Genomic DNA, 80,901 nt, shown 5'->3' on the forward strand with positions numbered 1-80,901 from the left:
AAGCCTACCAGCGCCGATGGTACTGCACTCGTGAGGGTGTGGGAGAGTAGGACACCGCCGTCAACCCATATTCACAGTCACTGGCCCCCACCCCCCCCACCCCCTCTCTTCTTTTCTTGTTAACAAACACAGAAAAAGAAAAGAAGACCACAAAGGGGGGGGGAACACGGGGGCCACACCCACACCCAAAACAAAAACATTTTGGTGTAAAACTCCGCGCTATTGTTTATGTGAATTATGGCAGCGTGTTTTAGCTTTTGCGCTGCCAGCGTTAGACTTATTTTTGCATCTTTGGTGCACCTGTTTTCTGATTAACAATTGAACCGTGAGGTAAAAATGGCCGACCATTACGACAATAATGAACACTTTTCCCGTCGCGAGCGGTCATCCTCCGGTTGGCAATCAGCGTCAGAACGGCGGAGCAATTCCCAACGTCAGTGGCGACGCGACAATTCTTCTGATTACCGATCAGAATCACGTCATAATGACCGTTCAGATCGTCGTGGTGGTTATCGTCGTCATGACCGTGATGACCGACGGGATGGGTTCCGTCGGGATGATAGTGATCGTGGGTTCCGTGGCGGGGAGCGTTCGGATCGTGGGTTTAGGCGTGATGATCGCGGTTATGGTCGTGATGATCGTCGTGGTGGTTATCGTCGTCATGACCGTGATGACCGACGGGATAACCGTTTTGAGTCGAAGTCACAACGCGGTCAAGGCCGTGATCGTCGTGAGAATGCGCAACTTCCTACTACGGAACTTGAAGTCCCAGAATCGATTACTTTTGAATCTCTCGACCCCACGGCGTACCGTCGGCTGAACTCTCTAAACGTTGAGAACGCTCATCGAGTTGCTCGTCATCTTGCTTATGCTGGAGAGATGGTTGATATTGATCCTGAAATTGCATATCAGCATGCTAAGGCGGCTTTTGTTACTGCAGCTCGTATTGATATTGTCCGCGAGGCTCTCGGTATTACTGCCTACATGACCGGGCGTTACGCAGAAGCATTACGCGAGTTGCGTACGTATCGTCGTATGAGTGATGACTACCAGCATGTTCCACTTGAAGCGGACTCCGAGCGTGGTATGGGACGTCCGGAGAAAGCCCTTCGGTTTATCGAAGGCATCCCAATGAATCGGCTCGAACCTGCAGCACAGGTAGAGTTGGCCTTCGTGGTCTCTGGAGCACGTGCTGAGACCGGTGATTCCGAGGGAGGACTTGCAGTCATGGAAAAACTGAAGATTACAAACCTTCCTCACGAAGTTGCTGTACGCGCGAATTTAATTAAGGCCGATCGTCTTGAGGAACTCGGACGAGCTGAGGAAGCCGCCCAGTTGCGTGCAAAATATGCCGACAATGAGACATCTGACGAAGTTGACGTTTATGACTTGAATGATGTCCTTGATGATATGAAGGATGAGGATCTCCATACTCCACTTGCCTCTGAAGAGGAGGATACGGACGATCTCGACTTCGCAGGAGATGATTTCGACGATGACGATCTCGAGGATGCGCCGTTAGCAGACGAGGCTATTGAAGAAACTGATCTCAATGAAGACGAGCAGTGAGGGTATGAACACCATGACACAACAGTATGCAGGCCCAGCTCTCAACGATATCGCGGATTTGATGCTCACCGATCTTGATGGCGTGGCCTACCTTGGACAACAAGTAGCGCCCTATGCTGCTGAGGGGATTGCTGCGGCGAAGGAACGCGGTGTTCGGCCAGTTTATGTAACGAATAATTCATCGCGTCCACCGGCAAAAGTTGCGGAACACTTGACCGAACTCGGTATTCCGACATCCCTCGAGGATGTTATTAACACCGCAATAACTGGTGTTATGCAAGTTAGTCAGCACGTTCCATCCGGATCAAAGGTGCTCGCCGTCGGCGGCGACGGTGTATTTGAAGCGCTTCGGGAAGCAGGCTTCGAAGTCGTTACGAGCGCTGATGATCATCCTTCGGCTATTTTGCAAGGATTTGCTGAGCATGTGAGCTGGCTTGAGCTCTCGGAGATTGCGTTGGCGATACGACAGGGTGCTGTCTATGTTGCTACCAATTTGGACGCCACAATGCCCCGCGAACGCGGCGAAACAATTGGAAATGGTTCCTTGGTCGCTGCAGTTGTTAATGCAACCGGCGTCACGCCATTGAGCGCTGGTAAGCCTGCACCTGATATGTATCAGCTAGCGGTGTCTCGCACCGGATTAACTTCGCCAATTGCGATTGGTGATCGACTGGATACGGATATTATTGGTGCAAATGCAGCAGGAATTATCTCTGTTCATGTGCTCACTGGGGTATCGCAGGTTCGTGATGTCTTGCTCGCTAAAGAAGAGTCACGCCCGCGTGTACTTGCACGCGATCTTCGTGATCTTGGAATCGCATTCAGTGAAGTCACCAAAAATGGCGAGAATTGGATATGCGACGGTGCACGGGCACAAGTAGTTGATCAGCGCGTGATTATCGATGGTGAACCAATTGGAGACTCGTTGACTCATGCACAATATCGCGCAGCCGCAAGTGCTGCATGGGAGGCACAAGATCGAGGGATCCATCTTGATCCGAATTTGATTCCTGGAGTTATTGCTGTCCGCTAACCTGTGGATAAACCCTGCGGGTGCTTTGCGCCCGCAGGGTACAATGGCATCTGAGGAGGATTAATGAGTGAGGCAAAACCAGCGGTTGACCCGCGAATTAAACTTGAGATGCTGGAGACCAAGTCACGCGATCAACAAATTGCTGACCTTGAGGAGATCCACCGCGCACTTTCTCATGAGTTGGCAAAGGCACGGATCTGATGGCGAAGCTCATTCGTGTTGATGCTGAACTCGTTCGCCGCGGACTTGCCAAGTCACGTAGAGAAGCAGCAGAACTTATTGGTGCAGGACGAGTTTTCCTCGACAAAGTGGAAGTTGTGAAGCCTGCACGGCAAATGGATCCCGCTCAAGCGATCGTTGTGAAAGAAAGTATAGAACCCTCCTATGCATCACGCGGTGCTTACAAGCTGATTGGTGCTCTTGACTACCTGGGCGAAGGCGGGCCGCGTGTCGAAGGAGTGCGTGCTCTCGACGCAGGGGCGTCCACTGGTGGTTTCACGGATGTTTTGCTGCGACGGGGAGCTGCATCCGTTGTCGCAGTGGATGTTGGATATGGACAAATCGCGTGGAAACTGCGTGAAGATCCGCGTGTTGACGTGCTTGAACGTACCAACGTTCGTACCCTCGATCCAGCTGTTATAGCACCAGCTCCATCTCTCGTCGTTGGCGATCTTTCATTTATCTCTTTGACGCTGGTGATTCCTGCACTCGTCAATGTATCTTCGGACGATGCTGAATTTGTGCTGATGGTCAAACCACAATTTGAGATTGGCAAGGATCGTCTCGGCCATGGGGGAGTAGTCCGCAATTTGGCACACCACCATGAGACGGTGAAGAAGGTAGCGATATCTGCTCGTGAGGCAGGCCTCCGGTTGCGGGCAGTTGCTCCATCACCGCTACCCGGCCCAGCGGGAAATGTTGAATACTTCCTCTATATGGGAAAAGAAGGCGAAGATCTTCTCGGCGATGACCTCGATCGTGCCATTGATGATGCGATCGATGCTGGGCCAGCTGGAGGCGTACACAAGGACGTGACGGAATGAGAAAAATTGCTCTCTTGACACACGGCTGGCGTGAGGACGCTTTATGTCGCGCCGCAGCAGCGAAGGATCGGCTTGTGTCGGCGGGAATCGACGTTGTGGACGCTCAATGCACCTCCGACGTCGTCGATGCTGAACTTCTGCTGGTTGCTGGTGGAGATGGGACGATCCTGCGTGGTGCAGAGCTGACGCGTGGGACGCAAGTTCCGATCCTTGGCATTAACTTCGGACATGTTGGGTTTTTAGCAGAAGCGGAGCCGTCATCGATGGACGAAGTCATTACCGATGTTATTGAACATCGGTGGACTATTGAAGACCGCATGACACTCGATCTTGATATCACTTTGGCTAATGGCCAAGTCACTCGTGAATGGGCAGTGAATGAAGCCTCGATCGAAAAAGCGCATAATGCACGCACAATCAATCTTGGAATGGGCGTTGATGGTCGCGGATTATCGACTTATAACGCCGATGCAGCACTGATCTCGACTCCGACAGGATCGACAGCGTACAACTTTTCTGCGCAAGGGCCAATTGTTTGGCCCGACGTCGAGGCGATGATTTTTAACCCGATCGCAGCACATGCATTATTTACACGGCCACTTGTTGTCGGACCAAATTCAGTGATCCAGGTGCAGGTATACTCACAGAATGCAGTCATCTGGTGCGATGGTCGACGTTTTATTGACCTCGGAGACGGTGCGCAGATTGAAGCACGTCATTCGAGTGAACGTGTCTATTTAGCCCGTTTGAATGATTCTCCGTTCTCATCTCGTCTGGTCAGGAAATTTCACCTTCCTGTCTCAGGGTGGAGGAGCATGAACACGGATGATTGAACGCGTCTCGATTTCAAACCTCGGCGTGATTGAATCTGCAGAACTCACGTTGACGCAGATGATGACTGCGATTACAGGTGAAACTGGTGCAGGTAAAACCATGGCTCTTACCTCACTTGCACTCTTGATGGGGCACAAAGCAGATCCCTCGCGTGTGCGTAACGGTGCAGAATTTGCACAAGTTGACGGAGTATTTTTGGCGGCTGTCGATTCGCCGGTGGTCTCTCTCGTTACTGGCGCGGGAGGCCAGGTAGATATCGAGGACAACAAAGCCATCATTTACGTGTCTCGTGTGATTCCCTCACGCGGTCGTTCGCGAGCATACGCTGGCGGAAAAGCTGTGCCAGCTTCCCTTCTGGCAACAATTGCGGAACACCTGGTGACTGTGCATGGACAAAGTGACCAGATCCGGCTGAAATCTCAATCCGCACAACTTGAATCTCTCGATGCGTTCGGTGGTGAGCAATTACAGGAGTCCCGCAGAGCTTATGATGAAGCATGGACAGCGGCAAAAATAGCACGTGATGCGCTCAAAGCGTTTCGTCAGGATGCTCGTGCGTCAGGACTGGAACGTCTCTCGCTCGAAGCTTTAGTAAAACGAGTAGAGACACTCGATCCGCACGAAGGTGAAGAGGAAACCCTTCGGTCAGAGGCTATTAAACTTGAAAATATCGAATCGTTACGTGAAGCGATGGGTGGGGCTGTCAAAGCGCTTGACGATGTTCAAGACGGGGCTCTGAGCCGGTTGGACTTCGCTCGTCATGAACTTCAACGTGCAAGTGTCGATGACACCACATTGTCCCAACTGGCCACTGAACTTGCCAATTCGATGTCAACAGTGGCTGATATCGCTGCTCACGTACGTAGCAAAATTTCTGAACTTTCTGCAGACCCTGAGCGGCTGAATAAGATTCATGCTCGCCGCGCTGACCTCACACGTCTTCAACGTGATCTTGCCATGACAATTCCTGAAGTATTGGCCGAACGTGATCGTGCGGTCGCTCGTCTTCAAGCATTGGTCGATCCAGACATTATGGAAGAGGAACTCGAAGGAAACTATAACGCTGCTGTCGCCAAGCTTAAAGATGCAGGGTTTGCCCTGCGAGCACAACGTGAACATGCAGCAGTGAAACTTTCTAAGCTGGTTACCCGCGAATTGCATTCTTTGGCCATGAAAGATGCCACATTTAACATTCGGCTCAAGCCACGTGAGAAACCTGCACCACACGGTCTGGAAGATTGTGAGTTCTTGTTACAGCCCCATCGTGGTTCACCCGCACTTCCTCTTGCAACCAGCGCCTCGGGTGGTGAGATGTCACGTATTATGCTTGCTCTCGAAGTCTCACTCGCTACCCAATCACACGAGGGCGAAAGAACTTTTATTTTCGACGAAGTTGACGCAGGAATAGGCGGAAGTACAGCGATTACTGTGGGTGAACGTTTAGCCAAATTAGGCCAGCATCATCAAGTTTTGGTTGTAACTCACCTGGCGCAGGTCGCTGCATATGCACACTGTCAGGTTGTTGTTCGTAAGTCTATGTCAGCGACAGTTTCGACCGACGTTCGCATCACGAACGGGGAAGAACGGGTTATTGAACTAGCGCGGATGCTCTCTGGGCAACCCGATTCAGAAGCGGCACGCGCGCACGCCGCTGAACTACTCGCAGGCGCGATTGTGCCATGATGGGGGCATGGTGTTCAGACGTAAACTGATCTCGTTGGGAAGCGATTCCCAGATGCATGGTTCCGCACGTGTCGATTCTCGGACGAAGCGTCTCACGAAGCGCTTGGCGCGCGGAGATATCGCAATTATCGATCATGAGGATCTCGATCGAGTCTCTGCGGAGGCTCTCGTTGACTGTGGCCCTTCTGTTGTGCTGAATGCTGCAAAATCTACATCTGGTCGTTACCCCAATCTTGGACCAGGCATCCTCCTAGCTCACGGACTGACATTAATCGATAACCTCGGCCCGTCGGTCATGGATATCAAAGAGGGGAGCGAAGTTCGCGTCACAAATAACGGCGCAGTGTACGTGGGCGACATTCTGATTGCGGAGGGCGACCTTCTGACCGAACAATCAAATGCTGCAGCGATGGAAGCTGCTCGGGCTGGGATGGCAACCCAACTGAAGGCCTTTGCAACGAACACGATGGAATATGTCGAGAAAGAACAAGACCTCATTCTTGACGGTGTTGGCGTGCCAGATGTGCGGACTTCATTTGAGCATAAGCATGCTCTCGTGGTTGTCCGCGGATACCGATACAAAGAGGATCTACAAGCGTTACGACCTTATATCCGCGAATATCGGCCAGTTATGATTGGAGTCGATGGAGGAGCCGACGCCATTCTTGAGGCCGGATATCCCTTGGATATGATCGTTGGTGATATGGACTCCGTTTCAGATAAGGCGCTTCGTTCCGGTGCGGAGATTGTGGTGCATGCATATCGCGATGGACGAGCGCCAGGGAAGAAACGCATGGAGGATTTGGGTATCGACCATGTTGTGTTCCCTGCAACGGGTACATCCGAAGATATTGCAATGTTGTTGGCAGACGACAAAGGCGCGGAACTCATCGTTGCGGTTGGAACTCATTCGACTTTGATTGAGTTTCTCGATAAAGGACGTGCGGGGATGGCCTCGACCTTCCTCACGCGTCTGGAGATCGGATCGAAACTGATTGATGCCAAGGGAGTCTCCCAACTCTATCGTTCACGTATTTCGAATTGGCAGATTGCAACCCTGCTGATCGCTGGCGTCGTGGCGATAGCCGCGGCGTTATCGGTAACCGATGCAGGACAAATTCTTTTCAAGCTTGTAAGCGTGTGGTGGAGCGATTTCGCACGCTGGATCACTCATCTTTTTTAAGGGGATTTCAATGGTTGATTTTCGTTACCACCTCGTATCTTTGGTGTCAGTTTTCTTAGCACTCGCTATCGGAGTGATTCTGGGAGCCGGGCCATTGCAAAACTCGATTGGTACTGCACTGTCGAATCGTGTTGAGGCGCTGTCTGACGCTAATGCCACCCTCGCTTCACAGAATGAGGCGTTGACAAAATCTCAAGATGCTCAAAATCAAGCGATGGCACAACTGATTCCCTCTCTGTCTCAAGATGCGCTCGTAGGTAAATCAGTTGCGTTTGTTGTCTTTCCGGGTGCACAAGATGACATCGTCAGCCAAGCACGTGATGCCGTGACCAAAGCTGGGGCAAAGATCACCGGTACAATGAATGTCAATGAGACATGGACATCGTCGGCAAATACAGCTTTCCGTACGGCATTTGCTGCACAGGTCAAGAGCTACGTGGTCAGTAAACCCGAGGCCGAAGACCCGAATACCATTCTTGGTGCCGCTTTGACCCAAGTCGTCATTTCAGGTACTAAAGACCCAGCGAATGCTGACCTTCCGAATCTTCTGACCGGTGCCAAAACTCCACTTGTCACACTCGATGACCTTGGAACTAAGGCAGATGCCGTAGTGATCATCACCGCCGACACGGAATTACCAGGCACTGTCAATAAGATGAGTACTGAGCAAAAGGCACAGATGGAGTATGACGCCAAGGCACTGGCGGGTGTCGCTGAGATTATTGCGACGAAAGCTCCAACGGTTGTCTTCGGCGCCGCAGATTCAGCAAATGATGTGGCCCGCGTCGTACGAGAGGCCAAGAGCAAGGCATCGACAGTTGATTCACCGACATTAACGGTTTCGCAACTCAACGTGGTTCTTGCACTCGTCCAGGAGTTTGCTGGTAAAGAAGTAAACCTTGGATTCGACGACGGCGTCTCTGCTGCTGTCGGTCCGCTGGAAAAGGTGCCTTCTCCAGAGGCAACGTCAAAGGCGGATGCAAAGTGATGCGTCCAGCTTTCGTCGGTGCGCTCGTGACTGGGCTGGCAACCGTTGCTTTGACAAAACTTCGTAGGCCATCGTGGGATCGTACGTCTTTTTCGGGTTCGACGGTATCGCTGACAGGTGGTCTAGCAACCGCAACTGGAGCCATTGCGTCGAGTGGTGCTGTGGCATCAGCTCCGGCGCTCATTGCAAGTGTTACGGGTGCATGTGCAGGCTATGTTGACGACCATCTTGAAGAGTCCTTCGGGGCGAAAGGCAAAGGATTCAAAGGACACTTAGGTGCACTTTCACGCGGCGAAGTTACTTCTGGGGCGGTGAAAATTCTCGGTGTGGGGATGGGCGCGGGTGTCGCAGGATGGTTGATTTCCTCGCGCTCCACAGGCATCTCACGCGCTGTGGATGCAGGAGTGAACACAGTGCTCATCGCGGGCATGGCGAATCTCCTTAATCTTTTCGATCTGCGTCCTGGACGTGCGCTCAAGGTTGCCTTGGCTGTATCGACTCCGTTAGCAGTTGCAGGGAACAAAACTGCAGCTGGTGTGGTGGGGACATCAGTTGCGTCACTACCAACAGATCTCGCTGGGACAACGATGTTGGGGGACTTAGGAGCAAATGCTCTGGGAGCTCAAGTAGGCGTTGCTGCTGCACAGCGGTTGCCACTGCTCGGGCGTTTTCTTGTGACTGCAGGGGTCGTGGGGCTCACTTATGCTTCAGAAAAAATTTCATTTTCGAAAGTGATCGACGAATGCGCACCATTGCGATTCGTTGACCAGCTAGGTCGCCCATGAAAAAACTTCTCGCCAGCGTGGTGGGAGCGGCCGGGGTGATCGCGCTTCTCACCCTCGCTTCAAGACTGATGGGTCTTGTGCGCAAGCTTGCTCAATCGTGGGCGCTATCGGATGGCATTGTTGCTACAGCATACGACACATCAAATACGATCCCGAATGTTTTGTTTGAGGTTGCCGCGGGTGGGGCTCTTGCTGGAGCAGTGATACCACTGATTTCCGGCTTCCTTGCAAAGCGGATGAAAAACGAAGTGGAAACAACAGTATCCGCTTTGTTGACATGGGTATTAGTCATTGGTACCCCGATCGCGGTGATCGTGGCGTTGCTCGCTGACCCTATTTCGGCAGTTGTCTTAGGGAGTGGTGCGAGTAGTTCAGCTCATGAAGTTGCCACATCGTTACTTCGAGTCTTCGCTCTTCAGGTGCCAATTTACGGTGTTTCTGTCGTTACCACGGGTGTCTTGCAAGCGCACGGAAGGTTTGTGCTTCCTGCTTTATCTCCGCTCCTGTCCTCCATTATCGTCACACTGACATTTGTGGTGTACGGAGCAACCTCGTCCTTAGGTAGCGTTCCAAGTGCAACTCATCTGGCTCTTCTAGCGTGGGGGACGACTGCGGGAGTGATCATATTTTCGCTACCCCAGCTCATCCCTGTTACTCGACTGGTAAAAATTCGGCCAACGTTGCACTTCCCACCTGGTGTTGCCAGGCGTACTGTGCGCTTGGCGGGCGCTGGCCTGGCAGCTCTGACAGCCCAACAGATCGCCATTATTGCGATTATGATGGCCACAAATTCACTTGGCGGTGTGGGAGCGTATGCAGCATATAATTACGCCTATTCGATCTACATGGTTCCTTATGCAGTTCTCGCCGTGCCAATTGCAACTGCTGTTTTTCCACGGATCTCTGCGGCTGTCAGTAAAGGAGATTGGGAACTTTCGCATCTTCTCGTGGCGCGGTCGACGAGACTTGTTGTCGCAGCTGGTTTGATCGCTGGAGCTTTGCTGGTAGCACTGTCACGCCCAGCTGCTGTCGTCATCTCTGTTGGACGTTTGATACCAGGAATTGAACAAGCAATGGTTGCGATGGGCATCTCATTGGTCGGATTTTCACTTCTCTATCATGGTGCTCGAGTCCTCTATGCACTTGATGCGGGTGGGAAGGTTGTTCGTGCGAATAGTGTCGCCTGGCTTGGAGTTGTTGTTTGTTTGGCAGGTGGCTGGCTTATCGGGGTCAGTGGACGTGTACCTACCCTGATCCTCGTGGGAACTGCAATGAGTATCGGCATGTGTGTGGGAGCGTTCGCTCAGCTTCGTGCTATCCGAGCGCAAGCTGGACCAGAGTCTATCGCTGGGGTCGGCAGGCTTTTTCTTCTCTTAACCCCGGTCATTGTCGTGGTGACTGCTATTTCTTGGTACCTCACTACATGGATGATGCACAGCATGGGCGGCATATCTGGGGCTATTATTGCAGCGCTCATCGGTGCACTGATCGTCTGCGCAGGTGGGGGTGTGGCAGCATTTTATTTTGACCGGGGCGCAATTGCGTCGTTGAAAAGGAAGTAATCAGCATGTATCCACTGAGCGATCAATTTGCACCTGATCACGTGCATGTCATCGAAACTCATGTAGAAGAATCATCGCCGATTTTCGATGTTCGGCATGATACTATCCGCTTCCAGAATGGTGATGTGGCTACACGTGATATCGTCACTCACCAGGATGCCGTGGGAATCGTGGCTCTTCGAAATGAGGAGCACCCCGAAATTTTGCTTATCCGGCAATATCGCCATCCAATGAAACAAATGATGTGGGAGATTCCTGCCGGATTGTGTGATCACGAGGGTGAAACTCCTGTAGAAACCGCAGCTCGCGAGTTAGCTGAAGAAGCGCAATTAAGTGCGCAATCGTGGGAAGAACTCGTTTCTTTTGCATCGTCACCAGGCTTTTGTACCGAACGGGTGACGATTTTCTTGGCGAAGGGCATCTCGAAAACCTCCAGACCGCGAGATTTTGTCCTCGAAGGTGAAGAAGTTGAGATCGAAACACGGTGGGTGGCATTACATGAAGTTGTCGACGCCGTGTTGGCCGGTCAGCTGACGTCTCCTAGTCTTGTTATCGGGGCTCTCGCGGCGGCGCAGCGATTTTCTTAGGGTGCCCTTTCTCGAGTGATTCCAGTTACGTCAGGGGCTGGTTTTCCGTGCATTGACGGCTAATTAGCGCTCGACCTATCGGGACATACGACCCAAGCACTTGCATTTATCGATTTTAGAAACAAAAATGTTTTCTAAACACGAAGTGCTGGAGGTGGAACATGTCTGAACTAGGTGACAGCAGTACATGTGACCAGGTGCTTCGGCTCATCATCGAACACGGGCCGATCAGCGCCGGTGATCTTGCGAAACTACTGGTTCTGACGCCTGCTGCTGTACGGCGCCATGTGTCATCGCTCGTCACGGATGGGCTTATTACTGAGCACGAAGTGCCAAAACTCGGTCCTGCAAAACGCGGACGTCCCTCTCGTAAGTATGTGGCAACCCAAGCGGGGCAGGCTGAGCTCGCGGAGGGATATTCTGATATCGCGAATGCGGCATTGGCGTTTGTTGCGCATGAGCTGGGTGAACAGGGCGTTGCGAAATTCGTTGGTAGCCGGGTCAATGAAATTCACAAGCGGTACCTTCCTGTAGTAGCGAAAGCTGACAGTCTTATCGGCCGTGTCGAGGCTCTGGCGGCTTCCTTAAACAAGGATGGCTATGCAACGTCGCTCCGATCAGGAGGACCGCGAGGAATCGCTATTCAGCTGTGTCAAGGGCACTGTCCGATTCAGGATGTCGCAGCTCAATTTCCCGGGCTTTGTGAAGCGGAGACACGTGCATTCGCTCATTTACTTGATGTTCCGATCCAGCGGCTCTCGACGCTTGCTGGCGGAGCTCACGTGTGTACGACCAATGTTCCCCTTGGAATTCCAAGGAAAAATCTGGGCGCCTGACGCCCGCATGGCAATTTGCCACTGGAAAGGAAATCCATGACTCAACCTGTTGCGGGGCAGAAGGAAACTCTGTCCCAGGAAGAGACGATCGCTTCGATCGGAAATTACCAGTTCGGCTGGCATGATTCCGACGAAGCTGGCAGTAAGGCAAGACGCGGCCTGAACGAGGACGTCGTCCGAGATATTTCAGCACGCAAGGGAGAACCCGAGTGGATGCTGAAGAAGCGGCTGAAAGCGCTCAAACTTTTTGAACGCCGTCCGATGCCGACGTGGGGTGCGGATCTTTCCGGTATTGATTTCGATTCAATCAAGTACTACGTGAAGTCAACAGAAGGAGCCGCAACCTCCTGGGAGGATCTACCTTCTGATATCAAAGCAACCTACGATCGCCTCGGAATCCCAGAGGCAGAAAAAGAACGTCTGGTTGCCGGCGTTGCCGCACAATACGAATCTGAAGTGGTCTACCACAAGATTCGTGAAGATCTTGAGCAGCAAGGCGTGATTTTTCTTGATACGGATACTGGTCTGCGCGAACATCCTGAAATCTTCGAAGAGTTCTTCGGAACAGCGATCCCACTCGGTGACAATAAATTTGCGTCTCTGAATTCCGCTGTCTGGTCAGGTGGCTCGTTTGTTTACGTGCCCAAGGGTGTTCATGTCGAGATCCCGCTTCAGGCTTACTTCCGTATTAACACGGAAAACATGGGGCAGTTCGAACGTACGCTGATCATCGCTGACGAAGGTTCCTACGTTCACTACGTTGAGGGTTGTACTGCTCCAATTTACTCCAGTGATTCCCTGCACTCCGCAGTTGTCGAAATCTTCGTCAAGAAGGACGCGCGCGTGCGTTACACGACGATTCAGAACTGGTCGAACAATGTGTATAACTTGGTCACAAAGCGTGCCATGGTCGAACAGGGCGGCGTGATGGAATGGATCGACGGCAATATCGGTTCAAAGGTAACGATGAAGTATCCAGCTGTCTACCTGATGGGTGAACAAGCTCGCGGTGAAACACTGTCTATCGCTTTTGCCGGTGAGGGGCAGCATCAGGACACGGGATCGAAGATGGTGCATATGGCACCCAATACTCATTCCTCGATCGTTTCCAAGTCAGTGGCACGCGGTGGTGGCCGAGCGGCTTACCGTGGGCTCGTCCAAGTGAATCCGAATGCGCGTCACTCAAAGTCAAACGTGCTGTGTGATGCGCTTCTGGTTGACCAAATTTCGCGTTCAGATACGTATCCTTACGTGGACGTCCGGACCGACGACGTCGAGATGGGACACGAGGCAACAGTCTCCAAGGTGAGCGAAGACCAGTTGTTCTATCTCATGTCACGTGGAATGGAAGAAACGGAGGCAATGGCGATGATTGTGCGCGGTTTCGTTGAGCCGATTGCACGTGAGTTACCGATGGAGTATGCCCTCGAACTCAACCGACTCATTGAATTGCAGATGGAAGGAGCAGTTGGCTGATGGCTGACGAATTCAAGAATACTGGCTCATCACGTGCTGACCGCCCACTGTCTTTCGTCGGAGCAGATTACGGTGTTCCAGCAGGTACAGAGGAAGAATGGCGATTTACCCCTCTTGAGCGCATGGAGGAGTTCTTTGCCGATTCCTTTACCGCAGATCACATCGAGATCAGTGCGCGTGGCGGCGTGGAACTGACTGAGGTTGACCGCACTGATTCGCGCCTCGGAACCACTATTCCACCTGAGGATCGCGTCGGTGCCACAACCTGGGAGAGTTTCAAGAAAGCATATGTTTTGTTGATCCCTCAGGAGAAGAAAATCGACGAAGAAGTCGTCGTTACCTTCCGTGGAATGGGTGCCGACGGCGTCGTCCCGGCTCACCTTTTCGTGGAAGCTCAGCAGCATTCTGAGGCAACAGTGATTCTTGACCACGTCGGCGAAGGAAAACTTGCTGAAGGTGTAGAAATCAGCCTTGGCGATGGTGCGCATTTAACACTTGTCACCCTGCAGGATTGGGAAGGACAGGCGGTGCACGCTGCCTCTCACCGAATCAAGGTGGGACGTGACGCGACGCTCAAACACATCGTCGTCTCTCTCGGCGGCGATCTGATTCGCGTCACCTCCAGCGTTGACTTTGCTGGACCTGGTGGTGACGTCACGATGCTCGGCGCATACTTCGTCGACGAGGGCCAGCATATGGAGCACCGGCTCTTCGTTGATCACAATGTTCCCAATGCAAAGTCCAACGTTGCTTACAAGGGCGCTCTCCAGGGAGATCAGGCTCACTCGGTCTGGGTTGGCGATATTCTCATTGGAAAGGACGCGCAGGGTACTGACACTTACGAGCTGAACCGAAATCTGATTTTGACCGAAGGTGCCAGTGCAGATTCGGTGCCGAATCTGGAGATCGAAACGGGCGAAATCGAGGGTGCAGGCCATGCGTCAGCAACTGGCCGTTTCGATGATGAACAGCTTTTCTATCTCATGGCACGCGGCATCCCTGAAGATGAGGCACGCCGTTTGGTTGTACGAGGGTTCTTTGCCGAACTCATTAATCAGATTGGTGTCGACTCCGTGCAGGAGAAGCTGATGGCCAAGATCGAAGATGAGCTCAATCTTACAGGTGAGCTGTAATGACAGATCTCGTTGTGTGTAAGGTTGGTGATGTCGCTCTCGGTGACGTTGATGCCTTCACTGTCGAAACCGGAAACGGAAAGCATGTCTTTGCTGTGGTGCATTCCGAATCTGACCATTGGTTCACGATGGACAACCGTTGCAGTCACGGACGATTTAAGATCTCGGAAGGCTTTGTCGAGGATGAGACGATCGAGTGTACTCGTCACGGCTCCGTCTTCGAGCTCCCATCAGGACAAGCACTGAATCCGCCGGCGTCGGCTCCGATTAAAACGTATCCGACTCGTACCGAAGGCGACGATGTCGTCATCGATTTTTAAGTTATTCCTACCAAGAGAAAAGAAAACAACGTGTCCACACTGGAACTGAAGAATTTGCACGTCTCGGTTGATACTGAAGATGGCCAGAAGCCGATTCTGAAGGGCGTCAACCTTGTCGTCAACGACGGCGAAATCCACGCCGTGATGGGTCCTAATGGCTCAGGAAAGTCCACAACGGCCTACGCGATTGCAGGACACCCGAAATATCACGTGACCGAAGGGCAGATTTTGCTTGACGGCGTTGACGTCACCGAGATGACTGCCGACGAACGCGCACGCGCGGGTCTTTTCCTCGCGATGCAGTACCCGGTGGAAGTCCAGGGCGTGTCGGTGACGAATTTCCTTCGCACAGCGAAGACAGCGGTCGACGGCGAAGCACCGAAGGTACGTGAGTGGGTGAAGCTCATGAACCAGGCGATGACTGACTTGAAAGTTGATCCCGAGTTCGCCAATCGCGACATCAACGTCGGCTTCTCCGGCGGTGAGAAGAAGCGTCTTGAAATTCTCCAGATGGAGGTACTCAAGCCGAAGTTTGCTGTGCTTGACGAAACCGATTCAGGCCTGGACGTCGATGCGTTGCGCCTTGTTTCTGAAGGGGTGAATCGAGTTCACGAGAACAACGGCAACGGTATTCTCCTTATTACTCACTACACGCGTATCTTGAAGTACATCAAGCCGCAGTTTGTCCACGTTTTCGTTGATGGACGCATTGTGGAGTCGGGTGGCCCTGAGCTTGCCGACAAACTTGAGGCCGAGGGCTACGAAAACTACGGTGAGGATCGCGCCTGATGACAGCGTGCGCGCCTCGAGAAGACTTCCCCATTCTGCAACGTACTGTTGCAGATGGGAAGCCTCTTGTCTACCTGGATTCGGGTGCAACATCGCAAAAGCCTCAGGTTGTCATTGACGCAGTGAACCGTATTGAGCTCTATTCAAACGGTGCTGTTAAACGTGGTTCTCACCAGTTAGCGGCTGAGGCAACTGTTGCTTACGAACAAGCTCGCGAGAAGGTTGCGCGCTTTGTGGGAGCCGACGTCGATGAAATCGTCTGGACGAAGAACTCGACGGAGGCTCTCAACCTCATTGCGTATTCTCTAGGCAACGCTAGTCTTGGACGCGGCTCAGAGAGTCTTCGGCTTGGACCGGGCGATAACCTGGTGGTGACCGAAGCTGAACACCATTCGAATTTGGTGCCGTGGCAGGAACTTGCCTTCCGCACTGGTGCCGATCTTCGTTGGATCGGCCTCACCGATGATGGCCGGCTTGATCTCTCCACTCTTAACGTGATTGATGAACACACCAAAGTGGTCGCATTTACTCATGTTTCGAATGTGACAGGTGCAGTGAGCCCGGTAGAGGTGATTACACAAGCCGCGCATAACGTCGGCGCATTGGTTGTCCTCGATTCGTGCCAATCCGTGCCGCATATGCCAGTCGATTTCCATGCGCTCGACGTGGATTTTGCCTGTTTCTCTAGCCATAAGATGATGGGGCCTACCGGGATCGGGGGCTTGTATGCGAAGCGTGAATTGTTGACACAACTTCCTCCATTCCTTTTCGGAGGGTCGATGGTGGCCATCGTGGAAATGGACAAAACCTCGTACTTGCCGGCTCCGGAAAAATTTGAGGCTGGTTCACAGCCAGTCGCGCAAGCGGTGGGATTGGGAGCAGCGGTTGATTATCTCAGCGCCATTGGTATGGAGAAAATTGCTGCTCACGAGCACCTTTTGACAGTGCGCGCACTTGAAGGAATCGTGGCGATTCCTGGTGTGCGTGTGCTCGGTCCGACGACGACGTTTGACCGCGCAGGAGCAATTGCTTTCGCAGTTGACGGAGTCCATCCTCACGACGTCGGTCAAGTTCTCGATGCGGAAGGTGTACAAGTTCGCGTCGGACATCACTGCGCGCAGCCGGTTCACCGGCATTTTGGTGTCGACTCATCAAGTCGTGTTTCTTTTGCCGCGTATAACACAGAAGAAGAAGTGGACGCTTTCCTTGTTGCATTGGCGAAAGTGCGGCCGTTCTTCGGATTGGAAAATAAATGAGTGCCCTTGACCAGATGTACCAGGAAATTATCCTGGAAGCTTCGAAGGAACGACATGGCGAAGGTCTACTCGATTCTCCTGACGGAGAATCGTTTCAGGTCAATACCACGTGCGGTGATCAAGTCACCATGCAGGTAAAACTTGCCGACGACGGCGTTCACTTTGATACCGTCGGATGGGACGGCTCTGGTTGCTCGATCTCGCAGGCGTCGATTTCGATTCTCAACGAAATGGTTGAGGGAAAAACCGTTGACGAGTTCGAGCACCTCTACGAGACATTTCGCGCAATGATGGATAAGCAAGGAACAGCAATCTCTGCTGAGGATGCAGACTTGCTTGAAGACGCCTCTGCATTCCAAGGTGTATCGAAGTTTCCCATGCGCATTAAGTGTGCGCTTCTGGGATGGATGGCACTTCGCGATGCCACCGATAAAGCTCTCAAGGCAAAGGAGAACTGATGAGTGAGAACGTAGCCCCGCCCACAGTGGCAGATGTTGAAGAAGCACTTCGCGATGTGATTGATCCTGAGCTTGGGATCAACGTCGTCGATCTCGGTCTTCTGTACGGCATCACGCTAGAAGGGAAATCTGCGATCGCAGATATGACGCTGACATCTGCAGCGTGTCCGCTCACCGATATGATCGAGGAGCAAGCGGCTGTGGCCACTGCCGGACTTGTTGATGATTTTCGTATCAACTGGGTGTGGCTCCCGCCGTGGGGTCCTGACAAGATCACCGACGATGGACGTGCACAGTTGCGTGCCCTTGGCTTCAACATCTGAGGATGTAATGATGCAGGGCACAGGGGAGCTGTTGCCGCACGCGGTTGTCATTTTGGCAGGTGGAACAGGAAAGCGCTTAGGCGGCGCATCGAAACCCGATTATCCCGTAGCTGGGAAACGACTACTCGATATCCAACTTACTGAAATTCATGCGTGGCACAGCGTCCATACAACTGTTGTCGTGGCGCCTGGCGACGTAGCGTGCCCTGCACACATTATCCAAGTACTCGAAGATCCGCCTTTCGGCGGGCCGATAGCTGGAATTGGTGCCGCAGTCAGAGTGCTTGAACAACAACATGCCTTAGCAGATAGTGACACCGTTGCTCTTCTCACCTGTGACGCTCCGCTGTCGCCAAGAATGTGGAAGAGTCTGACACAGGAGTGGTTCCTTAATCCTTCGCTGGATGGAGTGTTACCGGGAAGTGATCACCACCATCCAAATTATTTGTTGGGTCTGTACCGCTGGAATTCTTTGCGCCATCTAGAATTTGCTCGTCATGCGAGTGCGCGTTCAGTTTTTTCGACATTGAACTGTGGTAACGTGAGTGGCGCTTTGCGGTGGTGTCTCGATGTCGATTCTCCGAGCGACGCAGAGCGATTGGAAAAATTATTGTGACGTTCGAGCGGGTTCGATCGCCGCAGTATTCGCAACGCGAAGGCAAGGGGCGCCTATATGAAATTGGTCAGTGCATCGAAGATACTCATCGCGATTGGAGTCGCGGTGGGACTAGGTGGCTGTAGCCAGCCCAGTAGTGACCACTCAGCGTCGTCAGCGAGCAACGGCAGCGTCATCGTGTTTGGAGCAGCATCTCTCAATGCCGTTATGCCTGATATTTCACAGCAGGTTTTTTCTCCCCAATTTTCAGGAATCTCAGTGCGCTTCAATTTTAACGGGTCTTCATCGTTAGTTGACCAAATGGCGAGTGGAGCCCCCACGGATGTTCTTCTTACTGCAGATGAAAAGAATATGAACAACGCGCTTGAGCAAGGACTTGTCCGCGACCCTCAGGTTTTTACCTCAAATACGCTGGTTCTCGTTGTGCCTCGCGCAAATCCCGGAGCTATTGAGGGGTTCTCGAATGATCAGCTTGATGGACGAAAAATCGTGACGTGTGCCAAGCGGGTGCCGTGTGGACGAGCAACGGATAAATTGGTTGGGTTAAACAAGATGACTCTTCACCCAGTGAGTGAAGAGCAATCCGTGACCGATGTCTTGGGCAAGGTGACAAGCGGAGAAGCCGATGCCGGAATTGTCTACAAAACTGATGCGAAATTAGCTGGTGACAAGGTCATGACATTTGAAATTCCGCGCTCCCAGGAAGTCGTCAATCGTTACATGATTGCAGTGGCGAAAGACGCGCCGAATCCGCAGCAAGCTCAACAATTTATTCAGTCGGTGTTGAGCGACTCCGGGCAGTCACTTCTGGAAAAGTATGGGTTTATGAAAGTGGCGAAATAAGCGGTGGCTTCTTTCTACCTGCGCTCCCATCGTCGACTTGCTTACGCGCCATGGCTTGTGTTGCCAGCGATATTAGCAGTGGCGTTTTTGACAATTCCGTTGGTCGCTGCGATTGTGCGCGTTCCATGGGGGAGTTTTTGGGAGCTGATGGGAAGCCAAAGTGCGCAAGAAGCACTGTGGCTCTCACTGCGGACATGTCTGCTTGCCACAGTTGTCACTGTTGTTCTCGGTGTCCCGTTTGCGATGGTCATGGCGCGAACACGTCATGAGTGGTGGTCACGGTTGTTACGCATCGTGGTTTTACTGCCGATGGTTCTCCCGCCTGTCGTTGCCGGCTTGGCATTGCTGCTCGCCTGGGGACGGTTTGGGTTGCTCGGTAAATATCTCGATGTTCTCGGTATCTCTGTTGGTTTTTCAACGATCGCGGTGATCATTGCGCAGGTTTTTGTCTCTCTTCCTTTTTTGATTACGTCGTTAGAAGGTGCCTTGCGGGCTCAAGGAGTGGCGTATGAAGAGACAGCTCGGGCGTTGGGAGCGGGACGATCTCGAACATTTTTCTCAGTGAGTTTGCCTCTGATGTTTCCTGCACTCGTTTCGGGACTTGCGTTAAGTTTCGCTCGTTCGTTGGGAGAGTTTGGGGCAACGATCACTTTCGCGGGTTCCCTCGAAGGTGTGACGCGAACGATGCCGTTAGAGATTTATCTTCAACGTGAAGTCAATACCGATCAAGCATTGGCGTTAGCCGTTGTTCTTATTCTTCTCGCTGTGTTTATGCTTGCGATTGCTAACATCGCAAGCACTTTTCCGCATAAAACAGTGCCAGCGCCTTCTTACTCTGACGATATCGTAAGTTCACATATGCCTGAGCTGATGAGGAAGGTCGATACGAGTGCTCCAGCAATTGAGGTGGATGCACGCGTCACAGATCGTTCAGTTGATATTGATCTCGATCTGAGTGCCGGTTCTGCGACGGCAGTGATGGGGCCAAATGGGTCAGGGAAATCCACATTACTGGGGCTTATTGCGGGAACAATTGAGCCAACATACGGCTCAGTACGATTTGACCGGCGCAATCCCCGCGTTGTGTTACTTCAACAGAATCCATTACTTTTCCCTCACCTGAACGTGATAAAGAATGTGGAATTTGGTCTCAGAGCGAGAGGAGAAGACCGGAAATCGGCACGTGAGCGAGCAGCACATGAGCTCGAGCTTGTTGGAATGTCTGCTTTTGCGCAGCGCGCTAGCTGGCAACTTTCTGGTGGGCAGGCTCAACGCGTCGCTATCGCCCGTGCCATGGCAACGGATCCCGACGTCGTTCTTCTCGATGAGCCATTTGCTGGCTTGGATGAACACACGACTGATCGTGTCCGTCAAGGTTTTCAACGGCGTCTTTCACATGCACACGTTACGACGGTTCTTGTGACGCACGATCCGGTTGATGCTCAATATCTTGCGCATGATCTGGTCATTCTTCGTCATGGCAAAATATGGCGTCGCTATTCGGTTCAGGAGCACTTCGGTGGCATTCAGTAGTCGAGGTGTTTTAGTCTGGACTTTTCCGCGTGAAAAATTTTGTCGAGTATCTGGTGAAAAGGAGGTTCAATGACTGGAATAAATGGTCGAAATGATCTCATCGATTCCTACGGTCGGGTGGCACGCGATTTACGAGTGTCATTAACAGACCGATGCAATCTTCGGTGCCAGTACTGCATGCCTTCCGAAGGTGTGAAATTCATGCCGACCGACGAGGTTCTCACCGACGATGAAGTTGTGCGGTTGGTGACCTTAGCGGTAAGCAAACTCGGGGTGACGCGCGTCCGTTTCACTGGGGGTGAGCCTCTGATGCGACGAGGGTTAGAGAATATCGTGGCTGCTACGGCAGCGTTGCGCACGCCAGGGGGAGACAGTATCGATATTTCCTTGACGACGAACGCGCTCGGCCTAGATAAGCGTGCTGCCCGGTTACACGAATCTGGTTTGCGGCGAGTCAATATTTCTCTCGATTCAGCAACAGGAAATGAATACGCTGATTTGACTCGACGTCACCGTTTCGACGATGCGATGGCTGGTATTCGTGAAGCTATCCGGGTGGGGCTGTCACCGGTCAAAATTAATACGGTTGTCATGCCGGGAGTCAATGATCAATCCGTTGAAGACCTTGTTCTCCTCGGGCTCAGCCTCGGCGTGACCATTCGCTTTATCGAGTTTATGCCTATCGGAGTTCCAGGGGCATGGCAAAACTCTGAGGTTATTACTTCCCGGGCACTTCGTGAGCGCCTGGAACAGCATTTTGAACTCTCACCGACATCGGAAAATCGGGGAAGTTCCCCAGCCGAGTTATGGGATGTGGCTGCTGGATCGTATCGCTGCATTGAACATCCAGCAGGAAAAATTGGGTTCATTAGTTCGGTGACAGCTCCATTCTGCGGAGACTGCGATCGCACTCGCTTAACAGCGGATGGAAATGTGCGATCCTGCTTGTTCTCTGACGAGGAAACGAGTCTGCGCGATCTGATGCGCTCCGGTGCAACCGATTCAGAAATTGCTCATGCTTGGCGTCAGACGATGTGGGGTAAACCCTTCGGACATGGGATTAATACGCCGGAGTTTACCCCACCAAGTCGTCCAATGAGTGCAATTGGCGGATAACGAAAGGGAAAGGGAAACATGAATATTGAGGTTCGATATTTTGCTGGAATCGCACAGGAGATGGGGACGAGCGTTGAAGAACTTGACGTGCCTGATGCGCTGACTCTTGATGAGCTTGTACAGATGTTGAGCGAACGTCATGGAACTCAAGCGGCACATCAACTTGGAGTCTGCGCGTTCCTTCTCAATGGACGCGTCGCTCCTCGTGAAACCCAGCTTCCTCTCAATGCTGTGATCGATGTTCTTCCTCCCTTCGCTGGAGGGTGATTATGCCATCCCAGACCACTGTGATGTTCCGTCGGAGAAATCCTGTTTTTTCCACACGGGGAGTTCACATTTGACACGGTTCACCAGTGCGTCGAGAGCTAAGAATGCCTCTTTGCGATGCGATGCGCTGACCGCAGCACCGAGCGCGATTTCGCCGATATTGAGGTGGCCGACTCGGTGTTGCACGGCAAGCGCATGGAGACCAAACTCGGTTGCGACCTTGTGAGCGATGTCCGACAGGGTGGCACTGGCAGAAGGATGGGCGGAGTAGTCAATACCGTCAACCTCTCGACCCAGATCGTGATTTCGCACCCGGCCATTGAACACCAATACTGCGCCGGCAGCGTCGTCCATGACAGATGCTTCAAGGTCGGACAAATTAATCGGCTGGTCGCTGACATCAGCGATGGTGACGATCCCTGCGCCTGTTGAACGTTCGGTGTTAAAGGCTAACTGCGCTGTCACACTTTCATGAGAGCGTGGCGCTGATGTCGACGGAGGGGCAACTGTGTGATCGCCGTCGGCCAGCTGGTCAGCAATATGTGCGAAGAGAGGCGCCACAGCGGTGATTCCCTCTGCGACTCCGTTCGGAGAGCCAGGCAACGAGATGACGCAGGAACGCAAGTCGCCGTCGTCGATGATTCCGGCAACTGAGCGGGTCAAAGATGCGGTGACAACCTTGGAACTGCGTCGGATGAGGTCTGGGATCCCCGGGATTTCGAATGACAACAGAGAACTCACTGCCTGCGGCGTCAGATCACGACGGGTGATTCCGGTGCCACCGGTAGTGACGATGATTGACGCTCCGCGTCGCATTGCATCGTAGATGGCTCCCTGGACAGACTCGATTCCGTCTTCAACAACCGTTGTCAAAACGACATCGCCGTGCGTGGCAAGGAGTTCAGCGCACAGCGGCCCCGATTTATCGACAGCTGTTCCACGGCTGACGCGGTCGGAAACAGTAATGACACCAAATGTAATGTGTGAGTTCGACATGGGATAATCCTAAAGTCTGAATCTCACCAGCGAAAATGCACACAGCAAGGAGTTGCTCTTGATGACACAAAATGGTCGTTATGACCGCCATCTGAATCTTGCAGGATTTGACGCCTGTGCTCAGGAAAAAATCGAGCATGCACGAGTCGCGGTGATCGGATCGGGAGGTTTAGGATCGCCAGTCCTTTTATATCTCGCTGCAGCTGGTGTGGGGACACTGGGACTCATTGACAACGATGTTGTCGACACCTCGAATTTGCAACGTCAAGTCATTCATGACACGCCTCGTGCGGGGATGGAGAAGACTTTCAGTGCGGCACAGTCGGTTCGAGCGCTTAATCCGTCAGTTGAGGTTGTGACAATGCAAAAGCGGCTTACGCCTCAGAACGCTCGTGAGACACTTGCCTCCTACGACATTGTCGTTGACTGCTCCGATAATTTTCCGACGCGGTACTTGGTCGACGAAGTATGTCAGGAACTGTCAATTCCCCATGTCTGGGGAGCAGTCACTGCTTACTACGGGCAGGTGAGCGTATTCACACACGAGGGCAACTCACGCTTGGGCGATCTCTACCCCTACACAGAAGATTTTTCGCAATTGCCGTCGCCGGCAGAAAAAGGAACGTTCGGACCGATGTGTGGAATGGTTGGTTCGCTCATGGCAGGAGAAACTTTGAAAATGATCACGGGAATCGGACATCCACTGGTAGGCAGAATTGCCCTGATTGATACTGAATCTTCCACTCTTCGTACTGTTGCAATCAGCAAATGAAAGTGAATCATGAAGACTGTTGAAGAACATTTTTCAGATGTCCTCGAACTTGCTCTCCCGACACAGGTTGAGCACGTATCGTTAGCGCAGGCGCAGGGGCGTACTCTCGGAGCTGATCTCACTGCGCGTTTTCCTGTCCCACCATTCACTAACGCGGCAATGGACGGGTTTGCTGTACGTTGCGATGACATCAACGTTGGTCATCCGCTGACCGTCGTCGGCGACACAGCCGCTGGAGATGTTGCAAGCGAGCTTGCCGAACCCGCAAGTGCAGTGCGAATCATGACTGGTGCTCCGATGCCAGCTGGAGCCGACGCTGTTGTGAGAGTAGAAGACACCGTCGACGCCGAAAAGAACATGTTGCCGACAGCGCCCACTCATGTTATTCCAACGTCGAGCGTCTCGCGAGGGGCAAACGTGCGTTTCCAAGGTGAGGATGTCGCAGTCGGCGATCTCGTTCTTGAACGCGGCACACGTTTGTCCCCAACGCATGTGAGCGCACTCGCGAGCGTGGGATATGGACAGGTGCCAGTTCACAAGCGTGTCAAAGTGAGCGTAATTTCTACCGGTCATGAATTGCGAGCACCGGGTGAGGATCTCTTGCCTGGACAGATTCCCGATTCCAATAGTCTGCTTGTGGCGGGTCTGCTTCGTGAGTGTCACGCCGACGTTGAGCTTCGATCCATTGCCTCAGATCAGAACGGTACTTTTTCGCAGGCCTTTGACAACGCGGCTGCGGATTCGAACCTGGTGATCACAACAGGCGGAGTGAGCATGGGCGCTTTCGACGTCGTGAAAGCGTCGCTGTCATCTCGTGGAATTAACTTTGCACCGGTGGCAATGCAACCTGGAAAACCGCAAGGATGGGGAAAAGTAGGAAAGACGGTGGTGCTGTGTCTTCCCGGTAATCCTGTAAGTGTTTTCGTTTCAATGCAGCTTTTCGCGCTTCCTCTCGTCCGTGCGATGCAGGGGGAAGTTGTTGATGACATGTACTGCCATACCGAAGTTGCCGTCGCTGGAACAGGATGGAAGCACAAGATCGGAAGAACTCAGTTTATGCCCGCGCGCATTCGCGAGAACCAAATCTATCCGGCCTCGGCAGGAGGGTCAGGATCTCACCTTGTAGCATCGTTACCCCGCGCTCGGGTTCTTGCCATCACACCTGCCAACCAGGGAAACGTCTGCGCTGGAGATGATATTCGATTCCTGCGCTATTCCTTGTAAGGAAGAGAGAGTAAAAGATGAAATTCACCCATTTAGATTCACGCGGCGAAGCGTACATGGTTGATGTCACCGAAAAAATACCTACAGTGCGTTCAGCGACAGCAATTGGAAAGGTCGAATGCTCAACACAGGTCATGAATGCTCTGCGTAGCGGAACCGTGCCCAAAGGGGATGTTCTTGCGGTCGCGCGAATTGCAGGTCTTGCTGCAACGAAAAAAGTGCCCGATCTCCTACCGCTAGCCCACACTATCGGTGTTCATGGTGCCGAAGTGACAGTGTCACTTGAAGATGATCATGTGGCACTGTCCGCGACAGTGCGCACTGCGGATCGTACAGGTGTGGAAATGGAGGCGCTTACGGCGGTGAGCATTGCTGCGCTCGCGGTGGTCGATATGGTGAAAGGTGTTGACCGAAGCGCACAAATTACCCAGTGCATGATTGTGCATAAAGCGGGGGGACGTTCCGGTGAGTGGTGGCGTGAGGGATATGAGCTCAATGCTGAAGCGTAAAAATGGGTGGCGCGATCCGCGGATCGCGCCACCCATTTTTACGCTCATGAACGAGTGACAGTGCCTTCACGTGCAACAAATTCTTTTGCTCGCAGATCGAGTCGTGCGACGACGTCGTCGATATCGGCACTGGGATCGCTGGCAGCCAAGTAGCCGACGAGGAAAGCGGTTAGGGGAGCGCCGGGGCGCGATGGTCCGTGAGCAACTGTGGAAATCAGTCGCAGGAGCGGCTCCTGGACTTTCTCAATTGTTTCGTGAGGAAGTTCGAGTTCAGCTGACACCGTACGGAGCCAACGATTCATACGCGCCATTTTTTCTGGATCATCGTACCGAGGCATTTATTTCTCCTTTTGAGCTGTTGAGGAAATCTGGTCAAGTTTGGTTTCTTTGAGCCATAACTGCATTTCTTCGGCTACGGCATCTTTGATCATGCGCCTGGGGTCGAGACCACGTGGGGAAAATGTATTCAGAGCGTCATTGAGATTGCTCGTTGTACTGTCGCCTGCTTGACGATATTGAGCAGTTTGCTCACGCAGTTGTGCTGACCAGTTACGAGCCTTATCAATCGCGCGCTGAAGAGCGAGGATTGCCTGCGCGGCACGCGAAGGCCCGAGAACGATCACGCCCACAATAAGCAAGATAATCAGCTCTGTGCCGCTAATGCCGAACATTCGTAACCCCGATTCTTTGTAATTTGCGTTTAGTGTTCCAGCCCGTCAATGTGTTCGTTATCCCGGCGGCCTCCACGGACATGACGCATATCGAAACGTCCATCTGGGTTAAACCTAGCAAGTTGCCACGGCGGAACCAAGCTCATAAAGGTGTTAACGGTTGACTCATTGAATATATCCTCGCCGGTGCTGAGCTGGGAACGAATCAAGACAAGAAAATTTGATACTTGCTGCTCAATGGCCATGAATCGCCACAAGGGTGTCAGTGGTTCGGCGTTGTAATGCGCGAAGGAATCGACATATTGTGTGGCGATTTGGCGTATATAGTGAGCGAAATACCCCACAGAGGTAGATTCAGGGCTTGTGAGGAAAATATTGCGATAGATGTCGCTACGTTGTGCCACACTACGGAGCAGATCGCCGTATGCATTTCGGACATAACGGAGGTAGTTGCTGCCGTGATCTGTGATGACCGATCCAATGGGGTCGAGTATGGGCGTGATTTCGTTTAACAACATGTGTGCGATGAACTCAGGAGGGGTTGAGGCGTGTGCATAAAAAGTCCCTCGCGAGACGCCAGCCCGCTTGGTTAACTCAGCAATCGAAATGTCGTCTGGACGTTTCGCCAGTGCAAGCTCAAAAGCAGCAGCACGAAGAAGCTCACGAGAACGCAAATAGCGTGGGTCTGCATGATCCTTTGCCGGTGTAGTGCTGAAACTTTCCAACTCAATCGTCTCCAAACTGTACTACGCGTCATTAACCAAGTATAGAGCCACGATCGCGCCATTTTTGTGCGAGTTTCGTTGCGTATATCTGATATATCGAAAATTAGGACTATCGCCCTATTGAACGAGTGTTCAATAAAATAATATCCCAGGTGACATGATGTTTGTTCCGCATACGAGCTGAAGGAGGCACGGGTGGGAAACTCACAAGACCGCAACGGAGGTACGTTCGACATTTCCCGTCGTTCGTTTATTAAGTGGTCTGGTATCGCAACAGGAGCGACGACACTCGTCACCCTTGGAGGGTGTGGCACGGGTACGTCGGCTCAACCCGATCAGAAAAAAGACGCAGGCAAGTTTGTCTGGTCAGCGTGCACTGTGAACTGCGGTTCACGATGCCCAGTGAAACTCGAAGTGCATGACGGCACGATTACGCGCGTCCTGCCAGATGACACAGGATCGGATGAAGTTGGCGGCCAAAGTGTGCGCGCATGTGTGCGTGGACGGTCAATTCGTCATCGTATTTACAACCCCGATCGCCTCAAGAAGCCGCTCAAGCGCAAGCCAGGAACCAAGCGCGGAGAAGGACAGTGGGTAGAAATCTCCTGGGATCAGGCTCTCGATGAGATCGCCGATAAGATGAAAGAAATCAAGTCCAAGTATGGCAATGAAGCCTTCTACGTGAACTACGGAACCGGTACCTTGGGCGCGGTTGTCTCCACCTCGTGGCCGCCGGATGCTACCGCCTTCGCCCGACTTCTCAACTGTTGGGGAGGGTATCTGGATCACTACTCAGATTACTCGACCACCGAGATTACTTCGGCATACCCGTACTTCTACGGAAGCTGGTTCGGATCGAACTCTCTCGATGATGCGGCCAATTCCAAGTTGCAGGTCATGTTCGGCAACAACCCGCTTGAGACGCGTATGTCGGGTGGTGGCCTGACCTTCGTCACCCAGCAGACACGGAAGAAGTCGGGAGTACGCACAATCGTTGTTGATCCGCGTTACTCAGAGACCGCTGTGGACCTTGCCGACGAGTGGGTTCCGCTTCGCCCCGGAACAGATGCCGCACTGATCGCCGGCATGATCCACGTGATGCTCAAAGAGAATCTTCACGATCAGGCATTCCTAGATAAGTACTGTGTGGGCTTTGACGAAAAGCATATGCCGCAAGGTGCTCCCGCTCATTCTTCCTACCGTTCATACATCGAAGGCAAGAAAGACGGCATAGAGAAGACTCCTGAATGGGCATCCGATATTACCGGTGTACCGGCCGATACGATTCGCCGTCTCGCCCGTGAGATTGCGGGCGCTAAGCCCTGTGCTATTACCCAAGGATGGGGGCCGCAGCGCCATGCAAATGGCGAAAATACTTCGCGTGCGATTTTCCTTCTTGCTGCGGTCACCGGAAATATCGGTATCGTCGGTGGCGGTAACGGCGCGCGTGAAAGCGGTAAAGGATTGCCAATCTCCAAACTTCTGACGGCTAACCGTCCAAACCCATCGATGAAGATCATTCCAGTCTTTAGCTGGCTCGACGCGGTTGACCACGGCGAAAAGATGGATACGTTCAATGCCGGTGTCATGACTAAGCCAGAAAAAGGTGTTCGTGATTTCAAGGTACCTGTTGATGACAATGGCAACCCGACAAACACCAAGCTCGACGTTCCGATCAAGATGCTGTGGCAATACGGCGGCAATTCGATCGTTAACCAGACCGGCGATAATAACAAGTCAGTGGAAATCCTCCAAGACGATTCCAAGCTTGAGCTTATTGTCGATTGCGATATCCAGATGACGGTCTCGTGTCGATATGCAGATTACGTTCTTCCAGGCACATCTGCTGCTGAAGAATTCGATCTTCACCCTGGTGAAAACGGCACTCCGATGGCTTACGGCATTCTCTCATCACAGGCAATCAAGCCACTGTATGAGTGCAAGGATGTCTACACCATCTGTTCGGAGCTATCTGAGCGACTGGGAGTGAAGGACAGTTTCACTGAAGGGAAAGATCGAGAAGGATGGTTGCGCGAAGCCGTTACACAAGCTCGTGAGGCTGATCCCGAGTTGCCTACCTACGAACAGTGGCGTGAAATGGGGATCTTCCGGAAGAATGCGGGCTCGGTTGTCTCGATGAAGGACTTTCGTGACGATCCGGTAGCAAATCCGCTACCGACACCGTCGGGCAAGATCGAAATCTATTCTCAACGTCTTGAGCAGATGGCGAAGAAATGGACCTTCGATGAGTTCCGAGAGGCTCGTGAGGGTGATCGCCTTTCGCCACTTCCTGAATACGTGGCAACCTGGGAAGGCGCGCTTGACGTTCGCGATTCCGCCCATCCAATCCAGCTGATCGGACACCACTTTAAGGCTCGTACTCATTCGACCTACGGCAATGTGGATTGGCTCCGCGAAGCACACATCCAGACGGTGTGGATCAACCCGATGGATGCACAAGCTCGTGGGATCAAGAACGGTGACGAAGTTTTCGTCTACAACGACCGTGGCACCGTAAAGATCCCAGCGAAGGTCACCGACCGTATTGCTCCAGGTGTCGCATCGCTTCCTCAGGGCGCTTGGTACCAACCAGTTCCTGCCAGCGAAGTTGCGCCACCAAAGGGGGCAAACCAGAAGATGCCCGTGGACATTGGCGGAAATACAAACACGCTGTCGGCGCTCCACCCATCGCCGCTTGCCCGAGGTAACGCGGTACACACTATCGCCGTCCAGATCACGAAGGTTGAGGACTGAAAATGTCGAATGAATACACCAAGCCAGGAGCCAATTACGGCTTCTACTTTGACCAGTCACTGTGCAACGGGTGCAAGGCGTGCCAGATTTCGTGTAAGGACAAGCACGATCTTCCTGTTGGCGTGACATGGCGACGCGTTGTCGAATACTCGGGCGGAAGCTGGCGTATCGATGGCAATACCTTTGTGCCCAACGTTTTTGCCTACTACACTTCTGTGTCGTGTAACCACTGCGAAAATCCGGTGTGTATGGAGGTCTGCCCGACATCAGCGATGTCACGTCGTGAAGACGGCACGGTTTATGTCGATGACTCAAAGTGTGTCGGCTGCCGTTACTGTCAGTGGGCATGCCCGTACGGCGCGCCACAGTTGAACCCCAATACAGGGCATATGACCAAGTGTGACCTGTGCTATGACTACCGTTCCGAAGGTAAGGAACCAGCATGTGTGTCAGCGTGTCCGTCGCGAGCACTCGATTGGGGGCCAATTGATGAACTCCGCGAGAAGTATGGAAAGACTGACGCTGTAGCGCCGTTGCCGGATCCATCCGTGACACAACCACATCTCGTTATCCATCCACACCGTGACGCCCAGGCATGGGACGCAGGCACGGGCGACATCACGAACCCTGAGGAGATCTGATGAACGTTCATGAACTTCCAATGATCATCTTCACGGTGGTCGCCCAAATGTCCATCGGTGCATTTTGGGCACTCGGCGCAATCCAGCTCCTTGGCCGACTACGCCGCATCAACGTGCGCGATGTTGACGCAATCACTGACGTGGCAATGTACGCTGTGGGGCCGCTGCTCGTGGCGGGTTTCATTGCGGCGTTCTTCCACCTTAATGATCCATTCCATGCGATCTATACGATGAATCATCTCGGTTCGTCGTGGCTGAGCCGGGAACTCATTTTCGGCGTTTTGTTCGGGGGAGCAGGCTTCGTGTTCGCGCTTGTGCAGTGGTTTAATCTGCTCAGCCGTACACTGCGCGATGCTCTAGCAGTGATCGTGTCCTTGTTTGGGCTCGGACTCCTGATCTCGATGAGTGGCGTGTACTACGCAACGGTGACAGTTCCTGCATGGAATACTTTTGCTGTCGTGGTCTTCTTCTTCGCATCAGCTTTGCTCACTGGCCCTCTCGGAGTGGCAGTGGCACTGCTCGTACGCTGGGGTAAAGACCCTGTTGCTTCTGTGAAGAGGAGCGAGCCGCGCGAACTGGCACAAAGCCAGGTGTCGCTTGTACGTGAGTCTCTTCAGTGGCTGACCGGTACTGCCGCCGTCGCCGGCGTCGTGATCCTGGCAACGTATCCGCTTTACCTGCTCTATTTAGCGCAAACCAATAACGCAACGCGCCACGTTGCGCAGGAGATTTCAGGCCCGTTCTTGGCAGTCAGACTTCTCCTCCTCGGTGGGGCAGTTGTTATTGCTGGTGTGTTTGCCTTTGCACGGGCGAAGCTGTCCCGTGCTGCGAATGTGGCTCTTGTATCTCTCATTGTGCTCGCGTTGGTGCTGGCATTCGCGTCAGAGATTATGGGACGTTCACTACACTACGATGGTCTTTGGCACGCAGGTTTGAACACCTGGCAACTCATCGGTGACTGAGACGATAACCGGAAAGGAATGGTATGTTGACCATTCCTTTCCGGTTTGTCAGCGCTGAATTTAGGGAGTAACAACGATGAATATACTCAGTAGTGATCTGTCGGAGCTTGACGCTATCGCGGCGGCACTTTTGGTTTGCGGACGGCTTCAAATACAGCCAGCGGACGCCGACACGCGTTCGCAAGTGCGTGAAATGATCGATGAATGGCCGCTTCGTATGCGGGATAACGGACAGTTCTCGCAAGCGCAGGAGGAGATTCTCGCGTCGGCAAATGAGACAGACGAGGACATTATCCACGATCATGATACTCTCTACGGAATCTCTGCTGGCTGCAAAGTTGCTCCGTTCGAATCTGTTCACCGTGGACAAGACGGGCTGGTATTCGACGTTGAGACTTTGGAAGTAAGAGATGCATATCGGGTGCTGGGATTTGAAGCACCCGCTTTGAACACTGAACCGGACGATCATATTGGTCTCGAACTCGATTTCGTAGCGCGTGGATGCCATCTTGCGATTGAAAGTGGCGATGATACACCTTTGCGTGAAGTTGCAACGTTCTCGCAGGAACACCTCCTGAGGTGGGCGCCGGCAATGCTTGAGGAAGCTCGCCAACAGGCCTGTACCCACTGGATGCGGGGAATGATCGGACTGACGATTGACGCTGTGTCCCATTGGCAGGACTATCTTGTGGAACATCATCTGATCGCCGGTGTTGTCCAGCCACGTGATTGCGATGTCTGATCACCTCACCTCGTTCCTTCGCTGGTGCGGCGCACAAGATCCCATTGGGTACGTTGTGATCGCCTGCCAGCACGTGGATGACATCCGTGTGCCACGACGCGCAGTCGGAGTCGTCTGGGATAGCTGCCTTAGCGACGCCAAAGTTGAGGAACTATTGCAAATTCTCGCGTGCGGCGTCGATATGATCGCCCTTCAAGGGTGCGAACATGCCAGGAAGCTAGGCAACATTGGACAAAGACTGACGAAACGTATTTCTTTCGACGATGCGCCCAAGCATTCATTGTTCCACTCTCAAATACTTGATCTGCGTGAGGTACCGCTCCCCAGGCGTGCGGCATTTGGGCTCCCTATTGACGTTCCCCTTGACCTGAAAGCTGACAGCGCGGATCGGACATTGCAGGCTCTTGACTTTCTTGGTCTTGGTGCAACGCAGATTGACGATCTTTCAAACACAGAGCCGGGTAGTGTGAAGATATCGTGGCCGGGAGTGTCACTGGTAGCCGATGGATGTGACCTGTGTGGTGTTTGCGTGAAAGCTTGTTCACATCGGGCAATGGTGATTGAGGACGTCGATGGGCGAGCTCAACTCATACACGATCTTCGGGCCTGCCGCGGATGCGGGGACTGTATTGCACTGTGCCCTCAGCGTGCTCTGACGACTGGCACATATCCAGATATCGATACTGTGCGGACTGAGCCACGTCAAACACTCATCGAGACTCGCACTCGTCGATGCGAGCGCTGTGGAACATCGATTCTTGCCTCCGAGGGGAAATTGTGCAAGATCTGTGCTTTCCGCCAAACAAATCCATTCGGAGCTTTTGATCCTCGTCTCATACGCGAGCAGATCACCTCGAATAATGCCGAACATGGTACCTTTCGACTAGAGAAACTAACTGGAGGAAAATAAATGAAGCCCATGCATTTGCTGGTTGTGATCGTCGTCGTCATCATTATTTTTGGCGCGTCAAAACTGCCTTCAATCGCGAAATCACTCGGACAGAGCGCCAAGATCCTTAAGAAGGAAATGAAAGAATTGCAAGATGACGTTCCTCCGGAAAAGATTGATGAGGCCAACACCACCGACGAGAAAAAGTAACGTTGGTACGTATGCGCGCGCGGCGCAGTAACCCACAAGCCCGCATGGGAATACTTGCCCATGTCAGAGAAGCCCGCAAGCGTTTGATCTATTCGCTTCTTGGCATCGGGGTAGGGGCAGTCGCAGGCTGGAATCTCTACGACCCAGTCATGGAGTTTATTCAACGCCCGCTCCTTGAGAGCGGGACGAATGCTGTATTGAACTTCCCGACGGTAGGTTCTGCGTTTGACCTCAAGCTACGAGTTTCGCTCTGGCTGGGAACGCTGCTATCCGCTCCATGGTGGATCGCTCAACTTGGCATTTTTGTCGCTCCAGCGCTCAAGCGAAAAGAAAAACTCTACGTTGTTGCGTTTTCACTAGTCGGCGCAGTGCTCTTTGCGTGTGGGGTAGGGATTGGTATCTGGATGGCTCCACGTGCAGTGGAGATTCTTCAATCGTTTGTTCCCTCTGGCTCTGCGACATTCTTACAAGCCAATGCATATGTGTCGTTTTATATGCATCTCGTTTTAGCTTTTGGTCTGTCATTCTTAACTCCTGAAGTCCTCGTCTTACTGAACTTTCTCGGTATTCTTTCTGCGCGAACGATGCTGCGTGGATGGCGTTGGGCTACAGTGGTTGCGTTCGTCTTTGCTGCAGTAGCTAATCCTTTGCCCAGTCCATGGCCGATGGTTATTCAGGCATTCGTTCTCCTGGCTCTCTATCTCATCGCTGTTGGCGTTTCGTGGATACATGATTGGCGTCATCGATAAAATGAGGGAACCGACATTTGGTTCCCGTGCTCGTGAATCCACGACGGTGTGGTGGCAATTTTGGCAGACGGGGACGGTACAATATCAGGCGTGATTCAAACCTCCGATTTTTCAATGCGCATTGGCACTCGCACACTGATGCGAAATGTGACAGTTCGTGTCACTAAAGGTAACAAAGTGGGCTTGATCGGACGCAACGGCGCTGGCAAGACCACCTTTTTTCGTGTTCTTTCCGGTCAGAGCGATATTCCAGAAGTAATTGAACACTCCGGGCAAATTTCACGTACTGGATCGGTTGGTTATCTTGCACAAGATTCGCGCACGGGTGACCCTGAACAGATTGCGCGTGATCGCATCCTCTCGGTTCGTGGTATTGCCGAAACGATGCGGCGGATTCGCAAAGCTGAACGCGAGATGTCCACGCTTGACGGACCAAAACAAATCAAAGCGATGGAACGTTACGTTCGTCTTGATGCTGAGTTCTCTGCGGCTGGAGGCTACGCGGCGAACGCTGAGGCATCCCAGATTGCTGCTGCGCTCGGACTCGACGAACGTATTTTGGATTCTCCGCTTGGACATCTGTCGGGAGGGCAGCGGCGGCGCGTAGAACTGACGCGTGTCCTCTTTTCTCAGGCCGATACACTGCTTCTCGATGAGCCAACGAATCACCTCGATCATGATTCCTTGATATGGCTACGCGATTTCATTCGGTCTTACCCTGGTGGAGTCTTGATGATCTCTCATTCAGTGGATCTCCTTGCGGACACTGTCAATCACGTATGGTATTTGGATACGAACCGCGGTGTGATTGATGTGTATAACATGGGCTGGGATTCCTACCTCCAGCAGCGCGAAGCAGACGAGAAGCGACGTCGTCGGGAGCGTGCCAATGCTGAAAAGAAAGCAGAAGCCTTGCTTGCGCAAGCAAATAAAATGCGCGCTAAGGCCACAAAAGCAGTAGCTGCACAAAATATGATCAAGCGAGCAGAACGCCTCGTCGAATCTCTTGAGGACGTACGTGCGGAAGAGAAAGTGGCTCACCTTCGGTTACCTGACCCTGCACCGTCGGGAAAAACACCGTTGATGGCGAAAGGGCTGACGAAGAATTATGGCTCTCTTGAGGTCTTTACTGGTGTCGATCTCGCGATTGACCGCGGCTCACGAGTGGTCATTCTCGGATTGAATGGCGCGGGAAAGACCACTCTCTTGAAGCTCCTATCAGGGGTAGAAAAGCCTGATGCTGGTGAAGTTGTGACAGGTCATGGCCTCAAACTGGGCTACTACGCTCAGGAACACGAGACAATCGATAACGCGGCTACTGTCGTCGAGAATCTTGCCAAGAGCGCTCCGGAGCTCAATGATACAGATCTGCGCAACGTTCTTGGCTCCTTCCTTTTTTCGGGCGATGACGTTGATAAGCCCGCAGGTGTCCTTTCTGGCGGTGAAAAGACACGTTTGGCGCTGGCAATGCTGGTGATCTCAGCAGCGAATGTCCTGCTTCTCGATGAGCCGACGAACAACCTTGACCCTGCCTCACGTGACGAGATCCTTAAAGCGATTCACTCGTATAAGGGAGCGATTGTGCTGGTCACACATGATGAGGGCGCTGTTGAAGCACTCGAACCTGACCGCGTTCTCCTCTTGCCTGATGCAGACGAAGACTTGTGGTCGGATGACTATCTTGAGCTCATTACCCTGGCTTAGGATGGAGACATGAAGAAGCTCTACATCATGCGTCATGCGCAGGCAGGTTATAGTTCTCCTGACATTGCTCGTGAGCTCACTGTCCGTGGGCGTCGGCAGGCGGCCGACGCCGGAGCACGGTTTACGCAGGTGGGGGCGATTGACCTTGCGATTGTCTCAGGTGCCACACGTACACGACAGACGCTTGAGGGTCTATGCGCTGCTGGAGCTCAGATCACGAGTATTGAGTATGACGACGATTTGTACACAGCCGGGCAATATAGCGTGCTTCAAAAGCTCCACAATATTTCGCCCGATGTTCATTCGGTTCTCATCATTGGACATGAACCAACAGTGTCTGGAGTGACTGCGTTGCTGTCGAATGGAGTGACCCGCGAGGGCAGGGAAGCTGGACGGGGATTCCTCCCATCGCAGGTTGCAATTTTGGAATTTTCTTCGTCGTGGGCGGGGCTGGATATGCGCGGCGCACAAGTTGTCGAGCTTTGGACGCCTCACCAATAAGGTGGTCGGGATGTCAGCTAAAAACTAACATCCCGACCTTTGCGAGTGCCATCAGTGTATCGATCCTTCGTTACCTCGTCACGTGTGTGCCTTTGGGGACAACGACGACGCCAGAATCAGAGACAACGAATCCGCGAGCGCGATCATAGTCGTGATCAATGCCGATCTGAACGCCTTCGTCGACGATGACGTTCTTATCAAGGATGACTCGGTTTAATGTTGCGTTTCTCTTGATATTCGCGTTGGCAAAAATCACAGAGTCACGAACTTCGGCCCAAGAATTCACACGGACGTAGGGGGAAAGCACCGAACCGTGGACTTCACCTCCAGAAATAATTACTCCTGGGGAAATAATTGAGTCAACGGCATGTCCCATACGCTCGTAGTATCCGTATACGAATTTTGCTGGGGGAAGACCCGTGTATCCCGTCAAGAGAGGCCAATCGCGGTTGTACAAGTTGAACACAGGGTTGACCGCTACAAGATCCATATTTGCTTCGTAGAACGAATCGATCGTGCCGACGTCGCGCCAGTAGTTTCGATCGCGGTCTGATGACCCGGGGACGTCATTGAACGTGAAATCATAGACACCGCAGTCATTGTTTTCCACGAACATTGGGACAATATTTCCGCCCATATCGTGGGCGGACGAGTCGTCTTTCGCGTCTGCATGCATCGCTTCAATAAGCGCTGATGTCGTCATGACGTAGTTGCCCATCGACGCAAGAATCTCATTCGGTGAATCCGGTAGACCCTCACATTCAGCAGGTTTTTCAAGGAAACGAGAAACTTTTGTCGGATCGTTCGGCGTGGTTTCAATAACTCCGAAACTCTTCGACATGTCCTTCGGCTGGCGGATGCCAGCCACAGTGAGTCCCACGCCAGAATCGATATGTTGCTGAACCATCTGTTCGAAATCGAAACGATAGATGTTATCGGCTCCGGTGATGAGGACATATTGTGGATGCTCATCTTCTAACGTATTAAGCGACTGATAAATGGCATCGGCACTGCCCAAATACCACTGTTTTCCGCGACGCTGCTGCGCAGGAACAGGGGCGATGTAGTTTCCGAGCAAATTTGACATCCGCCAGGTCTGGGAAATATGGCGATCGAGCGAGTGCGACTTGTACTGCGTCAGAACGACCGTGCGTAAGTAGCCGGAGTTGACGATATTAGATAAAGCAAAATCGATAAGTCGGTAAATGCCGCCGAAAGGAACAGCTGGCTTTGCACGATCACGAGTGAGCGGCATAAGCCTCTTGCCTTCCCCTCCAGCCAGCACCATTGCAAGCACTGAAGGTTTATGTTTCATGACTCCATTTTAGCGATAAAACGGTTTCGCAGTGTGGAGAAACTCGCATGTTGAGACATATTGCTCGGTAGACTGGAGGAAATGACAAAGGAAGGAGTGCCATGAGAGTTGACCTTTTCACCCGCGAGTTTCCCCCGAACGTCTATGGAGGGGCAGGCGTGCACGTCACTGAGTTGGCGCGCGTACTTGCTGCCGACGTTGATGTCCATGTTCATGCTTTCGATGGCTCGCGTCCCTCGTCGGTTCCAAACGTTGCCTTGACAGGGTATGCCGACGTCGCTGAGCTTGGGGAGGCTAACGCTTCGATACGCACTCTGGGAGTGGATCTAGAGATGGTCACCGGTGCGCAAGGAGCCGATTTGGTCCATTCACATACGTGGTATGCGAACATGGCTGGGCACCTGGCCAAGCTCATGTACGACATTCCGCATGTTGTTTCAGCGCATTCGCTTGAACCGTTGCGACCCTGGAAAAGCGAACAACTGGGTGGTGGATATAATATCTCTCGGTGGATCGAACAAACTGCCTATGAGAACGCTGACGCGATTATTGCGGTTTCGGAAGCGATGAAGAACGATATTTTGCGTGTCTATCCTCATGTTTCGTCTGATCGTGTTCATGTGATTCACAATGGCATCGACCTTGACGCATGGAAAGCTCCGGACACCGAGGAAGAGTGGGAGGCGGCCAGAACCCGTTTCAGGGCAACAGGTTTAGATCCTGACCGTCCAACGATTATTTTCGTTGGACGGATCACTCGTCAAAAAGGTGTCCCGCATCTCCTACGCGCACTCCAACATGTTGATCCCGACGTCCAGGTTCTCCTTCTCGCTGGAGCGCCGGATACCCCTGATATCGCCGAGGAGACACGGACACTTGTTCGTGACTTGCAACGCGAGCGCAGGGGTGTGGTGTGGATCGATGAACACCTCCCTCACGACGATATCGTCGCTCTCGAAGCGTGCTCAACCACCTTTGTCACTCCCTCGATCTATGAGCCGTTGGGTATCGTTAACCTCGAGGCAATGGGCGTGGGTCTTCCAGTGGTTGGAACCAACACTGGTGGAATCCCTGATTGCATTGTCCATGGTGAAACTGGCGTGCTCGTCGATATCGAACAGAAGACCGATGGAACAGGGACTCCCTTGGTGCCTGAAAAGTTTGAACACGATCTCGGCCAAGCACTCAATGCTGTTGTCAGTGATCCTGAAACTGCGGCTCGTATGGGAGCAGCGGGTCGACGTCGAGTGGAAGAGCACTTCTCGTGGAATGCAATTGGACAAGCGACGATCGCACTGTACACCCAGGTTGTGAGCACACGTTCCTGAAAATTGTCAGAATCAGTTAGGCTTACAACATGGGCGATGTATGTGAAATAGCAAATGTGTCAGTCGTGCGCGGAGGCACTGAGATTCTCAAGAACATCAATTGGGATCTTGACGAGGGACAACGTTGGGTTGTTCTTGGACCAAATGGTGCTGGAAAGACGACTCTAATCCAGCTTCTCTCTGGCCGCGTATTTCCTACGTCAGGAAATGTGTCTGTTATCGGTGAAGACCTCTGTGAAGTCCCTTTGGATGATATTCGTCCGCTTATCGGTCTCTCATCGGAAGCGCTCGACACCACGATTCCAGGCTTTGAGAAAGTACATGATGTCGTCCGCACGGCAGCCTGGGGAAAGACCGTGAAGTGGCGTGAGCACTATGAGGATGAGGACAATAAGCGAGCAGCGATGCTTCTGGACTTCTTCGGCGTCGGATACCTCGCAGAGCGTCAGTTCCGTACACTGTCATCAGGAGAGCGTAAGCGTGTAGGAATGGCACGTGCACTTATGCCGAATCCTGAAGTTCTTATTCTCGATGAACCCGCAGCTGGCCTTGACCTGGCGGGACGTGAGCGCCTCATGGCCAATCTCACTGCACTCGCAGATGAAGGGAACGCGCCAGTCATCGTTCTCGTCACTCACCATGTTGAAGAAATTCCTGCAGGTTTTACCCATGCACTACTCCTCAAGGACGGCGAGATTCTTGCGGCCGGCCCGATGTCCTCTACCTTAACTGAGACAAATTTGAGTACTTTGTTTTCACTTCCCATCACTCTGACTCGAAAAGAAGGGCGTTTCAGCGCAACCGCTCGTTAGGAGAGCCATGTCACCAATCATCTGGGCACTCATTGTGGTCATTCTTGTGATCATTGAAGCCCTCATTGTTGATTTCACATTCTTGATGATCGCTGCGGGTGCGCTCGCGGGTGTCATCACTAGCATCGCAACGGACTCGCTCACTGCACAGATCGTGGTGGCCGCGGTCGTTGCAGTTTTTGGGATCGTGTTTGTCCGACCATACTTCCGCAACTATTTTGCGCGCGGGAAAGAGTTGCAATCCAATGTTTATGCTCTCGAAGGGCAAGACGCTCACACGCTCACCCTTGTTACCCCTGATGCAGGCCAGGTCAAAGTTAATGGCGAAGTGTGGAGCGCTCGTACGCACGAGGGTGATATCGCCGCACATACCCAAGTTAGAGTGATGTCGGTTCACGGAGCAACGCTCATTGTGACGCCGACGTCGGCATAACCCATCAGAGAAGGGACTGTCATGCCTCCTATCGCGAATATCGGTACCTACCTGCTCATTGCAATTGCTGTGTTGGCAATTGTTGTGGTGTTCAAGGCTGTGATCCAGGTACATCAAGGTCACACTGTGATCGTTGAACGTCTTGGAAAATTTCACACCGTTCTCACTCCTGGTCTGCACTTTCTTGTGCCATTTATTGACTCTGTTCGTCAGCGTATTGATATGCGTGAGCAGGTTGTGTCTTTCCCTCCCCAGTCAGTGATTACGTCAGACAACATCGTTGTCTCCATTGACACTGTCATTTACTATCAGGTGACTCAGCCTCAATGGGCAACCTACGAAATTGCCAATCCACTCCAGGCAATTGAACAGCTTGCTGTGACAACCTTGCGTAACATTATTGGTTCTATGGATATGGAACAGGCTCTGACAGGCCGTGATCAGATCAATGGTCAGCTGCGTGGTGTTCTTGATGAAGCAACGGGGCGGTGGGGAATTCGTGTTTCTCGCGTGGAACTTAAGGCAATTGATCCACCGGCTACCGTTCAAAGCGCCATGGAACAGCAGATGAAAGCTGAGCGTGATCGACGTGCTGCGATCTTGACAGCGGAGGGCGTGAAGCAATCGGAAATTCTTACCGCCGAAGGTGAAAAGCAATCCGCGATTTTGCGTGCAGAGGGACAAGCGCAAGCGACCATCCTCAAGGCGCAGGGCGAATCACGCGCAATTTTGCAGGTGTTTGACGCTATCCATCGAGGAAACGCCGATCCGAAGCTTCTCTCCTACGAATACCTGAAGATGCTTCCACAGATCGCTAATTCCTCATCCTCAAAGCTGTGGATTGTTCCAACAGAACTCACCGCTGCTCTTGATTCGGTGTCCAAAGGCTTTGCTGGTTTTGGTGAGGCCGGTGCTACAGCTGATCTACGCGATGGCGAAGATCTGTCAGACACGCTTGCGGCGACATCGCTTCAAGATATTGATGAGGCGCTGGCAGATGCTCGTTCTCAGGCATCCAGGGCATCTGATGAAGCCGAGGCATCTGGCACTGCTTCAGGTACTCCATTCGATCCGAATGCAACTCTTGGTCAGACCCCAAACGACCCAAACGCATAAGACAGCGTAAAATGTCGGGGGGGGCTCATGCGCCCCCGCCCATTTATGTGTCAAGCGTGTTGATCCCTATTGATTCACTCGATGACGTTCGGCTCGAAGATTACACTCGACTCACCGATGTTGCGCTTCGTCGTAAGCTCGAAACCAAACGTGGGCTATATATTGCCGAGGGAGATAAGGTGATGGCACGCGCAGTGGCAGCTGGGCATCGTGTGCGATCATTTCTCACTGCTGAGAAATTTTTAGGACTGATTCAGCCGATCATCTCTGATGCAACGGGTAGTAACGATGGTGGCGAAATTCCAGTATTTGTTGCAAGTGATGAGCTGATGGAAGAACTCACGGGATTCCATGTTCACCGCGGTGCTTTAGCAGCTTTTCACCGCCCTGATCTTCCTGCTGTTGAGGATATCCTCCAGGGAGCTCACCGCGTTCTTGTCTTGGAAAACTTGGTAAACCATACGAATGTTGGTGCTGTTTTCCGCAGTGCAGCAGCGTTGAATGTTGATGCCATTCTTGCGACTCCTACGTGTTCAGATCCGTTGTATCGCCGTGCAGTACGCGTGTCGATGGGGACGGTTTTTCAAGTGCCATGGACGCGTATTGAGAATTGGCCACACTCGATTTTTTCTTTGAAAGATGCCGGGTGGATTACTGTGTCTCTCGCACTGCGTGAAGATGCATTAGCGATTGATGAATTTTCTCAGTTGAGTCAAGTCTGTGATCCTGACTCAAAAATTGCCTTGATCCTCGGCACCGAAGGGGACGGCTTGTCGTCGCGTACTATCGCGAACGCCGATTACTCCGTTATTATCCCAATGGCACATGGGGTTGATTCGCTCAATGTTGCTGCTGCAGGAGCTCTAGCAGCGTGGGAATTGCGACGTCGGTAGCTCAGTTGTATTTGCGGTATTCAGTGGGGCCGTAGATCTCTTCGGCTTTGTGATAGGCAGCTTCAGCAGCCCCGATAAGATGTTGGATATCACAATCAAGTACACGGGATAGGCGCAAGAGTGTCGTAAGGCGTGGGTTGGAGGGCTTGTTCTCCTTGTGATCTGACCGGGCATACTCCAAATCTTGATATGTACGTCGATCAATGCCCGCCTGGAGGGCAACTTCCTCTTGGGTGAGGCCGAGTTCTTTACGTCTCTTAAAGAGAGTCTTGGCAAGAGTCGAAGCAAGAATGCGGTCTGATTCAGGGATATCCTTCACATCGCGATTCTCACCGGTAAAGAAGATAAAAAATGCGGGGTATTCCCCGCATTTTTGTAATTGTGATTTTCCCAGTTCAGTTCATGAATCTGGTATGACCTAATTGCCGGTTTGTATCGCTCCAGCGTAGTCCAATTGGCGCCAGGCTTCGTAGACGGCGATTGAAGCTGAGTTGGCAAGATTGAGGGATCTGCGACCGCCGAGCATGGGGATTCTGAGCAGGTCAGTGATGCGCGGGTCATCCATAACCGACTGGGGGAGCCCTGTCGGCTCTGAACCGAAGAGGAGCACGTCACCGTCACGGTAGCTCACGGAAGCGAAATTATTATTCGTGTGAGAGGTGAAGGCGAAAATGCGCGCGTTTTTGTCAAAGTATGCCTTAGTTTCTTCCCAGTTTGGATGGATAACGACGTCGGCAAGATCATGGTAGTCCAGGCCTGCACGCTTGAGGTGTGTATCTGAAAAATCAAATGCAAGAGGCTCGACGAGATGGAGTCGTGCTCCCGTACAAGCTGCGAGTCGGATGGCATTGCCGGTGTTTCCGGGAATCTTTGGTTCGTGAAAAATGAAATGTAGCACTGAAATAATGTATCTCACACATGGAATGACATCGAATTTTCGTCGACTGATGTCCTACCTGAAAAGTGACGGTGAATTTTTCACATATCCTTCAGGAAGATTGCACTAATGCTGGGAATGCTTACAGTAGGACGTCTAGCTTCCCTGACAAACTCGAGGAGAAACTGGAGCCAATGGGAGGTCGCTGAGCCTTCACAATCTGTCACAAGATGATCGAGATGTATGAGACGATCGGTGTTTCCCAGGTAGAGTCCAGGGTAACTTCGCTACCCGGTCGTTGACCGTCGTCGGGAGGGGGAGGCAAGCCGTCACTTATGAATACCCCTTGCAGAAAACACATCGGAGAAAATTTTCGGGATTGCGCTTTTCACAAGCAACTAATACAAAGCACTACTGATGCTGCTGGTTTCATCCTCTGCAGGCGGTAGACGCGGAATAACCATGAGGAGAGACGAGATTGTCCATTTGATCGCTGATGGAGCGGAAAATGCGCGTTGAGCGTATCGCTTCCCTCATGTGACTTCCGCTAACGGTAAAATGTGGGACAGAACTGACGAAGGAGAACACTTAATGGCACGCTCAAAATATGGCAGCCTCATTAAGTTCGCCACGGTAGCAGGCCCGGTGGCGATCGAGCTATTGCGCAAGTATGGACCCGCGCTGCGAAAAATCGCGCAGGAGAACCCAGAGCTTCTAGACAGAATCAGAAACACCGTCGGAAAAGTCCGTCACTCGAAAGGAGAAAACTCTCCAGAGGGGCTCGATGAACGAATTAGTGTTTTGCGTGATCAGATTACGTATCTTTACGCTTCTGCTGACAGCCCGTTCGAGGCGCAGCGTGCGAAAGCGTGGCGTAACGATGTGGAAGTTATTGAACGCGCACTTCCGCTCTTGCGTGCGATGGCTGCGAAGCAACGAAAAATTGAAGCAACGAAGCTCTCCAAACGTCTTGATTACCTCTCAGCACAGATTCTCGATGCATCTATCGAAGAACAAATTGAAGACGCGGAGGTTGTTGACGATTGAGAGCGAAGAGGATTTAGACGTCAGGCGCGGCCGATCTTGGAGCCGCGCCTGACACATAGGAAAAGAATCAGCTGTGTGTGGTTCCCAAGACTTTCGCGAGGTCTGGGGCATGGAAGTGCGGACCTTTCACAACCTTCCCATCGGCACGGTAAATCGGTTTTCCATCCTCACTAAGTTTTGACAGGTTTGAGTCGTGGATTTCAGCAAGGACGTCTGCCATCGGAATGCCTGTTTCTAGAGCCATACCGTAGATGACGTACACTAGATCGCCCAAGGCATCCGCTGTCTCAATAGTGTCGCGGTTGCCATCATCTTGTGTCACAGCTTCAGCAAAAGCGCGAGTGATGATCTGCGAGGCAGCGCTCCCGTAGACGGCAGCAACAAGCTCACTAAATTCTTCGGCGATCAGTGCCATGCGCATATGTGTCCGTTCACGATCAACGTTGGGAAAATCAGAAACGATTGGGAGTTGGTAAATCTCGTGGAATTGGCGGACAAGTTCTTCGGGGCGAGATGAATCAAAATTCGACATATTCCTATCGTAGAACAGATTCCTGAATTGCCGATGAAAGTGAACGTGAGATTGATATGTCTCCGCTTATGGCCTGTGTCTACGCGCCACACCAGAAAAGCTATATACCAGATAATCTAAAAAGTTGAGTTAACGACACGAACCAAAAACTGCTGACGGCGGTTCGCTGCCAGTATTTGGCTCATTGTTGCGGTAGTGGTAAAACGCGATATTCGTCACGTGAAAAATAGGGAAAATAATTTGGCGCTGGCTGTCATTGGTGATAAATTTTTCTTCGTTGCCCGGGGCGAACCGCTCCGAGTCACCTGCGCGGGTGGCGGAATAGGTAGACGCGCTAGCTTGAGGTGCTAGTCCACGTATTAGTGGGTGGGGGTTCAAGTCCCCCCTCGCGCACAAATGAGGATCCTGACTAGTCAGGATCCTCATTTTTATTGTTAGCCTCAGCGGAAGTGCGATGGCACATTTTGCAGTTTAATTCTGCCTCTCATGTCCATCGCCGTCGATCCGCGATGTGTGCTGGAGCTGAAGTGGCTTGAGCGAATATAGCGATTGGTGCCCCACCATCAGAGACAGAGAGAAATATTTACGAAAACCGGAAATGACTTCCGCGAAGCTGTGCGCTATGTTCTCGTTGAGTTTGACGCCGAACATCTCACTGAACCAAAAGATTTCCTCGTATAAGTAAGGAGAAGCGATTCATGGAACTTTGTGGACCGAGTGAGGCGCTTGAAATCGCCCGCAAACTGATCCAATGTGACACCACTAATCACGGCGGACCAGGTGAGATTGAAACTCCGGCCGCCCTCTACATTATGGATCTCCTGCATGAAGTTGGTTTGGAACCACAATGGTTTGAATCAGAGCCAGGACGTCCATCCATCGTCGTCCGTATCCCGGGCAAAATCCGTGAGCAAAACGCTGTGGTGATCCACGGTCACTTGGATGTTGTGCCAGCTGTTGCCTCAGATTGGTCTGTTGACCCCTTCGCAGGGGTGATCAAAGACGGATACCTTTGGGGACGTGGGGCTGTCGACATGAAGAATATGGTGGCCATGATGGTCGCCGTTTTGCGCGATATCGCGAGAACCCATTATGTTCCCGCACGGGATCTCATCTTCTGCTTCTTCGCCGACGAAGAACGCGGCGGAGGAAAAGGCTCAATTTGGCTCACCAAAAATCACCCCGAAGTTTTCGCCGGTGCCACTGATGCGATCTCCGAAGTCGGAGGTTACAATACCTACGTTGCCGGGCACCCGGTGTACCTCCTTCAAACTGCCGAAAAATCTCTGAGCTGGTACCGTCTCACAGCGCGCGGGCGTGCAGGTCACGGATCGCAGGTAAATGACAACAACGCAGTCACTGCCCTCGCGAGCGCACTTGCACGCATAGGGAGTGAACAGTGGCCGCTCATCCTCACGCCTACTGTACGCACGTTACTTGAAGGTGTCGCGGAGCTATCCGGTCTACCGTTTTCACCCGACGACGTCGGTGCACTTGAGCGTCTCGTTGAGCAGCTAGGGTCGGCACGAACGTTTGTCAGTGCAACGTTGCGCACTGGAGCAAATCCAACCCAAATGGACGCAGGATACCTCGTCAACGTAATTCCATCTCTGGCAACAGGCGGATTGGACGTTCGTGCAATCCCGGGAACGGAAAATGAGGTCAAGGCTCGCATTCGAGAGCTACTTGGACACGTTGAAGCGGAATACCTCCACGACGATGACGGAATTGAGGCACCCTTCGATACTCCTCTCGTTGGCGCAATGGTGAACGCCGTTCGATCACAAGAGCCTGACGCAGTTGTTCTTCCCTACATGCTGTCTGCGGGAAGCGATAACAAGACGTTGTCGAAGCTGGGCATTCGCGGCTATGGATTCGCTCCGACGCGCGTCCCTGAAGATTTCGATTTTCCAGCGATGTTCCACGGTGTGGATGAAAGGATCCCTGTGGATTCACTCGAATGGGGAACAAAAGTTTTGCATCATTTTGTTGCAAATTTTGGACAGTGTTTTGGCGCCGCGGCTCAGGAAGGGTAGGCTCGAGATATGGCTATTGATCCTCAGACTGCGTTTGATCAACTCCTCGATTCGCTCGAAGAGTTTCACGAGGCTGTCCTCTCGTCGTCCGATCCTGATGAACCAACGATCCTTAACGCGATGAATATGCTGTCAGACGCGTACACGATCTATGACGATATGCTCTTTCGTCAGTTCGGTGTTGAGGGGCCTTTCGACACATTCGATGAGGACGATACCGATTTCGATGATGACTTCGACGAGGACCTTGATGATGACTTCGACGAGGACGACGCCGATTTCGATGATGACTTCGACATCGAAGAGTCGTTCTAGCGAGATACCTCGTTGAGTGCATCAACCACGGGGCCAGGCAGGGGCGATAGATCCAGGGCGAGGGCTTGGTCGAACTGAGATGCGGTGCGCGCTCCAATAAATACTGCACCAACTTCGTCGCGCTCCAAGCTCCACGCCAGCGAAACATCTGCCGGAGTACGCGCGAGGCCATCAGCAGCGCGTGCTACAGCTTCAGTCAATGACCGTTGAGAATCACTCAAGTGGTGTTCAACAGACCACGCCAAGTGTCCCGTAGCTGCCCTCGATGTTGGAGGAATAGTGTGGCGGTATTTCCCGGTGAGTACGCCACCTGCAAGCGGTGCATACGCAAACATCGACATTCCGGCGTGAGCTAGGAATGCACTCGCCTCAGCTTCTCGATGAAGTATCGAGTAGCGCGCGCCGAGTGCGATGAGATCAAAGAGATCATGGTCGGCCACATATTGTGCAACAGTGGCAGCAAGCCACGTTGGAAAGTTTGCGAGCCCGATATAGTGTGCGTCACCCCAGCGGACAAGATCGGCGGCTGCTTGCATCGTTTCGTCAATCGGTGTGAGTGGATCAGGAGCAGCGATCATCACGACGTCAGCGTAAGTCGTTCCCATACGCTTGAGTGACTGGTGTACTGATTGGATCAGTGCACGGCGGCCAGTATTGACTCCCTCCGGAGTAATACCCGCATGCACAATCAGAGCAAGTTCATCACGTGGCGCCCCGGAGGAGAGAATGTCACCCATGACATCGAGTCCCGCGCCGTCACAATATGCAGGGGAGAGGTCGACAGCGTTGCCGCCGGCCTCCAGCAATGAACGAATTTGTGCTTGGGCATCCGCACTCTCGGTGTCGCGCCCCCACGTGAGGGTGCCAAGTCCGAGTTCTCCGATTTCTAGGCCGCTACGGCCAATGCGTTTGTTCTTCACACCACATAAGCCTAGTCGATTCTCGCTCGACGGCGGGGGTACTGTAACCGCATGGGTATTTTTGAAGCGATTGTTCTCGGTATCGTCCAAGGGCTAACCGAGTTTCTCCCAATTTCATCGTCTGCGCATCTTCGGATCGTCGGTGAACTTTTCCCGTCTCTTGGTGGTGATCCGGGAGTCACTTTCACTGCAGTTACGCAAATCGGGACTGAGGCTGCGGTTGTGCTGTATTTTTGGAAAGACATCATACGAATTATTTCGAAGTGGTTCCGATCGCTTCCTTTCAGGGATTCGAAAGATCGCCTTTCCATGTCAGATCCAGATGTGAGAATGGGATGGATCGTCATTATCGGCACATTGCCTATTGTGGTTCTCGGACTCTTACTTGAAAAGTGGATTGACACAACGTTCCGCAATTTGTACATCACTGCACTTATGCTTGCGCTCTTTGCAGTCTTCCTTGGACTTGCAGATAAGCTCGGACGGCGTGCAATTGCCTTGGATCACATGAGTCTTCGCGATGGCATTATTTTGGGTTTTGCACAATCGATGGCGTTAATTCCTGGAGTGTCGCGCTCTGGCGGAACGATTACCGTAGGACTCATCTTGGGATATACGCGCGAGGCGGCAGCGAAAATTTCGTTTTTACTCGCCGTTCCTGCCGTTCTAGGATCAGGATTTTATCGTTTGTTTTCTGATAATGGGACGAGTCCGGTTAACGTTGGGGCGATGCCGACTCTCGTTGCCACCGTGGTCGCCTTCGTCGTCGGCTATGCGGTGATTGTCTGGTTCTTGAGGCTTATCCAGATGAAGTCTTACGCAGGTTTCGTTGCCTACCGACTTCTCCTTGCCTGCCTCGTCGTTGTCCTTCTTGCAGCTGGCACTATTAATGAGATCTGAGTTCTTATGTTTCCTCAAGCATTTTTATTTGATATGGATGGCACGCTGACTGATTCCGAGAAACTATGGTTTCGTGCGGAAGTCGAAGTGCTCTCGCATTTTGGGATTGCCTGGGTTGAAGGCGATCAATACGACGTTGTCGGCATGTCCTTGACAAACGCTGGAAAATATTTTGTTGATAGGTTTGGATTCACCCAGACACCAGAGGAATTCGGCCATATGATCCTCGATGCTGTGGTCGAAATCGGCTCTCGTGAAGGGCTCGAATGGCGTGAGGGAGCGAAAGATTTTCTCGCAGCTGCTCACGAATGGGGAGTTCCGATCGCGCTCGTCACTTCGTCATATCGGAAGTTCGCTCAGCTCACACTCGATGATCTTCCTGATGGGACGTTCGACGCTGTCGTGACTGGGGATATGATCACTCACGGCAAGCCTGACCCTGAGCCTTATCTCATGGCTTCAGAGATGCTCGGTGTTGAGCCGCGAGAATGTATGGCCTTCGAAGATTCCATACCTGGAGTAACCTCAGCCCATTCCTCCGGGGCGCTCACTGTGGGCATTCCTTTTGGGGTAGACATTCCACAACTTCCGGGAATGGTCAGAGTTCGTTCGCTCGCCGAGCTTGATCGTGATCGTGTCAGTTCTCTTTTTCAGGAATGGGTTGCTGGGCAGTCAGGAGCTGCGTGACTCCCTCTGTGCTCATCTCAGGTGCCGCACCTCCGTATGCTGGACAGATTTCCTTGAAGTGACACCAGTTACACAGCGGCCCTGTTCGAGGCTCGAAGCCTGTCTCGATAGCCCCGCGGATTCCTGACCAGATCGATTCGATTTCGGCCGTCGTTGAGTCGACGTCGGCTGGCACCGGATCGTACGTCAGCGTCCGCCCATCTTTGAGATAGAGGAGTTGAGTGCGGGTAGGCAGGATATTTTGCGAATAGAACAGTGCCGTGGCATAGAACCTCATTTGGAAAAGTGCACTGTCTTGGTACCGAGGAGAAGGGGATTTGCCTGTCTTGTAGTCGATTACCCGAAGTTGTCCGGTAGGAGAACGATCAAGCCGATCGATGATCCCTCGGATGGCTAATCCTGAAGGAAGTGTGGCATTGATGAATTGTTCGCGTCCGTCTGGCTCGAGATAACTGGGGTTTTCGAGTGAAAAATACTGTGTAATGAGTGGGCGTGCCGATTCGAGCCACTGCGTGCACTCACTCTCAGTCGCAAACAATTGGGCGTCCTGAGGAGACTTCTCAATATGCTGCTCCCACATGGGGTAGAGAAGGCTCTGTGCCGTGGAGTCATTTCGAGACACTGGCGGAAAATCAAAAAGATGTTCGAGAACTGAATGAACAATCGTTCCACGCAACGCTGCCGTCGACGGAGGTTCAGGTAACTTGTCGATGACTCGAAAACGGAATTTGAGGGGACAAGTTTTAAAATCGGATGCTCGCGACGGCGAGAGGGCAGCATGTCTCATACTTCCACGCTACTACGTTTTGTTGACCAACCTGAGTGAGAACCCACAGTGGCTCTGAACACGCTCAATCCCGCACAGCCACCGTTCCCATTAGACTATGACCGTGAATAATTACCCTCATCCTCTTGGTCCTGCCCGTCGTCGAGGCCCCTTTCGCGCTGGTGAGCGCGTTCAGCTCACTGATGTCAAAGGAAAGAAATACACTGTCACCTTGATGACCGGTGGCTATTTCCAGTCACAGCGTGGTTCTTTTCACCACGACGATCTGATCGGCAAAGATGAAGGAACGGTTTTCGATGCTCAAGGCCACCAGCTCATGGCATTGCGTCCGCTGGTGAGCGATTATGTTTTATCAATGCCGCGCGGTGCTGCTGTGATCTATCCGAAAGACTCCGCGCAAATCATTTCGATGGCTGATATTTTTCCTGGAGCACACGTTGTTGAAGCTGGTGTGGGCTCGGGTGCGCTCTCGCTTTCGCTTCTTGCGGCAATCGGATCACAAGGGCATTTGACTTCCGTCGAACGTCGAGAAGAGTTTGCCGAGATTGCAATTGCGAATGTTGAATCATGGTACGGGCCAGAGTTACCTTCGTGGGATGTTCTCATCGGATCCGTTTCAGATCACCTGGAATCGGTGACGGGTGTTGACGCTGTCCTCCTTGACATGCTTGCACCATGGGAGAACGTTGATTCTGCAGCACACGCTTTGCGCCCCGGCGGCGTTATCTTGGCTTACGTGGCAACAACGACGCAGATGTCTCGTTTTGTCGAGACCTTGCGGCAGAGCCGTTGTTTTACTGAACCGGAAGCATGCGAAACTCTTCAACGAACCTGGCATTTGAACGGACTTGCTGTACGCCCAGATCATCGTATGGTGGCGCATACCGGATTCTTAATTGTTGCTCGTCGCCTTGCTCCTGGATCGATGCCTCTGGAGAAGAAGCTGCGTCCTGCTCCCGGTGCGCATAACGAATCTCTGCAGTGGAGCGAGGACGATTTTGAACAGCGCACAATTTCTGAGAAGAAGTTGCGCAAGGTACGCCGGGATATCGCACGTCGAGCAGATATTGAGGCCAGCGGAACAGCGCAGGTGGGGCCGGCACAGGCAGCGATGGATGAGAAAATCGCGGCTGAAGGACAAGCAAAAACTCTCGCAAATCTCGATCATATTCGCGCGCGCCGAATCGCGCGGAAAGAAGTACATGATGAATGAGACGACGATGATGGATCGGTTTCTGGACGTCCAACGCAAAAATGACCGTTTAACGGCGGCACTCAAAGATGCCAGAAAGACAATTGCACAATTGGGGGAACAGCTTCAGGCACTCACTGAGCCTCCGTCCACATACGCTACGGTAATCGAAGTCGGCAACGATCGGACATTGGCAGTGACATCTGCTGGGCGAAAAATGCGTGTCAGCCTCGCCGCCGACGTCGATCCGACGGAGATTGCGGAAGGACAAGAAGTCCTGCTTAACAGTGGCAACGTCGTGATTGGTGTTGAGCGTTTCGAACGTTCGGGTGAACTGGCGACAATTGAGCTCGTCGATAATGATCGAGCACTTGTTCGGTTAGCAGACTCGTCAAAACGATTGCTCAAGCTGGCGCATCATGCTGATTCGGACGAGTTTCGCAGTGGCGATCTTGTCCTTGTGGACGTAAAGAATGGGTTTGTTCTTGAATACGTTGAGCGGCCCGATGTCGAACATTTGTTACTCGAGGAGATCCCTGACGTATCGTACTCGGATATTGGTGGGCTGGGGCCCCAGATCGAGACGATCCAAGATACGGTCGAATTGCCGTTCGAGCAGCCTGCACTTTATCGTGAACACGGTTTGAAACCACCCAAAGGCGTGCTTCTCTACGGCCCTCCAGGATGTGGAAAGACCCTTATCGCAAAGGCCGTTGCAACGTCTTTGTCTCAGAAACTCTCGACGTCAAGTGAGGGACGTTCGTACTTCATCAACATTAAAGGGCCACAGCTTCTGGACAAATTTGTTGGAGAGACTGAACGCCAGATCCGCGAGATTTTTTCTCGTGCGCGCGACCGTGCAGCCGGTGGAGTTCCCGTGGTGATCTTTTTCGATGAGATGGAAGCGTTGTTCCGTACCCGCGGTTCTGGGGTTTCTTCCGACGTAGAGACGACGGTGGTTCCACAGCTACTTGCTGAAATTGATGGTGTTGAAAAATTAGACAACGTCATTGTTATCGGTGCGTCAAATAGAGAAGATATGATCGATCCGGCAATTCTGCGTGCAGGAAGACTCGATGTGAAAATCCGCATCGAGCGGCCAGATCGTGAGGGGGCTCGGGAAATTTTAGAAAAGTACCTTACAGCGCAGCTCCCTCTTCATCCGAGCGAAGTAGAAAACGCTGGGTCACCTCAAGCAGCGGTAGATCACATGATCGAAAGCACGGTAAATGCGCTCTTTGCTCGTACGCCGCAGAACGCTTTCGTCGAAGTGACGTATGACAATGGTGATAAAGACACTCTTTACATTAGCGATTTCGTTTCCGGAGCGATGCTTGCTGAAATTGTCGATCGTGCTAAGAAGAGTGCTATTAAAGATCTCCTTGCCTATGGACAGCGAGGTATCCGTACGCGCCATCTGATCGAGGCAACGCGTGAAGTTGCTCGCGAGGATGAGAATGTGGGATCTGTTCAAAGTCCCCACGAATGGGCACGTATCAACGGATATTCAACGTCCCGCCGTATTACCTATGTTAAACGCCTCGATATTGGTGGTAACGTTCAGCAACACCAGGTTCGAGCAGCTGTTTCTGACTTCCCATCGACACTAAAGGAAGGCCTGCTGTGAGTGTGAAACGAATCATGGGGACAGAAACCGAATTTGGCATCCTCGCTATTGGATCGCCAGGATCTGATCCGGTGGAGCTGTCAACTCAGTTTGTTCAAACGTATGCAGCTGCTGGGGATTCCGCATCTGCATCAGCTTCGCCCATGTGGGATTACACGGGTGAAGACCCTCTCAACGATGCGCGAGGATTTCGGTACGACCGAAACTCAGTTGATCCGTCGTTACTCACCGATGACCCGCACACACCGGCGCCGTCAGGTCCGCACCTGACCTCTGTTCCTCGCCCGACGTCGGCGCAACTCGCCGCACCACGCGCCGCGAATACCGTTCTCACAAACGGAGCGCGTCTCTACGTGGATCATGCCCATCCAGAGTATTCCTCGCCAGAAGTCTCCACTCCGCGTGAAGCAGTGTTGTGGGATCGGGCAGGGGAACACATTGCTAGTCAAGGCATTGAGTTGTGTCTGAAGCAAGGACGTGCCCTTGCTCTCTACAAAAATAATGTTGACGGAAAAGGCGCCACATACGGTCACCACGAAAACTACGCGGTTGCTCGTGATGTCGAATTCTCCGATATCGTGCGATACCTTACGGCATTTATGGTGACCCGTCCGATCCTATGTGGTGCAGGACGAGTGGGGATCGGTCAACAATCTCAACGGGCCGGTTTCCAAATTTCTCAGCGTGCTGACTATATTGAAACCCCGGTGGGGATTGAGACCACGTTCCGCCGCCCAATTATTAATACTCGCGACGAACCACATGCAGACCCTACGAAACTGCGTAGACTTCATGTGATTGGCGGCGATGCTAATATGTTTGATGTCTCTGGGCTGTTGAAGATGGGCACGACTTCACTTGTGCTATGGATGCTTGAACGGGATGCCGTTCCTCTGGCGCTGGAATCTCTTGTTCTGCACGATCCAGTAATTGCCACCTGGAACGTGTCCCATGATCTTTCCCTCACGGAACGCATTGATCTCAATGAAGGGGAGATGACCGCTCTCGATATTCAAGAAACGTACCTTGAAGCTGTGCGCGAGGCGGTCGACGAGCATGGTGAGCCGAATACTGACACGCGTGAAATCCTCGATTTATGGCAGTGGGCTATCGATACGCTACGCCGTGACAAATTCGCTGCTGCGGATTGCATTGAATGGGTCGGCAAACTGAAGTTGATGGAGCACATGCGTGAGCGAGGAGGCCTGAGCTGGGATAACGATCGATTGCGTGCGCTTGATTTACAGTGGCACGATCTTCGCCCCCAGCGTTCGATCGTGAACAAGCTCGATGCAGCCGGACAGGTTCGCCGTCTGTTTTCGCCGTCGGAAGTGGCGTGGGCAACGACAAATGCGCCCCGAACGACACGTGCGTATACCAGGGGTTCTCTGATTTCTCGTTTCGGGCCGAAGGTGATCGGTGCGAGCTGGTCAGCCATGATTATCGACGCCGGTGGACCCGATCTCGTTCGGATCCCGCTGGCTAACCCCGCTCTGGGAACGCAGACGTTGCTTGGCGATATTCTGGAAGCGTCTGAATCAGTTGCTGATTTTCTTACACATATTACGAACTAGTCATACATCGTCATTCAGTAAAGGAAAATAATGTCTCAAGAATTTATTCGTCCCCACACTACATCTGAAGAGGAGCTCGCTACGCCTCTGGCTCAGATTGACATCACTAACGTCGATGCTCTTCTCGATGATATCGACTCGATCCTTGAAGACAATGCGGCAGAATTCGTCAGCGGTTTTGTGCAGAAGGGCGGACAGTGAATCACCGAATTTTCGGTATCGAAACCGAATATGGGATCACAGCTGCTGCTACTGACACCACAGCTGCTCGAGTAGAAGCTGAACAGGCTGCTGAACTTTTATTCCAGCCTGTGGTAGAAGCCAACGGTTCGACCAACGCTTTTTTGACAAATGGCGCCCGCCTATACCTTGATATTGGCGCTCATCCCGAATATGCCACTGCTGAGTGTGCATCGATACGCGATCTTTTACTCAACGAGCGCGCAGGTGATGTGATACTGCGCGATCTTGCGCGCACAGCAAATGAGAAACTGAAATCCGCTGGTATTTCCTCGCGTATCCACTTGATCAAGAACAACCTTGATTCTCAAGGAAACTCTTATGGTTGTCATGAGAACTATCTTGTACGTCGGCGTGCGGATTTCACAGAACGGATTGCATGGCTCATTCCATTCTTCACAACGCGCCAGATCCTCGTGGGTGCCGGTCATATTAGACGACACCAGCAGGGCGTGACATACGAACTTTCGCAACGCGCTGATCAGGTGTGGGATGCGATATCGAATGCATCGACTCGTTCACGACCAATGATCAATACGCGTGATGAACCACATGCGGATGTCGATCAGTACCGACGTATGCATGTCATCGTGGGCGACACCAACATGCTCGAAACGACCCTGGTACTGAAAATAACCGCGACAGAAGCGTTAATTAACGTAGTTGAATCAGGAGTGCGGCTTCCTCCGCTTGTTCTCTCTCATGCTCCACATGCGCTTCGCACGATTTCGCGCGATATCACGGGTAAAACCCCCATTGAGGTTTCTGGTGGACCGGCAATGAGTGCGCTCGACATCCAAACCCAAATTCACGATTTCGTCATGACTCATTACGAACGTGAAGGTTGGTTGACGGATCTTGACCCTCTTCGTTCCTACGGACTTGACTTATGGACACGTGCATTAGATGCATTGCGTTCGGGGACGATCGACTCTCTCGCAGGAGAACTTGATTGGGTTGCAAAGAAGGCTCTTCTGGATAGATACTGCGAGCGTCTACATACGGATCTTGGTGATGTCCGTATGGCTCGATTGGCGCTCGCGTGGCATGACATCACCGACGCAGGACTACTGACGAAATTTGAAGATACTGGTCAGGTTCGCACGCTCCTCAAACGGTCTGACGTCGTCGAAGCGACAACTCGTCCGCCACAGACCACGCGTGCAGCGCTGCGGGGACGTTTCATTGAGGAAGCGCAACGGCAGCGTCGCGACTTTACCGCCGACTGGGCAACCCTCAGACTAGCCGACGCTGGACAAACGGTTTCTTTGAAAGATCCCTTTGCGTATGTTGACGCGCGCGTTGATGCGTTAATCGAGGAGATGATGTGAGACTGCGTATTGAGCGTTTTTTGATTGCACTGTTGATCGGAATTGGATTAGGAGCTCTCTTCCCATGGAGCGCATCCTCACCGACCAAAATTACTGTCACAGGTGAGTTAGGATCCCCAGTGACAGTAATTTCAACCGGAAACAAACTCAAAAATGATTTTGTCAGGACAGAATTTGCTGGTCAGGGACGCACAATTACTCCAGGAACTCAGGTTCTTTTTTCCGCAACATCATTTGATCTTGCGACGGGCGCGCTGAGCGCGGCCAATAATTCTGGAAAGTTGCAGGCGCTCAGTGCGACGCAAGAGAATCTCGGGGATCTGTATCAGGCGGTTATCGGAGTGAAAGAAGGATCACGCGTACTTGCAACTTTTACTCGTTCCGTTCGCACTGAAGTCGTTGTGATCGATATTTTGCCAACAATCGCGACGGGGGAAAAGGAAACAGCCACCGTCAGCCCACAAGGTTTTACTTATGGTGAAGATTCGCTTGGTCGCCCAGTTGTGCGTGGAAAGTCTGCCACAGGGAATGAGCTCGATGTGCGGATCTTGCGTTCAGGTAGTGGGATTCAAGTGAGAGCCTCTGATCAGGTGATCGGGAACTACCGGATGTTTGATCCGAATGGGAAAATTCTCGATGACACATGGAATCACAACGCTCCAGTAAAAGTGACGATGTCGCAAGTGTATCCGGGACTCCACGACGGGCTTCTTGACCAGCGAGTTGGGTCTCGTGTGGCTCTGGAAATTCCTGCGCGCCTTGCACAAGGCAAAGAAGCTGCGTTCGTCGTTTTTGATATTTTAGGAGTGGTAAACGCCTAAACCGGGTGTTTGCCAAGATATAAAGGAAAAGTTATGACGATTATCGAGTCAATTCCCTCGCCTTCGGTTCGTGTATGGCATCTTGGCCCGTTGCTCATTCACGCATATGCATTGGCAATTTTGACAGGAATTATCGTTGCATACTGGTTATCGAACCGTCGTTACGTTCGTAAAGGCGGCGACGATGAGGTGACGATCGACATCACGGTGTGGATGGTGATCTTCGGTATCTTAGGTGCGCGAGTTTATCACCTTATTACCAGCCCTGATGCGTATTTTGGTGAGGGTGGCGATCCGTGGAAAGCCCTGCGAATTTGGGAAGGAGGACTGGGAATTTGGGGTGCTGTTTTAGCAGGTGGCATTGCAGCCTACGTTGCGCTTCACCGACGCAACTTGCGGTTGGCGCCATTTGCAGACGCCGTTGCACCCGGTCTCGTTCTTGCTCAAGCTATTGGCCGTTGGGGAAATTACTTCAACCAAGAACTTTTTGGCCGCCCGACGACGTTGCCGTGGGGACTTGAGGTTGATGCCGCGTATCTGCCGGAGGGCTTCAGTGAGGGAACATTGTTCCATCCGACATTCCTCTATGAGTCGTTATGGTGCGTGGGTGTTTTTTTCGTTCTTCTCTACGCGCAGAAACGCTACCGCTTGCGTGGCGGACAGGTCTTTGTCCTTTACGTTATTTTGTATACATTAGGGCGGGTCTGGATTGAGACTCTGCGTATTGACCAAGCGCATTTTGTCTTCGGTCTTCGCCTGAATGTCTGGACGTCAATTATTGTTTTCACTCTGGCGTGCATCGCTTTTGCAGTTCTCACTCGTTATCTTCGAAGCCACCCCGAGTTGGACGATATTGTTCTCGATCCTGACAAAGCTCCTATGCGCAGTTCCCATGACCACTGCGGATCCATGATCGATTCGACAAGTGGGACCGAGGACTCGGATAGCGTAAAACAAATCGGGTAAAGTAGGAGCCATGCGTAGAGCTAAAATTGTTTGTACACTCGGCCCGGCTGTCGGGTCGAAAGAGAAAATCGTTGAGCTCGTTAAAGCGGGCATGAATGTCGCACGAATCAACGCTTCACATGGCTCGCATGAGGAGCACGAGGAGCGAATTGACTGGGTGCGCGAAGCAGCGCAGGAACTTGGTGTTCCAGTTGCTATTTTGTGTGATCTCCAGGGGCCAAAGATTCGCCTCGGGCGTTTCGCCGAAGGGCCAGTGCTTCTTGAGAACGGTGATATTTTCACCATCACAACCGAGGACGTTCCTGGTGACAAAGACCTCGTCTCGACCACCTTCAAGGGGCTCCCGGGTGATTGTAATCCAGGCGATCTCATCCTGATTGATGACGGCAAGGTCAAAGTCAAGGTACTGGAGGTTAACGGCCCTCGTGTCAAGACTGAAGTCGTTGTTGGTGGCCCAGTTTCGAACAATAAGGGCGTGAACCTTCCCGGCGTTGCCGTCTCAGTTCCTGCTCTGTCAGAGAAGGACAAGGAAGACCTCGAATGGGGTCTTGGATATGGTTGCGACTTGGTTGCACTGTCCTTCGTCCGTTCTGCAAAGGATGTCGACGATGTTCACGAAGTGATGGATCGCGTCGGCCGCAAGGTGCCAGTGATTGCGAAGATCGAGAAGCCACAGGCTGTGGACGCTCTTGAAGGTATCGTCCGCGCATTCGACGGTATCATGGTTGCTCGTGGCGACCTTGGCGTGGAGCTTCCGCTTGAGCAGGTTCCGATCGTTCAGAAGCGAGCAGTGTCTCTCGCTCGTCGTCACTCCAAGCCAGTCATCGTGGCAACACAGGTTCTTGAGTCGATGATTAACGCTCCGACCCCGACCCGTGCAGAAACCTCCGACTGTGCAAATGCCATTCTCGATGGTGCTGATGCGGTCATGCTCTCGGGTGAGGTGTCTGTTGGCAAGTACCCGATCGAATGTGTCCGTACGATGGCCTCCATCATCGAATACACCGAAGAACACGGACTTGAGCGTATCCCGAAGGTAGGAAATCTCCACCGTACACGCAATGGCGTGATCACTCGTGCAGCTCTCGAAGTTGGTGAAGCACTCGGTGTGAAATATCTCGCAGTGTTCACTGCGTCGGGTCAGACGGCACGGCGTATGTCTCGTTTGCGCGGCCGCATCCCGTTGCTGGTCTTCACCCCGTCGGAAGAAATTAGACAGCAACTCGCGCTCACCTGGGGCGTTCAAACCTTTATGGTTCCTAATGTTGCGCATACTGATGACATGGTTGAGCAGGTTGATGAGGCCTTGCGTGAAAACAACATGGCAGTGGACGGTGATCAAGTTGTGATCGTCTCCGGTATGCCTCCGGGGAAGTCAGGCTCAACGAACTCAATTCGAGTTCACAAGGTCGGAGAACTTCTCATTCACCGATAATTTCGGTTATAGTGTTCCGGTGGGCTTCGGCTCACTGGAATGCAATGCTCCTGTGGTGGAATTGGTAGACACACTGCACTCAAAATGCAGCGCCCACAAAGCGTGCGGGTTCGAGTCCCGCCGGGAGCACTATCGTCGTCAAAACGAGGCATGTAGTGAACTTATGTTTGCTACATTTACGATGAGCGAACCAAAGGAGGTGTCGTTATGTCACTGTCGGAGAAGATGGATCAATCTCGCGACTTGGAAGTTGAAGTCATCCCGGACAACAACGACCCGTCGACCATCACCACCATGGTTGTTGAGGATGAGACGCTTATTCGCCTTGATATTGTTGAGACGCTGAAAGACGCTGGTTACGATGTCATCGCAGAAGCTTCGAGTGGTGAAGAAGCAGTTGACCTTGCTAATGAGCTTCAGCCTCATTTGATCGTCATGGATGTCAAGATGAATGGCATGGACGGTATTAGCGCAGCTGAAAAAATTCTTGCAGACCATCAGTGCGCGGTTGTCATGTTGACTGCATTCTCTCAAAAAGAGCTTGTGAATCGTGCTCGTGATGCCGGGGCTATGGCATACGTAGTTAAGCCATTTACGCCGCAAGATCTTCTTCCAGCAGTTGAGATTGCGATTTCACGTCATCTAGAGATTGTCTCTTTGGAAAATGAAGTCGCTTCACTTGCCGATCAGTTTGAAACTCGCAAGCGCGTTGACCGTGCGAAGAGCCTACTCCAAGAAAAGATGGGGTTGACTGAGCCGGAAGCGTTCCGCTGGATCCAGAAGACATCGATGGATCGCCGTTTGACAATGAGAGAAGTCGCCGACGCCGTTCTTGATCAAGTTGGCAAATAAGTGTGAGTGGTGGTGAGAAAATGACTCACCACCACTTTATTTTGTGATGTACACGCAGGTGATACGACCAATTGCCAAAGTCGTGGAACCATCGCAAACGCGCACCTGAACCACACAGTTTTTCTTTCCCAAGTGAAGTAATTCTGCTGTCGCATGAACTTCGTCTCCTTGAGCAGTTGCGACATGAGAGAGAGAAAGCTCAGTTCCGGCGGGAACCATGCCTGGCTGTGCGAGCTCAAGAGCCAAACGCGATCCGGCTTCTTCAATGAGAGCAGCTGTTGCCCCTCCGTGTAGCAATCCGACGATTTGACGATTCCCCTTTACCGGCATCGTCATCTCAACCTTCTGTGGGGACTGATGAACGATGTGAAAACCGAGTTTTTTCCCTAATTCAGTGAACATATCCCCACAATACCGTTTTGCTCAACATCCATACCCTGTTAGCGGTTAGTCTGGGAGAGTGAATACTCTTCTGCTTCTTGATGGACATTCGCTCGCCTTCCGCTCGTTTTTTGCGCTTCCAGCGGAGTCATTCCGTACTGCTCAGGGCAAATACACCAACGCGGTTCACGGCTTCATCTCGACTTTGCTGTCACTGACGAAGAAGTATTCTCCGTCGCATATCGCAGTCGCATTCGATCTTCCTGGCGGTACTTTCCGTACCCGGCAGTACGCCGAATATAAAGGGGGACGTGCCGCGACCCCTCAAGAGTTCAAAGGACAAATTGAACTGATTCAAGAAGTTCTCTCAGCTCTTGGAGTCTCGTGGTTGACGAAGGAAGATTTTGAAGCAGACGACATCGTTGCTACCCTCGCAACACGCGGTGAAAAAGCGAAAATGAAAGTCTATGTTGCCTCAGGAGACAAAGACTCCTATCAGCTCGTTAATGATTCAGTGACGGTGCTCTATCCAATGCCGCGGTCTGTCATATTAGAAATGACCCCCGACGTCGTCGAAGAGCGCACGGGAGTGCGCCCGGAACAGTATCCGGATATGGCCGCACTTGTTGGCGAAGGAGCGGATAATCTTCCTGGAGTTCCCGGAGTCGGCAAGAAGACAGCACAAAAATGGATCACAACCTACGGAAGCCTTGAAGAAATTATCGCCCACGCTGACGATATCAAAGGGAAGGTAGGGGAGAAGCTGCGCGCACACCTTGATCAAGTCACGCTGAATCGTCAGCTCAATGCTCTTGTCCGGGATCTCGATATCGTTCCCGAACTCGATCAGCTTACTGTCAAAGGCGCCGACCCGGAAAAGATCCATGAACTTTTCGATGTCCTTGATTTCACTCAGTTACGCACGCGTGTTCTGTCAGAGTGGCCCATTCGTGAGGGCTTATCGCCAATCTCGATTGATGCCAACATTCGTGAAGCAAAGGTTATTTCTGATGTAGATTTTGCTCGCTTTGTGAATGAACACCCTGCCCCACATGCTCTCTTCATCAATGGCATCCAGACACCGGCGCGCGGCAGAGTTGATGAGTTCGCTATCTGTGCCTCAGATGGTGCAACATTCGTCGGTTCAGTTGCCCAGATGACACCTGAGTCGGAGGGTGCACTTGCGACGTGGTTAGCCGATCCCGAGGCAACGAAGATTGGGCACAACACAAAGGGAATCTCACATGCGTTTCTTGGTCAAGGAATGACCATTGCGGGTTGGGGCGTCGACACCGAAATCGATGCCTACCTCCTTCATCCTGACCAGCGCAAATATGATCTCGATGAACTCGTCATGCGTTATCTCGGAGTTGAACTGAGTGCCGACGATGATGCCTTGTTCGCGCTCGACGATGCAGTACCGACACTCGCATCGCGCGCTGTTGCAGTATTGAACCTCGCAGATGCGCTGGGAGCTGAGCTCGATAAGCAAGAGGGTTCGCAGACCCTGAGGGAACTTGAGATGCTCGTTTCGCATGTGTTGACAGTGATGGAGACACGCGGAGTTGCTGTGAATCATGGCGCGCTAGAAGATCTGCACGCACAATTTGATGCTCGTGTCGGGAATGCGGCACGTGCGGCGTGGGATGCAATCGCAGACGATTCTGTAAATCTCTCGAGTCCAAAACAGCTCCAGGCTGTGTTGTTCGAACGTCTCGGCCTTCCCAAGACAAAGAAAACGAAGTCTGGGTACACCACCAATGCCGAGGCTTTGGAAGGGCTGCTAGCAAAGATTGCACAACGTGAAGATGATGACGCAGTTGCTGGACAACGCTTCCTCACGGCACTTTTGGAACATCGAGATGCGATCAAACTACGCCAGTCGGTTGAAGGACTTCTGAATGCGGTTCACACTGATGGCAGAATTCACACCACCTATCAGCAGACCGTCGCTGCAACCGGACGGCTTTCATCAACTGATCCGAACCTGCAAAATATTCATGCGCGTACTGAAGAGGGGCTGCAAATTCGTTCGGTGTTCGTCCCTGGCAAAGGATACGAAGCATTGATGACCGCAGATTATTCCCAGATTGAGATGCGGTTGATGGCGCATCTGTCGGGAGACGAAGCGCTAATCGAAGCTTTTAATGAGGGGGCAGACCTCCACTCGTTTGTTGCTTCGCGCGTCTTTCATGTACCGCAAGCCAAAGTTTCTCCCGCTCAGCGTTCAAAGATTAAAGCAATGAGTTACGGGCTCGTCTACGGCCTGAGTGCATATGGGCTTTCGGCACAGTTGCGTATTTCAGTTCCTGAAGCGCAAGACCTCATGGAACAATATTTCTCTCGGTTTGGAAAAGTAAAATCCTATCTGGATTCCTTGGTTACCGAAGCCCGTCAGGTGGGATACACAGAAACCATCATGGGTCGGCGCCGTTATCTTCCTGAGCTCACGTCTTCGAGCCGTCAGGTGCGTGAAGCCGCTGAACGCATGGCGTTAAATGCGCCAATTCAAGGATCGGCTGCAGATCTGATGAAAGTAGCCATGCTCAATACGCATGAGGCACTTGAGCAATCGGGTGCGCACTCACGTATCCTCCTACAAGTGCACGATGAACTTGTCCTTGAGATCGCCCCGGGCGAAGCCACACTCGTCGAACAGATCGTTCGTGAAAGTATGGGGACTGCCTTTCAATTATCTGTCCCGCTATCTGTGGGAATCGGCATCGGCTCCGATTGGCGCTCGGCAGCTCACTGAAATTTTCGTGTAGGGGATTAATCTTCGAAGATCGATGCGCCATGAAGCTTCATGGAGACTTTTTCTGTGGCGTAAACTATGGAAAAACACGGGTGAGGGAGGTTGAAACCAAACACGATCGCCCGTAGACTAGCTGATTGGTATGGGAACCCCATGCCATGTCCATTATTCAATACTATTTACGTAAGCGGAGTCACCAACTCTATGACTGCTAACAACTCTACGACGACCCCCGAAGTCGCAATCAACGATATCGGCGATGAGGCAGCCCTCATTGCAGCGGTTGATAAGACCATCAAGTACTTCAACGACGGGGATATCGTCGAAGGTACCGTAGTCAAGGTCGACCGAGACGAAGTTCTCCTCGACATCGGCTACAAGACTGAGGGTGTCATCCCCTCCAAGGAACTGTCCATCAAGCACGACGTCACCCCGGATGACGTTGTCGAAGTTGGTGACCAGATCGAAGCACTCGTCACGCAGAAGGAAGACAAGGAAGGTCGCCTTCTCCTGTCGAAGAAGCGTGCACAGTACGAGCGTGCTTGGGCGAAGATCGAAGAAGTTAAGGAAGCAGACGGCGTCGTTACCGGTACTGTCATCGAGGTTGTCAAGGGCGGCCTCATCCTCGACATCGGCCTTCGTGGCTTCCTCCCAGCTTCCCTCGTCGAGATGCGCCGCGTGCGCGATCTCGCACCGTATATCGGACGCGAGCTTGAGGCAAAGATTATCGAGCTCGATAAGAACCGCAACAATGTCGTTCTTTCTCGTCGCTCCTACCTCGAGCAGACCCAGTCCGAAGTGCGTTCGCACTTCCTGGGGACCCTCCAGAAGGGACAAGTCCGCGAGGGCGTTATTTCCTCGATCGTCAACTTCGGTGCGTTCGTTGATCTTGGCGGTGTAGACGGTCTTGTTCATGTTTCAGAGCTGTCCTGGAAGCATATTGATCACCCGTCAGAAGTTGTCGAAGTTGGTCAGCATGTGACCGTTGAGGTTCTCGATGTGGACTTCGATCGTGAGCGTGTCTCGCTCTCGCTCAAGGCAACTCAGGAAGATCCATGGCAGACATTTGCTCGTACGCACCAGATCGGTCAGATCGTGCCGGGCAAGGTCACGAAGCTTGTTCCATTTGGCGCATTTGTCCGCGTTGAGGACGGCATTGAGGGACTCGTCCATATCTCGGAGCTTGCTCAGCGTCATATCGACCTCCCAGAGCAGGTTGCCAAGGTTGGTGATGAAGTTTTCGTCAAGGTTATCGATATCGATCTGGATCGTCGCCGCATTTCTCTCTCGCTCAAGCAGGCGAACGAGGGCGTGGATCCGACATCGGAAGACTTCGATCCATCGCTGTACGGCATGACCGCTGAATACGATGAGAACGGTAACTACAAGTACCCAGAAGGCTTTGATCCTGCCACCAACGAATGGCTTGAGGGCTTTGAAGAGAACCAGGCTAACTGGGAAGCTGAGTACGCAAAGGCTGAAGCTCGTTGGCAGGCTCACAAGGAGCAGGTCACCAAGGCTCTTGAAGCCGACGCTGCTGCCGCTGCCTCAGCACCGGCTCCTGCTGCTGCTGAAGAGGTTCCAGCTTCCTACTCGTCAGGCTCCGAAGCCGAAGGCACGCTTGCTTCTGATGAAGCACTTGCAGCTCTTCGCGAGAAGCTGACCGGTAACTGAACTGGTGAATAACTAGCGTGTGGGCGGAGGTTTCCTCCGCCCACACGCTTTCTTTATCTGGGATACTCATGATCTTGAGTAGCATCGACCAGGATATTGTAGGCGGGAAGGTGAAACATGATTGTCGTTGTCACCGGTGGAATCGGTTCAGGAAAATCGACAGTTTCGGCGATGCTTGCAGAACGCGGTGCCATCGTCATCGATTACGACGAATTGGCGCGCGAAGCAGTGGCACCCGGATCTGACAGCTTAGCATCGCTTGTTCACCGATGGGGAAACAAAATTCTTCAGAACACTGGTGAGTTAGACCGCGCTGCCTTGGGCAGGATTGTTTTTTCAGATTCCCATGCTCTGGCCGAACTCAATGCGATCATCCATCCGGTTATTGATCAACTTGCGGCTAGACGCGAAGCGCAGATCCGTGCGATATCGCCGTCGGCTGTGATCGTCCGCGATGTGCCGCTCTATATTCCTAGGACCGGCCCATCACAGGGCGTTGATCTTGTCGTGACAGTGTCTGTTCCTGAAGAGATTCGCGTTTCCCGACTGATCGAACACAGGTTGATGACACGGAGTGACGCTCAGGCTCGTATTGCCCACCAAATGACTGACCTCGAGCGAGAAAATATTGCCGACGTGGTCATACATAATGACGGGAATATTGCTGATCTGCAGACCCAAGTGGATGATCTTTGGCACATGATCTGCACGTGTAATACGCCCTGAGCAAGGAGCCATTGGGGGAGGAGTTGATAGCGGGTATTCTTGAATCTATGCGTCCAGTTACTGATCTGATTCGTCAAGAAAATCCATTTCACGTGATCTCGCCATATACGCCGTCGGGGGATCAGCCGCAGGCGATTGCAGAACTTGCTGATCGTATCAACGCTGGTGAGGCGGATATTGTGCTTCTTGGCGCTACCGGAACAGGAAAATCCGCGACCACTGCGTGGCTCATTGAGAAGATTCAACGGCCAACATTGATTCTCGAACCAAACAAAACTCTCGCAGCTCAGATGGCTGCAGAATTTCGTGAATTGATGCCCAATAACGCTGTCGAATATTTCGTCTCGTACTACGACTACTACCAGCCTGAGGCATACGTTCCCCAAACCGACACCTTTATTGAGAAAGATTCATCGATTAACGAGGAGGTGGAGCGACTTCGTCACTCTGCAACGAACTCGCTTCTGACTCGCCGGGATACCGTCGTCGTCGGCTCCGTGTCTTGTATCTATGGTCTTGGAACACCGCAAGAGTATGTCGACCGAATGGTTCGTCTTGAAGTCGGACAGGAACTTGACCGCGATGAGCTTCTCAAGCGTTTTGTCACTATGCAGTACACGCGTAATGATATGGCCTTTACACGCGGTACTTTCCGGGTACGAGGGGATACGGTGGAGATCATTCCTGTGTACGAGGAACTCGCGATACGTATCGAATTTTTCGGTGATGAAATTGATTCTATCAGTGAGCTTCACCCCCTCACGGGCAATGTGATTCGGCAGACCCCACAAGCTCATATTTTCCCTGCTACTCATTACGTCGCAGGCCCGGAGCGGATGGCACGCGCGATTGAATCGATCGAGGCTGAACTTGCGCAACGATTGACCCAATTGCGTGATCAGAATAAGTTGCTCGAGGCACAGCGCCTAGAGATGCGAACAACCTACGATCTTGAAATGATGCGTAACATCGGTACGTGTTCGGGAATCGAAAACTACTCGCGCCATATTGACGGACGTGGCCCCGGCACACCTCCCAACACTCTTCTTGACTATTTCCCGCAGGATTTCGTCCTTGTGATTGATGAATCTCATGTCACTGCACCCCAGATTGGGGCGATGTATGAAGGAGATATGTCGCGTAAACGAACGTTGGTCGAACACGGGTTCCGCCTGCCCAGTGCCATGGATAATCGTCCACTGAAATGGGAAGAATTCCTTGAACGCATTGGACAAACTGTTTATCTCTCAGCGACTCCGGGCAAATATGAAATGGAAAAGTCTGACGGCTATGTAGAGCAGATAATTCGTCCTACCGGTCTGGTCGATCCTGAGGTGATTGTCAAGCCGACTAAAGGGCAGATTGATGACCTTCTTGAAGAGGTGAGACGCAGAGTCGAACGCGATGAGCGCGTCTTGGTTACAACCTTGACGAAGAAAATGGCTGAAGATCTTACTGATTATCTTGCTGAACGTGGCGTGAAAGTGGAATACCTCCACTCTGATGTCGACACGCTCCGTCGCGTCGAATTGCTTCGTGAGCTTCGTTTAGGAAAATTCGATGTCCTCGTCGGCATCAACTTGTTGCGTGAAGGATTAGATTTGCCTGAAGTATCACTCGTGGCGATTCTTGATGCTGATAAACAAGGTTTCTTGCGATCCACGACGTCGCTGATCCAGACGATTGGCCGTGCCGCGCGAAACGTATCGGGGCAGGTTCACATGTATGCTGACTCGATCACACCGAACATGCGTGAGGCAATCGACGAGACGAACCGTCGTCGTGCAAAGCAGATAGCATACAACACTGAACACAAGATCAACCCCCAGCCATTGCGTAAAAAGATTTCTGACGTCACAGACATGCTGATGCGTGAAGATATCGACACTACTGAGCTTTTGGAGGGAGGATATCGCAAGGAGAAAAAGCCGACCCCGAAGAAAGGCGATGGAGCAGAAATTGCAGCTCTCGTTGAGGAACTCACTGTGCAAATGCATGTTGCCGCTGAACAACTTCAGTTCGAGCTCGCGGCTCGATTACGTGATGAGATTGAGGATCTGAAGAAAGAGTTGCGTGCAATGCGTGCCGCGTCTACGTGAGGCAACGATGTGAGATTTTGCTGGAACGTCGTCGGCAGACGGTATCGGCGTTAGAATTGCTTAAGGCCATGGGGAGTATTCCCACCAATTCCATGTCGTCATCACGATCGTTTCTCGATCCGGTGTGGAAGCCAGGACTACTGGCGGGAAGAGACTGCGGTATTGTCACCACTCGTACCAAAGGATCTTTATGTCTTTGATGACGCTTCTTCAGGTGGGCGGAAAGCCCGCTACCTCCGGTAGTATGCATGTCGATATGTGGGAATGGATTGTCCTCGGGATTGTTGTCATCGCACTTATTCTTTTTGATTTGCTCGGACATGTGCGAAAGGCGCACGAGCCAACTGTTGGCGAGGCTGCGCGTTGGACTGCTCTTTACATCTCTCTCGCAATGCTTTTCGGCGTGATGACGATTGTGCGGCACGGCGGACAATTTGGGGCTGAGTTCTTCGCGGGCTACCTGACAGAATATTCGCTTTCGCTGGACAATATCTTCGTCTTCATCATTATCATCGCGGCATTCCGGGTGCCTCGCCTTTATCAACAAAAAGTCTTGATGTACGGTATCGTCATCGCTTTAGTGCTACGTTTCGTTTTCATCCTCCTCGGCGCAGCGATCATCGAGCGCTTCGTGTGGGCATTCTTCTTCTTTGGCGCCTGGATGCTATGGACCGCACTCAATCAAATCAAGGACGGCATTGAGGAAGGCCGAGAGCGAATAGCTGGCAAAGCTCAAGATGAGGAATTCACTCCTCCGTTGATGTCTCGTCTGATGTCTAAGCGTTTTAACGTCACCGAGGGCTTTGTCGGAGCCAAGCTTGTCACGCGTCGTAACGGCAAAACGTGGATCACGCCGCTTTTGCTGTGCATCGTCTCCATTGGAACGATCGATCTTCTCTTTGCGCTTGATTCGATTCCAGCAATTTATGGTCTGACGAACGAACCGTTTATCGTGTTCGCTGCGAATGCTTTCGCTCTGCTGGGTCTGCGGCAACTGTTCTTCCTTGTCGATGGACTGCTCGAACGGCTGATCTACCTACACTATGGCTTAGCGGTCATCTTGGGCTATATCGGATATAAGCTCATCGTTCATGCTGCTCATGGCTACGATTTGGCTGGCTACTTACCCGAGCCGGGGATCGCTTTCTCAGTGGGATTCATTATCCTCACTATTTTGATCACAGTAATTGCCTCGATCATCGGTGCGCGTAAGCTTGAGGCTCAAGGCGTTGTCCTGAATAAAGATGCCGACGAGATTGACGGCATCGAACCACGTGAGGCTCCGCACTACAAGCTGGACAATAACCGTCAATAGAACAAATGTTCGCTGCAGGCCGAGTGCTGACTCGGCCTGCAGCCTTTCACTTATGTCTTTTCGCGGATAAGGTGAAACAGTGCAAAATACGATTCATGTTCAAGGCGCTCGCCAGCACAATCTGAAGAACGTCACTGTTGATATTCCACGCGACAAAATGGTCGTTTTTACTGGTCTTTCTGGCTCAGGAAAATCTTCTCTCGCTTTCGATACGATCTTTGCCGAAGGACAACGTCGGTATGTTGAGTCGTTATCGTCTTACGCTCGACAGTTCCTCGGTCAGATGGACAAGCCACATGTGGATTTCATCGAAGGACTTTCTCCCGCAGTGTCGATCGATCAGAAATCGACCAACCGCAACCCTCGTTCTACCGTCGGCACGATGACTGAAGTGTATGACTATCTTCGTCTTCTTTATGCTCGAGCGGGCACACAATACTGTCCAGTGTGTGGAGAGCTCATTCAAGCCCAAAGCGTCGAACAAATCGCTGACACGCTCGTGGCCTATCCCGAGCGTACAAAATTCCAGATCCTTGCCCCCGTCGTCCGTGGACGCAAAGGGGAGCACACTGATCTCCTTGATGAACTCGTCAAAGAAGGGCTCGGACGTGTCCGTGTTGATGGCGAGGTTTACAGACTAGGGGAGGTACCGGCACTAGCGAAGACAAAAAAGCACGATATCGACGTTGTTGTGGATCGTCTGGCACTACGTGACGGATTGAGCTCGCGTATTTTCGACTCTGTGGAAACTGCCCTCCGCTTGGCAAAGGGAATCGTGATTGTCGAGTTCGTTGACGAACCGGAAAACTCGCCAGCGCGTGAACGTAAGTTTTCCCAGAATCGTGCATGTCCCAACGGACATGAACTTGAGATCGACGAAATCGAGCCACGGACATTCTCCTTCAACGCGCCGTACGGCGCGTGCCCTGCTTGCGACGGTATCGGCTACACCACGCAGGTGGATCGCCATCTCGTGGTGCCCGATGAATCACTTTCTATTGCTGATGGCGCGATCCTTCCGTGGTCGGTGACGGCGTCTGCCCAGGCTCGTGACTATCACATGCGCCAGTTACAAGGTTTGGCCGACGAACTAGGTTTCTCTCTCAAAACGCCGTGGAAGAATCTCGATGCGGACGCTCAGGACGCAATCCTGACAGGTAAGGACTACAAGGTTAAAGTCAAATACAAGAACCGGTGGGGACGCGAGAAGGTCTATTCCACAGGTTTTGAAGGTGTCCTGACTTTCGTCGCGCGCAAACATGACGAAACGGAATCGATGTGGTCAAAGGAACGTTACGCCGGATTTATGCGCGAAGTTCCGTGCGCTGTATGCCATGGTGCACGTCTGCGACCAGAAGTTTTGGCAGTGAGAATCGGCGAACTGAATATTTCTGAGCTCACCGATCTGCCGATCGGGCAGGCGCTTGAGTACCTCAGCAACCTCACGCTTGGTGCTCGCGAGTCGAAGATTGCTGCTCAAGTGATGAAAGAAATTCTGGAGCGATTGACTTTCCTCGTCACTGTCGGACTCGACTATCTGACGATGTCTCGCTCAGCTGGAACTCTCTCTGGAGGCGAGGCGCAGCGTATCCGCTTAGCAACACAGATCGGTTCTGGATTGGTCGGTGTTCTCTACGTGTTAGACGAACCATCCATTGGGTTGCATCAGCGCGACAACGATCGACTCTTAAGTGCTCTGAAACGGTTGCGTGATCTTGGAAATACACTCATCGTGGTCGAACACGATGAAGATACGATTCGCCAATCAGATTGGCTGGTCGATATTGGCCCAGGTGCAGGTGAACATGGAGGCGAGATTGTTTACTCTGGTCCGCCTGCTGACATCGTCGATCAAAAACGTTCTGTGACGGGTGCCTACCTCAGTGGTGAGCGGCAGATTACGGTACCCACAAACCGTCGCAAGGTGAGGAAAACGAAAGCCATTGGTATCGTCGGAGCGCGTGAAAATAACCTCAAGGATGTCTCCGTGAAATTTCCCATCGGCGTCTTTACTGCAGTGACAGGCGTTTCCGGTTCGGGAAAGTCCTCGCTAGTGAATTCGGTTCTCTATCAGGTTCTTGCTAACGAGCTGAACGGAGCTCGCCTGCTTCCTGGGCGTCATTCGAAGGTCACTGGACTTGATCAGCTCGATAAAGTGGTTCACGTTGATCAGAGTCCGATCGGGCGAACACCACGATCGAATCCTGCAACGTACACCGGGATGTGGGACAAAATCCGTACATTGTTCGCAGCTACGCCAGAAGCAAAAGTACGTGGCTATGGGCCGGGGCGTTTCTCCTTCAATGTCAAGGGTGGTCGTTGCGAAGCGTGCTCGGGTGATGGCACGATCAAAATTGAGATGAACTTCCTTCCCGATGTCTATGTCCCGTGTGAGGTCTGCCATGGCAGCCGCTACAACAGAGAAACACTTCAAGTGCACTACAAAGGGAAGAACGTTGCACAGGTGCTCGATATGACGATCTCTGAAGCGCGTGAGTTCTTTGGTGCCGTGACATCGATTACAAAGTACCTTGCCCTCTTGGAGGACGTTGGTTTGGGTTATGTCCGGCTCGGCCAACCTGCGACCACACTCTCAGGCGGCGAGGCGCAGCGTGTCAAACTTGCTTCGGAGCTGCACAAACGATCGACCGGTAAAACCGTTTACGTCCTCGATGAGCCCACGACAGGCCTCCATTTTGAAGATGTGCGAAAGCTGTTGAGTGTTCTTCAAGGTCTGACTGATAAGGGAAACACAGTCATCGTGATCGAGCACAATCTCGATGTTATCAAGAGTGCAGATTGGGTGATTGACCTCGGCCCGGAGGGAGGAATCGGCGGCGGCGAAGTGATCGCTGAAGGCACTCCAGAGGATGTGGCGCGCACCGAAGGTTCATACACCGGACGTTACCTGCGACCGCTTCTTGAGTACGCTGGCACATTGGAAACTGGGGGGAGGGCGACGCGCGGATGAATCCGGCGGATTATCGCCCCAAGACCTCCGATATTCCACGGGAGCCGGGAGTATATCGGTTCCGAGACGAAGAAGAACGCATTATTTACGTTGGAAAGGCAAAATCCCTGCGCCAACGTCTGGTGAACTACTTCCAAGATCCGGTGCTGCTCCACCCTCGAACACGCCAGATGGTCTTCACCGCTGCACGCGTTGAATGGGTCGTTGTGAGCAACGAAATCGAAGCGCTGTCGCTTGAATATTCGTGGATTAAAGAGTTTTCTCCACGGTTTAACGTCATGTACCGCGACGATAAATCGTACCCATATCTCGCCGTCACGCTTCGGGATGAGTTCCCACGTGTGATGGTGACGCGCAATTCTCATCGACGTGGCAACAAGTATTACGGCCCATACACAAAAGTGTGGGCTGTGCGTGAGTCACTTGATCAACTGCTTCGTGTCTTTCCGATGCGCTCGTGTACTCAAGGTGTCTTCAACAACGCACGTCGCAGCGGACGCCCGTGTCTGAACGGCTATATCGATCGTTGCGCGGCACCTTGTGTGGGACGAGTGAGCGAAAGTGAGCATCGTCAAATCGCCCAGTCACTGGTGTCATTCATGGATAGCACCGGCGAAGATCTGATTAATGAGAAGAAAGACCAAATGCTCGAGGCTGCCAAAGCTCACGAGTTTGAACGCGCTGCGCGTCTGCGCGATGACATCGCTGCATTGACCACCCTCGTTGAAAAAAATGCAGTCGTTCTTGATATGGACACCGACGCCGATGTATTTGGCTTGGAGTTCGATGAGCTTGAAGCTTCGGTACAAGTTTTCTTTGTGCGCGGCGGACGCATTCGTGGGCAGCGCGGTTGGGTGACCGAAACTGTGGCTGATCTCGATGCTCCGGGGCTCGTGTCACAGATGATTTTGCAAGTATATGGGCAGTATGTGCCCTCTCACATTGGACGAAACCGTTCGAGTGCCAAAAGCGTCGACGATGTCCCCCATACTTCTGCCGATTCCGTACCGCGCGAGATCTGGGTTCCGGTTCTGCCCGACGACGTTGAGGCTCTTGAACCATGGCTCGTCCAGTTGCGTGGTGGCCCAGTTCGACTGCGAGTGGTTCAACGCGGCAGGAAGGCACAACTTGCCCAGACCGTTCACACGAACGCTGTCCAAGCTCTCCAACGTCACAAGCTACACCGCGCTGGCGATCTTACTGAACGATCCAAAGCACTAGAAGAACTCAGGATGGGGCTTGGCTTTGAGCGCGCTCCGTTGCGTATTGAGTGCTACGACATTTCTCATATTCAAGGAACCAACCAGGTGGGATCGATGGTGGTGTTTGAGGACGGATTGCCGAAGAAATCTGACTACCGTCATTTCATCGTGCGCGGTCCAGATGGTCAGGGAGTACCCGATGATACGGCGGCTATGGATGAAGTATTGCGCCGGCGTCTCACACGTCTTGTCCAGGGGCGGGCAGCCAATGATGCCTCCGATGACGAACCAATGTCTGGTCCGATCGATTCCGATACTCCGCCTGTGCGAAAGTTTGCCTACAAACCGGATCTGATCGTCGTCGACGGTGGACTTGCGCAGGTGAATGCTGCACAGCGTGTAGTTGATGAAATCGGTGCTGATGTACAAGTGATCGGGCTAGCGAAACGACTCGAAGAAGTATGGATTCCGTCAGAAGAGTTTCCTTTGATTCTGCCTCGCACATCTCCAGCACTTCACCTTCTGCAATATCTGCGCGACGAGTCGCATCGCTTTGCGATTACTTTCCATCGCAAGCGGCGTTCCAAAGCAATGACTCGCTCTGCACTCGATGCCATTCCTGGGCTTGGAACTGCCAAACAAACCGCGTTGTTGAAGTATTTTGGTTCTCTCGAAAAAATCAAGGAGGCTGATCTCGCTGCGCTACAGGAGGTCAACGGAGTCGGGCCACGGTTGGCTCACACGATATTCGAGCATTTGCATCCGGCCGAGGACTAGCGAACTGGACACGAGACTGACAAGATTGACCTATGGGCGACATCAACGATACTTCCGCAATTCCGCTGAACGAAATCATGGCTCTGGATCAGGCAGCTCAACTACCTGATGCTGAGATCCCTGAAATTGTCATCATCACCGGCATGTCCGGTGCTGGACGGTCACGGGCATCGGCAGCACTGGAAGATCTTGGCTGGTATGTGGTGGATAATCTGCCCCCGCGTTTATTGGCAGCGATGGCGGGGTTGGTCACCTCAGGTGGAGGAGTGCAACGGCTAGCTGCCGTTGTCGATGTTCGCTCACGTGAATATTTCCAAGAACTTTCGCGTGTTCTTGATTCTCTGTCGGAGGCGAATATTGCCTACCGCATCATGTTTCTTGATGCCTCCGATGCTATTCTTGTGCGCCGTTATGAGCAGGTTCGACGCCCACATCCGTTGCAGGGGGATGGGCGTTTGATGGACGGCATTGCCAAAGAGCGCCAATTGCTTGCCCAGCTACGTGACCGCGCTGATGTTTACATCGATACCTCGACTCTGTCCGTGCATGATCTCGCTCGCAAAATCCGCAACAATGTAGCGTCTTCGTCAGATTCAGCAGTCCATTTGACGGTGATGAGCTTCGGTTTCAAGTACGGAATTCCGCTCGATGCTGACCACGTGGTCGATGTGCGTTTCCTCCCGAATCCCTACTGGGTGTCAGAGTTGAGACACCTGACAGGCAAAGATGCACCCGTGTCCGATTTTGTCTTGTCGGTTGATGGCGCGCGTGATTTTGTCAACCGCTATGTCAATATGATGGCTCCGATCCTTGAGGGGTATGTCCGCGAGCTCAAACCCTATGTAACGATTGCGATCGGATGTACTGGCGGTAAACACCGTTCCGTGGCGATCACCGAGGAAATCTCGCGGCAGATGCGTGAACGCGGTGTCACTGTCAAGACTTTACACCGCGATCTCGGACGCGAATGATGCGGAATATTGGAAATGCTGGATGTCGAGTGGTCGCTTTCGGCGGCGGTCACGGCTTATACGCCACGCTCTCTGCGTTGCGTATCCTGACACGAAACATTACTGCAATTGTGACGGTGGCCGACGACGGTGGTTCTTCCGGACGCTTACGCCAGGAAATGGATATTCTCCCGCCGGGAGATCTGCGCATGGCGTTGTCAGCCTTGTGCGACGATTCTTCTTGGGGCTTGACTTGGCGTGATGTTCTTCAACATCGCTTTACGACATCAGGTGAGATGAACGGCCATTCGCTGGGGAATCTACTGATCGCTGCGATTTGGCAAGAAATGGGCGATTCTGTTCGAGGGCTCGACCTTGTTGGGCAGCTGTTGTCGACGCATGGACGCGTATTGCCCATGAGTGCTGTTCCGTTACAACTGACAGCACAAGTGGAACGCAACGGCGTCGTCGAGAACGTCTATGGACAATCCGTGATTGCGAAACTTGGGGAGTCGATTTCGAAAGTTACTCTTCATCCGGCTAATCCACCGGCTCGGCCAGAGGCATTGCGTGCGATCGACGAAGCTGATTGGGTAGTGTTTGGCCCCGGCTCGTGGTACACCTCAGTTATTCCGCATCTGCTGGTTCCTGATCTACGTCGCGCTGTCTCACGAACACCAGCGCGACGTATGCTCGTCGTAAATCTTGTTCCAGATCTCGAAACTCGCGCGATGAGTTCAGCTGATTTGGTACGCTCGTTTCACGAGCATGCGCCCCAGATCGATCTTGACGTTGTCCTCGTCGATCCATCCGTCGTCGGAGATCGAGAAGAGCTACACGAAGCGGTACGGTTGTGTGGTGCACGAGTATTGGAGTGGCCTGTGAAGCGTGATGTCGCTCGCCATGACCCACTCACTCTCGCAGCAGCATTTCGCGAAGCTTTCGAAACTATGTGACCTCACTTCATGTTTTCTCCTGCCGGTTTTGCGATACCATGATGTCCCGATGCCAGGGCGCGCCTACTGTCTTCCTACGAAAGGTTGTGTTTATATGCCAGCTTTAACTGTTCTTGTACAGGATGAACTGTCTGGCGTTTTCCCTCAGTCTGCTTCCAGCGCGATCGCGGAGATCGCGATGATGTTTCGGTTTGCGGGTGGGCTCGAGATCAACGGCGGAATTGTCACTTTAGAGGCAGAGCTCTATCATCCCGGAGCTACTCGCCATTTGGCTCACTTGATTTCGCGGGTTCTTCATTTTGAACCAGATCTCTTGCCAGTGAAGTCAAAAACACGCGGACAGAACCACTACCTTCTGCGGATTACGCGTGATGGCGAAAAAATTGCGCGCCTGCTCGGGCTGCTTGATACACATGGACGACCCGTTCGCGGCTTGCCAACGCAGATTGTGGCTGGCTCAAAAGCTGATGCTGCAGCTGCCTGGCGCGGAGCTTTTCTGGCGCGCGGTACACTCGTTGAACCTGGGCGAAACGGTTCTTTAGAAGTCACATGTCCTTCGCTCGAAGCGAGCTATGGGCTGGGTGGTCTTGCTCGCCGGTTGGGGATTACCTATCGCTCACGTGAATCCCGTGGCGCTCAGCGTGTCGATATTCGTGAAGGCGAACAGATCTCGCAAATGCTTATCAGGATGGGCGCACTTCGGTCACTTGCTACCTGGGACGAATTGCGCTCAGAACGTGAAGAGCGCGGGCATTCAAACCGACTAGCAAATTTTGACGATGCGAATATGCGTCGTAGCGCTGATGCGGCGGTTGTTGCGGTGATCCGAGTGCAACGTGCATTCGAGATTCTCGGAGATGCTGTGCCTGCAAATTTGCGTCAAGCTGGAGAATTCCGAATCAAGTATCCTCACGACTCCCTAAACGTTCTGGGGGAGCGGCTGACTCCGCCTGCTACGAAGGATGCGGTGGCGGGACGTTTACGCCGTTTGAATACGATGGCGGATAAGCTTGCCGAGGAACTCGGCATCCCCAGTACTCTCGATGCTGTATCAGAAGCGGAAAGGCAAACGCACTCTCGCTCAGCTGACTGAGAAACATCGCCACTACGGACTTTTGGCCGTGCTTGGTGCCTAACCAAGCGATAGAATAGAGGGGCATTGGAAACCTGAGACGCGGGAGACCGCGCCAGCTTCCGAGATACGAGCTCTACGCTCGTATGAGTTAAACCGTGTGCTCTGCACATAAGGAGGAAATAGAGTGACAACTCGCGTTGGAATTAACGGCTTCGGCCGCATTGGCCGCAACTTCATTCGCGCCGTCTACGAGATGGGTGCCGATGTTGAGATCGTGGCAGTGAATGACCTTACTGACAACAAGACCCTCGCTCACCTGCTCAAGTACGATTCGATCCTCGGCCGCTTCGGTCACGAGGTCTCCTACACGGACGAGGCCATCGTCGTTGATGGCAAGGAAATTCGTTCGTTCGAAGAGCCGGATCCGGCAAAGATTCCGTGGGGCGAGGTCGGCGCAGACATCGTCATCGAGTCTACCGGTCGTTTCCGTGACGGTGTGAAGGCTCAGGCGCACATCGACGGCGGCGCCAAGAAGGTCATCATCTCTGCACCGGGCAAGAACGTTGATCTCAACGTTGTTCTCGGCGTTAACGAGGGTGAGTACGATGCTGCTAAGCACAACATCGTATCGAACGCTTCCTGCACCACCAACTGCCTCGCTCCTGTGGCAAAGGTTCTCCAGGACAAGTTCGGTATCGTGAAGGGTCTCATGACCACCGTTCACGCATACACTGCTGACCAGAATCTGCAGGACGGCCCGCACTCGGATCTTCGCCGTGCACGTGGCGCTGCTCTGTCCATCATCCCGACAAAGACCGGTGCTGCTCAGGCCGTGTCGTTGGTTCTTCCGGAGCTCAAGGGTAAGTTTGACGGCTTTGCGTTCCGCGTTCCGACCCCAACCGGTTCGGTCGTTGACCTCACCTTCCAGGCTGAGAAGGAAGTCTCGGTTGAGGCTATCAACGCGGCAATGAAGGAAGCTGCTGAGGGTGAGCTCAAGGGCATTCTTGCCTACACCGAGGATCCGATCGTGTCGGCTGACATCGTGACCGATTCGCACTCGTCCATCTTCGATTCGGGTCTGACCCGCGTCATTGGCGATCTTGCCAAGGTCGTTTCATGGTACGACAACGAGTGGGGCTACTCTTGCCGTCTCGTTGACCTCTCTGTCCTCATGGGCAAGGGTCTCTGAGTTAATCTCTCATGAATCACGTGCCCGCACATGCTCCGGTGTGTGCGGGCACGTGCACGAAATAGGCAAAAAATTTCCTGCGCTGCCTGCGCAGAAAGAAGGTTTGAAAATGATGAAGACCATCGATACACTCGGCAATCTCGCCGGCAAGAAGGTGTTCGTGCGTTCGGATTTCAATGTCCCGCTCGATGCCGACAAGAACATCACTGATGATGGCCGTATTCGCGCGGCTCTGCCGACTCTAACGCGCTTAGTGAAGGCCGGTGCGAAGGTGATTGTTGCGGCTCACCTTGGTCGCCCGAAGGGCGAAGTGAAGCCCGAGTTCTCGTTAGCTCCGGTTGCAAAGCGACTCGGTGAACTCCTCGGACAAGAAGTTACTCTTGCAAAAGACACCGTTGGCGAAGACGCCAAGCGACTGTCTGAAGAGATCAAGGACGGCGAAGTCGTTCTGCTCGAAAATGTACGTTTCGACAAGCGTGAGTCGTCGAAGGTTGACGAAGAGCGTGAATCCCTGGCCAAGGAATACGCAATGCTTGCTGACGTCTTCGTCTCCGACGGGTTCGGTGTTGTCCACCGCAAGCAAGCTTCGGTTTACGACATTGCGAAGGAGTTGCCGTCGGCAGCTGGCGAGCTCGTATTCAAGGAGATTGACTCGTTGTCCAAGGCAACGGCAAATCCAGAGCGTCCCTACACAGTAGTGCTCGGTGGCTCGAAGGTGTCCGATAAGCTGGGCGTGATTGATAATCTCTTGGAGAAGGCTGATCGCCTGCTCATTGGCGGCGGTATGGCGTACACCTTCCTCAAGGCTCTTGGCCACGAGGTTGGCACTTCACTCCTCGAAGAGGATCAGGTTGAGACTGCGAAGTCTTACCTTGAAAAGGCGAAGGAAAAGGGCGTTGAGCTTCTTCTTCCTCTCGACAATGTCACTGCACCTGAGTTCAAAGCAGATTCACCTGCATCAGAGCACGCTTCTGAGGACATGCCTACTGGCGAGATGGGACTCGATATCGGACCGAAGACGCGTGAGCTCTACGCTCAGGCAATCGCTGAGTCGAAGACCATTGTCTGGAACGGCCCGATGGGCGTGTTCGAGTTTGACGCATTCTCCAAGGGCACTCGTGCAGTTGCTCAAGCAATGCAGGATGCAGAAGGTTTCACAATCGTTGGCGGCGGCGATTCAGCTGCAGCAGTCCGTACGCTCGGCTTTGACGAGGCTAAATTCAACCACATTTCAACCGGCGGCGGCGCGTCTCTCGAGTTCCTCGAGGGCAAGACCCTTCCGGGTATCGCAGTTTTGGAGGCCTGATGACTCGCACCCCAATTATTGCTGGCAACTGGAAGATGAACCTCGATCATGTCGAGGCAACATCGCTTGTTCAGAAGCTTGCATGGTCACTCAAAGACCTTGGACACGATTTTTCCAAAGTCGAAGCAGTAGTGATTGCTCCATTCACGGATCTTCGTACTGTTCAGACATTGGTTGAGGCAGACGAACTTGAGATCAAATACGGTGCACAGGATGTCTCTGTCCATGACAATGGCGCTTACACCGGTGAAATTTCCACTGCTATGCTGACAAAGCTTGGAGTCACCTACGTAGTCGTCGGTCACTCGGAGCGTCGTGACTACCACGGTGAGAGCAACGAACTGATCGGCCAGAAGGCGAAAAAAGTTCTGGATGCAGGTATGCTCCCGATCATGTGCTGCGGCGAGAAGCTTGATATTCGCGAAGCTGGCACGCACGTTGAGTTCGTTCTCGGCCAGGTCGAGGAAATGCTCAACGGCCTCACCGCTGAGGAAGTTTCGAAATCCGTCATTGCGTACGAGCCGGTATGGGCCATCGGTACAGGTAAGGTGGCAACACCTGCTGACGCCGAAGAAGTCTGCGGCGCTATTCGCGCTAAGGTTGGCGAGCTCTACAATGAGGCAACAGCCGAGGCTTTGCGTATCCAGTATGGTGGTTCTGTGAAGTCGTCATCGGTTGCTGAGATCATGGAACAGCCGAATGTTGATGGTGCTCTCGTTGGTGGCGCCTCGCTCAAGGCTGACGAGTTTGCAAAAATTGTTCACTTCTGATGTGACAACAAATATAACGTAATTTGAGGCGGTGCAGTTTTGCGCCGCCTCAAATTACGTTATAATGCTATAGAATCTGTTCTCTATCCTGGAGATTAATCACGTGAACGTATTGCTGACCGTTTTGACGGTGCTTCTTATTATTTCAAGCTTTCTGTTGATCGGCGCAGTCCTTCTGCACAAGGGTAAGGGAGGCGGCCTTTCTGACATGTTTGGAGGCGGTATTTCAACTTCCGCACGTTCTTCAGGTGTCGCAGAGAAGAACCTTGATCGCTATACCGTATGGATTTCTATTATTTGGTTTATCTTGATCGCACTCATCGGTTTGATCGTGAAGGTAACAAACTGACTTTCGTTCAATGTGTTGTGGGGGGGGGGGGTGGCACGCCCCCCCCCCAAAAAAATAAATAAAAAAAAAAAAAAAAAAATGATTAGAA

80 protein-coding genes and 2 tRNA genes are annotated in these 80,901 nt (G+C 52.5%); 71 read left to right on the plus strand and 11 right to left on the minus strand.

Translation table 11 applies throughout. The features are described from left to right. Window positions 1-336: 336 nt before the first annotated feature. The 24 genes from ACTOVJ_RS06110 (at window position 337) to ACTOVJ_RS06225 (ending at window position 22,233) form a co-directional block, all read left to right on the plus strand. On the plus strand, window positions 337-1,569 hold the full coding sequence (locus tag ACTOVJ_RS06110; RefSeq protein ID WP_449504380.1) for a hypothetical protein: 1,233 nt from the start codon (window positions 337-339) through the stop codon (window positions 1,567-1,569). 4 nt (window positions 1,570-1,573) lie between these two features. Further along, a complete protein-coding gene (locus ACTOVJ_RS06115; protein ID WP_449503021.1) occupies window positions 1,574-2,602 on the plus strand; it encodes an HAD-IIA family hydrolase in 1,029 nt (342 codons plus the stop codon). 63 nt (window positions 2,603-2,665) lie between these two features. Beyond that, a complete protein-coding gene (locus ACTOVJ_RS06120; protein ID WP_449502412.1) occupies window positions 2,666-2,803 on the plus strand; it encodes a hypothetical protein in 138 nt (45 codons plus the stop codon). Continuing rightward, window positions 2,803-3,645, plus strand: coding sequence for a TlyA family RNA methyltransferase (locus ACTOVJ_RS06125; protein WP_449502411.1), 843 nt, complete (start codon window positions 2,803-2,805; stop codon window positions 3,643-3,645). The genes ACTOVJ_RS06120 and ACTOVJ_RS06125 overlap by 1 nt, the downstream gene beginning before the upstream one ends. Continuing rightward, complete coding sequence (locus tag ACTOVJ_RS06130) at window positions 3,642-4,478, plus strand: NAD kinase (protein ID WP_449504381.1); 837 nt, start codon at window positions 3,642-3,644, stop codon at window positions 4,476-4,478. The genes ACTOVJ_RS06125 and ACTOVJ_RS06130 overlap by 4 nt, the downstream gene beginning before the upstream one ends. Then, complete coding sequence (recN, locus tag ACTOVJ_RS06135; protein WP_449504382.1) at window positions 4,471-6,162, plus strand: DNA repair protein RecN; 1,692 nt, start codon at window positions 4,471-4,473, stop codon at window positions 6,160-6,162. Before ACTOVJ_RS06130 ends, recN begins: the two co-directional genes overlap by 8 nt. Before the next feature lie 52 nt (window positions 6,163-6,214). Then, entirely contained in the window at window positions 6,215-7,345 is a 1,131-nt protein-coding gene (gene steA, locus ACTOVJ_RS06140) for a putative cytokinetic ring protein SteA (RefSeq protein WP_449503066.1), read from the plus strand. Between the two features lie 10 nt (window positions 7,346-7,355). After that, complete coding sequence (locus tag ACTOVJ_RS06145; RefSeq protein ID WP_449504383.1) at window positions 7,356-8,333, plus strand: copper transporter; 978 nt, start codon at window positions 7,356-7,358, stop codon at window positions 8,331-8,333. Continuing rightward, a complete protein-coding gene (locus ACTOVJ_RS06150; RefSeq protein WP_449504384.1) occupies window positions 8,330-9,118 on the plus strand; it encodes a hypothetical protein in 789 nt (262 codons plus the stop codon). Before ACTOVJ_RS06145 ends, ACTOVJ_RS06150 begins: the two co-directional genes overlap by 4 nt. Next, window positions 9,115-10,680 (plus strand): murein biosynthesis integral membrane protein MurJ, encoded by a 1,566-nt coding sequence (murJ, locus tag ACTOVJ_RS06155; RefSeq protein WP_449504385.1) that lies wholly within the window; start codon window positions 9,115-9,117, stop codon window positions 10,678-10,680. The genes ACTOVJ_RS06150 and murJ overlap by 4 nt, the downstream gene beginning before the upstream one ends. 5 nt (window positions 10,681-10,685) lie before the next feature. After that, window positions 10,686-11,267, plus strand: coding sequence for an NUDIX domain-containing protein (locus tag ACTOVJ_RS06160; RefSeq protein WP_449504652.1), 582 nt, complete (start codon window positions 10,686-10,688; stop codon window positions 11,265-11,267). 161 nt (window positions 11,268-11,428) lie between these two features. Then, window positions 11,429-12,103: a helix-turn-helix transcriptional regulator gene (locus tag ACTOVJ_RS06165; protein ID WP_449502403.1), complete on the plus strand. Its 675-nt coding sequence runs from the start codon at window positions 11,429-11,431 to the stop codon at window positions 12,101-12,103. A gap of 36 nt (window positions 12,104-12,139) precedes the next feature. Further along, window positions 12,140-13,579 (plus strand): Fe-S cluster assembly protein SufB, encoded by a 1,440-nt coding sequence (gene sufB / locus ACTOVJ_RS06170; RefSeq protein WP_449502402.1) that lies wholly within the window; start codon window positions 12,140-12,142, stop codon window positions 13,577-13,579. Further along, window positions 13,579-14,712 carry a Fe-S cluster assembly protein SufD gene (gene sufD, locus ACTOVJ_RS06175; RefSeq protein WP_449502401.1) on the plus strand — a complete coding sequence of 378 codons (1,134 nt, stop codon included), beginning with the start codon at window positions 13,579-13,581 and terminating at the stop codon, window positions 14,710-14,712. Before sufB ends, sufD begins: the two co-directional genes overlap by 1 nt. Further along, on the plus strand, window positions 14,712-15,032 hold the full coding sequence (locus tag ACTOVJ_RS06180) for a Rieske (2Fe-2S) protein (protein WP_449504653.1): 321 nt from the start codon (window positions 14,712-14,714) through the stop codon (window positions 15,030-15,032). Before sufD ends, ACTOVJ_RS06180 begins: the two co-directional genes overlap by 1 nt. Window positions 15,033-15,062: 30 nt before the next feature. Further along, entirely contained in the window at window positions 15,063-15,821 is a 759-nt protein-coding gene (sufC, locus tag ACTOVJ_RS06185; protein WP_449502399.1) for a Fe-S cluster assembly ATPase SufC, read from the plus strand. Continuing rightward, the gene (locus ACTOVJ_RS06190) at window positions 15,821-17,077 is read left to right on the plus strand and encodes a cysteine desulfurase (RefSeq protein ID WP_449504387.1); all 1,257 of its coding nucleotides are present in this window, start codon (window positions 15,821-15,823) and stop codon (window positions 17,075-17,077) included. Before sufC ends, ACTOVJ_RS06190 begins: the two co-directional genes overlap by 1 nt. Beyond that, window positions 17,074-17,535 (plus strand): Fe-S cluster assembly sulfur transfer protein SufU, encoded by a 462-nt coding sequence (gene sufU, locus ACTOVJ_RS06195; RefSeq protein WP_449503031.1) that lies wholly within the window; start codon window positions 17,074-17,076, stop codon window positions 17,533-17,535. Before ACTOVJ_RS06190 ends, sufU begins: the two co-directional genes overlap by 4 nt. Next, window positions 17,532-17,858 carry a metal-sulfur cluster assembly factor gene (locus ACTOVJ_RS06200; RefSeq protein WP_449504400.1) on the plus strand — a complete coding sequence of 109 codons (327 nt, stop codon included), beginning with the start codon at window positions 17,532-17,534 and terminating at the stop codon, window positions 17,856-17,858. The genes sufU and ACTOVJ_RS06200 overlap by 4 nt, the downstream gene beginning before the upstream one ends. 7 nt (window positions 17,859-17,865) lie before the next feature. Further along, on the plus strand, window positions 17,866-18,474 hold the full coding sequence (mobA, locus tag ACTOVJ_RS06205) for a molybdenum cofactor guanylyltransferase (protein ID WP_449502395.1): 609 nt from the start codon (window positions 17,866-17,868) through the stop codon (window positions 18,472-18,474). A 57-nt stretch (window positions 18,475-18,531) separates the two neighbouring features. Beyond that, a complete protein-coding gene (gene modA / locus ACTOVJ_RS06210; RefSeq protein WP_449503032.1) occupies window positions 18,532-19,317 on the plus strand; it encodes a molybdate ABC transporter substrate-binding protein in 786 nt (261 codons plus the stop codon). Window positions 19,318-19,320: 3 nt separating this feature from the next. Beyond that, window positions 19,321-20,850 (plus strand): ABC transporter permease, encoded by a 1,530-nt coding sequence (locus tag ACTOVJ_RS06215; RefSeq protein WP_449504389.1) that lies wholly within the window; start codon window positions 19,321-19,323, stop codon window positions 20,848-20,850. Window positions 20,851-20,919: 69 nt separating this feature from the next. Next, window positions 20,920-21,966 (plus strand): GTP 3',8-cyclase MoaA, encoded by a 1,047-nt coding sequence (moaA, locus tag ACTOVJ_RS06220; RefSeq protein WP_449504390.1) that lies wholly within the window; start codon window positions 20,920-20,922, stop codon window positions 21,964-21,966. 18 nt (window positions 21,967-21,984) lie between these two features. After that, the gene (locus tag ACTOVJ_RS06225) at window positions 21,985-22,233 is read left to right on the plus strand and encodes a MoaD/ThiS family protein (RefSeq protein ID WP_449502391.1); all 249 of its coding nucleotides are present in this window, start codon (window positions 21,985-21,987) and stop codon (window positions 22,231-22,233) included. On the opposite strand, the gene ACTOVJ_RS06230 is transcribed toward ACTOVJ_RS06225, so the two are convergent. Beyond that, window positions 22,234-23,229: a molybdenum cofactor biosynthesis protein MoaE gene (locus tag ACTOVJ_RS06230; RefSeq protein ID WP_449504391.1), complete on the minus strand. Its 996-nt coding sequence runs from the start codon at window positions 23,227-23,229 to the stop codon at window positions 22,234-22,236. A gap of 61 nt (window positions 23,230-23,290) precedes the next feature. Here ACTOVJ_RS06230 and ACTOVJ_RS06235 point away from each other — a divergent pair, with 61 nt between their 5' ends. The 3 genes from ACTOVJ_RS06235 to moaC are packed head-to-tail and all read left to right on the plus strand — an operon-like array spanning window position 23,291 to window position 25,734. Then, a complete protein-coding gene (locus ACTOVJ_RS06235) occupies window positions 23,291-24,001 on the plus strand; it encodes a HesA/MoeB/ThiF family protein (RefSeq protein WP_449502389.1) in 711 nt (236 codons plus the stop codon). Between the two features lie 9 nt (window positions 24,002-24,010). Next, window positions 24,011-25,225: a molybdopterin molybdotransferase MoeA gene (locus ACTOVJ_RS06240; RefSeq protein ID WP_449504392.1), complete on the plus strand. Its 1,215-nt coding sequence runs from the start codon at window positions 24,011-24,013 to the stop codon at window positions 25,223-25,225. Between the two features lie 17 nt (window positions 25,226-25,242). Next, entirely contained in the window at window positions 25,243-25,734 is a 492-nt protein-coding gene (gene moaC / locus ACTOVJ_RS06245) for a cyclic pyranopterin monophosphate synthase MoaC (RefSeq protein WP_449502387.1), read from the plus strand. A 44-nt stretch (window positions 25,735-25,778) separates the two neighbouring features. Here the strand turns inward: moaC and ACTOVJ_RS06250 are convergent, their stop codons facing one another. Genes ACTOVJ_RS06250 through ACTOVJ_RS06260 form a run of 3 tightly spaced genes read right to left on the minus strand, consistent with a single transcriptional unit; the run spans window position 25,779 to window position 27,130 of the window. Further along, window positions 25,779-26,072 carry a DUF6457 domain-containing protein gene (locus ACTOVJ_RS06250; RefSeq protein ID WP_449502386.1) on the minus strand — a complete coding sequence of 98 codons (294 nt, stop codon included), beginning with the start codon at window positions 26,070-26,072 and terminating at the stop codon, window positions 25,779-25,781. Further along, a complete protein-coding gene (locus ACTOVJ_RS06255; RefSeq protein WP_449502385.1) occupies window positions 26,073-26,405 on the minus strand; it encodes a twin-arginine translocase TatA/TatE family subunit in 333 nt (110 codons plus the stop codon). It lies immediately after the preceding gene. Window positions 26,406-26,434: 29 nt separating this feature from the next. Beyond that, window positions 26,435-27,130, minus strand: coding sequence for a TetR/AcrR family transcriptional regulator (locus tag ACTOVJ_RS06260; RefSeq protein WP_449502384.1), 696 nt, complete (start codon window positions 27,128-27,130; stop codon window positions 26,435-26,437). A gap of 195 nt (window positions 27,131-27,325) precedes the next feature. Between ACTOVJ_RS06260 and ACTOVJ_RS06265 the strand changes: the two genes are divergently transcribed. The 9 genes from ACTOVJ_RS06265 to ACTOVJ_RS06305 all read left to right on the plus strand — a co-directional run bounded on the left by ACTOVJ_RS06265 (window position 27,326) and on the right by ACTOVJ_RS06305 (window position 36,282). Continuing rightward, window positions 27,326-29,884, plus strand: coding sequence for a DMSO/selenate family reductase complex A subunit (locus ACTOVJ_RS06265; RefSeq protein WP_449504393.1), 2,559 nt, complete (start codon window positions 27,326-27,328; stop codon window positions 29,882-29,884). A gap of 2 nt (window positions 29,885-29,886) precedes the next feature. Then, the gene (locus ACTOVJ_RS06270) at window positions 29,887-30,525 is read left to right on the plus strand and encodes a DMSO/selenate family reductase complex B subunit (RefSeq protein WP_449502382.1); all 639 of its coding nucleotides are present in this window, start codon (window positions 29,887-29,889) and stop codon (window positions 30,523-30,525) included. Then, window positions 30,525-31,487 carry a dimethyl sulfoxide reductase anchor subunit family protein gene (locus ACTOVJ_RS06275; protein ID WP_449502381.1) on the plus strand — a complete coding sequence of 321 codons (963 nt, stop codon included), beginning with the start codon at window positions 30,525-30,527 and terminating at the stop codon, window positions 31,485-31,487. Before ACTOVJ_RS06270 ends, ACTOVJ_RS06275 begins: the two co-directional genes overlap by 1 nt. Before the next feature lie 76 nt (window positions 31,488-31,563). Then, window positions 31,564-32,229, plus strand: a complete 666-nt coding sequence (locus tag ACTOVJ_RS06280; RefSeq protein WP_449503040.1) for a TorD/DmsD family molecular chaperone — start codon at window positions 31,564-31,566, stop codon at window positions 32,227-32,229. After that, window positions 32,222-33,139 carry a 4Fe-4S dicluster domain-containing protein gene (locus ACTOVJ_RS06285; RefSeq protein ID WP_449504394.1) on the plus strand — a complete coding sequence of 306 codons (918 nt, stop codon included), beginning with the start codon at window positions 32,222-32,224 and terminating at the stop codon, window positions 33,137-33,139. The genes ACTOVJ_RS06280 and ACTOVJ_RS06285 overlap by 8 nt, the downstream gene beginning before the upstream one ends. Beyond that, entirely contained in the window at window positions 33,140-33,328 is a 189-nt protein-coding gene (tatA, locus tag ACTOVJ_RS06290) for a twin-arginine translocase TatA/TatE family subunit (protein WP_449502378.1), read from the plus strand. 44 nt (window positions 33,329-33,372) lie between these two features. After that, window positions 33,373-34,077, plus strand: coding sequence for a twin-arginine translocase subunit TatC (tatC, locus tag ACTOVJ_RS06295; RefSeq protein ID WP_449504395.1), 705 nt, complete (start codon window positions 33,373-33,375; stop codon window positions 34,075-34,077). A 90-nt stretch (window positions 34,078-34,167) separates the two neighbouring features. Further along, window positions 34,168-35,781: an ABC-F family ATP-binding cassette domain-containing protein gene (locus ACTOVJ_RS06300; RefSeq protein WP_449504654.1), complete on the plus strand. Its 1,614-nt coding sequence runs from the start codon at window positions 34,168-34,170 to the stop codon at window positions 35,779-35,781. 9 nt (window positions 35,782-35,790) lie between these two features. After that, a complete protein-coding gene (locus ACTOVJ_RS06305; RefSeq protein WP_449502375.1) occupies window positions 35,791-36,282 on the plus strand; it encodes a SixA phosphatase family protein in 492 nt (163 codons plus the stop codon). 70 nt (window positions 36,283-36,352) lie between these two features. Here the strand turns inward: ACTOVJ_RS06305 and glgC are convergent, their stop codons facing one another. Beyond that, window positions 36,353-37,597 (minus strand): glucose-1-phosphate adenylyltransferase, encoded by a 1,245-nt coding sequence (gene glgC / locus ACTOVJ_RS06310; protein ID WP_449503045.1) that lies wholly within the window; start codon window positions 37,595-37,597, stop codon window positions 36,353-36,355. 101 nt (window positions 37,598-37,698) lie between these two features. Here glgC and glgA point away from each other — a divergent pair, with 101 nt between their 5' ends. The 5 genes from glgA to ACTOVJ_RS06335 are packed head-to-tail and all read left to right on the plus strand — an operon-like array spanning window position 37,699 to window position 42,179. Then, a complete protein-coding gene (glgA, locus tag ACTOVJ_RS06315; RefSeq protein ID WP_449504398.1) occupies window positions 37,699-38,925 on the plus strand; it encodes a glycogen synthase in 1,227 nt (408 codons plus the stop codon). A 29-nt stretch (window positions 38,926-38,954) separates the two neighbouring features. Next, window positions 38,955-39,737: an ABC transporter ATP-binding protein gene (locus ACTOVJ_RS06320; RefSeq protein ID WP_449504399.1), complete on the plus strand. Its 783-nt coding sequence runs from the start codon at window positions 38,955-38,957 to the stop codon at window positions 39,735-39,737. Window positions 39,738-39,744: 7 nt separating this feature from the next. After that, window positions 39,745-40,170, plus strand: a complete 426-nt coding sequence (locus tag ACTOVJ_RS06325; protein ID WP_449502371.1) for an NfeD family protein — start codon at window positions 39,745-39,747, stop codon at window positions 40,168-40,170. A gap of 21 nt (window positions 40,171-40,191) precedes the next feature. Then, on the plus strand, window positions 40,192-41,286 hold the full coding sequence (locus tag ACTOVJ_RS06330) for an SPFH domain-containing protein (protein WP_449502370.1): 1,095 nt from the start codon (window positions 40,192-40,194) through the stop codon (window positions 41,284-41,286). Window positions 41,287-41,342: 56 nt separating this feature from the next. Then, complete coding sequence (locus ACTOVJ_RS06335) at window positions 41,343-42,179, plus strand: TrmH family RNA methyltransferase (RefSeq protein ID WP_449502369.1); 837 nt, start codon at window positions 41,343-41,345, stop codon at window positions 42,177-42,179. A 1-nt stretch (window position 42,180) separates the two neighbouring features. Here ACTOVJ_RS06335 and ACTOVJ_RS06340 read toward each other — a convergent pair whose 3' ends face one another. Both ACTOVJ_RS06340 and ACTOVJ_RS06345 read right to left on the minus strand, forming a co-directional pair. Beyond that, complete coding sequence (locus tag ACTOVJ_RS06340) at window positions 42,181-42,498, minus strand: helix-turn-helix transcriptional regulator (RefSeq protein ID WP_449503046.1); 318 nt, start codon at window positions 42,496-42,498, stop codon at window positions 42,181-42,183. A 99-nt stretch (window positions 42,499-42,597) separates the two neighbouring features. Beyond that, a complete protein-coding gene (locus tag ACTOVJ_RS06345) occupies window positions 42,598-43,077 on the minus strand; it encodes a tRNA (cytidine(34)-2'-O)-methyltransferase (RefSeq protein ID WP_449504422.1) in 480 nt (159 codons plus the stop codon). Window positions 43,078-43,647: 570 nt separating this feature from the next. Here ACTOVJ_RS06345 and ACTOVJ_RS06350 point away from each other — a divergent pair. After that, complete coding sequence (locus tag ACTOVJ_RS06350; RefSeq protein ID WP_449502367.1) at window positions 43,648-44,103, plus strand: hypothetical protein; 456 nt, start codon at window positions 43,648-43,650, stop codon at window positions 44,101-44,103. Window positions 44,104-44,170: 67 nt separating this feature from the next. Here ACTOVJ_RS06350 and ACTOVJ_RS06355 read toward each other — a convergent pair whose 3' ends face one another. Then, entirely contained in the window at window positions 44,171-44,635 is a 465-nt protein-coding gene (locus ACTOVJ_RS06355) for a pyrophosphohydrolase domain-containing protein (protein ID WP_449502366.1), read from the minus strand. A 307-nt stretch (window positions 44,636-44,942) separates the two neighbouring features. Here ACTOVJ_RS06355 and ACTOVJ_RS06360 point away from each other — a divergent pair. From ACTOVJ_RS06360 to ACTOVJ_RS06370, 3 genes are all read left to right on the plus strand, one after another. Beyond that, window positions 44,943-45,028: transfer RNA gene (locus ACTOVJ_RS06360), tRNA-Leu, on the plus strand. A gap of 305 nt (window positions 45,029-45,333) precedes the next feature. Then, on the plus strand, window positions 45,334-46,671 hold the full coding sequence (locus ACTOVJ_RS06365; protein WP_449504423.1) for a M20/M25/M40 family metallo-hydrolase: 1,338 nt from the start codon (window positions 45,334-45,336) through the stop codon (window positions 46,669-46,671). Window positions 46,672-46,680: 9 nt separating this feature from the next. Further along, complete coding sequence (locus ACTOVJ_RS06370; RefSeq protein WP_449504424.1) at window positions 46,681-46,986, plus strand: DNA primase; 306 nt, start codon at window positions 46,681-46,683, stop codon at window positions 46,984-46,986. Here the strand turns inward: ACTOVJ_RS06370 and ACTOVJ_RS06375 are convergent. Next, entirely contained in the window at window positions 46,983-47,906 is a 924-nt protein-coding gene (locus ACTOVJ_RS06375) for an aldo/keto reductase (RefSeq protein ID WP_449502363.1), read from the minus strand. The genes ACTOVJ_RS06370 and ACTOVJ_RS06375 overlap by 4 nt on opposite strands. 51 nt (window positions 47,907-47,957) lie before the next feature. Here ACTOVJ_RS06375 and ACTOVJ_RS06380 point away from each other — a divergent pair, with 51 nt between their 5' ends. Beyond that, window positions 47,958-48,806 carry an undecaprenyl-diphosphate phosphatase gene (locus tag ACTOVJ_RS06380; protein ID WP_449502362.1) on the plus strand — a complete coding sequence of 283 codons (849 nt, stop codon included), beginning with the start codon at window positions 47,958-47,960 and terminating at the stop codon, window positions 48,804-48,806. 6 nt (window positions 48,807-48,812) lie between these two features. Beyond that, window positions 48,813-49,493, plus strand: coding sequence for an HAD family hydrolase (locus ACTOVJ_RS06385; RefSeq protein ID WP_449504425.1), 681 nt, complete (start codon window positions 48,813-48,815; stop codon window positions 49,491-49,493). Here the strand turns inward: ACTOVJ_RS06385 and ACTOVJ_RS06390 are convergent. After that, a complete protein-coding gene (locus ACTOVJ_RS06390; protein WP_449502360.1) occupies window positions 49,444-50,280 on the minus strand; it encodes a RecB family exonuclease in 837 nt (278 codons plus the stop codon). The two genes, ACTOVJ_RS06385 and ACTOVJ_RS06390, sit on opposite strands and share 50 nt — an antisense overlap. 103 nt (window positions 50,281-50,383) lie before the next feature. On the opposite strand from ACTOVJ_RS06390, the gene ACTOVJ_RS06395 reads away from it, so the two are divergent. From ACTOVJ_RS06395 to ACTOVJ_RS06440, 10 genes are all read left to right on the plus strand, one after another. Next, window positions 50,384-51,493 carry a tRNA (adenine-N1)-methyltransferase gene (locus ACTOVJ_RS06395; RefSeq protein WP_449502359.1) on the plus strand — a complete coding sequence of 370 codons (1,110 nt, stop codon included), beginning with the start codon at window positions 50,384-50,386 and terminating at the stop codon, window positions 51,491-51,493. Between the two features lie 7 nt (window positions 51,494-51,500). Next, window positions 51,501-53,099, plus strand: coding sequence for a proteasome ATPase (gene arc, locus ACTOVJ_RS06400; RefSeq protein WP_449504426.1), 1,599 nt, complete (start codon window positions 51,501-51,503; stop codon window positions 53,097-53,099). Beyond that, complete coding sequence (dop, locus tag ACTOVJ_RS06405; RefSeq protein WP_449504427.1) at window positions 53,096-54,673, plus strand: depupylase/deamidase Dop; 1,578 nt, start codon at window positions 53,096-53,098, stop codon at window positions 54,671-54,673. Before arc ends, dop begins: the two co-directional genes overlap by 4 nt. Before the next feature lie 30 nt (window positions 54,674-54,703). Further along, window positions 54,704-54,874 carry a ubiquitin-like protein Pup gene (locus ACTOVJ_RS06410; protein ID WP_449502356.1) on the plus strand — a complete coding sequence of 57 codons (171 nt, stop codon included), beginning with the start codon at window positions 54,704-54,706 and terminating at the stop codon, window positions 54,872-54,874. Beyond that, a complete protein-coding gene (gene pafA / locus ACTOVJ_RS06415) occupies window positions 54,871-56,244 on the plus strand; it encodes a Pup--protein ligase (protein ID WP_449504428.1) in 1,374 nt (457 codons plus the stop codon). The genes ACTOVJ_RS06410 and pafA overlap by 4 nt, the downstream gene beginning before the upstream one ends. Next, window positions 56,241-57,065 (plus strand): FKBP-type peptidyl-prolyl cis-trans isomerase, encoded by an 825-nt coding sequence (locus ACTOVJ_RS06420; RefSeq protein WP_449502354.1) that lies wholly within the window; start codon window positions 56,241-56,243, stop codon window positions 57,063-57,065. The genes pafA and ACTOVJ_RS06420 overlap by 4 nt, the downstream gene beginning before the upstream one ends. Before the next feature lie 33 nt (window positions 57,066-57,098). Further along, window positions 57,099-58,031: a prolipoprotein diacylglyceryl transferase gene (gene lgt / locus ACTOVJ_RS06425; RefSeq protein WP_449504429.1), complete on the plus strand. Its 933-nt coding sequence runs from the start codon at window positions 57,099-57,101 to the stop codon at window positions 58,029-58,031. A gap of 10 nt (window positions 58,032-58,041) precedes the next feature. Further along, complete coding sequence (pyk, locus tag ACTOVJ_RS06430; RefSeq protein ID WP_449502352.1) at window positions 58,042-59,466, plus strand: pyruvate kinase; 1,425 nt, start codon at window positions 58,042-58,044, stop codon at window positions 59,464-59,466. Between the two features lie 46 nt (window positions 59,467-59,512). Further along, window positions 59,513-59,595, plus strand: a tRNA-Leu gene (locus ACTOVJ_RS06435). A 165-nt stretch (window positions 59,596-59,760) separates the two neighbouring features. Further along, a complete protein-coding gene (locus ACTOVJ_RS06440; RefSeq protein WP_449502417.1) occupies window positions 59,761-60,318 on the plus strand; it encodes an ANTAR domain-containing response regulator in 558 nt (185 codons plus the stop codon). 36 nt (window positions 60,319-60,354) lie between these two features. Here the strand turns inward: ACTOVJ_RS06440 and ACTOVJ_RS06445 are convergent, their stop codons facing one another. Continuing rightward, window positions 60,355-60,720 carry a PaaI family thioesterase gene (locus tag ACTOVJ_RS06445; RefSeq protein WP_449504430.1) on the minus strand — a complete coding sequence of 122 codons (366 nt, stop codon included), beginning with the start codon at window positions 60,718-60,720 and terminating at the stop codon, window positions 60,355-60,357. A gap of 58 nt (window positions 60,721-60,778) precedes the next feature. Here ACTOVJ_RS06445 and polA point away from each other — a divergent pair, with 58 nt between their 5' ends. The 14 genes from polA to secG all read left to right on the plus strand — a co-directional run bounded on the left by polA (window position 60,779) and on the right by secG (window position 80,813). After that, window positions 60,779-63,454, plus strand: coding sequence for a DNA polymerase I (gene polA / locus ACTOVJ_RS06450; protein WP_449504431.1), 2,676 nt, complete (start codon window positions 60,779-60,781; stop codon window positions 63,452-63,454). A 204-nt stretch (window positions 63,455-63,658) separates the two neighbouring features. Then, window positions 63,659-65,128 carry a 30S ribosomal protein S1 gene (gene rpsA, locus ACTOVJ_RS06455; RefSeq protein WP_449503059.1) on the plus strand — a complete coding sequence of 490 codons (1,470 nt, stop codon included), beginning with the start codon at window positions 63,659-63,661 and terminating at the stop codon, window positions 65,126-65,128. Between the two features lie 117 nt (window positions 65,129-65,245). Next, window positions 65,246-65,854: a dephospho-CoA kinase gene (gene coaE, locus ACTOVJ_RS06460; protein WP_449502348.1), complete on the plus strand. Its 609-nt coding sequence runs from the start codon at window positions 65,246-65,248 to the stop codon at window positions 65,852-65,854. Window positions 65,855-65,901: 47 nt separating this feature from the next. Beyond that, window positions 65,902-67,953, plus strand: coding sequence for an excinuclease ABC subunit UvrB (gene uvrB / locus ACTOVJ_RS06465; RefSeq protein ID WP_449504432.1), 2,052 nt, complete (start codon window positions 65,902-65,904; stop codon window positions 67,951-67,953). A gap of 244 nt (window positions 67,954-68,197) precedes the next feature. Further along, window positions 68,198-69,268, plus strand: a complete 1,071-nt coding sequence (locus tag ACTOVJ_RS06470) for a TerC/Alx family metal homeostasis membrane protein (RefSeq protein WP_449504436.1) — start codon at window positions 68,198-68,200, stop codon at window positions 69,266-69,268. A gap of 79 nt (window positions 69,269-69,347) precedes the next feature. Next, window positions 69,348-72,239, plus strand: coding sequence for an excinuclease ABC subunit UvrA (uvrA, locus tag ACTOVJ_RS06475; RefSeq protein WP_449504433.1), 2,892 nt, complete (start codon window positions 69,348-69,350; stop codon window positions 72,237-72,239). Beyond that, window positions 72,236-74,218 carry an excinuclease ABC subunit UvrC gene (gene uvrC / locus ACTOVJ_RS06480; protein ID WP_449504434.1) on the plus strand — a complete coding sequence of 661 codons (1,983 nt, stop codon included), beginning with the start codon at window positions 72,236-72,238 and terminating at the stop codon, window positions 74,216-74,218. Before uvrA ends, uvrC begins: the two co-directional genes overlap by 4 nt. A 32-nt stretch (window positions 74,219-74,250) precedes the next feature. After that, complete coding sequence (gene rapZ / locus ACTOVJ_RS06485; RefSeq protein WP_449502344.1) at window positions 74,251-75,189, plus strand: RNase adapter RapZ; 939 nt, start codon at window positions 74,251-74,253, stop codon at window positions 75,187-75,189. Next, entirely contained in the window at window positions 75,186-76,124 is a 939-nt protein-coding gene (locus ACTOVJ_RS06490) for a gluconeogenesis factor YvcK family protein (protein WP_449502343.1), read from the plus strand. Before rapZ ends, ACTOVJ_RS06490 begins: the two co-directional genes overlap by 4 nt. A 94-nt stretch (window positions 76,125-76,218) precedes the next feature. Next, on the plus strand, window positions 76,219-77,217 hold the full coding sequence (gene whiA / locus ACTOVJ_RS06495; protein ID WP_449503064.1) for a DNA-binding protein WhiA: 999 nt from the start codon (window positions 76,219-76,221) through the stop codon (window positions 77,215-77,217). Between the two features lie 166 nt (window positions 77,218-77,383). Further along, window positions 77,384-78,388, plus strand: a complete 1,005-nt coding sequence (gap, locus tag ACTOVJ_RS06500) for a type I glyceraldehyde-3-phosphate dehydrogenase (protein WP_449502341.1) — start codon at window positions 77,384-77,386, stop codon at window positions 78,386-78,388. Window positions 78,389-78,500: 112 nt separating this feature from the next. Beyond that, on the plus strand, window positions 78,501-79,694 hold the full coding sequence (locus ACTOVJ_RS06505; RefSeq protein ID WP_449502415.1) for a phosphoglycerate kinase: 1,194 nt from the start codon (window positions 78,501-78,503) through the stop codon (window positions 79,692-79,694). After that, window positions 79,694-80,464 carry a triose-phosphate isomerase gene (tpiA, locus tag ACTOVJ_RS06510; protein ID WP_449504435.1) on the plus strand — a complete coding sequence of 257 codons (771 nt, stop codon included), beginning with the start codon at window positions 79,694-79,696 and terminating at the stop codon, window positions 80,462-80,464. The genes ACTOVJ_RS06505 and tpiA overlap by 1 nt, the downstream gene beginning before the upstream one ends. A 103-nt stretch (window positions 80,465-80,567) precedes the next feature. After that, entirely contained in the window at window positions 80,568-80,813 is a 246-nt protein-coding gene (secG, locus tag ACTOVJ_RS06515; RefSeq protein WP_449502339.1) for a preprotein translocase subunit SecG, read from the plus strand. Window positions 80,814-80,901: the final 88 nt, after the last annotated feature.

It is taken from the genome of Arcanobacterium sp. (ex Cirak et al. 2026) (genome assembly GCF_053585065.1).

Bases quoted from the DNA above. Each gene is read 5' to 3' on its own strand.
- ACTOVJ_RS06110 (WP_449504380.1), top strand. From the start codon at position 337: ATGGCCGACCATTACGACAATAATGAACACTTTTCCCGTCGCGAGCGG.
- ACTOVJ_RS06115 (WP_449503021.1), top strand. From the start codon at position 1,574: ATGAACACCATGACACAACAGTATGCAGGCCCAGCTCTCAACGATATC.
- ACTOVJ_RS06120 (WP_449502412.1), top strand. From the start codon at position 2,666: ATGAGTGAGGCAAAACCAGCGGTTGACCCGCGAATTAAACTTGAGATG.
- ACTOVJ_RS06125 (WP_449502411.1), top strand. From the start codon at position 2,803: ATGGCGAAGCTCATTCGTGTTGATGCTGAACTCGTTCGCCGCGGACTT.
- ACTOVJ_RS06130 (WP_449504381.1), top strand. From the start codon at position 3,642: ATGAGAAAAATTGCTCTCTTGACACACGGCTGGCGTGAGGACGCTTTA.
- recN (WP_449504382.1), top strand. From the start codon at position 4,471: ATGATTGAACGCGTCTCGATTTCAAACCTCGGCGTGATTGAATCTGCA.
- steA (WP_449503066.1), top strand. From the start codon at position 6,215: ATGCATGGTTCCGCACGTGTCGATTCTCGGACGAAGCGTCTCACGAAG.
- ACTOVJ_RS06145 (WP_449504383.1), top strand. From the start codon at position 7,356: ATGGTTGATTTTCGTTACCACCTCGTATCTTTGGTGTCAGTTTTCTTA.
- murJ (WP_449504385.1), top strand. From the start codon at position 9,115: ATGAAAAAACTTCTCGCCAGCGTGGTGGGAGCGGCCGGGGTGATCGCG.
- ACTOVJ_RS06160 (WP_449504652.1), top strand. From the start codon at position 10,686: ATGTATCCACTGAGCGATCAATTTGCACCTGATCACGTGCATGTCATC.
- ACTOVJ_RS06165 (WP_449502403.1), top strand. From the start codon at position 11,429: ATGTCTGAACTAGGTGACAGCAGTACATGTGACCAGGTGCTTCGGCTC.
- sufB (WP_449502402.1), top strand. From the start codon at position 12,140: ATGACTCAACCTGTTGCGGGGCAGAAGGAAACTCTGTCCCAGGAAGAG.
- sufD (WP_449502401.1), top strand. From the start codon at position 13,579: ATGGCTGACGAATTCAAGAATACTGGCTCATCACGTGCTGACCGCCCA.
- ACTOVJ_RS06180 (WP_449504653.1), top strand. From the start codon at position 14,712: ATGACAGATCTCGTTGTGTGTAAGGTTGGTGATGTCGCTCTCGGTGAC.
- ACTOVJ_RS06190 (WP_449504387.1), top strand. From the start codon at position 15,821: ATGACAGCGTGCGCGCCTCGAGAAGACTTCCCCATTCTGCAACGTACT.
- sufU (WP_449503031.1), top strand. From the start codon at position 17,074: ATGAGTGCCCTTGACCAGATGTACCAGGAAATTATCCTGGAAGCTTCG.
- mobA (WP_449502395.1), top strand. From the start codon at position 17,866: ATGATGCAGGGCACAGGGGAGCTGTTGCCGCACGCGGTTGTCATTTTG.
- modA (WP_449503032.1), top strand. From the start codon at position 18,532: ATGAAATTGGTCAGTGCATCGAAGATACTCATCGCGATTGGAGTCGCG.
- moaA (WP_449504390.1), top strand. From the start codon at position 20,920: ATGACTGGAATAAATGGTCGAAATGATCTCATCGATTCCTACGGTCGG.
- ACTOVJ_RS06225 (WP_449502391.1), top strand. From the start codon at position 21,985: ATGAATATTGAGGTTCGATATTTTGCTGGAATCGCACAGGAGATGGGG.
- ACTOVJ_RS06230 (WP_449504391.1), bottom strand. From the start codon at position 23,229: ATGTCGAACTCACACATTACATTTGGTGTCATTACTGTTTCCGACCGC.
- ACTOVJ_RS06235 (WP_449502389.1), top strand. From the start codon at position 23,291: ATGACACAAAATGGTCGTTATGACCGCCATCTGAATCTTGCAGGATTT.
- ACTOVJ_RS06240 (WP_449504392.1), top strand. From the start codon at position 24,011: ATGAAGACTGTTGAAGAACATTTTTCAGATGTCCTCGAACTTGCTCTC.
- moaC (WP_449502387.1), top strand. From the start codon at position 25,243: ATGAAATTCACCCATTTAGATTCACGCGGCGAAGCGTACATGGTTGAT.
- ACTOVJ_RS06250 (WP_449502386.1), bottom strand. From the start codon at position 26,072: ATGCCTCGGTACGATGATCCAGAAAAAATGGCGCGTATGAATCGTTGG.
- ACTOVJ_RS06255 (WP_449502385.1), bottom strand. From the start codon at position 26,405: ATGTTCGGCATTAGCGGCACAGAGCTGATTATCTTGCTTATTGTGGGC.
- ACTOVJ_RS06270 (WP_449502382.1), top strand. From the start codon at position 29,887: ATGTCGAATGAATACACCAAGCCAGGAGCCAATTACGGCTTCTACTTT.
- ACTOVJ_RS06275 (WP_449502381.1), top strand. From the start codon at position 30,525: ATGAACGTTCATGAACTTCCAATGATCATCTTCACGGTGGTCGCCCAA.
- ACTOVJ_RS06280 (WP_449503040.1), top strand. From the start codon at position 31,564: ATGAATATACTCAGTAGTGATCTGTCGGAGCTTGACGCTATCGCGGCG.
- ACTOVJ_RS06285 (WP_449504394.1), top strand. From the start codon at position 32,222: ATGTCTGATCACCTCACCTCGTTCCTTCGCTGGTGCGGCGCACAAGAT.
- tatA (WP_449502378.1), top strand. From the start codon at position 33,140: ATGAAGCCCATGCATTTGCTGGTTGTGATCGTCGTCGTCATCATTATT.
- tatC (WP_449504395.1), top strand. From the start codon at position 33,373: ATGGGAATACTTGCCCATGTCAGAGAAGCCCGCAAGCGTTTGATCTAT.
- ACTOVJ_RS06305 (WP_449502375.1), top strand. From the start codon at position 35,791: ATGAAGAAGCTCTACATCATGCGTCATGCGCAGGCAGGTTATAGTTCT.
- glgC (WP_449503045.1), bottom strand. From the start codon at position 37,597: ATGAAACATAAACCTTCAGTGCTTGCAATGGTGCTGGCTGGAGGGGAA.
- glgA (WP_449504398.1), top strand. From the start codon at position 37,699: ATGAGAGTTGACCTTTTCACCCGCGAGTTTCCCCCGAACGTCTATGGA.
- ACTOVJ_RS06320 (WP_449504399.1), top strand. From the start codon at position 38,955: ATGGGCGATGTATGTGAAATAGCAAATGTGTCAGTCGTGCGCGGAGGC.
- ACTOVJ_RS06325 (WP_449502371.1), top strand. From the start codon at position 39,745: ATGTCACCAATCATCTGGGCACTCATTGTGGTCATTCTTGTGATCATT.
- ACTOVJ_RS06330 (WP_449502370.1), top strand. From the start codon at position 40,192: ATGCCTCCTATCGCGAATATCGGTACCTACCTGCTCATTGCAATTGCT.
- ACTOVJ_RS06350 (WP_449502367.1), top strand. From the start codon at position 43,648: ATGGCACGCTCAAAATATGGCAGCCTCATTAAGTTCGCCACGGTAGCA.
- ACTOVJ_RS06355 (WP_449502366.1), bottom strand. From the start codon at position 44,635: ATGTCGAATTTTGATTCATCTCGCCCCGAAGAACTTGTCCGCCAATTC.
- ACTOVJ_RS06365 (WP_449504423.1), top strand. From the start codon at position 45,334: ATGGAACTTTGTGGACCGAGTGAGGCGCTTGAAATCGCCCGCAAACTG.
- ACTOVJ_RS06370 (WP_449504424.1), top strand. From the start codon at position 46,681: ATGGCTATTGATCCTCAGACTGCGTTTGATCAACTCCTCGATTCGCTC.
- ACTOVJ_RS06380 (WP_449502362.1), top strand. From the start codon at position 47,958: ATGGGTATTTTTGAAGCGATTGTTCTCGGTATCGTCCAAGGGCTAACC.
- ACTOVJ_RS06385 (WP_449504425.1), top strand. From the start codon at position 48,813: ATGTTTCCTCAAGCATTTTTATTTGATATGGATGGCACGCTGACTGAT.
- ACTOVJ_RS06390 (WP_449502360.1), bottom strand. From the start codon at position 50,280: ATGAGACATGCTGCCCTCTCGCCGTCGCGAGCATCCGATTTTAAAACT.
- arc (WP_449504426.1), top strand. From the start codon at position 51,501: ATGATGGATCGGTTTCTGGACGTCCAACGCAAAAATGACCGTTTAACG.
- ACTOVJ_RS06410 (WP_449502356.1), top strand. From the start codon at position 54,704: ATGTCTCAAGAATTTATTCGTCCCCACACTACATCTGAAGAGGAGCTC.
- lgt (WP_449504429.1), top strand. From the start codon at position 57,099: ATGACGATTATCGAGTCAATTCCCTCGCCTTCGGTTCGTGTATGGCAT.
- pyk (WP_449502352.1), top strand. From the start codon at position 58,042: ATGCGTAGAGCTAAAATTGTTTGTACACTCGGCCCGGCTGTCGGGTCG.
- ACTOVJ_RS06440 (WP_449502417.1), top strand. From the start codon at position 59,761: ATGGTTGTTGAGGATGAGACGCTTATTCGCCTTGATATTGTTGAGACG.
- ACTOVJ_RS06445 (WP_449504430.1), bottom strand. From the start codon at position 60,720: ATGTTCACTGAATTAGGGAAAAAACTCGGTTTTCACATCGTTCATCAG.
- rpsA (WP_449503059.1), top strand. From the start codon at position 63,659: ATGACTGCTAACAACTCTACGACGACCCCCGAAGTCGCAATCAACGAT.
- coaE (WP_449502348.1), top strand. From the start codon at position 65,246: ATGATTGTCGTTGTCACCGGTGGAATCGGTTCAGGAAAATCGACAGTT.
- uvrB (WP_449504432.1), top strand. From the start codon at position 65,902: ATGCGTCCAGTTACTGATCTGATTCGTCAAGAAAATCCATTTCACGTG.
- ACTOVJ_RS06470 (WP_449504436.1), top strand. From the start codon at position 68,198: ATGCATGTCGATATGTGGGAATGGATTGTCCTCGGGATTGTTGTCATC.
- uvrC (WP_449504434.1), top strand. From the start codon at position 72,236: ATGAATCCGGCGGATTATCGCCCCAAGACCTCCGATATTCCACGGGAG.
- rapZ (WP_449502344.1), top strand. From the start codon at position 74,251: ATGGGCGACATCAACGATACTTCCGCAATTCCGCTGAACGAAATCATG.
- ACTOVJ_RS06490 (WP_449502343.1), top strand. From the start codon at position 75,186: ATGATGCGGAATATTGGAAATGCTGGATGTCGAGTGGTCGCTTTCGGC.
- whiA (WP_449503064.1), top strand. From the start codon at position 76,219: ATGCCAGCTTTAACTGTTCTTGTACAGGATGAACTGTCTGGCGTTTTC.
- ACTOVJ_RS06505 (WP_449502415.1), top strand. From the start codon at position 78,501: ATGAAGACCATCGATACACTCGGCAATCTCGCCGGCAAGAAGGTGTTC.
- tpiA (WP_449504435.1), top strand. From the start codon at position 79,694: ATGACTCGCACCCCAATTATTGCTGGCAACTGGAAGATGAACCTCGAT.